The organism is Streptomyces melanogenes, from assembly GCF_014649795.1.
GTDB lineage: Bacteria > Actinomycetota > Actinomycetes > Streptomycetales > Streptomycetaceae > Streptomyces > Streptomyces noboritoensis.
In genome coordinates this window covers 1-113,548 of sequence record NZ_BMTS01000021.1, presented here as the reverse complement: position 1 = coordinate 113,548, position 113,548 = coordinate 1, and the positions used below count along the sequence as shown (strand labels likewise).

Below are 113,548 nucleotides of genomic sequence, written 5' to 3'. Positions count from 1 at the left end.
AAGGCGCACGTGGTGCAGCGGCCGTCGCCGTCTGGGTGGGCGCGGCGGGGTGTGGGGCCCTGGCAGGTGCGGCAGAGCGGCCAGCCGAGACAGGCTGGGCAGAGGTCCTCGCCGGGGGCGGTTCCGGGAACGCCGCAGCCGGCGCATTCGACGAGGGCCCGGTAGGCCAGGGCCTCGCTCACCGTGCGCGCGGCGGCGGGGCCGCTCATCGGCTCCGGCGGGTCATCCCACAGAGGCTGGTCGTGGTCGGCCGCGCTGGCGGGCGGTGGGTAGGCCTGGGCGGCGCGCAGGCGGGCGGCGATGATTGCTCCGACCGTGTTCCGTACCGGGTGCGGCAGGGGCCGGTCGGCAATGACGTGCCGCAGTTGCTGAGCGGTCCAGCCGGCCTTCAGCATCACGGTCACGACGCGGCCTTGATCGGTCAGCGCCTGCCCGGTCAGCAGCAGCTCGGGGCGGGCCGCGCCGAGGTCGAGCAGCAGCTGGACCCCTGGGGGCATCTCATCCGCCGCGGACGCGGCCGACGGGGGTACCGGTGTGGCCGGTTGGTTGGTCCGTCCCGGTGTTCGCGTCCCTTCGCTGCGGCACGGACGGAGGGGTCTGGTGTTCTGCTTGGTGGTCTTCTTTCTGTTGGTTTTCTTAGTGGACCGATCAGCCAACGTAGGGTCATCCACTGGTGGAAAACCCGATTCTGGTTGTGACCTGCTGCTTTGCAGAGCGGGCAGGTCGGTGATGAAATACGCCGCCGCGCCGAGCGTGCCGCTGGGGCCGCGCTCGCGTTGCCGCACCAGGAAGCCGTGCCTCTCCAGCTCCTTCAGCCCGCTCTTGACAGCTGAGTCACCGTCGCGGCCACGGCGGGCGAGGTCGGCGACCGTTAGCTGCCAGCCGTTCCTGTGCGTGCTGACGTACCCGAAGATCCCCTTCGCCTTGTAGGAGAGCCGGGAGTCGCGGAAGAGCCCGTTGGCGATCTGGGTGAACTGGTCAGCCGCCATCACACCTCGGCGGATCCCCGCCGGGAGGCCGCCGGGGTGCTCGGCCTCGGTGGCCGCGGCCGCCGCGTCGGCCTCGGCCAGCGCGAGATCCAAGCAGGCCGGGCGGTCGGTAATGCAGTAGGCGATCTCGCCCAGGGTGCCGTCCGGGCGGCGCAGACGTTCACGGATCAGGTAGCCGTGTGCCTCGAGTTCCTGCAGGCCGGTGCGTACCGCTTCCCGTCCGTCCGGGCCCAGGCGAGTGAGGTCGGCGACCGTTAGCTGCCAGCCGTTCCTGTGCGTGCTGACGTACCCGAAGATCCCCTTCGCCTTGTAGGAGAGCCGGGAGTCGCGGAAGAGCCCGTTGGCGATCTGGGTGAACTGGTCAGCCGCCATCACGCCCCGGCGGACGCCTGCTCCGAAGCGGCTCACCGCCGTACCTCCCAAGCGGGCCGCGTGCGGTGGCCAGGGCAGCGCACGCGGCCCGCCGGGGTGGGGCGGCCGCCGGGCCTGGGGGCGCGGGCGTGCGTGTGTTCCATGTCGTCAGCTCACCCGCCGGCCCCGACCATGCTGGCGGCCACGAGCCCCGACCATCGGTCACGATCGGGCAACGTAGCCGTCTAGCTGCCGTGGTCGGGCTCATGGTCGGGCCGACCGTGCGCCTTCGGCCCAGGCGCTCAGCCGTTGCGCAGCCACGCTGCGCAACCCCGGACGGGCGTCGTGCAGTCGGGCTGCGCAGCCAGCCGAGGATTCTGCGCAGCCGAGCTCTGCGGATGCGCAGTCCGCCCCTGTTGTTCCTGTTCTTCTCTTGCGCAGGTTCGGGTGGCCCGGTGCGCAGGCTCCTGGCGGGGCTCGGTCGGCTTCCGTCCGCGCATCGGTATTCGGGTCTGGTGGCCGAGCGGCATGTGGTCGCACAGCGGTCGCGCGTCCGGGGAACGTGCACCGGACACCATGGCCTGTCGCCAGCTCGCGGCTGCCCCATGGTCGGGCCGACCATGACCCCGACCATGGGCTTCGTGTCGCCATCGTGACCATGGTCGGGGGTCCGTGGTCGGTGGTCGGGTCGGGGTCGCCGGGTTTCCTCAAGGTCAGCAACATTCGTTCTGACCTGGGAGTTTGACCATGTCTCCTGGCAAGCAGGCCTCACAGAGCGAGGCCGCTGCGCCGATGGCGGCCGGCGCCCGGCTAGAGGCGATGCGCCGCCGCGTCCGCTTCTCACGCGTGGCGGTCTGGACCGCCATCGCGGCCGGCCCCATCGCCCTGGGCGTCGCCGTCGCCTCCATCCCGGCCACGGTCGAGGCAGCCCCCGCGGCCAAGTCCACTGCCGTGCGCACCGCGGCGGCCGCCATCGACCCGGGCGGCTATGCGCAGGTGTTCGTGAGCGCCTGGTTGCGCAGCAGTGCGGACGACGAGACGAGTGCGCAGGCGCGCCTCGTGCAGTCGATGGCGCCCGACGTCGATCTGCCCAACCCGGCGGTTGATGCGCAGTCGGCGCCCCAGTCCGTATCGGCGGTGCGCAGTGCGCAGCGCGCGGACGGTGCGTGGGCGGTGACGGTGGCTGCGCAGTTGCCCAACGGGTCGGTGCGGTACTACGCCGTGCCGGTGGCGTCGGACCGTACGGGCTCTTCGTTCACGGTGACAGGTGCGCCCGGCGTGGTGGCCGGCCCGGCGCGGGCCGAGCTGCCGAAGTCCTCGTCGTACGCCATGACCGTCCCCGAGGGGCATCTGTCGTCCGCCGTCGGGGAGTTCCTCACCGCCTACCTGACGGGAGCCGGCGAGGTCGACCGCTACCTCGCTCCCGGCGTGAAGCTCACCGCCGTCACCCCTCCCCCGTACACGTCGGTCTCCGTAAAGCAGGTGTTGGCCGTCGAGGAGGCTGCGGCTGCGGAACAGGTGGCGGCAGACGACACGACGGTGCGTGTTCTGGTCCGGGTGGAAGCCCGGGACGCGGCCGGCCGGTGGCCGCTGGCGTACGGGCTCACGCTCAAGGCCCGATCAACCAGGTGGGAAGTTGCCGCGCTGGAGTCCGGGGCTGCCCAGGACGGGGGTGCCCGATGAACACCGTGCACGGCCTGGTGCTCGCCGGGCAGCTGGACGACCTCGGCAACTCGTGGATCACCATGTTCCAGCAATGGGCGACCAAGGGCCTGCAGGCCGGGCTGATCTGCCTCGTCGTCGTCATCATGATCCAGCGGTTCAGCCTCAAGGCGGGGATCGGTGCTCTGCTGCTGATGGTGATCGCGCTTGGTCTGTACAACGCGCGCAACGACCTGGCGAACATGTTCACCGATGAGGTGAAGAACCCGTCCAAGGGCGCGCCGGCCGTTCCCGGGGTCGTCCAGTCCGAACTCCCCGTCTCCCGTGACCACTCGCCGGGTTTCGGAGGTTGGCTGTGACCGCGGCAGCCGTCCGGGTGGGCCGCTTCTACACCGCCGCCCGCCGCCATCCGTGGGTACTGGGCAAGGTCGCCGACTGGAAGATCCCGCTCGGCCCGTACACGCCCGCGCAGATCGCTGTCGCCGTCGGCGGCGGCTTCCTCCTGGTCAAGACCATCGGCTGGTGGTCGTGGATGGGGCCCATCCCTCTGATCGGGTTGGTCCTGGTCATCTGGATGGTGCGCCGACCGAAGATCCGGGGCCGCGCGCCGATGCAGGCCGCTTTGGGCTGGGTGCTGCTCGGCTGGCAGCCCCGAGGCGGGCGGATCGGCGGGCGGGCCGCCCGCGACCGCGCTCCCCGCCTGCTTCTCGCCGGCTTCACCGTCGAGGCCGCGCCCGGCCTCGCAGCGCAGACCGCACCCTCCCCTGCGGGTCAGCGTCGTCCGGCCCAGGCGCCACACCGGCGCCCGGCCGCAGAGCGCTCGTTTGCACCCCGCCGCACACAGCCCGCTGCTCTCGCCGTAGCAGCGGGGCCGGCGTCGGGTGTGCAGCAGCTGCTCGCGCTCGTCCAGCAAGGGGGTGCGCAGTGAGGGTTCCGATCCGCCACATCGCCGGGCACCTGGTGTGGTCGACGCAGGGCAGTGTGTGGGCGATCTACCGCCTTCACCCGGGCCCGGACGCCCAGGGACGTCGTGAGGAGACCGTCCAGGGCACCTACGTGCCCGCCGCCGTCCGCGACGAGCAACTGGCAAAGATCACCCACTTGGTGCGCTCGCTGTCCGGGGCTCCGCGCCTGTACGGCATCTGCGCCCAGGTCGACCCGGGCGAGATCGCCCTGCGCATGATCGAGGGCATCGAGCCGGCCGAGCCGGTACCGGGTGAAGACCGGCACCCATGGGTGGAGAACGTCGAGGCCACGCTGGATCTGCTGGACGACCAGGAGATGCACCGCCGCACCCTGTGGCTGGCCGTACCCCTGCAGACCGAAACACGCGGCCTGCAGATGTCGGCGTCGCTCGGCGCGGCGTGGGCAGAGGTCGCTCCGGTGCTGGGCATGCGCCCGGCGCCGGTGACCCGGCGCGAAGTGAGCGCGTACTGCGAGCAGGCCTCGCGGGTCGAGGCGGCGCTCGCCGGCGGCATCGCATTCCGCCCGGCCCGCCCGGCGGAGATCGTGTGGATGATCCAGCACGCTCTCCACCGAGGCCTTGCCGAACCGCTGCTGGCGGAGGCAGAGACCAGTGAGCTGTACGGCGGGCAGCTGCGTGACGGAGTGCTGCGCTCCCCCAGCTACGCCGACCTCGGGCAGGTCCGCCTGCAGGAAGGCGGCATCGACCCCGAGCTCGATGACGTCGACGAGCTCAAGAGCGCGGGCCGTCTCACGCGGTCGGGCCGCAAGGCCTGGTGGCGAGTGAACACCGGCTCGCCGCTCGGGCGGCGCTGGCTGCAGGTCGAGTGCGAGACAGGGGTGGGCTACCAGGCGCAGTTGGCGCTGGCCGAGTGCCCGCCCACGGTCAGCCAGGACGCCGCGGACCTCTTCGCCCAGCTGGAGATGCTCGACTTCCCGGTCGACTACACAGTCGACCTGACCTTGGTGCCTGCGGAGAAGGCCCGCGATCAGGTCCGGCGCAAGAAGAACGAGCTGATCGACCAAGCCGACCAGTACGACGCCCGCCCCACCGGCATGCCTGCCTCCTTGACCGAGGCCGCCCGAGACCTGGGCGAGCTCGACACTCGCCTGTCCCGCACCTCGGTCGAGGTGGAGGTGCAGTCGGTCACCGTGCTGACGGTGTGGGGGCCGACCGCCGCCGTGTGCGACGCCCGGGCCCGCGCCCTGGCCGCGCTGCTCGGCGGCGCCGACTATCGGGCCGTGCGCCCCGCCGGCCTGCAGGAGGCCCTGTTCACGCTGGGCCTGCCCGGCACCGTACGGCCCGGTGTCGTACGGGAGTTCACCCAGCACCAGGTCTCAGAAGACTGGGCGCTAGGCGGGGCCTTCACCGCTGCGGAGGTCGGTGATCCCAACGGGGTGTTCCTCGGCATCGACCTGGATTGCGGTACCACCCGCCCCGTCATGATCAACGTGGCGGATGCGCCCAAGGTCGACGCCTCCGCCTCGATGGGCATCGTCGGCGATCTCGGCGCGGGCAAGTCCGTGCTGCAGAAGCTGATCGCCGAGGCGGTGTGGGCGCGCGGCGGCTGCGCGATCTGCATCGACCGCACCCCCGTGCGTGAATGGGCCGTCTTCGCCCGCACCGCCACCGGCGGCCGTGCCCAGATCATCGACGCCGCCCAAGCCGAGGTGTCCATCGACCCGCTGCGAATCTTCGGCGGGCCCGAAGGCCGCCACTACGCCCTGTCCTACCTCACCCTCCAACTCGGCATCGGCCCCATGAGCACCAGCGGTGAAGTCCTGCACCACGCCGTGGAACAGGCCGCCGCCAGCGACACCCCCTGCATGCAGCAGGTCGTGGACGTCCTGGAACAGATGGCCACGAGCGGGACCGGCAAGCGGCAGGACGCGGCCGCCACCCTCGCCGGGCTGATCCGCGTCGTCGCCACCAACCCGCTCGCGCGGATGGTCTTCGACCCGACGCTGCCGCCCGTACGGCTGGACGCCTCGAGCACCACCGACATGATCGTGATCACCACGGCCGGTCTGACGCTGCCCCCCAAAGCGGCGTTCGACAAGCCCGAGGTGCTGCACCAGCAGCCGCTGGAGGCACTGATCGGCCGCGCGGTGCTCTACCTGATCGCCGCCCTCGCCCGCCAGACCGCCTTCGCGGACCCTGATCGGTTCACCGCGGTGGTGCTGGACGAGCTGTACTGGCTCACCTCCTCCGCCGAAGGCACGGCCCTGGTCCACGAGATCCTCCACGACGGCCGCAAACACGGCGCCGGCCTGCTCGGCGCCTCCCACGACGCCCTCGAACTCGGACCCGACCGCGGCCTGATGGCCTACCGGGCTCTCGCCCGCACCGCGGATCGCGAACGGGCCCGCCGGGGCCTGGAGTTCGTCGGCCTCGACCCGACCGACGGCGAACTGCTGCGGCTGGTGACCACCGGCCTGTCCCCCGTCGGCCAGAAGGGCCGGGAGGGCGAGTTCCTGCTGACCTGCCCGCGGCAGAACACCGGCCGCATCAAGGTCTCCATCCCCCGCATCCCGCGCATCGCCGCCTCCATCACCACCACACCAGGACGCCGCACGGGCGCTGCCCCGCCCTCCGTGCCGCAGCCGCTCGCCGGTGAAGCCGTGCAGACCCGTCAAAGGGAACACGTCTGATGACTACTTCTTCCTGGGACTACTCGCGGCGCGTAGCCGCCGCGAGCGTCCTGACCGTGATCGTCGTCGTGGTTGCCGCGGTCGTGCTCGCCCTGGGGGCGGGCGTGCCGGACGCGTGGTGGCCGCACACCGGATGGGCCTTTGCCGCTGACGCTGCGCACCCCTGCACCCAGATCGTGGGCCCGGCCAAGGCGTCCTGTGAGCGCGGCGCCGCGAGCTCCGCCTCCGGCCAGCATGACGCGGCCGGCGGGGTCTGGAGGCTGCTGCCGGCCAGTGCAGGCCTGGGTGCTCTCGTGGTGTGGCGGCTGCGCGGCACCGTTAGGCAAAGGCGGCGCTGACGTGTTCCGTCCCGATCGCGCGGCTCTGCGTTCCGCTGGTTTCGTCGTCCTGCTCACCGGCGCGTTTCTCCTGGTGAACACCCAAGTCGTATACGCCGCCAGCAGCAACGGCGAGACCGGCGACCTGCTGGCCCCGCTGAACATCGCCTCCTCCGAGGGAGTACCCATCGACGGGTACGACCTGAACGCCTCCGGCGGCTCCATCGTCGCCTTCAAGAGTCAGGCCCTCTCCTTCGCCCTGTCCGGCCTGTTCACCCTGATCCGGCTGCTGGTAGGCCTGGCCGGGTGGGCGGTCGAGATGGCCTTCCGCTTTCCGCTACTCATGATCCTTTCCCACCCCGCACAGAAGGCAGCTGACACCTACAACCAGGTCGTCGTCGACACACTCGGTTTGAAAGGGCTCTTGCTGGCCTGGGCGTTCGTCTTCGCCGCCTTCATGCTGGTGCGCGGACGGGTCGGCCGGGGACTGGGTGAAATCTTCCTCACCCTGCTGATCGGGGCGATCGCTGCCTCGGCACTCATCCGCCCGGACACCCTGCTCGCCCAGTCCGGGCCCCTGGGGCAGGCCCAGCAGGTCGGCACGGAAGTGGCGCAGCAGAGCATGGCCGCCTACGACTGGGGTGGCAAACTCGCCAGCCGCGGCCCCTGCGATGCCATGGCCGGCAACGCCGAACGCACGTGCCTCGCCCAGCCGGGCCACCAGTCCACCGCAGCAGCGGCGGTAGCCCGCCCGCTGCAGGACTCGCTCACCAACGCGCTGATCGTCAAGCCGTACATGCTGCTGCAGTACGGGCGCATCCTCGACCCGGGCAAAGCCGCCGACCGCCAGGCCTACGCCGTGCACCTGAAGTGGGTCAGCGGCGGCTACAAGCCCAAAGACGATGTGCCGGGCGGGCCGTGCAGCCTGATCAAGGGCCCGGCCAAGCAGTACTGCCTGGCCGGACAAGGCGGCGCAGCCCCCAGCGCCGACGCCTTGCCGTCCCTCACCGCAGCGGGTGACCTGCTGGATTCACCGCACCCGGTCCTGGGCGAAGACGACCAGGAATTCGCGGCGTTCCTCGCCGATCTGAAGAAGGCCGGGCCGGTCGGCAGGGCCTGCGCGGCTTACGCGGAAAAGCCCACCTGGTGGCGGGTGGGCGGCGCCGGACTGCTGCTGGTTGCCGCACTGTTCGTCTGCGGCATGCTGCTCTCCAGTGCGGTCGTGCTGCTCGGCACTCAGGGCATCTGCGCGGCCGCAGCGGCCGTCGGCGGCGTCACGTTCGTTGCCGCCATGCTGCCAGGACCCCCGCGGCAGAGCGTCTGGAAGTGGCTCTCCCTGTGGGGCATCGCGGTCCTGGCCGTCGTCGGCATCTGTGCGTTCATCCCGTTCTTCGGGATCGCCGTCGATGCCACCGTCACCAATGGCCCGGACCTGATGGTGGAGCGGATCCTGCTCATCGATGTCCTGGCCATGGCCGGTGCAGCCGGGCACCGCCGCTTGCTCGCGTCCATCTCCTCCTTCGGGCGCCGGATGGCGATGCGGATGCGCTACGCCAAGATCGGCGGCACCCACCTGCCCGGCGACACCTCCGAACTCGGTGCCGCGCTCGCCATGAACTCCCCGGCAGCGCTGGGCGGTTACGGCGGCGGGCTGCGCCTGTTCACCGGCACCGGCGGCCGGTACGGGATGCTCGGCACCCGCCAGCGCCTGCTGGGTGCGCTGGGCTCCCTGGCCGACGGTACGGGGATGCCGGTGGACACCAGCGCCGTGCTGGCCGATGCCAGTGCCGAAGCCGGACGCGGACTCGCCCCCCTCACCGCGGCCGCCGCCATCGGCGGGCTGGGCGCGCGGCTCGGCGTCAGGGGCGGGCACTGGCTGCTGATCGGACGCAGGCCGGACAAGGAGCAGCTGGCCAAGTGGCGCAAACCCACCGCAGACGGGGACACGAACAGTGGCGGACCGTCGGGTGGCGGGAGCGATGGTTCTGGCGGCACCGGTCCGCGTAGGCCAGGTGGGCCACCGGACCGCTACCGCGACGCCGACGGCCAGATCATCGACCGCAACAGCGACAAGGTGCTGCACGACCAGCACACCGACCGCACCCTGCTCTCCACCCGGGCCCACAACCGGCTCATCCGCTACCGCGGATACCGCATCCTGCACCGTGGCGGGCGGACCGCGTACGGGGCCACCGTCGGGCTCCCGGCCAACGTCCGCCGCACCCGCGCGGGCGACACCGCTGCCTCCCGCTACACCCAGGACGCCCGCCAGCAAGTGCGGGTGTGGGGCAACACCGTGCGCGAGGACGGCCGCGCCTGGCACGACACCGCACGGCACGCCTCCACTGTCGTGCGGGAGAACACCGACCGCGGCGGCCCCGGCCCGTTCCCCAGCCGCCGCCTGCCCACCGCAGGCACATCGACCGTCACCCCCCGCCCGGTAACCCCGGCGCGGCCAGCGCCCTCCGGCCGTCCGGCAGGGCATCCAGCCCCCGCCGGACGAACAACCCAAGCAGCGGGTGCCCCTTCTACAACCGCGCCCCCGGCACAGCCGTCACGCCCGGACAGTCTTGGGCCCCGCTCTCGCCCCGATCTCCACCAGGCCGTCCTTCCCGGCGGCGGGAACGCCCGCAACCAGGCGCGCCAAGAAGCACGGGCCCGGATGCAGGAGCTGATGCGCAGGACCGCACCCGAAGCCGAACGCCTGCGCCAGCAACAGGCCCGCCGACGGAACAAGGGCGGTGAGCAGGAGTGACACATTCTGGACGCCGCGTCCGGCGGTGGGGATGCCTGGTGGCGCTGCTGATGTTCGCCGCAGTGTGCTGTGCCGTACCGACGGGACACGCGCTCAGCGCCTACGTCGCGCTGAGGACGGGTGCGCAGGACGACGGCGGGATCACCGAAGGGGGCAGCGCCGCCGACATCCCTCCCCGGATGCTGACCGCCTACAAGACGGCCGTCCAGCAGGTCGGGAAGGACGCGCCGAAGTGTCAGGGCATGCGCTGGCCCGTCCTCGCCGGGATCGCCAAGATCGAGTCCAACCACGCCATCGGCCGGACCATCGCCGACAACGGCGACATCCGCCCGAAGATCTACGGGGTACTCCTCAACGGCTCCGGCCAGGGCGGCAACACCACCCCCGTTCCCGATACCGATGGCGGCAGGTGGGATGGCACCGCAGGCGGCGAGCGCGCCGTCGGGCCCTTCCAGTTCCTGCCCTCCACCTGGGAGTCGACAGGCAAGGACGCCAATGACGACGGGACGGCCGATCCGCACAACGCAGACGACGCCGCCCTCGGTGCCGCGCTCTATCTGTGTGGCGACGGGCGCGATCTCACGCAGCGTTCACAACTCCAAGCGGCAATCTTGCAGTACAACCACTCGACCGCGTACGTGGCGGAGGTGCTGGGCTGGATCGAGCAGTACACGGCGGCCGCCACCGGACCGGCGACGAACCACTTGACCGGCACGGTCCGCACCGTCATCGAGGCCGCACTCGCCCAGAAGGGGGTGCCGTACTCCTGGGGCGGCGGCGATGCTGGCGGCCCCACCTACGGGATCTGCTGCACCCCCAGTGGCAAGAGCGGCACCAGCATCAAGGGCTTCGACTGTTCCGGGCTCACCATGTATGCCTATGCCAGGGCCGGGGTGCGCCTGCCGCGAACCGCAGCCGAGCAGGCCGGGGTGGGCAAGCGGATCTCCGTAAGCCTGGGCACCAGCGCTCTGCGCCCCGGGGACCTGGTCTTCTACGCCTTCGCTCCCGGCCGCGACGCGACGATCTACCACGTCGGGATCTATGTGGGCGGCGGGCAGATGGTCAACGCCGCCCGCCCCGGGACCGTGGTGCGCCTCGACGCCGTCACCGCCATGTCCGGCTACGCGGGAGGTGCCCGGCTGCTGTGACCACCACACCGCGTTCCCCTCGTCTGCTGGTGCTGAGCACAGCCCTGCTCGCCGTCGCCGGCGTCGCCCTCCTCGGCCTTCCTCAGGGTCAGCAGCCACTGGCACCGGCGGCATCCCCGGCTGCTTCCGCCACCACAGATCCGTCACCTCATGCCTCTTCTCCGACCGCTGACGCGCCGGCCCGCGGTGCGCCGGCTTCGACGCCCACCCCGTTGACACCGGCGGCCGATGAGTCCGCACTGCCGCCGCACGGCGAAGGCACCGCCGGCGACACGGCCGTCCAACGGGCGTTGGAGGCCGCGTGGCCCTCCGATCTTCCCGACGGCGACGCACGCGAACTGCTGGCCGCAGGACGCGACCTCCTGCGCGCCGACGCCACCGGGATCGGCCGCGCGCATTGGCCCGCGCTTTTCCCCGCCTCGCAGGGCCTCGCGCCAGCGTTCGCCACCTCCCGATTCCGGATCCAGGCTGTGATCGCCCGTCGCGATGGCAGCCCGGACAAGGCGGTAGTGCACCTGGTGTGGGCCGGCACCGACCGCGGCGGCACCTTCACCGACGGCCGCATTACCGACTGGCACTTCGCCCGTAGCACCACACAGAAGGAGGCGTCCACGTGGACTCCGCAGCCCCGTTCGTGACCGGGCAGAGCTCCGCATCGGCATCCGGGCAGTTGCTCGGCCTCGTCCTCGGCATCGTTCACGCCGTCGGCTGGGTGATCACCTACTGGTGGGCGGCGGCTCTGGCCGCCGTCGCGGTCTGGGCCGGGGGCGAGGCAGTGGTACGCCGCCTGGCACGGAAGGCCTCGGCCGAACGCATGGCACTGGAGCTCGTACCGTCGCGGCACTTCGACCCTGGTCTGGAGGAGATCTTCCGCCGGGGTGTTCAGCTCGCCCGGGCCTCGACGAGCATGCCGTGGTGGGCGCCGCGCCGGTCGAAGGCGGTGCAGGTCAGACTGCGCGCCGACGGCTCCAGCCCGCTGCGCTACCGCATCGAAGGACCGGCAGGCGGCGAGCGCCTGTTGTCGATCACGCCGTTCGGCCCGGCCGTCACCGTGAACCGGGCTCGTCCCCTCGCCGACAAGCCCCGCACCCACGTGGTGCGGGCGGAGTTCATCCTCCGGGGCAAGCCGACCGCACCCCTGCGTGAGGTCCCGTTGGACCCGGACCCTTTGCAGCCGCTGGTCGACGCCGTCTCGGACCTGAGGGCCGAGCTGGGGGATCTCGCCGAGATCCGGCTCGACATCCAACGCGCCCCCAAGTGGGAACTGCGGGCGCGCCGTCTGCAGCTGATGAGCAACGCACGTCGCGCGGAGCGACAAGAGGCCCAGCGCGCCGCCCGGTGGGTACGGCAGGACGCCACCGGCATCGAGGACTCGCTTACCTGGCAACTGCAGCAACTGGCAACCGGCAAGGGCGGAGGCGGACGCCGACTGGTCATGCCGCCCGTCCCACGCCGGGTGGACCCGCAGGAGGCACTGGGCAAACTCGCCGAGGACGACCACCTGGTACGGGTGCAGCTGCTGGTGATGTGCGCGTCGAACACCGAGGGCCGCGCCCAGGCCAGGCTCGCGCAACTCCAGGCCGCCCTGGATGTATTCGGCGGCGGTTCGCGCTGGGCGATGCGAGGCTGGCGGGTAGGCCCCTGGCGGATCGGGGCGGACCGCTGGCCCAGCCGCCGCGGCTTCGAACGCCGCTGGACTCTGGGGCAATGCCAGCCACCCCGTCCGAACTGGGCCCGCCTGGAAGAGCTGACCGGCCTGCTCAAGCCGCCCACGGCACACTGCCGTCTGCCCCTGCTTGCCAGCGACCTGCCGACGTTCACGCACGGGGATCCCGAGCTGTTGCTGCAGGGGATCTACCGCAGCCCGGACGGCCGCCGACGCCTGGTCGCCACCTACGCCAAAGAGACGCTGTTCGAGGTCGGGGTGGGCAAGGCGGGCGGCGGCAAGACCGAGCGCGCCCTCGCCCAGGCGATCGGCTGGGCGCATGCCGGCGGCGGGCTGATGTTCGTCGACCCGCACCGCGACTCGTGGCCGCGTGCCCTGCCGTTCCTCGCCCACGACCACCTGATGGAACGGATCGCGCTCATCGACCTCAACGCCCACGGGCCTACTCCGCAGCTCAGTTGCTGGAACCCGATCGGCATGCACCAGGGCCAGGTCGCGCACGAAGTCGTCGAGGCAACCACCGACGCCTACGCCTCCGTCCTCGGCTGGGACGACGCCACCGCACCCCGCGCGCTGACCATCTTCACCGCGGCGCTTGCGGTGCTGGTGGCCGTCAACGAGGCCGCCTGCCAGACCGGGCGGCCACAAGACCAGGCCACGGTCTTTCACCTGCGGCCTTTGCTGACCGACCCGGTCTTTCGTACGACGGCGCTCACCGCGGTCGAGACACGCCTGGACGAGGAGACCCGCTCGTGGTGGCGGACAGTGTTCCCGACGCTGCCCACCGACGCGTTCGCCGTCGTCCTCAACCCGATCGCCCGCCTCGCTGCCAACCCCGTCACCCGGGCCTTCCTCGGACAGCCCGCCGGCGCCTACAACATCCGGGCCGCGATGGACTCACGGATGATCGTGTGGGTGTGCCCGGGCGGCAACGGGCCCACCGACCGGCTGATCACCGCGCTGCTGGCCCGGGACCTGCTGCGGGCCGTCCGCTCGCGCCGCGACACCCCCGAAGAGCAGCGGGTGCCGTTCCGTCCCTACTTCGACGAACTGATCACCCTCACCGGCGCGGCCCCCGAGACGATCGCCGAGATGTTCGAGGACTTCCGCAAATACCGTGTTCACGTCCACGGGATGACCCAGCTGCTGGGCCGCCTTCCCATGCCGGTGAAGCTGTCGCTGGTGCAAAACGCCTCGAGCTTGGCGTCGACCGCTGGCTCGCAGTCCGCCATCGCCCCGATCACCGCGGAGTGGGGCGACCGCCCCGGCCCGGACGTCGTGGCCGCCCTGGACCGCTTCGATCACTACATGTCGCTGACCGTGGAGGGCCGCCGTGTCGGTCCCGTCCGGATCACCGGCCCCCACCTCGACGAGGTGTTCGCCGACTACGCCCGCCCAGGCCAGGCCGCGGCACTGGAGCGCGCCGCCCGAGCCACGGCAGGCGCCGCCCCGCTGGGCCAGCTCACCGACCGGGCTGAAAACCAGCTCACCCGCGTCAGCAACTTCCTCACCCAGCACTCCTCCACCACGTCAGCCGTCCATCTACAGAAGAAGGGCTACAAGTGACCACCGCCTTCGAGACCAGGCCCTCCGCCCATACGCCCAGCCCGGTCGAACCGCTGCCGCATCAGCTCCTGGCCGTGCTCGGCCAGCACCGGATGGCCACCACGCATCAGCTCCACGAACTGCTGCGGCCCGGCACAGCACGGCAGACCGTCTCCGCGCCGCTGAACAAACTGCGCCGCGACGGCCTCGTGGACTACACCGTGCTGCCGCAGTCCAACCGGTCCCGCGCCTGGTACCTGACGAGCGAAGGTGCCCGGCTGACCCGGGACTTCCCCGCCCTGCGCGGCCGTCCCGCGTACCCGATCAGCTCAACCACAGCGGCCTCCCTCAAGACGCCGCACACCCTGACCGTGGTCCGCACTCACCTCGCGTTCGTCGCCGACGCACGCCAGCGGGGCGACGAGCACGGCCACCTGGACTGGACACCGGAGGTCGCCCACCCCCTCAGCGACGGCGAGCGGGTCATCGCGGACGCGGTCATGCACTACACCCTCGTCGAGGGTGATGAGCGCACCAAGCTGCGGGCGTTCGTCGAGGTCGACCGGGCGACCATGGGCAGCGAACGGCTCGCCTCCAAGCTGATCGAGTACGCGCGGCTGTGGTCGTACGAGCCGCAGCCCGTCGGCCGGCCCCGCTCACGGCAGCCAGCCGCTCTCGGGGCGGTATGGCTGCGCTGGTACCCCGTGTTCCCAAGGGTGTTGTTCGTGCTGACCGGCGCCTCCCGGTACGTCCTGGACCACCGGATCAGTGACCTGCAGGCCATGGTCGCCCAGCACCCGTTCGTGGGCACGCTGGCCCGGCAGGTGCCGATGGGCGCCGCAGTCCTGGACGACCTCGAAGAGCGGGGGCCCACGAGTGAGGTCTGGGTGCCACTGACGGGCGGTGGTTCGCGGCCGTGGACCGAGCTGTGACACCCATCGTCGGCGTCACCAGCCCGAAGAACCGACGCGTCGGTATCTCGTTCGTGCGCACAGCGGACGTGCACGGTCGATTCGACCCGGCACCAGCAAAAAACACAGAGCTACAAATCGACATCCAATGGCGAAAGTGACCAGATACGTCCCGAGTTGTACAAGGGGACTCCAATATCAAGCTGGGAATGGGGCTGGCATATGCGTAATCTTGCGGTCACGCAAACGGACCGCCTTGGCTGGAACGGGCCGCGGTTGCAGGCCAACGGATGCCGGAGGCCGGCTGCATCGGCCTATCGAACCGCGTCGCACGGGGAGTCAACGTGACAGCTGCACGACCACGTTCATCGGGCCTCAACAGCGCTGCGGTTCGCGCCCGGAAGCACGTAACCGCTCTGCTCGTTGCCGGCGCCCTGCTGGCGCTGGCCAGCTGTAGCGACAGCGACTCGGACGCGCCGTCGTCGAAGCCCAGCACTACTTCGGCTGCTGTCTCACCGTCCGTCAGCGCCACTGCCGGCACTGAGGACGCCGCTGCCCTTGCGGCATACACCAGTTCCTGGGACGCGCAGGTCGAGGCCTACAGCAAGGCCTCCGAAGCGGGCACCGACCTGAAGAAGAACACCACCTTGCGAGCCCTGTTCGATATCGAGCATGACCTCGAGGTCATGCGAAAGGCCGGGCAGGTGACCACGGGGAAGCCGGTGATCAGTCCAAAGGTCGTGAAGGTGACCGACGGCAAGATCCCCACGGCCACAGTGACGGACTGCATCGACACAACGCACTGGATCCTGACCGACAAGGCCTCGCAGAAGCCGGTCCCGCTGCCCACGACGCGGCTCATCAAATACGTCAGCACCGCAACGCTTGAAAAGTGGGGGAAGACGTGGATGGTCACGAAGTTGACCGCTCAAGAGCAATCCTGCTGATCCGGCGCCTCGCCGCACTCACTGGCGCCCTCACCCTGGCCTCGGCCGGTGTCGCGCACGCCAGCGATGATCCTGACGTCGGTGCCGGTAAGTGCCAGGTCATCAAGTTCTGCGTCGACGTCAGCGTCGGTGACGAAACCGGCGGCAGCGGCGGGCAGGCGGGTGGCTCGCAAGGCAGTGGCGACAGCGGCGGCAGCAAAGTCGAGTGCAAGTACCAGAAGGTCGACCCGAAGCCTCCGGCCGCATGGCCGGGGTGGAAGGGCGCCGACCCCACGAAGAACGACGTGTACTTCTACGGGTGCACGGACGGCGGCCAGGACAACCCGGACGGCTTCGTTGTCGTGCCCCTGGGGCAGCCTCCGGCGCCGCAGGTCGATCCCCGGGTGCTGGCTCAGCGCGCGGTCGACTCCATGACCCTGCTCGGTCCGGACATCGCCAGCCCGCGCGCGGCCGGGAAATACACCGTGGGCGTCCCGATGTGGATGTGGGTCAACCAACGCGCCACGACCTACGGACCGAACACCGCCTCGGCCTCGGCGGGCGGTATCACCGTCACCGCGACCGCGAAGGTGTCAAAGATCGTGTGGGCGATGGGCGACGGCGCCTCCGTGACCTGCAACGGCCCCGGCACGCCCTACGCCTCCTCCCAGGACATGGCCCAGTCCCCCACCTGCGGACACCTGTACTCCAAGACCTCGGCCAGTGCGCAACGCGGCAAGTTCCCGGTGACCGCGACCTCGACGTGGACGATCAACTGGCAGGGCGGCGGACAGGCCGGCCAGCTCACCGAGGTCCGGCAGAGCAACGTGCAGGTGGCGGTCGGCGAAGTACAGGTCGTCAGGTAACGCAGCCGGAAGGACAGAACGGTGAGCAAGACCCAAGAACGTGCAGATACCGCCCGCTCGAACGGAGTCCCCCAGCAGGGACGGGCTGCCGGGCCGGTGGCCCCGCCCCGGGTGTCGGCTCGCAGACGGCGACCAGGGATCATCGCCTTGTCTGTGGCGCTGATCGCCACGGGAGGCGCCGGCGTTGCCGTCCTACTGCTTCAGGTCGGTCACCGCACCGACGTGGTAACCGTGGTCCGCGACGTCCAGGTCGGCCAGGTCCTCACCGAGACAGACCTCGGCAAGGCGTCCGTCGCCCTGGACCCGGCCGTCAAGGCCGTGCGCGCCGACGATCTGAAGTCGGTGGTGGGCAAGCGAGCTGCAGTGGAACTCAAGCCCGGCTCCCTGCTCGCCCCCACACAGGTCACGAAGGACTCCCTGGTGCAGGCCGGCGAGCAGTTGGTGCCGATCGGCCTGGAGCCCAAGCAGATCCCGGCCACCGCTCTCGTGCCAGGACAGAAGGTTCAGCTGGTCCATGTCCCGGCCCAGGGCTCCGCTGACACGGGCAAGGCGTCGGATGCCGCTCCGAAGACCATCGACGGCCGAGTCGTGAAGGCCTCTGGCGCCGCCCCCGGCACCGGGATCGTGGTGGTCGACGTCGCCACCTCCGCTGCCTACGGCCCCACGGCCGCCGCATGGGAGGCGGCCGGTGCGCTGCGCCTGGTCCTGGCTGCTCCGGACGGCCGCTGATGGCTGTGATCGCGCTCGCAGGCTGCAGCGGAGCACCCGGCGTGACCACGAGCGCCCTCGCCCTGCTCCTGTCGTGGCCGCTTGCAGCGGACCGCAAGATGATCCTCGCGGAGTGCGACCCGGACGGCGGAGCCGTGCTGCACGGCCTGCTGCAAGGCACGCTCGGCGACCGGTACGGGCTGCGCAACCTCTCCGTCGCCGCCCGCAAGGGCGAGTTCAGCGACGCCTTCTGGCGGCAGCTGATCGACCTGAGCAGTGACGACGGCACGCAAGCGTCGCCGCGTGATCGGCTGCTGCTGCCCGGTGTCACCGACCCTTCACAGGCGGCGAGCCTGGTCTCGGTCTGGAAGATGCTGATGCAGATGTTCCGCGGCATCGAGGCAGAAAGCGGCCACGACGTCCTCATCGACCTGGGCCGGAGAGGGGCGTACGGGCCCTCCGCGGTCATGGTGGAGCAGGCCGACGCCGTGTTCGTGGTGGTCCGCAACACGCTCCGCTGCCTGCAGGCGGCGGAGGGCCGGGTACGCGCGCTGGAGGAGTCCGTCGGTGACATCAGTGTGCTGATGATCAACGAGGGCCCGTATCCCGCAGGCGAAGTACAGCGCGTTCTGCAGGTGCCCGTGATCGCCACCCTTCCGTACGCGCCGAAGGACGCCCGTGTGCTGTCCGACGGAGCCGAGCAGCCACGCCACTTCACCCGCTCGTCCCTGATGAAGGCCGCAGCGACGGGCAGCACGTTGCTGGCTCAGCACGCCGCCAGGCGCCGGGCCCGCCTCGATCCACGCGGCCTCGGTGCGGCAGGCGGGGAAGTGACCCATGCACGCTAGGCCCCTGCACCCCGACCCCACGGTGGCACCGCTGCCCCACGCCACGCGGCAGCAGGCCAACGGCACGCCTGCACCTGCCAGTGCTGCCTCGAGTGCACTTGTGCTCGGCACGACAGCTCCCCGGGCCACCGTCCCCTACCAAACGGCCCGCACCATTGCCTCCCAGGTCGCCAAACAGCGCGAGGAACTGCTCAAAACCACGCCGGGCATGGACCGGGCCAGCGAAGAGCAGCGCTGCCTGGAGTGGATCAACGAGGCCGTCGCGCTGTGGTCTGACGCCCAAGCGATGGCGCCGCAGGAGGATGAAGCGCTGCGCCGGGCCGTCTATGACCTGTTGTTCAGAGCGGGACGCCTGCAGCCGTACCTGGACGATGAGCGGGTGGAGGACATCATCATCCAGGGCCCGGATGAGGTGTGGCTCGACTACGGCGACGGCAAGCGCCACCGGGTCGGACCGATTGCCGACTCCGAGGAGGAGTTGCTCGAGCTGCTGCGGGAGTTGGCCCGTGGCTCCGGGCACAGCGAGCGCACCATCTCCACCGCGAGCCCCACTCTCGCCCTCTCCCTGCAGGACGGCTCCCGTCTCCAGGCCATCACCGGGCTCGGTCCGATGACCTACGCGGTGATCCGTCGGCATCGAGTCGCCCACGCCGGTCTCGACGACCTCGTACAGCTGGGCACCATCGACTCGGTCCTGCGGGAATTCCTCGGCGCATGCGTCCGCGCCGAGAAGAATGTGATGATCGCGGGGAAGCAGAAGGCCGGGAAGACCACGCTGCTGCGGGCAATGCTCCGCGAGTTCGACCCGGAGTGCCGCTTCGCCACCATCCAGACCGAGGACGAGCTGTTCGCCCACGCCAACGGCTACCACCGCCAGGTGGTCTCCCTGGTGGGCCGTGAGTCCAACGGCGAGAAGGACGCCGCAGGGCGCGGCGCCGGTGAGGTGACGCTCCTGGACCTGATGCATCCCGCGCTGCGGATGTCGCTGGACCGGATCGTGGTCGGCGAGGTCCGCGGCCCGGAAGTCGTCGCGATGATGCAGGCGTTGACGAACGGGTCGGGCGGCAACCTGTGCACCATCCACGCCCGGCGCGCCGGCATCGTCTTCGACCGGATCGCCGAGCTGTACGCGCTGGCCCAGGAGAACCTGTCCGAGCAGCTCGCCTACCGGCAGACCGCCAACGGCCTGGACTTCGTGGTCTTCGTCGACATGACCGATGAGACACAGATCGGCGGCCGTCGCCACCGCTACGTCTCCCACGTCCTGGAGCTGACCGGGATCGGTGAGAACGGCCGGCCCGCCACGAACGAGATCTTCTCCCCCGGCACCGAGTTCGGCGAGCTGCGGGCGGTGCCGCGGATGGACCCCGGCTGCATCGACGACCTGCGCCGCGTCGGCTTCGACTCCAGCCTCCTGCAGCAGCCCTACGGGGCGTGGAGCGCACCACTGGCACTGAAGGTAGGGGTGCGCCGATGACGCTGACGTTTGTGTGGGCCCTGTTGAGCGGCATGGCCGTCGTCGGCGGCCTGGTCGGCATCGTGGCGGGCTTCGTCGGGACCGCGGCGCCGCGCCGGGCCCCGCTGCGCCGCCGGTGGCAGGCCCTGCGCGGCGGCGGGAACGAGAGTGCCCGGATGCGGCAGGGCACGCTGGCGGCTGGCGCCTTCGTGGTGTTCGCGGGCGTGTGGCTGGTCTCCGGGAACTTCGTCGGCGCCCTGCTCCTGGGTGCCGCGGTCATTGGCGTGCCGTGGCTGATCACCCCGGCGCAGCTGGCCAAGGAACGCATCGGCCAGTTGGAAGCGCTGAGCGAGTGGACGCAGCGCCTGGCCGGCCTGCTGCGTCTGGGCATGGGTCTGGAGCAGGCGATGATGACCAGCCGCCAAGGGGCGCCCGAGGAGCTGGCGCCGCAGATCACCGCTCTGTCCGACCGGCTGCGTCTGGGCTGGCGCCCGGAGCAGGCGCTGAGGGCGTTCGCCGGGGAACTCGACGACGTCACCTCGGACAAGGTTGTCGCCGCGCTGATCCTGTCGGTCAACGACCGGGGCCCGGGCCTGGCGCAGGCACTGGAGGACCTGGCAGGCACGGTCCGCGACGAAGTCGCCCGCAAACGCTCCATCGAGGCAGACAGGGCGAAGCCACGCACCACGGTGCGGTGGATGACGATCATCACCGTGGGCGTCGTCATCGGCGGGTTCCTCGTACCGTCCTATACGAGGCCGTACACCACGCTGCTGGGGCAGCTGGTGCTGGCGTTCTTGGTGGCCGGGTTTGTCGCCACACTTGCGCTGATGCGGCAGCTGAGCGCCTTCCGTCGCATCCCGCGTTTCCTGATCAGCGACCCCACGAGCACCGTCCGGCTGCCTGCGCCCGCGCCGGAGCCGGACCTGCCCGTCGCCGAGCCGGCAGGAGCTGAGCGGTGAACCTGCTTCCCGTTGTTCTGACCGGCGGCACGATCGGCGCCGGCGTGGCGCTGCTGATCCGGGAACTTCTCCTGCCTCAGCCCGCGTTGGCACCGGCCCTGAAACGCACTGCCCCCGCTGCGTTGGCGATGCCCGAGCCGCACCTGGAGCGCGAGGAGGTCTGGGGCCGGTGGCTCCTGGCCCGCCTGGAGCGCATTCCGGGCGTGCGGGTCCCCACGACGAATCTGGCCCTGCTCGGACTGGGCCCGGGCCAGTTCATGCTGAAGAAGACCGCGCTCGGCGGGCTGGGTCTGCTCTGCCCGGTGATCGCGACGGTTCCATGGATCATCGCGGGTGTGGGCCTGCCGTTCTATGTGCCCGCAGGCGTCGGGCTCCTCGTCGCGGCCCTGCTGTTCATCACACCCGACCTGGCGGTGCGGGACCAGGCCAAACGGGCACGGGAGGAGTTCGCCCACGCCCTGTCCGCCTACCTGGACCTGGTCGCGCTCAAGCGGGCCGCCGATGCCGGGCCCGCCGAGGCACTGGAGAAGGCCGCCGCCGTCGGTGAGGGCTGGCCTTTCCTCTTCCTGCAGGGCGCGCTGCGCCGGGCCCGCCTGGAGAAGATCCCGCCGTATCAGGCGCTCTCGGAACTGGCCGCGCAGTACCACCTGCCTGTCCTGGACGACGTCGCCGACATCATGCGCGGCTCAGCGACCGACGGTGCCGCCGTCTACAAGGCACTGCGGGCCCGCACCGCCGCCCTCAACGCCGAACTGCTCGCCGATCAGGGAGCCGAAGCCAACGCGGCCAGCGAGAAGATGACCGCCCCGGGGGCCCTCTTGGCCGTCTTGGTGATGCTGCTGATGGCCTTCCCCGCGGTGATCCGCATGCTCACCGTCTGAGCCTCCCCCTCATTCAACACACCGAAAGGCAGGGAACGGAACCATGACGCACCTCGCAGCCCGCAGCCGCCGTGCTGTGCTCCAGCTCACCGCACGCGTACGCGAGCGCCTTCAGGAAGCTGCGCGCCGGCCGGACCGGGGCGACATCTCGATTACGACCGTCATCATCTGGGTGGCCGCCGTCACCGGTGCTGTCCTGATCGCCGGGACCATCGCCGTCGTGATCGCCAAGTACAACGGCAAAATCGGCGGCCTGTGATGCACCCGCCCGCCCGGCTGACGCAATGGTGGCAGGGGCGACGGTGGCGCGACGACCGTGGGGACACCAGCATCCAGATGGCGATCGTCTTCCCCGTCGTGCTGCTCGCCACCGTCGCCGTCATCCAGGCCTCCATGTGGTACTACGCCCGCCAGATCGCCCTGACCGCCGCCCGCGAGGGCCTCACCGCCGCCCGCGCCTACCAGTCGACCCCAGCCGACGGTGCGGCCCAGGCACGGACCGTGCTGGGGCGCACCGCTGGTGACAGCCTGCGCGGCTACAGCATCGCGGCCAGCAGCGACGGGCAGCGCGTGCGGGTGCGGGTGTCCGGAACGGCCCTGTCGATGATTCCAGGAGTGCCTGGTCTGCACATCAGGCAGTCGGCATCCGGGCCAGTGGAGCGCTGGACGGTCCCGGGGAGGTGAATCACGTGCGAGTGGTTGCCCGTTGTGCGCGCAGAGGCGGATTTCGCGGTGATGAAGGCAGTGCCGCGATTGAGGCGGCCATCATCCTCCCGTCGCTGATCATGTTCCTGTGCCTGGCGATCGCGGGCGGCCGGATCGTCACCTCCGGCGCGAAAATCGACGCCGCGGCCCAGGACGCGGCGAGGGAGGCATCCATCCACCGCACGATGGCCGCCGCTCAGAGCGCCGCGCAATCCGCGGCCGCCGAATCCCTGGACGACCAGGGCATCACGTGCGCGTCGACCGACGTCACCGTCAACACCGGTGGTCTCGCCGTGCCCGTGGGGCAAGTCGGCACCGTCACCGTGACCGTGACCTGCACCGTCAATCTGTCCGACCTCCTGCTGCCCGGCGTGCCAGGAGCCAAGACGATCACGTCGACGGCGACCTCCGTGGTGGACCGGTACCGACAGAGAGCTGCCTGATGATGTTGCGTCGGTTCCTGCAGACACGGTGCGACGATCGCGGAGGCGTCACTGTGTTCGTTGCCGTGTGCGTCGTCGCGCTGATCGGCATCATCGGCCTGGCCGTCGACGGCGGCAGCAAGATGCGCGCCACCGAACGCGCCGACTACATCGCCGGTGAAGCCGCCCGGGCCGGCGGACAGGCCATCGACCCCACCGGCGCCATCAACGGCACCGCGATTGCCGTCGATCCGCAGGCGGCAGCCGCCGCCGCACAGGCCTACCTGAACTCTGCCGGCGCCACCGGCACCGTCAGCGTCTCCGGGAACGGCCAGACGCTGAATGTCACGGTCACCGGCTCCTACAGCACGAAATTCCTGCCCGTGGTCGGGATCGGCTCCTTGTCGGTGACCGGCCACGGCAAGGCCACCCTCCTTCATGGCGTCACCGCCCCCCAAGGAAACTGATGCACTCCACCACCCGCTCCGCAGCCGCCGGCCGCACCCTGGCACGGGTCCTGTCGGCCGTGCTCAGTCTCTTGGTCCTGACGGTGGTAGTCGCAGGGCTGCCGCTGCTGCTGGCCTGGGCTACCCCGGTCATCTGGGCTGCCACCCACGGCGACCTTGCCCACCTCCTGGACCGGCAGGACACCGGCGGCCTGTTCGTGCTCGTGCTCGTGCTCGTGGCCTGGGTCGGGTGGGCGCAGTTCACGTTCTGCGCCGCACGCGAGCTGATCGCGCAGGTACGCGGCCGGACCTGGCATGCCCCACGTGGGATGGGCGCCCCGCAGCGCGCCGCAGCCCTCCTGATCGGCAGCATCCTGGTGCTGCTGCCCACGAGCTCGGCCCTGGCCTTCGATGCACAGGCCGCACCGGCCACCATGTCGAGCCTGCTGCCCGGCCAGGCAGACCGGGCCCCGCAGGCCGCCGACGCCGACCCGGTCTCCCCCACCCCCGTGGCTGGCACACCGGCGCCGCCCACGTACACCGTGCGCGAGACGCGGCCGGCGGAGAGCCTGTGGGGCATCGCCGAGCGCGAGCTGGGAGAGGGCGAGCGGTGGCGGGAGATCGCGAGCCTGAACGAAGGCCGCCCCATGGCCGACGGCACAGTCTTTCGCGCGAACAGCTTTCTGCAGCCCGGCTGGCAGCTGAGGATGCCCGCGACCACCGCCGTTCCAGGAGGCGTCCGTACGCAGCTAGGTGACGGATCCGCGGCTGTCTCCGAGGACCCCGAGCATGTCGTCACGGTCCACTCGGGCGACTACTTGTCGAAGATCGCGCAAGCAGAACTCGGCGACGGCGACAAGTGGCCCGAGCTGTTCGAGGCCAGTCAGGACAAGCCGCAGCCGCACGGCCTGCCCACGATCACCGACCCCGACAGGGTCTACGCGGGGCAGCAGGTCACCGTGCCCGGCGCCCGCCCCGCGCATCCCCATCCGCCGCAGCACGACGACGGCGAAGCTCCGGGCAGGCAGGACACCACTGCCCCAACGCCGAAGACGCCCGGCGCCAAGCAGACGCCGGGCGGTGACGCGCGGGATGCGCCGGCTCCGGGCCGCAGCATGGCGCCCGCGCCAACGTCGCCGGCCCCCAGCGCAGCGAGCCGCCGTCCCGCCGAGCCGCCCCGAGAGGAACAGAGCCCCCCGTCCACTGCTCCTTCAGGAAGGCCGCAGCCGGGCAGCAGCAGCGCCTCCAGCGCCGCCTCTGCGTCAGCGTCGGCGGAGCCGTCCAGTTCCACGGCCTCCTCCCCCGCCGCCACGGCGTCACAGACACCGGTGTCGCGGTCCGACGGCCTGCTGAACCTGCGCACGGTCCTGGGGGCTGGCGCCCTGCTGGCGGCCGCTATCACCGGTGCTCTTGCCCTGCGCCGTACGCTGCAGCGCCGCCGCCGCAAGCCCGGCGAGACGATCGCCATCGCGTCGCAGACGTCCATGGCCGAGGCCCAGTTGGCGGCGGCCGCCGAGCCGGGCGGCGCTGCCTGCCTGGACGTGGCCCTGCGCACCCTGGCACACCAGGCGGCTCGGGAGAAGGACGCGATCCTGCCTCCACTGCGGGCTGCCCGGATCGGTGCCCGCGCGGTGGAGGTGTTGCCCGAGGATCTCGCCCAGGATCCCGCGGCGCCCTTCGTCGCCGGGCAGGACGGATGGTGGGCCCTGCCCTGTGATGCCGTCCTCCTGGAGGAAGAGGACACCCACGAGGTGCCGGCACCGTACCCGGGGCTGGTCACGATCGGCAGCACCGAGACGGGAGACCTCCTGCTGCTCAACCTCGCGCAGCTGCCCGCGCTGCTGCTCGACGGCAACCCGCTCCACATCACCGAGGTCTGCACCTCCCTCGCCCTGGAACTCGGCATGAGCCCGTGGGCAAGCGAAGCCGAGGTCGTCACCGTGGGGTTCGGTGAGGACTTGCCGCACCTGCTGCCCACCACGCGGATCGCCCACATGCGCCAGCCCGCCCACGCGCTGCGCGATCTGGGCGAACGCCTGCTGGAAGCCCATCAGATGCCCGAAACCCAGCACCAGCCGTATCTCCTGCTGTGCGCCTCCGCCCTGGATGAGGACACGGCCTGGCAATTCGCCGACCTCATCGGCCGGGCAGGGACAGTGCCGGTCACGCTGATCGCCCCGGCGAGCACGGCGGCCGCGTCCTTCCCCGAGGCCGAGATCCTCAACGCCTCCCTCCACGAACCGCAGCACCTCGACGCCGCCAGCACCAGCATCACGGTGCAGCGCCTGGAGCACGCCGCCTACGTGCAGATCACCACAGCCCTGAAGGTGTCCGGGCAGCCGTCCCACCCGGCCGAGGGACCCTGGCAGAACGTCCCGGACGAGCTCGACACGATGCCGGAGCCCGAGCAGGCAGCGGCGCACGAGGAATCCACCGCGCCCGCCTCCGCTTCACCCCCGTCGCCTGCGGCGGCTACGGATGTGAGCGGCGAGGTCTTCCCGGCCCTGCTCGCCGCCAGCACCGATCCCGCCGGGCTTCGTCTCCTCTCCCCCTCCGCCCCCTCGGCCGGGCCCGACAACACCTCGGGCCCGGGCAGCAAGACAGCGGAACCGCCGGCTGCGACGCCCCCGGCCGCTGCGGCCTCCGCCGACGCGGCACAGGCCGGCACTGCTGACGGCCCGGGGGACGCAGTCACGGAGCCCACAGTCCTGACAGGAGAAGACGCCGAGGCGCAGGACCTGCACGCTCCGGAGATCCGGGTCCTGGGGCCGGTCGAGGTGACGGGCGTGGACAGCACCGGCCACGGCCCGCGGATCTCCCAGTTGGCCGCTTTGTTGTACTTCCGGCCCGGGCGCCATGCAGATGCCCTGTGTGTGGACATGGACCCCCTCAGCCCGTGGTCAACCAGCACCCTCAACGCGCGGATGCGGGGCCTGCGCAGCTCCCTGGGCAGCGACTCGTCCGGAACCCCCTATGTGCCACGCCGCAAGTCGGGTACAGACCCCTACCAGCTCGCGGCCGGCGTGCGCTGCGACTGGACCCGCTTCCTCCAGCTCGTCGAGCGCGCACTGCCACTGGGCCCATCCGGCCTCGCGGACCTGGAAAAGGCGCTGACTCTGGTGCGCGGCAGGCCCTTCGGCGGCCGGCCCCTGCCGTGGGCCGAGCCCTACCAGCAGGAAATGATCACGCGGATCATCGACGTCGCGCACGCCGTGGCCACCTACCGCATCCCTCGCGGCCCCCAGCACGACCTCAGCGCCGCGCGCCAGGCCGTCGCGACCGGACTCGATGTAGACGACTCGGCAGAGCTGTTGTACCGAGACTGGATGCGGCTCGAGGCCGCACGCAAAAACCGCTCTGGGCTGCACACCGCCATCACCCGCGTGCAACAAGTCAACCGGGCTCTTGACTGCTCGCTCGAGATGGAGACCACGCAACTCATCGACGAGCTCCTCAACGGCCCGGGCTCGGCGGCACGCAAGGCCTTGTAGATAGTGGTGCGTCCAGCTGTGCTGTCGCATGAGGTTGGTGGCGCGGCCGCGGTCACTGAGCCTTCCTCCGTCAGCGCGTGATGGTGCTCGCGCCCACGCCCGTTCGTGCCGCCGTTTCCCGGCTCGGCAAGCTCCGCGTCGCGTCGATCGCCGCTGCCATCGATGCGAATCCAGCGGCAATCGCCTTGGCCACCAGAAGCCGCGTGAGGGTGGTCGGCATGACGGATCGGGATCGGTTGGGGCGGGTCACTTCGCGTTAGGTCTGCCTCTCTCGGTGATGGGTACCGCAAGACAGCCGTGCGCGTCGGCTGCGCAATGGGAATCACGGCTGCGCAATGCTGCGCTGACCTGCGATTTCTCTCGATTGCGCAACCCGGGGCGCGGACGGGCAGGACACGGCTGTTCACTGCTGTGACTGCGCGTGGTGATGGATCAGTGCTTGCCAGCGCCGCTCGAAGTCGGCGGCCTGCTCGGCGATGTAGTCGGTAGTCAGTGGTTTGTTGTGCTGCGCGGTGATCCCATGGGCTGCGCACTCCTGCGCAATCGCGTCGTCGGGCGGAGTCTCGTTGCGCACTCGATGTTCGGCCCAGATGTTGTAGACACGGAACGGCAGCAGGTAGCGGCGCAGGGTAGACGGGCTAACCGGCTTTCCGCCGCGGCCGTTCATGCCCTTCTCGCTCGCAAGGTAGGCGGAGAGCTGCTCGGCTTTGGGTTCCTCGCCGTGCCTCGTCTGGTACTCCGTCCAGGCGAGGTAGTAGCGGTCGACGGTGGTGAGCGGGGCGGGCTCGCCCATCGCGTCGTGCTCGTTCAGCACGTCGTCGATGGTGGCGCTCACCCTGGGACTCGGTTTGTCCTTGGCGGGGTGCGTGCCCGCGCCGACCGGTGTCTCCTCGGGCTCCTCTTCGTCCAGGAGGGGATCGACGGAAGGCTCCTGCGCGGCGGTTTTGGCGGCGTGCCCGTCACTGGGGGGCTCCGCCTCGTCGGACTCGCGTTGCCGGAAGGTGGAGACGAAGTACTCCAGGTCTTCGCCCGTGACGGGCTGCCCGTGGGCGCTGGTGATCTGGTCCCGCTCGTAGAGGTACGAGGCGAGGGCTGCGGCATCGGGGTAGGCCCCGTACTCTCGCGCATACGCGAGCCAGGCGTCGTAGAAGTAGTCACCCCATCCCGCGTCTGCTTCGTGCGAGGCCTGGGGGGCGGTCCCGTCGTCAGCTGAGCGGGTGTGACGGTGCTTAAGGATCCGCAGCAGAGGTTCGATTAGCTCGTCAGCCAGTGGCGCACCGGCCGCAGAGGCGATGCCGTACTGGTCTTGGAGCCAGGCAGCGAACTGCGCGTTCGTGGGCTCGGACCCTGATCCGGCCACCCAGCCCTCATAGGCGTCAGCCAGACGTCGGGAGGTCGTGTGGTGTCCGAGGTCCTGCAGCTGCTCAAGGCTCGTGGTTCGCACCTGCTCCACCGGCTCGGCCTCCGCATCGCTCACCCGGGCCAGCTCCTCCTCTCGGCCGATGGCGACCTCGAGTTGGGGGCTCTGCCGCTGCGCCGGAACCGGGGCCCTCTCGGCGGTGAAAAGAATCGGCGGCTCGTCAATGCCTGCGGCGGCCAAGCCGGCCGGGGCCGTCTCGGCCAGGGGGATGCCGTAGCGGGCCAGGCGGAGCGGCATGAGCGACTCCACCGGGGCCTTGCGACGCCAGGCGCGGCCGAATCGGGAGTGGAGGTTCGCCTGGTAGACCAGGCGCTCCTGTTCGAGCCTGATGACCTGGTCGTAGGAACGCAGTTCCCACAGTTTCATGCGGCGCCACAGAAGGAAGGTGGGGATCGGTGACAGCAGCCAGCGGGTGAGGCGGACGCCTTCCATGTGTTTGTCGGCGGTGATGTCCGCGATGCGGCCGAAAGCGTGGCGGGCGGCCTCGACGGCGACGACGAACAGCACCGGAATCACGGCGTGCATGCCGACGCCGAGCGGGTCGGGCCAGGCGGCCGCGCTGTTGAACGCGATCGTGGCGGCGGTCAGCAGCCACGCGGTCTGCCGCAGCAGCGGGAAGGGGATGCGGATCCAGGTCAGCAGCAGGTCGAGCGCGAGGAGCACACAGATGCCCGCATCGATGCCGATCGGGAAGACGAGGGAGAAAGCGCCGAACCCCTTCTTCTCCGCGAGCGCGCGCACCGCCGCGTAAGAACCCGCGAACCCGATCCCGGCAATGATGACGGCGCCAGCCACGACCATACCGACGAGGATCCGATGTCCTCGGGTTAGTTGAGGCGTCCCGCCCGTCCCCGCCGTCACGTCCCACTCCCCTATCCACGACTCACAACTGAGCTGTCTTCACACTCCCACGAGCCGCCCAGCGTTGCGATGTTCGCGAGGAGGCCCATCGCAGATCGTGAGGGAATAGTGATCACTTGCGCGCTCTGTCCATGCCGGGCCGTGGGCTCACCATCTTTACGGCGTAAAGAACCGGCCCTCAGAGCCAAGGGCTTCGAGGGCCGGTTCGGGGCGTCTTTACGCCGTAAAGAACTCATCGGTAGAGCTTCATCTGCCGACCGATCTTCGTGTAGGCCTTGGCTGATGGAGCGTTAGGGCTGTACAGGGTGACGGGCTGGCCGGCCGTGTAGGCCTCCGGGACCTTGACGTCGTCTCGGACGGTCTCCAGGACGATGTCTCCGTAGGCTTCTCGGAGCTGCTGCTCCATGTCCTTGTAGACCTTGCCCTGAGACTTGTGCTCGACGCCTTCGGTGATGACGACCCAGTCGATGCCTGTCGGCATGCCCGTATGGCCGTACGCCTCTGCCACCTCGGCGATCTTGTCCTCGAGCTCGGTGAGGCCGCGTGCTTCCTTTTCCTGGGACTTGGTGCAGCCGACGACCTCGTCGCTGGCGATGATGGCTCCTATGGTCCCCAACTTTACGTCGCCTGAGCAGTCGAGGGCGATGACGTCGAACCGGCCTCGCAACTGCCCAATCATCCGGTAGAGCCACAGCTCACGCGCGGTTTCGTTCGCGAGCTTGAACTCCAGGTGTTCCAGCTTCTTGGATTCGAGCACGACCCAGAGGTTGTCGATGACTTCCTTGGTCTTGGTGTCCCGTGCGGGCACGACGGCTTCCGGCAGCGTGACAAGCTTGTCGACCACGTCGTACAGAGTCGGAAGGTCTTCGTCTCCGTCGGGGTCGTCGTAGCCAAGTAGGCGTGAGCCGTCACGCTGCTTGTCCAGGCCGATGTAGCAGACCTTCCTCTTCTTCTTGGCTGCGGCGTAGGCGACGGCTGCGGCGGTGGTGGACTTCCCGGAACCGGCGGAGCCGTTGGTGAAGACCAGTACGCGGGTCTTGAGTCCCGTGTCGTCGGGAAGCATGGGGGTGTCTGTGGGCACGAGGTTCTCCGTGGTTACGCCGTGAGGGCGGGTTCGTCGTCGGCTGCCTGGTACTCGGCGTGCGTCGCGAGCCAGTCCAGGTAGGCGTCGGTGTGCGAGGCATCCATGCCGCTGGTCTGGGTGGTGTGGAGTTCACAGTGGGCGAGGGAGAGCGCGAGGGCGGCTCGCCGCTGGCGTTCGGTGCCCTCGTCTCCGGGCAGGGACGGCAGGTGCAGAGCCGAGGCGCCGCTCCCTGCTCCGGTCAGCCAGGTCGAGGCGAGCGCCAACGCCTTATCGGGGTCGGCGAGGGACTGCAGGGCGATGATGTGCAGCCGGGAGGCGTCCCCCTCAAAGGTTGTTACGGCCAGAGCACACGCTTCACGGCGCGCCTTCACGCCGTCACTCAAGCCTGCCGACGGCGTGGAGCCGTCCCCCTGCACGGGAATCCTCTTCGCTGCCTTGCTGGCACCGTCGGACTTCCCCTTCGAGGCGTTCTCCGACTTGGGGCCCGCCGCCCGGTCAGCGGCCAGCGCCTGCTCTGCCTTCCAGGCACGCAATTGCTGCTCGGAGTCTCTGATCTTGCCAAGCTCGCGAGCCAGCTCGATCGTCATGCCCTCAGCGCGCTCTTCGAGGGCTTGACGGACCTCGGGCTGCAGGTGATGCAGGCGCCGCCGCTGCGAGACCCATCCCGCGCTCTTGCCGAGGGACTGGGCAACAGCATCGTACGTGCCGAGTTCAGCCTTCAGCTCTTCGATCGTGGCCAACTCTTCGAACGGCTTGAGCTCCTGGCGCGCGAAGTTCTCCGTTGCCGCCGCGACCAGAATGGCCTTGCGGGTCAACGCCTTCCTATTCACATGGGCGGGCAACTTCTCCAGGCCCGCGAGTCGCGCGGCCGCCAGGCGACGGTTGCCACCGATGACGACGTACCGCTCGTCGCCGATCTCGTGCGCGTTCTCGGGGAACGCGTTCGTGAAGACGCCGGCAGGGATCACGACGACGGGCTGCAGGACGCCGCTCTCGGCGTAGGTCTGCGCGAGCTCCTCAAGGTTCTCAAGCTCCGCGCGAGCGTTGCGCGGGTTGTTGGCGAGCTGAGCAAGAGGGATTTCAGGTCCTGTTGATGCGCCTGCCTTCGCGGCCTCGGCCTGCCGGCGCTCCTCTTCTCGCGCTCTGCGTCGCTCCGCTACGGACAACTCGTTCTGGGCGCCGGCCATTCACCGCTCCTGATGGGTCTCGTGCAAGGTTCTCGGGGTGGAGCTTAACGAGCAGCTCGGCTCGCCATCCGCAGACCCCACTTCTTTACGCCGTAAAGAACGCGCGACCCCCCTCGATCCGGCGGAGGGTGCACCCTGCGCTCCATCAGGCCTGACTTCAGGTGACCACGGCTAGGCGGGGGTGCCCGGAACTTGCCACTCACCCTGGTTCCGGCAATGAGGCGTGAGAGGATCCGTGCGAGCCTTCCCGCATCCGTGGCTCGGGAGGGGCACTCTCCACGCCTCGAACGCGGCGGGGATCTGCAGGATGAGAGGCGCCGACTGCGGTGCAGGGAACGCACTACTCAACGAGGGACAAGCTGAGACATGCTGCTCGTAGCAGCATCTGCCGGGCGCCCGTCTTTACGCCGTAAAGAATGAAGGGCTTGGGTCGCCGCGCATGAGCGGGGCGATCGCCCCCAGATCGACGGGCATCTGGCTAGGACCCTGTGGGGGTCCCAGTGCGGGCGTGGCGCCACGGTCTCTTCCGTTCGCCATGTCCTCAAGCTGGCGTACTAGACACCCGGAGAGAGGTACGCGGAGCCCCCCGGCCTTTACGGCGTAAAGACCGGGGGGCATCGGCCGACGCCGATGACGGAGGCCGCATAGTGCGCGCGGCCGCCGGCGTTGGGATGACTGCCTGCTCGCTCACGCAGAACGATTCCCCCAACCGGCGGGTTCTTCGCGGCGACGTCACGCAGCACCAAGGGCCTATCCGGATTCTTTACGCCGTAAAGAGCAGATGCTCCCACACGCCACCGACGGGGCATCCAATGCGGGCCGCGCCCGACCGTGTACGTCCGATCTGTGCGGGCGTTGACGTCGATGTGCCCCTTGCCTTGGGGCGGTGACCTTTCACTCTCCGCTTCGGTTGATCTCGACACACGTCAACGACTGGAGAAACGACATGCCGACCCGAGTGCGTGCACTGGCGGCCACAGCCTTAACTGTCCTCGCCCTCGCGGGCGCCACAAGCCCGCCGACATCTGACTCGTTCCGGGATCTGCGCGCCAACTCCTGCCAGCCCCGCCCTGCGGGCGGCTGTGCCTACGGCATCGTCGTCAACTACTGGCGCAAGGCGGGATCCGCGCAGCGTCACGTGGCGTGGGTGCGCGCGTCACGAAGCCCGGTCGCCCGCGGTGCGGTGTATCGCGCCCAGTGGTCGTATCAAGAGCCGGGCCGCGTGGCCCGGGTGGGCGGAGGCTGGCGTCGAGGGGCGGTAGTCCACTCCTGGCATGAGGTCACGTGGGGGCGCGGCGGCCACACCGGACCGGCCGTCGCCCCGGGAACGCGCGTCTGCGTCCTTTTCAATTTCGGCAGCGCTAGGCAGTGCGTCGAGCTTCACTGACATTCCCTCGCGTCTCTCGACCCTGTCCAGGCCCCGCTGGGTGCAGAACGCAAAAAGGCCCAGCCCTCTTTGAGGGCTGGGCCTTCACCACGTGCGGGTGCACGCGGAGTCAGGCGGCCCAGCTCGCGGGCGCGCCTTCGTCGGGGTTGGGGAGACCCGCCGCGATCGCAAGGGCGGCCGGGTGCCGCATGGCGGTGACCGGGACCGCGCCGGGTTCGGTGGCGGGTGCCCAGATCATGCGCCAGGTGTCGTCCCACTCGCAGCCGCAGCCATAGCGAGGATGGGGATGGCGTAAGAAGACGCCCCACGTCAGGACGGCGCGTGGGATGCGGGGGATGAACTCCGATGGGTCGTCGCCGGGGTAGAGGTGGATGTTGCGCCAGCCGTGGACGCGGGCCATGTACGCGGCGGAGGCCTCGATGACGTCGGCCCAGGGCTGGTGTCCAAGCAGGAGGAACGCGGCGGGGTAGAGGCCGTCGTCGTTGGGGGCGCCGATGCCTGCGACGTGCAGGCCGCGTTGGGCAAGGAACCCGCTGTCGCCGGCGTCCCCGCCCGGGGTCCAAAGGTGTTCGGCGGGGTGCAGGGTCCCGTCGTCGCCGTCGCTGGTCTCGATCTCGTACAGGGCTGCGCTGGTCACGAGCTCACCCCCGCGACGGCGGCTTCCAGGAGCGCCACGGCGTCAGCCTCGTATGGGTCGGCGAACAGCTGGTGGTCGCTCACGTCGCACGGCCCGAACCTCACGGAGACCCGGTGGCCGGGCACGAGGGTGGTCTCCCGTCCCTCCAGCGCGGCGGTCAGCTGGTCGTGGTCCTGCTGGGCATGCCGGGTCTGGGTGTACGGACCGAGGCGCAGCAGAGGGCGTAGTGCGCGGGTGCCATGCCGACGTCGTCGGGCAGGGGCAGGCCGGCGGCGGCGTGGGTGAGCATCGCGTATCCGGGCTGCCAGAAGCCGAGGATCGCGGTCGTCTTGCAGCGCAGCCAGTCGCGTTCGGTGTAGCCGAGCTGGCGGCCTTCGAGGGAGGCGCCGGCGTGCGGGGTGTCGGGGTGGACCAGGGCGACGGCGATCATGTCGGGGCCGTGGTCGTCGCCAGGCCGGGTGTGCGCCCGCTCGACGAACGGGCCGACGCGCACGGCGATGTCCTGAGCGCTGCCGGGTGCCCAGGGCTGCGGGTTGCGCAGGGCGGTGAGCATCGCACGGAAGTCGTCTACGACGGCCTGGTCCTCGGGGGAGAGGGTGCCGGGGGCATGTCCGCAGCGGCGGAAGGAGGGGCGCTTCATCGGGTGGGCTCCTGTTCGCGGGTGGTCTGGGTCCAGGGCAGGGCGAGACCGTCGCCGGCAGCGCGGGGGATGAGATGGCCGTGCAGGTGCAGCACGGATTGCGTGGCGTCCGGGCCGCAGGAAGTGAGGTAGTTCCACTGGCCGCCCAGCTGCTGCGCGAGTTCGGCGGCGCGCAGTTGGACGGTGGCGGAGACGACCGGATCGGTCATGAAGTCCGGGACGTGTCCGCGCGGGAGGACCAGGAGGTGGCCCTCGGTGCAGCCGCCGCTGCGGGGCACGATCGCGAGCGCGTCCGTCCACTCGTGGACGATCGTCGCCGGGGCACCGTCGTGGATGATCCGGCAGAACGGGCAGTCGGGGCGCGGGTGTTTGCGGGGGACCGGCGGCCGGTTGATGTGGTGGTGGGTGACCTGGACGTGGGCGCCGCTCTCCCGCATGCGGTGGCCGATGGCGTCGGCGATGGCGGGTGCGCGATGGCGTCCGTACCAGCAGTTCACCAGGAGCTGGACCGGGCGGCCGTCGCCGCTGGTGCGCAGGGCGGTGAGCTCGTGCACGGCGTCGTCGATGATGCGGGCCGCGCCCAGAGAGCCAAGGACGTAGTCGCGTACGTCGGTGTCCTGTCCGGTCTGGCGGGCGACGACGTCGGCGAGGGCCGGATCGTCCGGCGGGTTCAGCAGCGCATCGGTGAGGTTGATGTGGAGGACGGCTGCGCGGTAGCGGGGCGGGGGAGCGTCCTGCCAGCGGGCACCGAAGGAGTCGATGTACACGTCGGGCACGGGAGCCTCCGGAAGGTCTGTGTGATGGACCGGGGTGACATCCGAGGCGGTCGAATGCAAAGTCGACGGCCGCCCCGGGGCTGTGCCGGAAAGGAGAGGTGACCAGGGCCAGGGTGGCCCGTCACGTGCATGCGGTGAGGCCGCACGCGGGCTGAGCGGTCGGGAGGTCGGCGGGCGAGCCCGTGCCGAAGAAGAGGTGTCCGAGTTGCTGGCACTTTTCCTGGCTAGTGCCGTGGACCGTGGCGCAGTGCACGGCTGCCGGGACATCTGGGCGGGGGCCGGCGTAGCGGGTGAACAGGGCCATGCACAGGGGGCGGGCGACGCCGGGGAAGATCCTGGTCGGTCCGGGTGGCTGGTTGCCTTCGGGCGTCAGATCGACGATGAGGCCCCGGTCGGCGGCCTTGCGCATGACGGCGCGCATGGTCGCGAACGTGCGGCTGGTCAGCCACGCGCTGGGGGTGAGGAAGGCCACCGTCGCGCCGTGCAGCCGGGTCTCGAAGGCCCGCCACAGGGCCCATCGCCAGAAGTACACGTACAGGTTGGACAGCGCGTACTCGAGGCGCCCCTGGCCGGGGGTGCGGAATTCGTCCAGGCTCGGGCGCCAGAGTTCATCGGGCGTACGGGCCTGCCGTGGGCCGGGGCGGCGGGCTTCGATCCAGGGCGCGGCTCCTTTGGCTTTGTCCTTGTAGGGCGGGTTGCCGACGATGGCCAGGGGAGTACTGGTGGTGATGCGGCCGGTCAGGGCCGGCGGCAGGTCACCGGTGAGCGCGTTGCCGCAGATGATGTTGTCGTCGAGCCAGGTGATGGGCGGGTAGCCGCCGCACTCCAGCCAGCACGCGGACTTGGCGAGGTCGATGGCGACGGGGTCGGTGTCGATGCCGTAGATGCTGGAGCGCATCACGTCGGCCATGACGGCCTGGACGGTGAGCGGTGCGGGTGTCTGTGTGCGGTACAGCAGGCTCACGTAGGCACGGGCCAGCAGCCGGGCTGCCTCGATGAGGAACACCGCGCCCCCGCACGCCGGGTCCAGTACCGACACGGCGAGTACGTCGGCGGGGTCGTCGTCCAGATGGAGGTCGGTGATTTCGCTCAGCGCGGCCCGCGTCAGCGGCTGCGCGGCGTCGGGCGGGGTGTACCAGGCGCCGGCCTGACCGCGCTCCGCGGAGGCCAGTAACTGTTCACGCAGGCTGCCCAGTTCGTGGCCGCCCCAGTGGGGGAGGCCGTTGAGGTCGGCGAGGAGTTTGGTGATGTGCTGTGCCGCGTCGTGGGGCAGGTCGACGGGCCAGGGCTGGGGCAGTTGGCGTGCGGCCGCCACAGCGTTGACGGCGAGGCGCATGATCTGGCGGTGGCCGCCGGTGCCCGGCGCTTCGGCGGTGAGAGCGGCGAGGGTGGCGGGAGGAATACTCATGCCGGGTCCGGTGCGGGGTGATGGGCGCCGGCGAGGGCTGCGCGATGCTCTTGGCGGTGTGCGAGGGCGGCGGGCTCGGCGAGGACCTTGACGTGGTGCACGCCGCCGATATCGCCGTGCGCGGAGCACACCACGGGGAAGGATGACCGGCCGGTGCATGCGGAGTTCGGGTCGCGGGGCTTCCCGGAGGGTTTGACGGGGTGCGGGCACGGGCTGTTGTCGGCGTGCCGGGGTTCCACACGGACGGTGATGCGGGCCATGGAGGCCTCTTTCTGTCTGGAGACGGAAAGTGCCGTGCCCGGCCGGGTCGGCGGGGCACGGCACTCAGAACGGGGTGGGCTACTGGCTGGTGGTGTCGGTGACGACGAGGAATTCGTCGCTGGGCAGGTCCATCACGACCCAGGCGTCGGTGTCCTGGGCCCGGCGGCCAGCGGCGTATTCTCCGGCCGGCCAAGAGCCCCGGGGTCTTTGGCAGGGATGCTCTCCGGCGTGGTCCGGGAGGGCGCGGGGGTGGTGGCCGTCAGGTGTCGCCGCCGGTCACGCGCTCGTGGATGTCGATGAGGGTGGTGATGGCGTCGGGGTTGTCCGCCAGGCCGACCCACTGCCCGTTCGTGGTGAAGACGGGCACCGTGTCGGTGTCGGCGTCGACGATGACGATGTAGTCGCCGTAGCGGTCCAGCACCATGTCGCGCAGGACCGGGACCAGCCCGCTGTCCAGGACCTCGAGAGCGTCGACGATGAAACGGGCGACAGTGTCGGGAGGCTGGGGCGGGATCAGGGTGCCGGTGAGGTGCAGGAAGTTGCCGGGCTGCACCTCGTCGAGCATCTGGCGGGTGATGCGGGAGTTGTGGCTGGTGCAGGCGTAGACGACGTCGGGGGCGTCCTCGGGGAGGGTGTCGGCGTCGACCGGTCGGACGATCAGGTCGAAGGTGGCAGAGCCGTCCGGACAGGGCGCGGGGATGGCTTCGACCCAGCCGTCGACGGTGCAGTGCGTGGTGTCCATCAGCGGGCCTCCGCCAGAGGGTCGGTCGTGCGAGGGCGGGGTCGGGGAGTGCGCTGGGGGGTGTTCCTGCGTCCCGTGGCCTGACGGCGCAGCGTGCGCGGCAGGGAGCTGACGGACCTGCGGTGCCGGGCTCGGTTGCGCGCCTGGTCGCGGGCGTCGGCGAGGCTGCACCCATCACAGGGCTCGTCACCGGTGGCCTCGTGGCAGCGGTGGCCTTCCACCGTGCCGTGCGGGGCGGTGACGCCGTGGGCGGCGGCGAGCGTGTACAGGGTGGTGCCGACGGTGCCGGTGCGCAGGGTGATGGTGCGTTCGGTGAGACCGTCGCGCAGCAGGACCAGCGCCACGGCCTGGCTGGCCGTGAGCGCGGGGAGCGGGGCGGGCATGGGGCGGGTCCTTCCTGAGTCCAGAGGGTGGGAGGGTGCGGGCCGTCGTGGTGACGGGACGCGCGGCAAGGCCTGCGGGGCGGTACAGGACTGGGCGGGGGAGCGGGTGCCGGAGTCGGAGGCGGCCTGGCTCAGCGCGGCCCGGTTCTCCGGGGTGCTGAGGTTCTGGAGCGCGCGTTCCTTGAGCACCTTGGCCGCGTTCGTGCTGCGGTTCATGCGCTCGCCGATCTCACGGAACGACAGGTCGTGCCAGTAGCGCAGCCAGAGGCACTCCCGTTGGCCGGGGGTCAGTCCGGCCAGGGCCGTGCGGAGTTCGGCGAGAACGCTGGTGCGGGTCAGGTCGTCGCTGACCTGTTCGCCGATGTCCTCGACGGCGACGTCATGGTCGTGCATGTCGCTCGTCGGGGTCTCCCGCTGGTGCCGGGCGCTCTTGTAGTGGTCGAGCAGCCGGTTGCGGGCGATCGTGGCCAGCCAGGCCCCGAAGTCGCTGCCGCGCCAGGTGAACGCACTGATCCTGGCCAGGGCCCGTACGAACACGTCACCGGTCAGGTCCTCGCTCAGTGGCCGGTCGTGGGTACGGCGCAGCAGGTAGGTGTAGATCTGCGGCCGGTAGCGGACGTACAGGTCAGCGAACGCCTCGCGGTCGCCGTCGCGGGCCCGGTCGACGAGGGCGGTCACCGACTCCTCTGCCTTGGAGGTCTGTCGGGTCGTGGTGTCTGGGGCCCTCACGCGCCGACCTCCTGCGTCATGGCGGTGCCGCTCAGCCGACCACGCAGGTGCGGGTTGGCGACGGCGATCTGCCGCAGCAGCTTCGGTGCGGGCTTCCACAGCCGCTGGGCACCGCGGGCCGGAACGGGCATGGTCAGCCGCTGGACCCGGGTCAGCTCCCAGTGGAAGCAGCCCTCTTGGGACCAGGGCGTGCACGCGCCGTCGTCCGTGTGGATGCCGGTGAGGTCGGCGACGGCGACCACCGCTCCGCGCACCAGCTCGTGGTCACTGTCCAGCGTCTCCCGTACGGGTGGCAGGGCCAGGGCGCGGATGTCGACGTCGGATCCGGCGTGGATGAGCAGGGTGCCGCGCCACTGGGTGGTCCACATCCTGTTCTCGATGCGCTTGGCGCCCTGGTCGTCCTCGAGGGCGATCAGGTCTGACCAGGGCGGCCGGATGGTCAGGCACCGGAGCGGGGTGAGGTCGTGGTCCGGCGCGGTCTGGGGCCGGCGGGAGACCGCGGCGAGCAGCTCGTAGTTGGCGCGCTGTTGCTGACGGGTCAGCGGGGCCGCACCGCCGGGGGTGCGGGTGCGGAAGTTCTCGCCGGTGGGGATGGCTTCGTGGGACAGCCGGGCGTACAGCGTGGTGTCCGCGACGGGGGAGAGGCTCATCGCGTGCGCTCCTGGGTGAGGGGGTGAGCGGTGGTGCCCATGCGCCCGAGGCGCCGGCCGTTGACGGTCGGCTCGTTGGCGTGGTCGGGGGTGGCGATGCGGTACAGGCCGGTGCGCTCCCGCTTGTGCTCGTACATCGCGCCTTCGGCGCCGCGCAGCACGTAGGTGTAGTCACGCGAGTGCAGGTCGCTGGGGCTGGACGCGCCGATCGACACCGCGACGGCGACCGCCTGGCCGTCGACGTCGACGCTCTGGTGCAGCAGGCGGTGCAGCTCCTCCAAGCGCTTGGCCCGGTCGGACGCGGGGCAGGTCAGGGCTGCGGCGAACTCGTCGCCGTGCAGGCGCGCGGCGACACCGTCGGCGCCGACCCACTGCTCCAGGCGTGACGCGATGGCGATGATCAGGGCGTTGCCGACGTCGTGCCCGAGGTCGTCGTTGACGGCCTTGAAACCGACCGCGTCCAGGAACACAAGCAGCACCTGGTCGCCGTGGCGGTTCAGGCGGCGGGTCGCGTGCTGGACGTAGCCGGGGCGGGAGTGCAGGCCGGTGAGCGGGTCGCGGCGGGCGGCTGCCAGGCGACGGTGCAGCGTCGCGGCGTGAACAGCCCAGCCGGTCAACGGAAGTAGGGCTGTGGTCGTGATGAGTGCGCGCTGCCCGATCAGGGCCCCGGCGCGCGGGTGGGACGCCATACTGGTGTCCTCCCTCTCGTCTCGTACGGGATGGGGAACCCGGGGCAGGCGACGGTTTCGACGCCTAGAGCGCCTGTCCCGGGGCGAATTCAGATCAGGCTGTGGGGGTTGACCCACGCCTTGGTGGTGGCCTTGTGCCAGTCCAGGACCCAGTCGGGGCGCAGGCCGCGCGCGGCCCATCCGTCGCTGGAGTCGTCGGGGGCCGGGCGGCCGGCGGACGTGTGCTGCACGGCCCGGTCGTAGGCGTTGTGCGCGGCGGCCAGGGCCTCGCTCTCTCCGGCGGCGTAGCCGGTGAAGACGTGAAGGCCTCGCCGTTCCTGGTCCGTTGCGTGGTGTGTCGGGACGTCGACCTCGTATCGGCGCATGACGTCCAGCTCCTTCCGTGCTTGGGGGACCACCGCGACCGCCCCGGCCTCCGTCGTGCGGAGAGGCCGGGGCGGCACGGTGCGTCCGTCAGGCGCGGTTGGTGGGCGGGCGGACTCCGGCACGGAGTTCGCGGATGATCGAGCAGGGGCCCTTGGTCGCGCAGTACGCGTCGTCGGTGTCCGGGAGGGCGTTGCCCGTGGTGCCCCACATCTCGCGCGCGGCCGCGTTCACGGCGCGCAGCATGACGCCGTTGTTGGGGCGGCAGTCGCTGTTCTTGTCCTTCCTGGGATGACGGCGGGCGCCGGGCGCGGCCGGTGCCCTGCGGGGTGGGGTGGTTCGGGGTAGCGGCGGCGGCACTCCTCACGCGCGGACCGCGTCCGCGTACTGCGCTTCCAGGTCGGCGCGGCCCTCGGGGTCCTCGTCCTGGAGGTCGTGGCCGTCGGCTTCCTGGTCGACGCCGTCGCCGTGGACGGTGCAGACGATGTCCGGGTCGTTGTCCATGGCGCCGGTCAGCGCCCGGAACAGGCAGCTGACGCTGTAGGCCGGCGCCCATGCCTGCCCGTCGCACTCCGGGTCGAAGGGGCATGGCAGCAGCACGTCGAAGCCGAAGTCGCCCTCGCCGTCGACGTCTTCGCGCAGCGCGAGGGTGAGGGACTGGCGTCCGAGGCGGATCTCCGCGACGCGGTCCCGGCCGGTCACCAGGTCCGAGCCCGGCCGCCACCGCCACAACGGCAGGATCTCCGGGCCGAAGAAGCGGCGGGCCAGCCACAGGTCGCCCAGGCCCTGGCTGCCGTCGCGCCCGAGGTCGGCCTCCCTCACCTGGGAGAGCTGCTTCAGGACCGGCTCCAGGCGGTGGAGGTCGTCGGCGAAGACGATGGTGTTGAAGCCTTCGGCGGCGAGGCGTTGGTGGGAGTGGACCATGGCCTGGTGCTGGGAGCGGACGGTGTCTTCGGGCACGCGCCGGTTGGCCGGCCGCAGGCCCTGGCGCTCCAGGCAGACCGGCAGTGGTGTGGCGACGAGGACCGCGGCGGCCGGCATGCCGTGCCGCTTGGCGGCCCTCACCAGCTCTACCCGCACGGCCTGTTCGACGTTGGTGGCGTCGATGACCGTGTTGAGCCTGCGGGCCATCCGGCGCTCGAGGATCAGTTTGAGGACGTCGGCGGCATCGGCCGTGGCGCCCTGGTCGCCGGGGTCGTCGCTGACCGTGCCGCGCAGGGCGTCGAGGGAGAGGACCTGGGAGGCCGGCCAGGTGCGGGCCAACGTGGACTTGCCCGCGCCGGAGGCCCCGATCAGCACGATCAGCCCGTTCTCGGGCAGGTCCGGGTACAGCACCGAGGTCATTCGGGGGCTCCTTGCGGGTCGAGGGCGCGGGCAGCCCAGGTCAGGCGCTGCCCGGCGTTGTCGGTGAGCAAGGCGGCGGCCTCGTGCAGGGGGCAGGAGGCGTCACCGTCGCGGTCGGGCTCGATCTGCTCCGCCCGGCGCGCGGCGGCGGTGACCAGCTGCGCGAGGGAGGGGAAGAGGCCGCCGGGGTGCTCGACGTCCTCCTGGAGCTCGCGCAGGATCGCGGCGAGCTCGCGGGCGTCGACGTCGTCGGCACTCAGGTCGTCCTCGATCTGCTGGAGGGCGAACTGGGCGATGCCGACCGAGGCGCGCACCCGGTCCAGGCGCGTGCGGGAACGGCCGGTCACCGCGTGGTCGACTTGGTGGTGGCGACCACGGCCGCGACTGTCTCCCAGCCCTGGTGCCAGGCAGAGTCGAGGTGGAAGGCCCCGTTCATGCCGAAGTCGGCGAGCTTGTAGAAGCCACCATTGCCGGTCTTGGTGGCGATCTTCTCCAGCATGCCCTTGCCCGGGACGCGTCGGTCCGCGGCGTAGTGGGTGCCGAAGGAGATGGCGAGCGCGGCCGCGGCGGCGGCCGGGTGCACCCGGATGCCGAGCGCGCGGGCGCCGGCCCCGGCGACGATCGCCTGCGTGGCCGTGTAGGTGAGGCAGTGGTGCAGGCAGGCCATACGGCCGTCGGTCGTGCCGTGGGTCGTCTTCTCCTTCGTGGCCGGGTCCTCGTAGGTGACCGGGTGGTCGTCGGAGGCGCCCTTCACACGGGCACAGAAATCCGACTGAACCCAAAAGTCGCCGACGGCACTGGCCGCGCGGGTCAGACCGAGCAGGGCGGCGAAGACGGCGGGACGGTGAGCATGCATGCTGGGGTTCTCCTGATCTCGAAGGGGCGAGGGAGCGGGCGGCCGACCTTTTGCCGATGCTGCGGCCGCCCGGTGTGCGAGCCCCGTCCCGGCCGGTGCGGTCGGGACGGGGCTCGGCTCACGCGGCCAGCCGGTGAACGGCCGGAGCCGGGAGGGTCATGAGGCTGCTGGGGTCGGCGGGCGTGCCGTCGAAGCACTCCAGGCAGCAGCCGAGTTTCTTTCGAGAGGCAGATGTAGAACCGCCTCCCGCATTCGCCGGCAGGTCTGCCTCGCTGCCATCGCGCGGTCCAGAGCCCACTCCTGAGCGAGTGTCGGGATGCGTTTGGGCTTGGCCAGGTCGACGCGGAGCAGGAAGCTGCGGGTGGGGTGGGTGCACGACCACTGCGGCCGGGTGGCGCACAGCTTGCAGCGCAGGATCGCGACCGCGCCCTCGTTGTCACCGGGGCTGGGGCCCATCTCCCGTAACTGGCGCTTGGTGACCAAGCCTTCGGGCACCGTGCTGTGGTCGTACTCGGGCAGCGCCGCGTCGCTGCGCGGAACCCGGTTCACCTCGCGGCGGCGGCGCTTCTTCCTCGGGCGCGGCATCACCTGCTCCAGGCGCCGGGCAGCCGGTGGGGGCGGTGCGGGTAGCGGGGGCCGGGACGCTGCGGGCGGGGCCGGCCGATCCGGCGGCACGGGCGGGGCATGAGCACGAGCGGTTCCTCCAAGGGGTCGGTGGACAGCGCTGCGCCCCGCCGACGTCGTGCTGGTGTCGGCGGGGCGGTGCGGCCGGGCGGCCTGTCCGGTCCTCGCCCGCCCCGGGTGCGGGGCGGGCGAGGACCAGGCAGGGCGTCAGGTCAGCGGGCGGTGCGGAAGCGGCGGGCCCACGACCACAGCCGGTCGAGGCGGGTCGGGTGGGTGTGCCGCCAGGCGGTGTCGAACACGCCGTGCTCGGTGGGGACGGAGCGGGACGCGCCGCACGTGCACGTCCAGATGTACGGCTCGGGGCGGGTGTCGTCGCGGGTCGCGGTGACCTTGGCCTTGGTGCCGTCATGGCTCCCGTGGAAGGTGCCGACCCAGAACTCGGCCTGCTCCAACTGGGGCTTCATCGGATTCCCTTCGGGGCTCGGTGGGCGGTGCCGGGTCCGTCGCCTGGGGCATCGTGGTCGGGCGTGGGCTGCGGCGGGAAGCGGACCGCGGGGAAGATGTTGACCTGCGTCATGGCGGGGGCCACCGGGGTGTTGATGACCGGGCGCAGGCTCAGGCCGCGCAGGGCGATGATGCTGGCGAGCGCCCACATGAGGGCGGCCATGCCGGTGGCAATGGTGCGGCTGCCGGCGGGCGCGGCCGACCACACCATGGCCGTCCCGGAGAGGCCCCACCCGGTCCACAGGATGCGCGCGCCGGTGCTGCCGGCGAATCCCCCGATGAGGCCGATCAGTCCGGTTACCTGCCAGAAGGCGTAGACGGCGGTGCTGGGGACGGTGAGGCCGGCGCTGTGCTGCCCGATGTAGGAGCGGACCGGGTTGTCGATCACGCCCCACAGGCCGCCGGTGGTGTCGGCTCCGGGCGCCTCGGTCGCGGTTGGGGTGGGGGACAGGCGGTGCAGCACGGCGCTGGCGATGTCGACGGCGGCGTCCAGCAGGACGATGACCGCGCAGACCCCGGCGAGGCCGAGCACCGCCTTGATCCAGTTGGCCATCTCGTGCCGGCCGAGGCGCCGGGCCTGGAACAGGTCCTCCCACCGCTCGTAGAGGAAGCCGCCCGGCTTCCAGGACGCGTCCCATCCGGCGCGCAGCCGGGCGAAGCGCTCCTTGCCAGGCCCTGCTTCCCGGTCGGCGACCGGCGGCGGGGGCACGTGGTCGAGCAGGTCGAAGACGCTCGGGTTGTGCTGGCTGTTGATGGGCTTGTCGTCGGACTGCATGGCGGGGCGACTCCCTCGCTCGGATGGGTGGGGTGGGCAGTGGTGCGCAGGCCGGGCGGCCTGGCCCGTACCCGGCCGCGAAGGGTTCGGGTACGAGGCAGGTGGTCCGGAGCTGGGGTCACAGGCCGCGGGCGTCGGCGAGGTGGGCGGCCTGGTCGACCATGCGGAGCGGGACGCGGCCCGTGCCGTGCGCGTCGTTGAAGGACGGCACGGAGTTGACGTCGTCGCCGAACGTGCGGCGGATCGCGTCCAGGAGCACTCCGGTGGCGTGGGCTTCCAGGCCGCTGTCGCCGCGGGCCTCGATGCGGATGGCCCCGAGCATGCAGCGCGCGCCGTCCTCGTCGACCAAGGCGTCCTTGCACCAGCCACCGGTGAGCAGCCGGTGGCGGGCACGCTGCAGAAGGGCCGCGACCGGTGTCCGGTACAGCTCCTCCGGCAGGGAGTTACCGGTGTCGAGGGGGCCGGTGACGATGTCAGCCAGGTCCACGGGCTCGGTGGCGACGTGTGCGGTGTTGACCTCGTAGGCGACGGCTGCTTCATCGAGGCGCACGGTCATGGCCGCGTCGGTCAGGATGAGGCGTTCCTCGAGGGTCAGTTCCACCGACGGCGCGGCGTCCGGGGCGGGTGCGGTGAGATCTGGGGCGGGGGAGGGCTGGATGTGGGGCATCAGGACTCCAGGCATGGACGCCGAAGGGTGCCACCGGAGAACGATCCCAGCGGCACCCTTCGGCGTTGCAGGGGCAGTCAGACGTCAGCGAGGCTCTTGATGGCCTCCAGCGCCTGCCGGGGGGATGTGACCTGCTCGACACGGCTGCCGGACGTGGGTCCGCTCCTGCCGCTGCCCCCGTCGCCGCGCCGAGACGAGGTGCTGTCGTCGTCTTCGTCGTCGGCGGGCCAGAACTCGCCGGGCTCGGGGTCGCGGTACCAGTCGCCCCACAGTCCGCGCTTTTCCAACTCGCTGATTTCGTAGTCGGTCAGCCGGTTGACCTGGTCGGGGAACAGGCCAGCGAGGTCGGTGTCGAAGTCCGCGAACAGCGACCGCATGAGCACGGCGCGGCCGTTGTCGAGGACGATGACGGCGACGCCGCCGGTGGAGACGCCGTTTTCCGGGTCGGCCTCGCCCCTGATGGCCCGCTCGATCGCGGAGCCCTCGCTGCGGGAGTAGCGGGCCGGGATGGTCGGCACGTCGTACGGGTTCTCCATGGTGCCCTCCGCAGCCTTGCGGGTGGCGCCGGGCGAACCCATGTTGAAGATGACCGGGCGGCTGTTCTGCCGCAGGTTGTCCTTCATCTCGGTGGAGAAACCGTTGTGCGCGAACGGCGACTGGCCGGCCGGGTTGAAGCCGATGCCGTACTTCAGTCCGGTGACCGTGAGGTCGTCGCCGTTGGTCTGGATGTCCGCGCCGAACAGACTGTCCTGCGCGGCGGTCATGTACTCATCCGCGTACACGTTCAGCTGCCGGTAGGGGCAGCGCGGATCGCCCGGCTTGTAGTCGTGCGGCTTGCCGTCGTGCGGCCAGGGCATCTCCGCCCTGATCTCACACAGGGCCTTGGCCGCGCGCAGTTGGCGGGCCATCCACAGGGCGGTCGAGCCCTGCCGGTCGATGTACTGTCCCAGCGTGGTCGTCTTCTCGTCCTTGCGGACGGTCGACAGCCACACCACCTGCCCGGCGAGGGACTGGGCAGACATGTTGATGGCGAAGTACTGCGTCTTGCCCGACCGGGACACACCGAGGATGAGGCCGTGCGCGGCGGCGTTCTTGTCGTGCTGGAACACCATGTTCTTCACCGGCTGCCCGGTGATCGTGAACCCGCACACGAACATGCCCTTGGCGTCCGGGGTGAGCAGCTCGCGGGTCGCGAGGAAGATCTGGGACAGCGGCGGGTTGTCGAACGCGCTGATCAGGAACTCGTTGCCGTCGATGAGGACGAACACACAGGAGTCGTCCTCGGGCAGGTTCAGCGCACGGCAGACCTTGGCCAGGTCGATCCGCGGGGTATCGGTGGCATCGGCCATCTTCGCCCGGTAGAAGCTCACCCCCCGTTCGTCGTCGCGGGACGCGTGGACCAGCTGCGATCCGGGGGCGCCGCCCTTGGGACCTGCGACCCGGTCCGACCAGCGCTCCTGCGCGGTCGGCTTGGTCCGCCGGCGCAGGTTGGCGTCGGGGGTGATGCGGGCCTCCATCCAGCCCGGCCCGCCCTGCCGGCCGGGCTGGATGGCGACCTCCGCCAGGACGACGTCGCCCGAGTGCACGCCGAAAGCCGCGGCGACGACGTCCTCCGTGAGGCCGGTGATCGGCCGTCCGGCCTCCGACGCGCGCAGCAGGATCGTCATGTCGTGGCGCTGGCCGGGGTGCCGGGTGGCCTTGACGATATGCGTGCGTGCGGGCATCCCGGCCTGCTCCCACAGCATCCGCGCATCCCGGGTGAGCAGGTCAGCGCCATTGTCCGGCTGCGCCACCGACGGCTCCAGGACATCGACGGGCGCCAGCTGCGGGACCGCAGCTGCCAGGGCGGGGCGGTGGCGGCGGCGGGTGTGCCGGGAGAACGGCATCACCAGGTAGCCGGCCGCCGCCCATCCGGCGGCGAGCAGCCCGTCCAGCCAGTACGGGCCGAAGCCGGTGGTGTGCTTGGCGGCGACGTCGACGGCGGCGGCCATGACCAGTGGAGACCAGCGCAGGATCTTGCGTCCGGCGCCGCTCTCTTCGCTCTTGGCGGCTAGCACCCAGCCGCCGACCCCAGCGACGCCTGCCAGCTGCACCACCTGGTTGACGGGGCTGTCCGGGGAGAGGTTCGGGGCCACGGCCAGCACGGGCGCGGCGAGGGTGTAGGCGAGGCGTTCGAGCTGGACAGTGCGCGGCGTGGACACCGGTCTTCTCCTTCGTCAACGGGCACGGGCGGCCCCGCAGGTGCGGGGCCGCCCGTGGCGGGGTGGGTGATGGGGGAGGGGGGTCAGCGGTCGAAGAAGCCGGGCTTGGGGGTCTTCTCGCGCCGGTTGGAGCGGATCTCGTCCAGCCCCCGGTACAGCTTCGAGTGGGTGCCCTTGGCCTGGTAGGTCAGAGTGACGATCTCCTGCGCGGTGGCACCCAGGTTCTTCACCGCGGCCGCGGAGCCGCCCAGGGCTACGGCCACGTCATCGGTGAGGGTGACGAACTTCGGGTCCAGGTCCGCGTGTGCGATGTCACCGGACACGCCCTGGGTATGCGTGGCGTTGGCCTTGATGTCGCGGCGCAGCGCCTCGAGTTCGACGGCGGCGTCGTCCATCGTCTTGCCGAGCTTGTCCAGCTTGGCCTGGACGGCCTTGTAGCGGTTGTCGCTGTCGGCCGGCACGGCGGCCGCGCCGCTGGTGCGCGGTACGAGATCGCTCATGAGTAGTTCCCTCTCGTCTAGTCGTGGTGGGCAGCGGCCGAGGTGTGCTTGAGGCCCGCGTCCTGCTTGGCGGCCATGTCCTGGCCGTAGACGCGGGCGACCTTGGTGGCCGCGAGCCGGGCGGCTTCCTTGGCGATGCCGCACACCTCGGCGCACCGCTGGGCCTGCTTCTTCATGCGGCCCGCGGCGTCGGCCAGATCCGTGATCCGGTTGGTGACGCGGGTGTCGATGTTGTGGTCGTTGACCAGGTCGGCCGACATCTCCCGCAGGGCATCGGCGACCTTGCCGAGGGCCTCCGCGAGGGCTTCGGCCCGCTCCTGGTGCGAGGCCGACTTGATGGCGATGTTCGCCATGTCGATCAGGTAGTCGTCGAACGTGATGTCCGTACGGTGCTGGGCGGCCAGGCCCCCCTGCCTGGACGGCCTGCGGGCCTTGGCGCTGCTCACGCTGCTCCCCTTCGGGCTGGTGGGCCGGCTGGTGCCGGGCCACTGGGTGTGCCGAACCGGTGCGGGCGGCAGACTTTTGATCCCGGTCGTGACCGGCGGCGGACTCGACACGGGGCGCCGACGATGGGACTCTCCGTCGGCGCGCTCGACGGTGATCCCGACGGATTCCGCCGGGACAGGTCCCTCCGGCTGCGGCGGCTTGGACTTGGCCTTCCGCTCCTCCCGCATCCTGCGCAGCCGCTCCTTGGCCGCCGCGAACACCCACTCGCTGTCCGGATCGTCGGTAGTCCTGGTGCGCGAACCGGCCCGGCCGGACGACCGGCCCCGCCGCCCGCCCCGGCCCGCGCCGCTGACGCGTCGGCCTGTGCTGCTGGTGCGTCGGCGCCGGAACCGACGGCGCTTCCTCGCACCGTCAGACGATGCGTCACCGGCCGTGGAGTCCTTGCCCGGTTCACCCGCCGCGCTGTCCTTCGCGGCGGAGGACCCGCCAGGGCCGTCCTTGGCGCTCTTCCCGTCCTCGCCGTCGGTGTCCTTGCCCTTGTTCTTGGTCAGGTTCACCTTCTCGGTGGTGGGCTTGTCCTCCTTCGCGTCCTTCGCGTCCTTCGCGTCCTTGGCGTCTTTGGCGTCTTTGGCGTCTTTGGCGTCTTTGGCGTCGGCGCGGCGCTTGTCCCAGCGGCGCTGGGCTTCCTCGCCGACGGCCTGGCCCAGCGTGGTGCGGCCCGGCGTGGCCGACGCTGCGGCCTCGCGTTTTGCCTTTCGTGCCGCGTCGCGCTCCTGGCGTTTGGCCCGTCGGTCCTCCCATGCCTGCTGCTGGTTGGCGCGGGCCTGGTCGCGGTCCTTGGTCCGGTCCTCGATGCCAGCCGCGTGCCCTGCGCTGCGCCGTTCCTGCCGCCCGGCCTGGCGGACCCCGGCGCGCTCCTGGCGGCCGCGGGCGCGTTCGGTACGGGCACTGGATGCCTGACCTCCGCCGTCGCCCTTCGAACTCCCGCCGCTGTTACGGCCGGAGCTGCCGGAGCCCTTCTGAGAGCCTTTCGAACCCCCGGACGAACCGCTGCCCCCGGAACCCGGTGCACGGCCGCCAGAGGATCGGTCAGAACCCTTGCCGCCGCCCTTGCCGCCCCCGGTCGACCCGGACCCCGAACGACCACCAGGGCCACCGGAGTTCGAGCCGCGCGGGCCACCGGACCGGTTCGGGCCCGGGCTCGCGTTGTTGCGGGATGGCCCGCTGCTGCCACCACCGCGCGAGGACCCGCCCCCGCCGCCGGCTTTCGAGCGGCCCTTGTCCGCCCCCAGGCCGGAGGAGGACGACTTCGTGCGGTCGGCATCGGCCTTTCCGCCCGCCGCCGCCTTGTCGCCCTTCGCTTTCATCATCGCGGCATGGAGCTTTCCGTTCTGCTCCATCATCGCGACTTCCTGCGCGGTGCGGCCCTCCAGGAGCGCGGCCTTCCGTGCTATTTCAGCCTCACGGAAAGGCGCCTCGCCTTCATGGAGCGCCCGCGCCCTTTCCAGCCGGAATTCCAGCCAGTCGCCGAGGCGGTCGGCGAGAGATCGAGGCTGCTCGTATTCGCCTTCCTCGTATTCACCTTCGTCTTCCTCGGTTTCCGGTGCCGCGATTCCGTCCGATCGCAGCGCCATGGCCGGATCCGGTGCGGACGGAATCGGGGGCAGTTCCATCGTCGTCTCTTCCGGCGACTCCGGGGGAGCTTCGGGAATGTCTTCCGGCGGCGGAATGGTGTCGCCGTAATCCGGGATCGGCGGTGGCACGTACGTGGAGTCATCGCGCCAGGGGCCGCGGACCAGGATCCCGTTCGGATCGTCCACGTCGGACACGATGCACCTCCCTCCTGGGACTTGACAGAGCGTGGGGCCTTGTGTGCACGCGTGTGCACGTGCACGGGTGCACGCTTTACGCGCGCGAGGCCCCGCCGGAGCCCGGCAGGGCCTTCGCTGGTGACGTTCAGTGACGCGGGGGGTGCTTCGCCACGACCTGCTCCGCGTACTGCAGCAGGTCGTTCCAGATCCGTCCGTTGCCCTCCACGCGCTGGTCCAGCGCCGTGATGAACAGGCGGCAGACCAGCGCGAATCCGGAGTAGATGTCCGCGCGACCGGCTTTGACATCTTTGGCCATCCGGGATCGTGCCAGGCGGAGCCAGAATTCCATCTGCCCTGCCTCGCCGCGAGATTCGCGGGCTTTGGTCGCCTCTTCCTTCAGCCATTTCTGGCGCCGTTCGGCGGAACGTTCGGCGCTGCTGAGGGGGCGGTTCACGCCGACTCCCGGCCGAGGTCGTAAATCGACGTGGGGGCGCTATAGCCGGAATTGTGGCCCTGTGCATCCCGCTGCGGCGGGTTGGGTGCGGCCTGGAGTGGCTGCGGGTTTTTCCTCCGCTTCCTTTCCAGCTCCTTTTCCTTCCTGTCCTTGACCGTATTCACGACGGCCTCGTCGTGGGCGTGGCGCTTATAGGCGCTCTTTTCCAGGCCCTTGGTGAGGTTGTTCAAGCTCTTGAGCACGTTCCCGAGGGCCTTTTCGACAGGCATGGCGCGCAGCCTGGCGTGGTACCAGCGGTCGCCCTCCACGTGCGTCTCGCGCAGGTGCACGCGGGTCTCGATCGCGAGGGTCTCCAGGTTCTTGCCGATGTCCAGCAGGACCCGCTGAACGTCGGCCAGGTACCGGGCGGTCGCCTGGGGACTCTGCGCCACATCGCGCAGTGGAACGGGATTCGGGTCCTTGCTGTTCATGTAAGAAGACCTCCAGGTCTCGGGGCTGGGGAGGGGTAAGCCGTGTCCCCCGAGGCTGACGCGCGGGGTGGTGGGTACGAGCGGGCCCACACTCCGCTCTCCCAGGGCGCGGGCGTGGTGCGGGCGAGCGGCCTGCCGGCCGTGGCCGTCTCCGGTCCGCGCTCACGCTCGGGAGCGTGGACACGGGCCGGGGACGACCATGAACGGCAGGAGCCGACGGCGGATCAGGCCAGGTGCTTGTCCGCGTCCTCGGGGCGCAGCAGGCCAGCCTTGGAGAGCAGGCGCACCGCGCGGGTGTGGTTGACGGAGAGCTGGTTGCGGACCTGGTAGAGGGTCACGAACCCGTCCTCGGTGCGGGGGAGGTTCTGTACGAGCGGCAGGAGCTCTTCGTCCGTCCGTACAGGCGTACCGGGACGGTCCGCGCCCGCCGTACTGCCCGTTCCGGTTACGGGAGAAGACGCGGCAGCCGTACCTGTACGGGCCCCCGGAACACCGTCTCCGCCGGACTGTGTACGGGCACTGATGGCGCCGGTGCGTCCCTGTACGGCCGCGCTGGCCGTCCCGGTACGCCCCACAGCCGCGGTGCCTGTACGCGCCGCTCCCTCGGGGGTGGTGTGTACGCCGTCTGTACGGTCGCTGTACGCCCTGGTCACCGACGCTTCGGCCTCACCTTCGTGCGGCGGGTGCGAGGCGGGGCGTACAGGGTCCGTACCGTCCCATCCCGCGCCCGAGCCGTCCGGCCGAACCGCGTTGTGCGCGGCGTACAGGTCGTGGCTCGCGCCCTCTGTACGGCCGGACGACGCGGTGTTCGTTCCGTCGGTACGCCGGTGCGTACCTGTACGGACGGGCATTCCTTTTCCGCTGTCCGTACCGGTACGGCCGCCCTCCGCTGCCTTGCTGCCGTGGCCGTCCGTACCGTCGTCGTGCATGAGGGTGTGGACGCGCCAGATGACCGCCACGAAGATCAACACCACGAAGGTCGTCAGCGGCCACGGTGCCGAGTGGCCGGGCGTGACGATCTCCGCCTGCTCGGACAGGTGGTACGTCACGTTCGCCGAAGCCATCAGCAGCAGCGCGTACGGGATGTCCTTCTTGGCCCGGAACGCGGTGACGCAGTAGACGTCGATGCTGACCGGCAGCAGCGGGGCGACGTAGGTGTTGATGCCGACCATGCGGGCCAGCTCGTACTCGCCGGAGGCGGCGAGCCCGACGCCGGAGGCGAGCGCGACCCACGGCGCGGCCTTCCACGCCTGGCGGCTGATGTTCTGCTGCCAGCCGTTCCAGCGAGAGGCGGCCTTCTTCGCCTCACGGGCTTCATCGAGCAGCCGGCGGGCGCGGGACTCATCCGCCTTGGCCCGCTCGGTGACGGCCTTCGCTTTGCGCTCCGCCTCGGTGGTGATGCGGCTCGCTTCCTTCCGGGCGGCCTCGCGCAGCTGCACCGCGACGGTCTTGGCTTCCTCCCGCAGCCGCTCGCGCTGCTTGTCGCACGCCGCCTGGAGCCCGGCGAGCTCATCCGCGAGGGCCTTGCGCTTGGTGGCGGCCGCCGCGTCGAACTGGTCAGTGAGCGAGCGCAACTTCGTCCGCAGCTCCGTGCGGGCCGCCTCCGCCTCGGTGTGCGCAGCCGCGACCCGCTCGTCCGCCTCACGGCGCCGATCGTCCGCAGCCTTGACCGCGTCCGCGTACAACACCTCCGCCTCCGCGCGGCGGCCGTCGTACTGCTCAGCCGCCGTCGCCGCGAGCTGGGCGAACCGCTCGCGGGCCTGGTCAACCTCCCGCTGCGCTGTGGCCACCAGGTCGTCGGCCTGCTCCTGGGCGCGGGCGAGGATCTGGCCGGCCTCGATGCGGCGCTGATCAACCAGGGCGCTGATCTCCGTGAGGTCTGCCTCCGCCAGGCGGCGCAGCTCGGCAACCGCCTTGCCCGTGGCCGCGCGGTCGGTGGCGGCCTGCTCGGTGAGATCGACGACCTGTGCGCGGGCCTCTCCCACCAGGGTCTTGGCACGGTCACGAGCCTCCGTCAGAAGCCAGTCGGCCTCACCGCGCGCCGCCTCCAGGTCCTTCTTCGCCGCCGCGCGGTAGGCGGTGGCCTCCTGGTCGGCATCGGCGGTGATTCCCGCGGCACGGCTCTGCGCCTGGTTCATCAACACGGTGACCTGCTCGTGCGCGGCAGCCACGGTGCGCGCGGCAGCGGTCTCGGCTTCCGCCTGGAGGGCTGCAGCCTCCTGGCGCGCGGTGTCGATGACGTCGGCGGCCCGGTCCCGGAGGTCGGCGGCGCGGTCGGCGGCGTCAGCCAGGACCGAGTCGGCCTCCGGGTACACCAGCGGCACCGTCTCCTCGGGTGCGACGGCCTGGTCGGGGATCGAGGCCGTCGCGGCAGGCGCCTTGGCGCGCCCGGTGCTGCGAGGCTTCGCGGCCGGTGCGGGCTTCCGCCTGCGCCGAGTGGTGGTGTTCGCCACGGGGGATGTCCTCTCTTACTTCCGGCACCTCGTGCAAGAGGTCACCGCAGGTCGGCGTCGGTCTGTAGGGTCGTGACCAGACCCTCCGAGGCCCCGGCAGCTCTAATGCCGAGGACTCGGAGGGTCGTTGTGCTGGTGCAGTCAGTGCCGGGGTCAGGCGGCCGCCGTTTCCTGGCCGGGCCCGTAGGTGCGGGCGAACTGGGCGCCGACGGTCAGCAAGGCGGTGATGTCCGCGTGGGTGCGGTGCTGCCGCTCCGACCAGGGCGTAGCGCGGGCGGAGTCGGACCCGGTGTGGGCCTGGATCACCCGGTCCAGGACGAAGCCCGCCACATAGGCGGTATCCGTGTCGCCGTGGACGCCGGCCTCACCGACGTGACGCAGGGCGGTGCCCAGGGGCCGCTGCGGGTCTGTGCCGCTCTCGTCGCGGACGAAGCGGATCAGCGCCCGGAGCATCGCCTTGACCGTCATGGAGTCGTCGTCGGCGAGGTCCGCGCTGGCCGACCAGTCCTTGCTGTAGTCGTAGGCGCGGATCCAGCCGTCCTTGTCGAGCAGGGCGATAGTGGCCTCCAGGTGGCGGGCCACGGCCTCGCCGGAAGACTCCTCGCCGGACGGGCCGATCCACAGCGGCTGGGAGGAGTCGGCGGCGAGTTCGGCGGCCGTGCTCAGCGTCACATCGGAGAACACCGCAGCAGCGGGAGTGGTTGTCGTCTCGGGCATGCAAGCCTCGTCTCAGGGGTCGTCGGGTCCGGGGCTGTCCGGCTCCCTGTCACCGCCCGACCCGGCCGCCTGGGTGGGCGGTCGGTGCGGGCGGATCAGGCAGCCGTCAGGCCGACCTCGAGGTGCTGGAGGAACTGGCCAGGGACGCCGCCTGGAGAAGCGCGGCGGCGTCGGTCTTCCCGCTGCGGGCCGTGCCTCCGATGAGCACCTGGGTGTCCGCAAGCCGGAGAGGCAGCGGGGTGCCGGTGGGCCGGTGCGGGGCGACGATCCGGCCGTCGGGAAGCAGCTCGCCGGTGTCCTCGAAGACCACGACGTCGTTACACAACACGCTCCAGCCCTGCTCCGGACGGCTGGCCACCACGGCGGCGGCCTCCCGGTCCGAACTGTCAGCCGACGGGCACGTCGGCGTGTGCGTGCACAACGAGTCCGGCAGCCGCTTAGAGCCAGCCGTCGCTACGGTGTCGAGCGGAGTACGGGTGCGCATGAGCTCTCCTAGCGGGGGAGACGAGCCCGAGGGGTTCCCGGGCCTGGGGGCGTGCGAAAGGCCGACCGCCCTTCGTGCGGGCGACCGGCCTGGGCGAACAGCGCGAGGGGGAGCAGAGTTGGGGTTTCCGCCCGGCACGGGGTCAGCCTCGCCGTTCCTTCTGCCTGGCGAGATAGGTGTCCTGGAGCGTGGCGAGGGCCCCGTGCAGGCGCTGGCCGGTGTCACATCGCGCGTACAGCGAGCACCTGGTGCAGCTCGCCTCGTGCACACGGCTGGTCGCCGCGGCCGTCATGTAGCGGGCGTACAGGTCGTCAGCCACAACGGCCACCGCACTTGAGCGGCAGGCTCTTCTCCGACTGCTCATTGACCCGGCGAAGCTCCTCTGCCAGGCGCTTCTGGTCGGCGTCCGTCATGCCGTCACCGCCATCCGCGCCCGGTTGCGGGCGGCACGGCGCCTCATCGCACGCCGCTCGTCCTCGGACAGCCCGCCCCACACACCCTCGTCCTGCCCGGACTCCAGGGCCCACTGCAGGCACTGCTCCATGACCGGGCAGCGACGGCAAACGGCCTTGGCCTCCTCGATCTGCAGGAGCGCCGGCCCGGTGTTGCCGATGGGGAAGAACAGCTCGGGGTCCTCTTCGCGGCAGACCGCGTTGTGGCGCCAGTCCATGCCGATCACTTCCCCTGCCGGACGCGGCGCAGGGCCTCGTCCATGTCCGGGTCCGAGTCGGTCGGGTGCTGTGCGATGCTGGTGGGCATCAGGTCCTCCAGTCAGGTCCTGGCCAGCCCCGGGGGGTTCCAAGTCGCCGGGGCTGGCGCATGTCTGACTACTCGTACGAGCAGCCACGGCCCCGGCCGCCCCGATCGCTCAGGACGGCCAGGGCCGTGGTCGTTCGTGCGGTGCTGCTCAGCGCGCGCGGCGCTGGGGGTGGAGCGTTTGGAGCGGGACCGGCGGCGCGTCGCGCGGCGCGTCACCGGCGGGCAACTGCGCGCGGCGGGTGTCGGTATTGCGCACCGCCGACTCGGTCGATGTCCACTGCCGTTGGCGCAGGCGCCACTGAGGCCGGCGGTCGCCCTGCGTCGCCTCCGTCCGCGCGGCGATCTGGCTGACAGCCGGGGCGGGCTGGACCTTCGGCTTGCGCCTCACCATGGTCCGGCGGCGGCTGGCGGTCTGCGCACTGCCGTCCTCAAGGCGCCGCTGCCATTTGTCGAATGAGACATCGACCGTGATCAGGCGGTTGCTGCCCAATCCGCAGCGGACGGCAGCGTCTGTGCCCGCACGCCCAGTGTCGTGTGGGACCAGCTTGGGCTTCTTGGCCTGGATACCGGTGATCGGCACCCACGTCTTGCAGTCGGGGCAGATCAGCGACGCGCAGGCGGGACGCAGGTCGTACTGGTGGGGCTTGAGGGTGGAGATGACGAGCGCCGGGCGTCCGCTGATGTTCCGGGAGCGGGTCCGGCTCCGTCGGGGCCGGGCAGGGCGCTCAGGGGGCGAAGCAGGCATCTGAACTCCTCACGAAGGGAGCGGCAGGGGGCGCGTCGCGATGCTCTCTCCGCCCCGTGGGACACACGGCACGCCGGGCGTCCCACGGGACAGACAGCGCACAGCGCTGCGACGTGCACACAGTCGTCGTGCCGTCAGGCTCCGGGGGAGTTTGATGGAGCTCTCAACCCCGGCCGCCCCAAGGGCGGACGACTACTGCGGTGTTGCTGATGCGGTAACGCGATGTTCGCCGACGATCACCATCGGCTTACATACATCAGGTTGCATCAGGTAACCTCAAGTGTCAAGCGGTATAGTGAGGCATCTAGAGGAAAAGAAGGAGGCGAGGCGACATGCCGGGGCAGCCCCGAGCGGACAACCGACCGCCGTACGCTCGAATCGCGGCTCACTACCGCGACCTCATCAGCTCCCGGAAGCTCTCGCCGGGTGACCTTCTGCCGAGCATCCGCGGCATCGCCGATCATTGGGACGTCAGCACGGCCACAGCCGACCGGGCCATGAAGTTGCTGAGAGACGAGAAGCTGGTCCAAGGCATTCCCGGCGTCGGTACCGAGGTGATGGCCCGCCCCATCTCGCTGTCGTCCGGGGCCGAGCGTCACGACCGCAGCGGTAGGACACAGTCCTCGTGGGGTGTTGGGGAGAAATCCTCCGGCCACACCGCAGACATCGTCGAGGCACCCGTGGATGTTGCCTACGCACTCGGCATCTCGCCTGGTGACGACGTTGTTCGTCGCAGCCGTGTGTACAGGGACGCTCATGGCATCGTCGCCCACTCCACGTCCTGGATCCCCGCCGAGTTCGCCCAGATACTGCCTGAGCTGGCTCGAAGAGCACGACTCAAGGGCGGGCTGTCGCTGGACTTGATTGCTCGGGCCACCGGGCGGCAGGTCGCTAAGCGCGTGGATGAGGAGACAGCGCGTATCGCTACGGCGAGCGACCTCGAGCTTCTGGAGCTGGAGGCGGACACCGTCGCGGCGATCCTTGTGCTGACCGCACGCTTCTTGGACGCCGATGGCGAGCTGCTCGAGTACGGCGTAGACCTGGGCGCACCGGGCCGTACCCGTCGCACGACGTCTGAGACGCAGCGGTGAGTACGTACAGCGCCGTCGTCGCCGGGCACACCTACAACCGCATGATGGAAGGACGATTCGAGATCGCAGGCAACTCCGCCGCTGTGTCCGGCCAACCGGGACCGCCGCCTCGCGCGATTCTCATGTCCGGTCTGCAGGGTGCTGGCAAAACGACTCTCGCCCGCGCCCTGGAGGAAGCCGGATTTCACCGTCTCTGCCCTGATGAGGCGATGTTCCGCCGGTACGGCCACTACGGCCGGGATTTCCCACGCGGCGAGTACAAAGTCAGGGAGGCACCCGTACTCAAGGACATCGCCCTTCAGCTCCAGGCGCTCTTGGAGGCCGGACAGGAGACCGTGGTCGACCACGGTTTCTGGACTCTGGAAGAGCGAACCCAGTGGGCAGCGACCGTGACGGAAGCCGGCGGAGAGCCCGTCCTGATCTACTTGCCTGTACCGCACGAGGTGCGCTGGGATCGGATCCAGAGGCGCAACGCGCACTCGCTGGTCGACGCGAACAGCATCGAGTTCAGCGAGGAGGATCTGCTTCGGCATGCGGGCCGATTCTCCCCGCCAACCGATGATGAAGCGCACGTCGTGTACGACGGGCACCCAGAGCACGTGCTGGCGGCTCTTGGGCGAAGGCGCTGAGATGTCCGAAGCGACATCGCCGGTGAGTCGGCCAGGCACTCGTGTGGGGTCCGGCATGGACTCCTCCAACCGGGACGCTGCGTGGCTTGACGATCGTGAACCAGCTTCTGCCTTAGCGGCGTTGAGCATGATGTCCCCGCGTCGCAGCGGTGTGGACTCAGCGTGGCAATACAGCCTCGTCCGCCTGGTCAGGGACCAACGAGGGGGTGTGTAGTGATCGCCGTGGATCGATGGACTGGTAAGGAGGCGCTGTTGTTGCGATCGGTGCGGCGCCAGTCTGTCCGCGATTTCGCACAGACCCTCGGCATCAGTCCCCGCACCGTCTCCCACTGGAAGGAGGACACAGCCCGGGTGTGCCGGCCTGCCACGGCGCAAATCCTGGATGCCGCGCTTGCTCAGTGCACCGCAGACGAGCAAGAAGCGTTCCGCATCCGATTAGCGGCATTGCGGGGAGAGCCTGTCGGCGCCACGTCCGGAGCGGCCCCGCGCCCCGCGCCGTGTTCGGTGGTGTCGAACAAGGTTCTGCCGATGTACCTGGGCACGCGATGCGGCCCACTGTATGAGGCGGGCACACCTGTACTGGCCGGCCCGGCTGGCCTTGAGCGGCGGGTTCTGCCCGGCAGACACCCATCAGCCCACGCCTCCACCGTGCACGTCTATGCCTGCGGCGTTGCCGTCCTGCACTTGGAAGAGCACCAACAAGTGCACTCTCTGACCGAGCTGGCCGTGTGGCGCTATCGCTCGTACCTGACGACCAGGGACTGGGCGGGACAGCGCCTGGCACGCCTGTTAGAGCAGCACGGTCCCGCTGAACCGGCAGGGATCTTGCCCGATCCGGAGTATGTGCTGTCGGTGTACGAGCTGCGTGAACACGCCTGGTCGGGGCCCGGGCTCGCCACCGCCTTACAACTGCTGACCACACCGTCGGTGCTCGTCAACCGTCAAGACCCAGCGAACGTCGTGCCTCTCGGAGAGGGGGTGGAGGAAGCCAAGTTCCGCGACGGCTGGACCCATCCCGAAGCGCTCGCCTTCGACGGCGGCGCCTCCCACGGAGTGGCCGGCTGGTCGGGGATTTCCTACCATCCGCAACTGAATGAGCGTGCCCTGACGATGGGCCAGATCCTTGCGCTGGAGCTGGATGTCCAGGCGCTGTGGGCGTTGTCCTCGCACATTCTGCACATGATCGAAGACGGCCAGGATCCCGTCATGCCCATGAAGTACGGATGGCGCTTCCTGCGCGGCGCGTACGTCCGCCTCACCACCGCCCGCCCCACAGAGAGCGCGCAGCATCGTGTGATGCGCGAGGCGATCCTGGCGACCAGCGAGCTTCCCGACCGGCTGCGTGCCGCTCAGGAAGCCCTTCGAGACAGCAATCCGTGACGGTCATGGGGAAGGCGGACTGGGTGGACCCTCGCTCAACAGCGTTGATCGTCATCGACGTGCAGCAAGGCTTCATCAACCGGCACAGCCGCGGTGTACTGCCGTCCATCGTGCGCTTGGTGGAAGGGTGGCGGACGGCCGCCGGACCTGTGGTCTTCACCCGCTTCCACAACGAGGAAGGCTCACCCTACGAGACAATCACCGGCTGGACGCGGCTGCGCACCGCGGAGGAGCAGGCACTCGTTGAGGAGCTTGCTCCGTTTACCGATGTCGCGATGGTCATCGACAAGACGCAGTCGTCAATTTTTACGCCCGAGGCTACTCAGCTGATCCGTGACCGAGGCTGGCGCGACCTGGTGCTGTGTGGCATCGATACGGACGCCTGCGTCTACGACACGGCGATCGCCGCGTACCAGGCCGGGTATCGTCCCTGGATCGTCACCGATGCGTGTGCCTCCAGCGGCGGACCCCAGTACCACGACGCGGCACTGCTGTTGGCCGCCCGGAACATCGGGGCCGCCCAACTGGTGACGATCGAGAGCATCCTGTCTCCCGGACCTCAGGGGGCGCGCGCGTGAATGCCCTGTCGTACGACGCGGACTTGCTTGTGGTGGGTGCCGGGCCGGCTGGGGTGGCGGCCGCGTTGATGGCGTCCAGCCTCGGTTTGCGGACCATGGTCTTAGAAGGCGACATCGTCGGCGGAAGGCTCCACACGATCGGGTCTCTGGAGAACGTGCCCGGCGGCTGGACGACGGGCCCGCAGCTGGCCGAAGCCCTCATCGCAGACCTGACGCGGCTCCAGCAAGCTGGTCTGTGCACCCTGGTACAGGAACGCGCTACCAAGGTCGGCGGCTACGCCGACCGAGCCGAGGTCGCCCTTGCGGACGGCCGCACGTTCCTCGCCAGGACCATCGTGGTCGCCACCGGGGTGGCCGCGCTCGCACCCCGCGACGTCGACTGGGTGAGCGCTCCCGATCAGTTCTCCGCGCCCCCGCTGTGGCGTACTCCTCCAGCGGCGTGCACCGGCCCTACGTTCGTTCTTGGAGGCGACCGGCCGCTGGGTACCTGGCTGCGTGCCCATGCCGACGCAGGAACGGCACTACACGTCCTGTACCCGCCGACAGACGACTACAAGATCGAGGAAGTCTCGCGGGACGAGCGCGTACGTCTGCTCCCGGTCTCCCATGTCACTCTCGCCCGGCTGTCTGACGGAGACGGCTGGAGGGTGCTGGTCACGGACCGGCAGGGAGCCCGGCATGCCTACGCGGCGGCGACAGTGGTGGGCAACCTGGGCAGCAAGCCCGCCGCACCAGAAGGCGTCGTTCAGGGGGAGGACGGCTACTGCCCGCCCCAACATCAGCATCACCGCATCCGAATTGCCGGAGACCTGCGCTCGTCGCGGTTCCAGCGCATTGTGACGGCCCAGGGGTCCGCTGCGGAGTGCGTGCTTGCCCACTATTACGCCAGCGCGTCTCCCGTGGGGAAAGGCGGTGTGCAGTGACCGAGTTCAACCGCGTCGGCCGACGCTGCGTTGCGCTCCCGTCGGCACACGCGAGGTTGCTACTGGTGAGGCGCGTCGAACGGACGGCTCAGGTGGCTCGGACGGGCGGGCTCCGCGGTCGGCCTGTCGTCTGTGCGACGGGGTCTGAGTGCTCGGAGGGCAGCCTGGAGCGTGGGCTCGTAGTCGTGCGGGTCCCAGCCAGAGGGAACGGTGACCTTCGTGCGGAGCTTCTCGTCGCCGACGCGGTGGACCTTGCAGTCGACGAAGGGGATCAGCCCGAGGCCGCGCGCGTGCAACAGGACGGGCCGGCCCGTCTTCACGAAATCGATGACTTCGAGTCGCCCGACTTCGCCGAGCCGGTAGACGGATCCCTGCAACGCTCCGCGTTTGGTGGGAGCGACGACGACCATGCCGTCGAGGGACGGGGAGATCTGCGGCCAAGTCTCTGCGTAGTTCTCCGGGGTGAAGAGGTCGTCGAATTGCAGAAGTTGCGTGCCGGGAAGTCGGTGTTGAATCTTGCCACGGCGCTGCTGCCAGCCTGGGCGCTGGACCAGGGCGGGGGGCACGCTGATGTAGACGCGGACGGGGTCGCCGGGCTTCCGTGCCTTGCCGATCCTGCGCATCGCCTCGATGTAGGCACGCTGCTGCTTCGCGGTCGCGTAGGTGGCGAGGGGAATGTCCTCGGCGGGGGAGTCCGGCATGGTGCTCATCATGCCCTGAGCTGCCGTCAGGCCGCCTACCTGCACAGGGGGGTGCCTCGTCTACCTGTGAGCGGCGACTCGCTTGCGTTGCCCCCTGCGCGCGTCGTGATCGAGGGGGTAGGGTGGGCTCGATCAAGATCTAACTACACATATGGAACGCCCCCAGCGCTCTTGAGCAGGCACCGGGGGCAGAGAGAACCTATTGGGAGGTCCTCGGTGTTCATGGCACCACTGTACCCGTGGGCCTTCACAGCCACACAAGATCCCCGCAGCCGTCGCGATCATGCGCGCTCCAGGCCAGCCGGGGGTTTCTGCGTTTCCACGCACCTCAACCGCCCCTCCGTGGAGGGGGTTGAGATGACGTAGGTCTGAGGGCGGCGTAGCCGCCGGGGCCGCCGGGTGATTGCAGCCACCACGGCGCCGAGCCCCATCTGCCACCAGAGGAGTTGCAGCCCCTCTGAAGGGACGTCCGATCGGTTGCAGCCGGTCGAACAGTTCGATCTTGGTTCACCCGAACCAGCGCCAAAGGCGCCTTTTTCATGCCCTCCCACAAGCTTCTGGAGAGCAGGGTCCATGTTGCAGCATCGTGCTGTCTTTTGTCAGCCCATCCATGCCCGGTTGGCGTATATTGCGCCGTCTTGCTGGTCACATTTCGCGTCACGGAACCGTTCACGCGTGCGTGAAACCGCCGTGTCGGCGCCGTGATGGCGCTGGTGCTGCGGGCACGACAAGCACCTCGTCCAGAGTCGGGTCTGGACGAGGTGCTTGTCGTGCCCGCAGCACCAGCGGGGGAGCAGGTGGTCGCGACGACCAGGTCGCGGCGGTCGGGGCCGCGGCGGTGGTTGCGGTCGGTGGAGTGGCTGGTGGCCGCCGGTCTGCACCCGCGTGCCTCGGAGACAACAGTGACCATCGCGCGGGACTTGGCGGAGCGCATGGATTTCGATTCGGGCCAGGTGCGCTACTGCCTGGACGGCATGGTGGCGCGGCTCGGCGTGTCCCGGGCGACCGTCAGCCGACACGTGGCATATCTACGGGAGTTGGGCGCGCTGGTGTGGGTGGAGCGCGGCAGCCGGGCCAATGTACGTCGGTCGCGTGGTCTGGGCGGGTATGCGGGGACCGCGACGGTGTACGCGGCGGTGATCCCGGCCGTCTACGACCAGGCGCACGGACACACCCTCGTCGGCTCCGGTTACACGGCCCGGGTCGTCATCGACCAACGCGGCACCACTCCAGCCTCCGCTCACGAAGCTGAGGCTGTGGATAACTCGTCTGTGGATAACTTGAGGTCTGCGGCCTGTGAGACCCCTTCCCGTACTGGGGTTAAGGAAGTGGGTCAGCAAACGGTGGTGGGTGGTTGTAGAGACACCTCGCGCAAGCGCGCGAGCCAGCCCAAGACCCGGATCCCCCATCAGAGCACCCCCGTGAACGGCCGTCGCCGTACGGCGGCCGACGTCCGCCGCGCCGAGCGAACGGTCCGTGTGGTTCGCGCTCTTGTCACCTGGACACAGCCGGTGCCGCTGCGGCGACTGGAGTACGTCCTGCGTCCGCTCACCGACCAGGGCCTGGACGCCCACGAGATCGCCGCCGAGCTGACGGCGCTGTGTTCCGGCACACGATGGTGGCCGCAGCGCCCGGACATGTTCATCTGCCAGCGTCTCGCTGGCATCACGGCATACGACCAGCAGCTGACTGACGAGACCGAAGCCCCGCGGCACTCCACAGAGCCGATGAGCAATCCTGAGTGGTCTGCATGGATTGAGCTCCAGCGTCGTCGGCAGGCAAGTGCTGCCAAGGCCCGGACCGACGCGGATCGCGCCGCGGCCCGATTGAACTGGAACATCTGGCCCGAGGTGATCACCCACCTGGAAGAGGACCATGCTGATGCCCTCGACCTGTACGGCGCGCAGTTGTGCTCGTTCGCCGTCAGCCAGGCCGCCCGCCACGACGCTCTCACCGGCTACGTCTGAGCAAGGCCTTCGTGACGGATGTGGTTCGTTCGATGGCGCCCTTGGCGAGGAGGGTGCGGGCAGACTGATCGCTATGTCTTCCGTGGAACTGTCAGCGTCGGTCACCAGCAAGCTCCGCACGTTCATCCGCCAGGGTGATGAACGGCTTGAGGCGATCGATGCAGCCCTCCGGCGGCTCGGAGTGCACACTCTTGACGTTGCGGACTTCGACTTCGAGGGGGAGCGCTGGGCGCTATTCGCGGACGAGGTCAAACACCAGACTGTGGCCAAGGCGATCAAGTGGGTTGATGGCGTCGATGAATACGTCAAGGGTTACCTGGAGGCTCCACAGGCAAGGCGGGTAACGAGGCACCCACATGATTTCAAGGGCCTTGATCACGGCGGCACATTGATTGAGAACCTTCGGATTGCGATCCGGGCCCGGCAGGAGACCTTGCGGCAGTTGGTCGGGAAGGCTGTACGGACGGCCGCTGGTGCTGACCGGGACGCGGCTGGCGGGTGGCCGCACCTTCGGGATCTGGGCCTGGTCGATGGCGCCGTTCTTGATGGCTACCTGGGCACCATGCGAGCCCGGGCGACCGTGGCGCAGCGCCGGGCCGCCATCGGGGCTGCGAAGGAGCTTCTTGAGGCGGTCATGAAGGGCGCGATTGTCTACGCGACTCCGGAGGCCATGGGGTTTGAGCGGGACGAGATGTCCCAGCTCTGGAAGCGGCTCAAGATGATCATTCAGCAAGAGCCATCGGTCGACCCCGCGCTCGGCGGTAGCGACTTCGGCGTGGTGCGGTTGCTCAACGGCCAGACCACGACCGTCCAAGGCGTGGCGGAGGTGCGGAACAAAGTCGGTACCGGACACGGGAAACCCAACGCCCCGAAGGGGCTGAAGGAGAGCCACACCGTTCTCGTCATCGATGCGGTGCATACCATGACGAGGTTTATCGCCGCGCGTCTCGGCGAGCTGTTCCCGTGACGTCCAAGCCCACGCGGCTGAAGCGGTGACCGCATGACCGAACTGAGTGTCGACCGCGCCAGCAGGTCCACTGATCGTCGCCCAGCTGGCGAAGATGAACGGCGCTGCCCGGAGCGTGTCCTGCTGCCTGCATTCCTTCCGGTGGCCTGCCGTTACGGCCGGTCGGCGTACCAGTCCACGCGTGCCTGCGGGGTGACTGGCAGGGTTTCGAGCTCGGCGTCGTCCAGGAGCAGCTGGGCGGTCTGTGCCGAGCAGCCGATGTAGGTGGAGAGCAGGTCGTGGTCACTGGTGACCACCCAGCTGCGATCGTGCGGCCACCAGAACTCCGGGCCGCTGGTTCCCACGGTGTCGGCTACCTCTTCGCGTACCGTCTCCAGGCCGGCCAGGGTGGAGCGGTAGACGAGGGGTGCGGGCTCGCCCCAGAGGAGGGCGGCGAGATCATAGGCGTAGGAGACGGCCTCATCGCCGCTCACGTCGGCCAGGCAGCGGGCCAGCGCATGGCGACTGCGGTCGTCGAGCGCGCCTTCCTCTGACTGCCACAGCGGCTCCCCAGGGGCGCGTTCGTCGGCGGGCAGTGACAGATGGGACAGCTCGCCATGGAGCGCGGCTGTCGGGTTCTGCAGGCGGGCCTGCCAGGTGCGGGTACGGCCCGACCCGTCCGTGGCCTGGAAGCGGTGAAAGATCCGCACGTACGCCTCGAACCCGCCCGGTACGAGCTCGGAGACCACATGCCCGGGTGGCGGATTGCAGTTCGCCCTTATCGAAGGCTAAGTACGCAGGTCAGAACGGCTCGCCACCTTGTCGCCGCGACCGACTGGCACCGACGGCCCGCTGCGCATGGTCTTTCGACGGCCCCTGACGGCCCGCCCCGGGCAGAGTCGTGGGCCCCGGTTACGGTGGCCGGATGAACGGATCGAATGCACCGGTCGGACCCGACGCGCCGGGCGAGTTGCTGCCCTTCCTGGGCACCGATGAGGAGGTCGTCGCGTTCTTCGCCGAGGTCGCGGACCTCGACGCGACGGACCCGGCCGACCACGAGTTGGAGGACGGGGTTCGGCTCGCATCAGGGGCCCGGCTGGAGCAGTTCGCGCGAGCCGGCTCGGGGGACGCGTTCTGCTTCGTCGGAGAGGGTGGCGAGGAACGCCCGGTGGTATACGTGAGCCTTGACGGAGAGGCCGGACCACTCGCGCTCGGACTGCCGGAACTGGTGCGGCTGTGTCTTGTGGCGCCGTGGTGGCGGGATGCTCCCGGGCGGACGGCCGAAGAACTCCGGGCGGTCGCCGACGAGTACTGGGAGGACTGGCCCGACCTTGACCAGCGACGTGACCGCGCGGCCCGGGTGCTCGGTCTCGATCCGGCCGGACTGCCATCCGAGGCCGCGGTCCTGGCCCGGCTCGTGGAGCTCTCCCGGGGACCGGTCGCCGAGGCCTGCCTCGTCGTCGGGTATGAAGGTGATCCGCTCGACCCGCTTTTCGATGCCGACCCCGGCCGCCCCTGACTGACTGGCCATAGGGCCCGGCCTGTCGGGGCGGCCGTCGCCTGTGGCCCGGATCATAGTCGGCTGGTCAGTGGTGAGCAGTCGGGCGATGCGGACCCCGTCCCGGGGTCTGCGCCGGGCGCCGGAGTCAGGCTGCCGCTTCGGGCCGCTGACCCGGCCTGGTCTCGATGATCTGCACGTTGCGGCATCCAGCGTCTTCGAGATCTTGCTTGCGTCTGGCGGCGCTTGGCTTGTCGTAGGCGACGGCGGAAGAGCGGGCTTCGCCAGCGGGTTCGGTCCAGGTGAGAACGTAGTTCGTCATGCGGTCATCATCGCCTGTGGCACTGACAATGCCCTGCTCACAGCACGTGCGGAGACTTGATGTGGTGTGGGTGGTCGTCAGCCGTACAGCCACTGCTCCCAGGCTTTGCGGCCGGTCAAGGCGGTGTCGGGGATGCCCAGTTCGGTGAGCGCTCCGGGGTACACGCGTTCGTAGGCGGTGTTGTAGGCGCTGGCGAGGGCGGCGTCGCCGAGCAGCCACGGTGCGGGGGCGTGGTCGAGGTCGAGCACGGCGAAGGCGCCTTCGTAGTGGAGGCGGCCGTGGAGGAGGCCGCGCTCGAGCAGGGTGCGCCAGCCGCGCCCGACGTACTCGGCCTCGTCCATGCCCTTGGCGGTGTCGATGACGGACGCGACGTCGAACCGGCGGGCGGGGATGCGGGCATGGAGCTTCGCGATCATCCAGGGCAGGCCCAGGATCCGGAAGAGATGGGTGCGGTGGGCGCCGCCCGAGGAGACGTTGTAGAGCGGTCCGGCCGGTCCGTTGATGACGCTGAGGTAGACAGGGGGGTTCTCGGCCAGGTGGTGGCGCAGGAACGGGGCGAGCCGCTCGGGCTTGGTGGTGAGCAGTTCGCGGGCGGCGCGGGGTATCCAGACGGGGCCGCGAGATACCTCGGACCGGTCGAAGTCGCCCCAGACCTCGTCGATGGCGGCGACGATGGCGTCGGTAGGCACCCAGGCGGCGCTCTCGGCGGCGGCCCAGGCGTGCTCCTGCTGGCGGTTGTCGAGGTTGAAGTGCGGCGACTGCGGTGCATGGGCCTGGAGGCGGGCGGTGGACGCGCGCACCCGATCGTCGATCTCGTGCTTGGGCCAGGTCCGCTGGAGCTGGGTGATGGCGGCGACGGTGGCGTCGAGCGCGGCGCGGTCGGCATCGAAGGCGCGCAGAACGTCCATCTGGTCGATGCCGGGTGAATCATCGCCTGTGGCGGGGATGTCGGGGCGTTCGCCGTGCAGGGTCAGGGTGATCTTCGGGCTGTGGCGGGTGGTCGCCTCGAACGACTGCAGGGCCTGTCCCGTGGCGTCAGGGGTGGCGCTCCAGCCGCGCACACGCAGACCGTCGTCGCGGTGCGCGGTCAGGGTGCCGTCCTTGTGCCATGTTGCTGCCCAGGTGCCGCCCGGCCGGTCGAGGTGGACGGGCCGGCGCGCGAGGTCGGCTTCCAGCTGCTGAAGGTCGCCGCGGCGCCGGGCGAGGGCGAGCAGGCTTGGCGCGGGGCGCAGTACGTGCGCCAGGAGCTCTTCGTCGAGCGGATACTCCGCGCGCTCGCCGTGCCATTCGTGCAGGAGCTTGCGGGCCTGGGTGATGCGGTCTGCGGCCTGCTGGGCTGCGTCGCGCAGTTCGCCGCCGTCGAGGTGGCCTTCGACGGCGGCCGCCGCGTGCCGGCCGGCCGCGGCCACCACCTGGTCCCACTGGTACAGCTCTTCGGTGGCTTCGTGCCACAGGGAGCCCGCGCGGGCGGATGTGTCCGACTCCTGGGCCGTGGTGAGGGCCCGTATGATCTGGGCGCGTTCGGCGGGCGGCTGGCCGAGGCCGCGGCGTACGGCGAGGTGCAGCAGGATCGAGGTGAGGCGGCGGGCCAGGTGCGGGGGCCGGGGGCGGCCGTCCTTCGTGGTGCACCTCGTCGTGCGCGGCGCCGCGCATCGGGGGCATGTCCAGTCCAGTACGTTCCAGTCCCAGTCGGCCACCGCGCAGAGAGCCTCTCGTCGGAGATCAGGTCAGCTGTCCCCACGATGGGGATCGTTGAAGTGTGACAGTGGGGACTGACAAGAGGCTGTGAGACCGGTCTTCAGCGCCTGCGGCTGCCTGTTTCAGCGCGTTCCGGTGCCTTGGCCAGGTGCCGCAGACGCGTCTGCCGGGGCCTGCGGGAGGGCGGCGGTTTTGCGCGGACGGCCGCGGGGCTTCTCCGGGGGCCAGTGGTCAGCGAGTTGGCCCAGGAACCCCTTCGGGTCGGCCACCAGTGCGGTCAGGCAGGCGACGACGAACGCCTGCATTTCTCGGTCGTGGGCTTGCAGCGCGGCTGTGGCCTGCTGCTTCAGGGCAGCGGGCGGGCGGGTCGTGAGGGGCGGGTCGCGGTGGTTGTCGGCCATGCGAGAACCCTCCCATAAATGGCTTGCCACTTTCAATGGCGGCGGCTACCTTGAAAAGTGGCAAGCCACTTTTTTTCGAGGGGGCCACCATGACCGCAATCACCAGCACGAGCACCGAGCACCGCACGCCACGACTCCCCGCCCGCGGAGACCTCGTCTTCGTCTACGACGGCGGCCTGGGCCTGGTCACACGCCTGGAAGGGTGGGCCCTGAGCGTCGTGGAGATGCTCTTCGGCGATGGCCCCGAGGCCACCCGCAGCCGCATGGTCGCCGTTGTCCGCGATGCTGACGGCGCACTCGACATCAGCGCCCGCGTCTCGCGCCTCGCCGCTGTGGAATCGGCCTGGCATCTCGTCAACCCGGCAGGAAACATCGTCAACGGCGGCCCGCGCGGCGAGAAGCCGTCCTTGACGCCGGCAGAGCTCGAGGCGGTCCGCGACTCCGGCCAGTACGAATCCCACCGGGGTGCGGTCGCCGTCTACGGCATTCCCAGCACGGCGCAGCACTCGCCGTCCGCCGGCGCCGACTGGGTGCACGACGTCCCCGCGGAGACCGTCTTCCGCGCGGCGCGCGGCGGTATGTACCGCTGGTACGAGCCGGACGCCGCGCCCGCCGACAAGAACGCTCCCGCCGTCCGCGAGCCCGCGGCCAGGGCGGGAAGGGCCGCCGGCAGCAAGAGCGGCTGCCCGTACGAGACGGTCCTCGCGGCCGCCAGGAAGGCCGGAGCCCGCTGTACGGACAACGCCGGGGTCATGGCCCTGTTCTGCGCGGACACCCTGCAGACCGTGGTCGGTGCCGTCTCGCCTCAACTCGTGTGGGAGGGAGCGCAGCGGCGCGGCATGTCCGCCGCTGACTTGGTGAGGCTGTGCACCAAGGACGTCCTGGCGGTCTGCGACCTGCAGTGGACGGACGACGTCGCCTGAGCAGCCCTCCGGGCATCGCGAAGCCACGCGCGGTCACCTACGGGTGCCAATGCGAGAGGGGGGCGCTCCAGGAAGCGTCCCCGAGCCTGCCGGGCCCCGGCCGTGCGGCCGACCCCAGTAGGTCTGGTCACTGTCCACATCAGTCGCACATAGCCAGGCTGCCACTGCCACGGGAGTCGGGCTGGCAGAGAAGCGTTTCCCCGCTATATTGGGGGCACGTCCTTTACTCAGGCATGAGGGCCCCGCCAGACATACCTTGGCGGGGCCCTCGTCTGTGTGCGGCGGGCTAAGCCACGTGGAGACTGGGTCGTCCGGCGGCCGGGGGAGCGGTGGTGTACGCGGGCAGGCGCAGGTTGGGCAGGTCACCGTTCTTGATGTCGGTGAGCGCCTGGCGGAAGGCGGTTTCCATGTCCTGCGTGCTCTGGTACTTCGCCGCCAACGGGTGCAGGCGGTAGGAGTTGCCGTGCCTCCCGCCAGCCGGCGGCCGCAGCACGATCTTCAGGTCGCCCAGGGCGCCCATCAGATTGCTGACGGCCTGGGGGGTGACGCCGTACTCCGCCGCCATGTCCTTCTGCCGCACCGGCAGGTGTCCGCCGAACTCGCTGCGGTAGAGCAGGTACTGCAGGAACTTCACGGCGGCCGCGGGGACGGGCAGGGCCCAGATGCGCTCGGAGACGAGCGGGGACAGCACTTCCATCACAACACCTTCCTGGGCACCTGCGTTGTCAGGCAGTGTCGCACTGGTATCACCCGGTCCGCTCCTGACGCCCAGTGGTTCCGGTCTCGGCGTCGAGCCCGAGATCGAGTGCCTGCTGCTCCGGGCCGACCCGGTTGGGGAATGCCTCGGGCCCGGTCCCGTGCTCACGGGCGAGGGTGGCCAGGACCTCGTGCTGAGAGGTGCTGTTGCCGTTGAACCACAGCCGCACGTTCAGCTGCACCAGGCCATGGCCGGCCTGCTCGAGCCACCCCATAGCCTTCAGGGAGCTGATCGCACGGTTGACCGTGGAACGGGTGATGCACTTACCGCCCTTGGGGACGGCCAGCTTGTTCAGGCCGTCAGTAATCTCCTGCTGCGTGTACTGGGCGATCCCAGTGCCTTTGGCCTGTCCGCCCGCAACATACAGGAACACGCACATCTGCGACTTGGTGATCGAGTTGGCGACGGCAAGCTGAGCCAGCAGCTGGGTGAACCAGTTGCTCGCCAGCGAGTAACCAGCGTCTCCCGCCATGTCGTGCACGGTGCGCGGGTCGTGGTCGTACTCGAAGACGACGTTCTTCAGCCGCCGGGGGCGGCGGGACTTCTGCTCCGCCTCCTGGATGTCCTCACCCAGCTGACGGCCGAGGACCGAGAGGATGTCGGCGAAGCTGTCGTCAGAGTGGTCGGGTACGGCGCGGGGCCGGGCGGCGGGAACGCGGCGCGCCGGCGGATCAGTTGTCACATGACCTCCTTTGTACTCAGGCGCAGCTGACCCTATCTCAAAACTCAACCACCACTTGTCTTTTGCTCCGCTGCGCGCGTCGCGCCGCCGCAGGCCGCACGCCTGGCGCGAGACTGCGCCGGAACTCCACGCCAGCTTGACTTTTGACGCTGTCACGGACCCAAACTCAACTGCAGCTTGAGTTCCCTCTGTCCCGCCGTCACATTTCCCCTGGCGGGACCCCCTCCAGGAGCCCCCGCTGGATCGCCCTGACCTGCACTTTCTTAAAAGTCCACTGTCAGTTGACTTTTGGGGCAAAGGTGCGCGTCACGTTCACCTTTCCTTGGCGAAACGTGTCCTCCAGAGCAACACCGTCCTCGTATTGTCGCAGGTCAGAGCCACTTTTTGCCGGATCGCCTCTTATACAAGAGCACCGGCAGAACCTCGTCGTTAGGCTCCGGGTCGGCTTGCTTTTCTGTGGCCGAGCAGGCTTCGCGTGCGGGTCCATGGGCACCGAACGACCGTGGTCGGCAGCAGCGGCGCTGCGTCTCGGGTGGCTCGGACCGTGACGGACAATCAGACGAAAGCGTGGCTGGTCCCGGTGACGGGTGCCGCGTTCCGGCCCTGGGGGCCGCAACGCTGGGTACCTCCGCACGCCCGACTCTGCCTACCGCTCAGTGGTACGCACCGTTCTGTGGCCGGGCAATCTCGGGCTCCTGCCGCCGGACCTCTCCACTGCGCTGGGACTGCGGATCAAGGTCTGCCGCAACCGACGGTGCACTCTGCGCGACGCACGGCGGAAACTCGGCGTCCCGGTGAGCCGAAGCTCAGGAGTTGTCACCGGGAGAGTCGGATGACGCGGCGAATGAGGCCGGACGAAGCAGCGTGGTTGTCACCAACAAAACGCGCGGCTTGTCACAAATGCTCATTCAGCAGCCTTTCTGTCACCAGCCCCGCGACCAGCGGCTGGAGGGGTGCGCGGTCTTAGGCGCTCGCTCTGTGGGCCGAACATGATCAGGTACTCGGCGGGACCGCCGGGGCTGGCGTTCGCCACCCCGTGTGGGGTGTGGGTGTCGAACTCGGCGACGTCCCCGGGGGTGAGGATGAGGTCTTGGTCGCCGAGCGCGAGCCACAGCAGTCCGTACAGGACGCACAGCCACTCGTGGCCGTTGTGGGAGACCTGACGGGGCCGTGCGGGCGGGTCCTCGAGGGCGGGCAGGACGTGCTTGTGGGCGTGCAGGCCGCCGACGTACCGGGTCAACGGCAGCACCGCCTTGTCGTCGCCGATTCGCAGCGGCGCCGTAGTGCGCGGCTCGGCCGCGGGGGCGGGTGCGGTGTCGGCCAGCTCGTCCAGGGAGACGCCGTACTCCTTCGACAGCTGCAGCACCACCTCCAGGGTGGGCCTGCGCCGGCTGGTCTCGATTCGCGACAGCGTGCTGGTCGAGATGCCGGTCGCACAGCTGACACCGGCGAGCGTCGTGCCATGCCGCTCGCGCGCGGCCCGCAACCGGGGCCCCATCCCGGCCAGCGCGCCGTCCACGTCGTCGACTGTCACCTTCCCGCTCCTTCTTGCCGTGCCGCTTCACCGGCCTGTCCTGCAATTTTGCCGGGATGGCAAGACTGATCGCGTTGGGCGGGTGCCGCGCCGCATGATCGATGGGTAGCCGCCTCCGCCCGCGATCCGAGGAGAAGCCCATGCAGCCCGAGCCGACCGCCGAGCTCCGCCACCGCATCGTCGAGGTCCCGGCCGGGCGCCTGCACCTGGTCGAGCAGGGCACCGGCCCGCTGGTCCTGCTCGTGCACGGCTTCCCCGAGTCCTGGTACTCCTGGCGCCGCCAGCTCCCGGCCCTCGCTGCGGCCGGCCACCGGGCGGTGGCGATCGACGTGCGCGGCTACGGCCGCTCCTCCAAGCCGAAGGAGACCGACGCTTACCGGATGCTCGACCTGGTAGAGGACAACGTCGCCGTCGTGCGCGCCCTCGGTGAGGAGAACGCGGTGGTCGTCGGCCACGACTGGGGCTCCAACATCGCCGCCGCCTCCGCCCTGCTCCACCCCGAGGTCTTCCACGCCGTCGGCCTGCTGAGCGTTCCCTACGCGCCGCCCGGTGGCCCCCGCCCCACCGATATCTTCGGCCAGATCGGCGGCCCCGAGCAGGAGTTCTACGTCTCCTACTTCCAGGAGCCCGGCCGTGCCGAGGCGGAGATCGAGCCCGACGTCCGGGGCTGGCTCGCGGGCTTCTACGCGGCCCTGTCCGCCGACACCATGCCCGCCCAGGGTGAGCCCGACCCGCACTTCGTCGCCCGCGGCGGCGGCCGGCTGCGCGACCGCTTCCCCACGGGGGTCCTCCCGGCCTGGCTGAGCGAGGACGACCTCGACTTCTACGCCGGGGAGTTCGAGCGCACAGGGATCACCGGCGCACTCAACCGCTACCGCAACATGGACCGAGACTGGGAAGACCTCGCCCCGCACCGCGAAGCCCCGATCAAGCAGCCTTCCCTGTTCATCGGCGGCGCCCTGGACGCCTCCACCACCTGGATGTCCGACGCCATCGACACCTACTCCACCACCCTCCCCAGCCTGTCGGCCTCCCACCTCTTGGACGGCTGCGGCCACTGGATCCAGCAGGAGCGCCCCGACGAGGTCAACCGCCTGCTGACCGACTGGCTCGCCACCCTCCAGGGCTGAGCTTCTTTTCTTCTGGCCTCGAACGGTGTCCCGAACGAGGTCACTCACCTGCGTATTCGCCGGATATGAGGGCGGGTTCGGCCCCGGTGGCCGCTGAACCGGCCGATGGTGCGACGGAGTCCGTTGGCCAGATCCAGGAAGTAGGCGCGCACTTCGTTCAGTTCGGTGTTGATCAGGAGCGTCCGCCGCTGGGGGGTGAACTGGCCGTGGACGATCGCGTTGTACCGCTCGCCCCGCAGCCGGGCCGCCACGGACCGGTCGGCGAACGCCTCCAGGAGCTCGGCCGCGGCCCGCAGCGTCCACACCACTGGTCGTGCGCGCGCACCACGCGGCTGGCGGCCAGCTCCCAGTGCTCCGCGGGCATGCCCGACGTGGCGTCCCCGAAAAGGTGCGGGACGCTGATCTGGACATCGTTGAGCCCCTGGCTGGTCAGGCGTTCCAGCAGCTCGATCGCCTGCTCACACGTGGTGCCGGGCCTCAACAACATGCACCTGCTCCTCACCGTGGACCGGTCGCCACATCCGAACGAAGCTGAGCATAGGCTCCGTTCGGTGGAGATGTTCTGGATCACCGCGATGGCCATCCTGTGGGGTGCCGGCACGGGCCTGCTCATACCGCGCGCCGCCTACCGGCTCTCCGTGCCGCCGCAGGAGCCCTGGCGAACGGCCTGCCCGGCAGGGCACCCCCTCGGCGGGACCGCGACCGGGTGGCTGGGGCGAGCCCGCTGCACCGAGGGGGATAGGTTCGGGCCGAGTACGGCCGCCGTTGCCCTGCTGATGACGGTGATCTGCGCCGTACTGGCGGCGTCCACGGGGGCCCGTCCCGAGCTGCTGGTGTGGCTGCCGCTCGCCCCGATCGCCGTGCTGCTCGCCGCGGTCGACGTCGCGGTGCACCGTCTTCCCGACGTAGTGGTCCTGCCGCTCGCGGCGTCCGCCATCGCCGGGCTTGGAGCGGCCGCGCTGTTGCCCGGGGCCGACGGCAGCTGGCGCACCGCGCTGCTCGGCTCTCTCACACTCGGCGCCTGCAACCTCGTGGTGTTCCTGATCAACCCCAGGGGCCTCGGGTTCGGCGACGTCAAACTCGCCCTCGTTCTCGGCGCCGTCCTGGGCTGGTACGGCTGGACGATCGTCCTGGCCGGGACCTTCGCGGGATACCTGTTCGGCGCGGTCTACGGGATCGGCCTGATACTCGCAGGCCGGGCAGAACGCACGAGCAGGATCCCGTTCGGCCCGTTCCTGCTCGCCGGGACGCTGGCCGGCGTACTCCTGGGCTCCCACGCCCCCTGAACCCCAGGCTCCTTCGAGCTGAGCCCGTTCGTCGACGCTGTAGTGCTGAGTGCTGTCAGCCGAGGGGGTGGATGGTGATGCGGGCGCCGACGAACTGGCCGTTCGCGGCGGCCTCTCGCATCAGGCGCATCTTGGCTTTCTGGTCGCTGGCGGGGATTCCGGCGAGTCCGATCTTCCCGACGTACAGCACGCTCCACCCGTACTGCTCGACGCCGGCGATCCACTGCGGCGGGGGAGCGATGGTGCCGGTGTAGAAGAGTGTCCCGTCGGGTTCCATGACGGTCAGCTGGGCGATGCGGTCTTCTGCGGTGGGGGTGGTGTAGGTGGCCAGCCACAGGCCCGCGTGCGCGGGTGCCTGGCGCATCCGGCCGACGGGGGAGAAGCCGCGGGAAAGGACGTGGGAGGCGAGGACGTCCAGGAGCTCGGAGCCGACTCCGGTGCCGGTGTTGAGGTAGACGGGTGCTTCGGGTTCGGCGATGAGGGTGGGCAGCGCGGCGCGGCCGTGTTCGACGGTGGCGGCGGTCATCCGCATCGCCATCCCCTCGTCCGGCGCGGCAGATGCCCTGGGGGAGCGGGTTTCGGGGATCTCGACCACGGCCGAGGGGTGGCAGTGGTCATGCGCGTACCGTACGTGGGCGACGCGGCCGCCGATCCGTACGACGACGTTGGCTGGCTCCTCCGGGTGGATCTTCTTCTCGCAGCCGAGGCAGATCGCGTTGTTCAGCGTGACGGCCCCGGCCTTGGCGACGCCGTCCGGCCCGAGCGCGGTCCGCACGTCCAAGCTCATTCGGATGTCGGTCATCATCGCTCCCCACAAGAAGTATCCGTGTGCCGCTACCCAGCAGACCGGATCCGTGCACCTCGGGCAGGGGATTTCGTGGAATTGGGCAGCCAGGCGGCTCTCTCACCGAACGCAGCCCCGGCCATGGCTGGTTTCAGCGTGGCCGGGGCCGACGCCGAGAGGTATCAGTGGCACCAGGATCTGCTGGAGGGCGACACGTGCTCCTGGCGTTGTTCCAGCTGTGTGCGCTGTTGTGCGCCCTGGCGGCACCCGTCGCAGGAGCGGGATGCTGGAGGCCGCTGAGGAGTGGTCTTCCGCGGCCTGCGGAGGGGGTGCCGGATGCGGACCAAGGATGTACGGGTGGGCGGCACGTACGTCGTCAACGTTCCGCAGAGGATCCCGGCCGCGATACGCGACAGCGTCCCGAGCACCGCTGAGGCGTTCGCCGCGCACATGCAACTGCACCTCAACCGGGGCCGGCGGTTCGACCTCACCGTCACCGACGTTCATCGTGCCGAGCGGACGGTCGACGGGATCGAGCCGGTGACCACGAGCAAGGTCGGACTTCCGCTGTCCGAGGGCCAGGTGCGGGCGCTCGGGCTGCCGGAGGGTGTGCCGCATCGAGGGCCTGGTCTACGGGGAGGACAATGAGCTCGTGGAGCTGCCCACCACGCTCGCCTACACCGGGCTGCCGATCCGGTGGCTGGACCCGCAGGGTACGCCCACGGTCCTTGGCGCCGACTCGGTCGCTTTCTACCGCTGGTGGGTCCGCAAGGAGGCCACCGGCCTGGAGCTGGAGCTCATCGCGCACGAGGCGCGGGAGCTGCTGGAGAAGCAGCGCGAGGTGGCGGGCCGTGCGCTGGACGACTACGACGCCGAGAGCTACCTGCCCATTCTGGACGTCAAGTTGGGGGAGTGGCAGCGCATCGAGCTGGTGATGCGGGGGATCGGCGCCCGCCGCTACCGGCCCGAAGAAGATCCGGATGTCGGCGAGGACGACCTCAAGGACCCCTTCGCCCGCGGGCAGTAGGTGTTCGAGGTGTCAGACGGCATAACCGCGCACTGCCTCGGACAAGGTGGTGCGTGGGTCATCTCACAGGAAGCCCTCCTGCCGCATACCGCGCACGAGCCAGCACCCAGGCCGGATGAGGCGTGTGGTTGAGCTGCCGTCACGATGCGCTGGCGAACGGGCCGGCCGCGCTCGTGCGCCCGCCTGAATTCCCACAGGCCACGCAAATGGTGCATATTTCCCGCTAGTTGAAGGAGTTGCTCCCAGCTCGTTGCCACTCGGGACTGGTCGGCGCGGGACTCTCTCTTCGCGCTGCCGGATCGCCTGCGCCAGGCCAGCGCGCCGGCTCCCAAACCCGCTGTTCTGGGAGGTGGCGGGCATCCTAGTCAGCACCTACGACAACGGACAGATCTCGCCACAACGGCACTTTTGCGTCACTCTCGTGAGCCTGCTTCCATATCGCTGCCCCGCCACGCTGACCAGCACCTTCAGACGGCCGGGGGCAGATCACAGACGTAGGGGAGGGAGAGGTGGGCGGGATGCAACGCGTGCACTCGGTGGCCGAGGACCCATGGATCGACACGCGGGTCCGGGACGATCTCAGCCCGTCCGAACGGGAGGAGCTGCAGGGCCTGTTGCCCGGTGCGCTCCCGGGCGGGCGGGTCGCGGTGGGGCTGCGGACGTTGTTCCACTGCGCGCATCTGCTGGCCGATCTCGACGTGGCCCATCCGCCTGTGGAGTCTGTGGTGCGGCGCCTGCTCGCGGCGTTCACCGCCCGTGTCGGCGGGCTGGATTCGGGCCGCACCGATGACTGGCTCGATGTCCGCGAAGAGCTCCTGGTCGCCGGGCGGTTCGACGCGGCGGTGGTGGACGCGTACGTGGAGCGGTACGCGGGCCGCTGGAATGTGTACGGCAGCGTGCACCCGTTCCTGCAGGACCCGCGCCTGGCCACCGAGTGCTCGCAGGACGCGCCCCCGGCGCGGCTGGCGATGGACCGGCCCTCGGGTAACAACCCGGTGTGGTCGTCCACGGTGGGCCAGTACGCGCCGGTGGCCGATGCGGCCGCGGTCCAGTGGCTGCTGGCCTGGCGCGGCTTCGGCCCCGCGGGGATGGCCGCGGTGCGCTCCCACGGCACGTCGAGCAGCAAGTCCTGCAAGGCCGGCCCCTACCGCGCTCTCATCTCCTACTTCCCCCACGCGGCTGAGCGGTTGTTCACCACACTCGTGCTGTCGGTGCCCGCCCCGGCTGCGTGGCCGACCAACCCCGGAGCCGACCGGGCGCCCTGGGAGTGCGACGCGCTGCCCGACCCACGCTCGCCCGCTGCGCCGTGCGGCCCGGTGTCGCTGCTCACCGCCCGCACCACCCACGCCGTGCTGCTGACCGCCGGCGAACGGGAGGAGACGGTGGGCTGCCGCATCACCTGGGGTGCGGCGGCCGATCTGCCTGCCGCCGTGGACCCGTACGTCATCGAACGGGATGCGGGGGGTCCGCTGCGCGCGGCGTGGGACCGGTCGGTGTGGCGGGACCTGGATGCCCTGCTCCTCAAGCAGCGGCCCGGTTCCAAGACCACGCTGCGCCGTCCGACCGTCTTCGACACCGTCGCCGAGCTCCCTGCGGAGATCACCGCCCGGCTCGGGGTGCGGGTGCTGGCCTGGGACCAGGACCGTCAGGACCGCAACAACCACTGGTACGCGGCCACGACGCCGCCCCTGCTGGCCCACGTCGAAGAGCGCGACCCGAACGGCGCGGCCGCGATCGCTGCGCTGCGCGCCCAGGCCGAGGCGACGGGCGCGGAGCTGGGGCGTGCGCTGTCGTCGGCCTGGCACGCCGTCAACACCGGCCGCCGCTCCCAGGAACGCGAAGGGTTCGTGGGAGCCGCGCTGGTCCAGTTCTGGCAGGAGGCGGAGGAGGAGTTCTGGGACGTGGTGGCCGACACCACGCGCACCCCCGCCTTTCGCCCTCTGGCCCTGGCCTGCTTCGATACCGCGGCCCGCCGCCTCAAGCACACCGTGCACGGCCAGGAAGCAGCGGCCAAAGCCCGCGTGCGCCTGGCCCATCCGCCGGTGCCCACGTCCCGGGCCACGGCCGCTGCCTGACCTTGCTCACCCTTCTTGCTTCTTGTGGAAAGGACGCCGTGACCACGTCCCCCGTGCCCGAACCCGCCGCGCCGCCCGCCTGGCTGGCCGGGCCTGTCCGCTACCTCGACCATGTCGCCGAGGTGTGCACCACGCCCGGCGGGCGCGCCGATCTCGCCTCCGGGCACAGCCTGCGCGCCCTGGCCGAACCCTGGCGCATGCTCCCGCACATCCGCGCCCGGATTCCCCGGTACGCAGGCGAGACGAAGATCGCCTACCTGGCCGTCGCGGCCATGTACGCCGCCTACGCCCCCAACCCCGCCCTCCACCGCTACGCACCCGTCTCCAGCTACGACCCCGGCCACGGCAACTTCGGCTGGACCCTCGCCCGAGCCGTGCGCCACGGCGTTCTGCGCGACGAGACGGCCACTGCGCTGCTGCAGCGCCTGGCCCGCCAGCGCCAACTGCCCTCGCTGATCCGGCACCTCCAGCCGGTGATCCGGCAACTGGCCGACAAACAGGTGCCGCTGTCCTGGCCCCGGCTCCTGAACGACCTCACCCGCTGGCCGAGCCACCGCACCGAAGTGGCCGACCAGTGGATGTACAGCCACTACGCCCCCATCCCCCAGCCCGCCGACGCGGAAGAAACCGGAGCAGCCGCCGCATGAGCCTGTTCATCGACGCCCACATCGTCCACAACTACCCGCTGTCCAACCTCAACCGCGATGAGTTTGGCTCCCCGAAGATCGCCGTCTACGGCGGGGCGGAACGCTCGCGGATCTCCTCCCAGTGCCTCAAGCGCGGCTGCCGCCTCACCACCGAGGACATCGTCGGCGACAAGGCCCTGCGCACCCGCCGCGTGCCCGTCCAGGTCGCCGCCGAACTCGTACGGCGCGGCTGGACGCAGGAGGAGGCGGTGGCCGCGGGCCAGGCCGTCACCGTCGCCGCTGGCGTCAAGGGCCTGTCCATCGCCGAGGCCGGCACCACCAGCATCATGCTCTACCTGCCCGCCGCCGGGATCACCGCACTCGCCGACCTCGTCGAGGCCCACCGCGACACCATCGCCGTCGCCGCCCAGCACGCCCAGGCCGAGGCGGACGCTGACACCCCCAAGGGCAAGAAGACCAAGGCTCCCGCTCTCGACAAGGCCGCCAAGCAGCAGGTCAAGGAGGTCCAGGAGCAGGTCCGCGCGATCCTCGCCAGCCGCAATGCCTCCATCGCCGCCTTCGGCCGCATGCTCGCCAACACCCCCGAGGTCACCGTGGACGGCGCCATAGCCGTTGCCCACGCCATCACCACCCACGCCACCGAGGAACAGGGCGACTTCTTCACCGCCGTCGATGACATCCCCGGCGCCGACAACGGCTCCGCCCACATGGGCCACAGCGCCCACACCTCCGGCACCTTCTACCGGTACGCCTCCATCAACGTCACCGAACAGCTGCGCAACCTCGACGGCGACACCGACACCGCCCGCGAGCTGATCCGCGTCTTCCTCACCGCGTTCGCCACCCACGTCCCCCACGCCAAGAAGAACAGCACCGCCCCCTTCACACCCCCCGCCCTGGTGCACGTCACCCTCCGCACCGACCAGCCCGTCAGCCTCGCCGGCGCCTTCGAAGCACCCGTCGTCGCCGATGCCACCTCCGGCTGGACCACCCCCAGCATCACCCGCCTCGACGAGCACGCCGCCGCCGTCAACGGCTTCTTCGGCACCAAGCCCCGCATCTTCGCCGCCCACAACGGCACGGCCGCACACCTGGACACCCTCACCCACCTCGGCCAGTACATCCGCCAGTTGGACGACCTCGTGGAGGCCGCCACCACCGCCGCCCTCGGCAAGGACACCGACGCGTGACCCCCGGGCTCCTTCTCCACCTGTCCGCCCCCCAGATGTCCTGGGGCGGCCCCCAGGGCGGCAAGGTCCGCGACACCCGCCCCCACCCCACCCGCAGCGCCTTGACCGGCCTGCTCGCCGCAGCCCTCGGCCGGGAACGCGGCAGCGACCTGACCGACCTGGACCAGCTCCAGCACACCATCCGCGTCGACCGCCCAGGACGGCGCCTGATGGACTTCCACACCATCGGCGGCGGTCACCCCAAGGCCCGCAACATCCTCAACGCCAACGGCGGACGCCGCGCCGACGCCATCATCTTCGAGGACTGGTACCTCCACGACGCGGCCTTCACCGCCGCCCTCACCGGACCCGACCACCTCCTCGCCCAACTCGCCGCCGCCCTCACCCACCCGGTCTTCCCCCTCTACCTGGGACGCCGCGCCTGCCCACCCGACACACCCGTCCTCATCACCCACACCAGCGACGCCGACAAAGCCCTGACCGACCTCCCCCTGCACCGCCAGCCACCCGCGCGCGCCACACACGTCGACGTCACCTTCCTCACCGAACAGCCGCCCGCCGACCAGCCACACCTGCCGCCCACCCGCCGCATCCAGGACGCACCCCTGCCCGGCCGCACCTGGACCACCCGCAAGGTCTGGGAAACCCGCCACCGCCTGCCCGCCGACCAGTGCGCCGGAACCGGCACCTCCTACCTCCGCGCCCTCACCCACTTCCGCACCGCGGCCTGACCGCCCCCCCGACAGGAGCCGCCGACCGTGGCCGCCACCGCTCACCTCACCCGCATCAAGATCGACCCGTGGTCGCCCGAGGCCGGCCGCGACCTGCGCAACGCCCAATCCCTGCACCGCCGCGTCCTCGCCCTCATCCCCGACCAACTCGGCCACGACACCCGCACCGCAGCCGGCGTCCTGTTCCGCCTCGAACGCGAACAGCACGCCCACACCCTGCTGATCCAGTCCACCGCCCCCCTCGACCTCGACCAACTACCCATCGGCTACGCCCACGCCACCGACGAACGCGACCTGACCCCCCTGCTCACCTGGTGCAAGGAAGGCGGCGCCATCCGCTACCGCATCGACGCCGTAGCCACCCGCACCATCTCGCAGTGCGACAGCAACGGACAACCCCAACGCGGCCGCCGCGTCCACATCAACGGCGAAGAAGCCGTCGCCTGGTGGCACCGCCAAGCCGAAGACGCCGGACTCACACCCAACCCCGACACCACCCGCCTCGCCCCCCAACTCGCCATCACCGTCAGAAAGGACGACCCACAAGAACCCGACAAGACGATCCGCTTCGGCAGGAAGCTGACCCGCTTCGAAGGCACCGCCACCATCCACAACCCCCAAGCCCTCACCGACGCCATCACCAACGGCATCGGCCGCAGCAAGGCATACGGCGCAGGACTCCTGTCCATCGCCCCCCTCACCCGCGCCTGACTTCCCTCGCCCAGACGACCGCACCTTGATAACAAAACAGTAAAGCCACCCAGAACTGCCAGGTCACGAAGCATCCAGCCCGCGCCTGCGGGTGTCCGACGATGACCCGGCCGCTCTTGGCCCGCAGCATCCCATCCAGCCCGCGCCTGCGGGTGTCCGACGGCGGCCGGGATGCAGACGATCGCTCTCACCACATCCAGCCCGCGCCTGCGGGTGTCCGACGTTCCTGTGCCAGGGAGAACTCAGCCCGTACTTATCCAGCCCGCGCCTGCGGGTGTCCGACGGTGCAGAAGTCCGCGTTCCCCACCCTGTATGCGTCCAGCCCGCGCCTGCGGGTGTCCGACGATCGTGGTCGGCGCCCACACCTTCACCTGCGAGTCCAGCCCGTGCCCGCGGGTGTTCGACTGCCTACGCCGACCAGGAGCAACGGGCCGTCAAGTCCAGCCCGCGCCTGCGGGTGTCCGACGATGCGGACGGGGCGGGCAGATCCCTCGCCGGAGTCCAGCCTGCGCCTGCGGGTGTCCGACGGGAGCCGTGCTCTGATGATCCGTCTGCCATCCGTCCAGCCTGCGCCTGCGGGTGTCCGACGCTCGCCCAGGGGCTTCGGCTCACTCAGGGACAGTCCAGCCTGCGCCTGCGGGTGTCCGACGGCTCGCCCGCGTTCGAGCCAAGGACGCGGTCCGTCCAGCCTGCGCCTGCGGGTGTCCGACGTGGTCGTGCGCGGCGCCAGTGGCGCAGTGTGCGTCCAGCCTGCGCCTGCGGGTGTCCGACGACCTGCAGCGCCTTGGCGAGCGAGGACTGGCCGTTTAGCCTGCGCCCGCGGGTGTCCGACGCAGACCGAGCACACCATCGCGCTGGCCAACCAGTCCAGCCCGCGCCTGCGGGTGTCCGACGACCACGACCACCCGGGGCGGCGAAACCTCGGTGTTCAGCCTGCGCCTGCGGGTGTCCGACGCTCACGCGCGCGACGACGGCCAGAAGTTGTCCGTCCAGCCCGCGCCTACGGGTGTCCGACGGTCCGGGCAGCGGCCGCCACGGCCCACAGCGAGTCCAGCCTGCACCTGCGGGTGTCCGACGGCCGAGGAGGTTCACCATGACCGACATCAACGGTCCAGCCCGCACCCGCAGGTGTCCGACGACCACCGTGCTGCTCATTCCGGTGGTGCACGGCGTCCAGCCCGCACCCGCGGGTGTCCGACTAGCAGCTTCGGGACCGGCGGCCGCCGCCAGCGGTCCAGCCCGCGCCCGCGGGTGTCCGACCCCCCCCGGCGGAGCGCCACCCTTTGTCAATGTCCAGCCCGCCTGCGGGTGTCCGACGGGTCGTACTCACCGGCGGCCCGGCCCCGGCGTCCAGCCCGCGCCTGCGGGTGTCCGACCGCCTCCGCACAGGGGCCGATCGGCGACAACCCCTCCAGCCCGCGCCTGCGGGTGTCCGACGGGGAACGCCATCAGAACGCCATCCTTCGGTCCATCCAGCCCGCGCCTGCGAGTGTCCGACGATCCCCAGGAACCGGCCCGACTCGGGGACGGCATCCAGCCCGCGCCTGCGGGTGTCCGACGTGATCGCAGACCTTCACCGTGGACTTCCAGATATCCAGCCCGCGCCTGCGGGTGTCCGACGATCTTGACCTACGCCTACGGCGAGGAAGGCGAGTCCAGCCCGCGCCTGCGGGTGTCCGACGATGTGGGCGCTGTCCGGCCGGGTCCCGGACACATCCAGCCCGCGCCTGCGGGTGTCCGACGTCGACGTCGCCGGTGGCGGTGATCGCGTTGGAATCCAGCCCGCGCCTGCGGGTGTCCGACGCCTCCAGCGTGATCGGCTCAAAGGGAGACGTGATCCAGCCCGCGCCTGCGGGTGTCCGACGATGCGGACGGGGCGGGCAGATCCCTCGCCGGAGTCCAGCCTGCGCCCGCAGGTGTCCGACGCGGACCCAGTGGTCGGTGGTGGCCGGGGTGCTGTCCAGCCTGCGCCTGCGGGTGTCCGACGATCCTTGAAGAGATCCACGCAGCCGAACGCCTGTCCAGCCCGCTCCCGCGGGTGTCCGACGGACCAGGGGCTCCGGGTCTGGGAAGCCATAACGTCTAGCCCGCGCCCGCGGGTGTCCGACGGTCTCCTTCGTCGGGGCCCCGGTGCTGTAGCCGTCCAGCCTGCGCCTGCGGGTGTCCGACGACGCGGGGGGACACGAACCGGTAGTGGTACTTGTCCAGCCCGCGCCCGCGGGTGTCCGGTGTTTCGTGACCTGCTCGTCGATCCTCTGCTTCGTTCCTGTGCAGGTTGTCGCGGGCGGTGCGGCAAGTCTGTCTGTTCTCTATTTCTGTTTCGCCAAAGGAGGTTCGATGCGCGGCAAGGTTATTTCGCTCGTCTGGGGGAAAGCCGGTGGTCTTCGATTTCCGTATCCGTTGGCGTGTCACCTCTTGGACACTGCTGCTTTTGCAGGGGAGTTGTGGGACGCCCTTCTGACGGGGCGGCAGCGCCATCGGATTGCTGATGCCTTCGGCGTTGAGGTTTCGGCTGCGCGCGGGATGGTGGCGTTGTGGGCGGGGTTGCACGATATCGGCAAGTGCTGCCCGTCGTTCCAGGGCCAGGTTTCAGGGCCGTGTCCTGAGTTTCTTGAGAGTTCTGCTTTCGCGGCTCCGGCAGGGTGGATGCATGAGGGAGCGATTCGGCATGAGAGGGTTTCGCATCTGACGGTCCCGTCTCTGCTGGCCCGTTTCGGGTACGGGCTGTCGGGTCGGCCGGGCCGGGTGGTGGCGCATCAGGTAGGGCAGATCCTCGGGGGACATCACGGTGTCTATGGCCCGATGCTGGAGCGTAGGACCATGTCCGATCCGTGTGTGGCCGAGCCGCGTGTCGGTACCGCCGCGGGGTGGTTGGAGCAGCGTGATGCTCTGGCGGATCTGTTGTTCATGGCGTGCGGCCGGCCTGCGGCACCAAGCCGGGTTGCTCCCGCGGGGGTTGCCGTCATGGTGACCGGTTTGGTGGTGCTGGCGGACTGGCTGGCCTCCAGGACCCGGTGGGTGCTTGCGCGGCAGGGGGAGTGGCGCGCCGCTGGTGAGGCGGACTGGTTGGGGCACTTCGACCGGGCCGTGCAGGCTGCTCCGAAGGCCGTCTCCGCTGCCCAGTTGGCGGTGCCGGCCTGGCGGTCGGCCGCTGCTTTCGATGACGTGTTTCCGCAGATCGCGGATCCGTACCCGCTCCAGCGGGATGTCGCTCAGCGGCTTCCTGGGCTGGTGGGTGGTGCCGGAATGGTGCTGGTGACCGCGCCCACCGGTGACGGCAAGACGGAGTGTGGGCTGTTCGCAGCGCGTGTTCTGGGGGTTGCTGCCGGATGTCCGGGGCTGGCCGTGCTCCTGCCGACGATGGCCACCACGGACGCCATGTGGGAACGGGTCCGCGCGTACGTTGCCCGTAACGCCCTTGAGGACACTCCGGTGACACTGCTGCACGGGCTCGCGTGGCTCAACGATGCCTATGGCGGGGACGGAGGCGATCTGCCCGTCGAGGACGGCTGCGTGGCGACGACGACGGATGTCTTCCTGCGGCAGAGGCATCTGGGCCTGATGTCCGCGGCGGCCGTCGGAACCTGGGACCAGGCCGCGATGGCCGCCCTCCCGGTGCGGTTCAATGCCTTGCGGTGGCTGGGACTTTCCGGAAAGACGCTGATCATCGATGAGGCGCACGCCTACGACGCGTACGGTCATGCCCTGACGATCCGGCTGCTGGAGTGGCTGGGCCACTTGAAGGTGCCCGTCGTCCTGCTCTCGGCAACCCTGTCCGGTGCGCTCGCCAAGCGCCTGGTGAACGCCTACCGCGCCGGTGCCGGACACACGGAGCCCAGTGACCGCGCCCCCGCCTACCCCGGGTGGCTGTTCGCCGATGCGGACAGCGGCGAGGTCACCGCCTCGCGCACCATCGAAAGCACCCGCGCCCGCAAGCTCACTGTCGATATGATCTCCGCACGCCACGGACACGACCCCGCAGACCCCCACGGCCGGCTCCGGCGGTTGTCGGCGCAACTTGCTCCGCTGTACGAGGCGGCGGAAGACCCCGGAGCCGTGCTGGTGGTGTGCAACACCGTGCCCGACGCCCAGACGACGTTCCTGACCCTCGAACAGCGCGCAGGCACACGCCGTCCCCGCGTCCTGCTGCTGCATGCCCGCATGCCGGTGTGGCAGCGCGAGGAGATCACCTGCACCCTGCTGAACCTGCTCGGACCCAAGGCGATGCGCCCGAAGCAACCCCTGATCGTCGTCACGACACAGATCGCCGAGCAGTCCCTCGACCTGGACTTCGACCTCGTCATCAGCGACCTCGCCCCCCTCGCTCAGCTCCTCCAGCGCGCCGGGCGCGGCCACCGGCACATTCTCGGCACCCGAGGCTCCCGCCCCTCCTGGGCGGCTCAGCCTCGACTCGTCGTCCTGGCCCCGGCGGGCACCCTGCCGCCACGCGCCTGGGGCACTGTGTACGATGCGTCGCTCCTGCGCCGCACCCACGGTGTTCTCGCCAACCTCGCGGGCCGGCCCATCGACGTCCCCGGCGACGTCGCCCACATGATCGAAACGGTCTACGCCGATCTCAACGAGCGCGCCGACCAGGCACTGCCCGACGACTACGAGCGCGCCCGCCGCGAGGCGGCCCAGTCCGCCGCGGCCGACGCCGTCGCGATCCCTGCCCCGGGCGATGTCACCGACCTGTACCCGCTCACCGACCGCGAGATCGACCCCGCCGCCGTGACCACACGCCTGGGCGCCGATGCCGCGCGCATCCTGCCCGTCTACACCACGCCCGACGGAAGCCGCTACCTCGACCGCCACCGCACCACCCCACTCCCGATCCCCGCCCCGGGCCAGGAGCGCCTCGACCGCGAGACCGTGGCAGCCCTCATCCGCCTCACCATCCAGGCCCCGAGCACCTACCTCCCCGCCGACGACACCGACACCCGCACCCCGCCCGAATGGCGCACGACCCCCGCCGCCAGCGAGCTGCGCATCCTGCCCCACCCCCTCGACAGCAACGGCGCCGCCAGCGCCTACCGAACCGCTACCCACACCCTGCGCCTGGACGAGCGTCTGGGCCTGGTACGCGAGCGGCATACACGCTGACTTGGCAACACCCCCGCACCGGGGAGCACCCCAAGTACGGACTGGCTCCAGGCCGACCGCTCCGCTCCCTGCTGGTGCACCTTGGGTGTGCCCTGCGCTGCGACCGTACGCGATCATGCTGCGCGGCGGGCCGTACGAACCGGTCAATTCGAGCCGACAACTGCGCAGCCCGGGCCACGGCGTGACGGGCCGTCGGCCCGTTCGCCCTGGGCTGCTCCGGCGGCGCCTGCCTGCTCCGGCCGCCCAGGAAGCGTCGCAGGGCACCGCGCCAGCGGCTTGGCCGTGGTGGGGTACGGCGGGGGCCGGGGCAGGTGGCACGTACGGCGTACGACGAAGGGCCGTCCAAGGCAGGACGGCCCTTCGGGCGTGCGGTCTCAGAGAACTACAGGGCGCCTGTGCTGACCGCGGTGACCAGGGCGGCGAACGCGTGCGCCGCCACAGGGACCACGGGCCCGGTCCCATTCTTGGAGTCCCGGACGCAGGCCCAGGACCGTACTTGTGCGACCTCGACGCATTCGTTGCCGCTGCCGCCGCTGTACGACGACTTCCAGAAGGCAGCCCCTGCCAGCTCCTCGGCAGTCGGCTTGTGCGTGATCATCTGTACTCCTTGCGCTCGGCAGCCAAGATCTTCAGGGAGCCAGTGGTATCAACTGCCTGGCTGCGAAGGTAGTCCATGGCCACGGTGTACCGGCGGACGTCGGTGGCCGAGTCCATGTAGAACCCGCCGCCGAGCATCTCCACGTACACGGCTCCCAGTACGTCATCCGATCCGATGGTGACGAAATGGCCCAGCCCGGCGGCGTGGGCGCCCGCTGCCCACGGCAGGATCTGGATGTCGATATTCGGCTGTTGCGACTGCTCGATGAGGTGGTCGAGCTGAGCGGCCATGACGGTGCGGTCGCCGACCTCCCGCCGGAGTACAGCCTGGTCGAGGACGACCCAGAGGTGTAGTGGGGAGTGGCGGGTGAGGACTTCCTGGCGGCGCATCCGCCCCTCGACCAGTTCGGTTACCTTGTCGAGCGGTTGGCGGACCTGCTCGGCCAGGTGGATGGCCAGTGCGTAGTCGCGGGTCTGGAGCAGGCCGGGGACGACGGACGGCGCGAACGCGCTTTCGTACTGGGCTTCATGCTCCAGGCTCACCAGCGGGTGCAGCCACTCCGGGACCGCGGCGCCCACCCACCAGCCCTCGGGCATGTCCTCGGCGAGCCGCACCAGAGCGGCGACCTCGGCCGGTCTGCCGCCGGCGGCTTCCGCGATGGCCCGGACGGCGCGGGGTACCGGCTTGGCACGGCTGCGCCAGTCCTCGTACCGTCCGACGGTTGACTTGCCGTACCCGGAGAGCTTGGCGACCTCTTCGAGTGTTCGCCCGGAACGCTCGCGGAGCTTCTGGAGACCGGCTGCGAGCTGGAGTCGTCGTGGTCCAGTTGAGGTCATCTGCGGCCCTTCTTCCGAGTAGCCGTCAGTCTGGCCACCCGCTGCGATCACAGCAAGGCCGGTCTCGGAGCCCACCTCATGCATATGCCCTCCCGCCGCCACACCAACTCATCTGAGGGAATCCCGCCTTGGGATTCCCATGGTGGGAAGTCCAGTGCCACACTGCCAACAGGCCGCTACGCACAGCGAGTTAATGATCACGGCATGTGATCTTGAAGGGCGGCCGCATCGTGAGCCGCGCGCCAGCCGGGCCGACGCGCGGGAGAGGAGCGAGTCGTGCCGCAGATGTTGAGCCCGATACCGGTGAGGGAGCTGTTCGCGTACGCCGATGGCCAGATCCGCCACGCCGCCGAATCCTTGTGGCCCGGGGCCGGGCTGGCGCTCGGGCCCCATACGGCGTCGGTCACCGGCTACGTGCGCACGGTGGAAGTCAACGGCACCGTGCTGTACGCGAAGGTGTCGCTGCTGGGGATGTCGCTGGTGTCGGTGGTGCGCGGCTCGTGCGGGTCGTGGTCGGCAGTGCGGGCCGCCCAGGACGCCTACACCGCCAGTCCGCAGACCTTATTGGCGCGCGAGGCCGAGCAGCTTCGGCTGCTGCCGGTGGCGGGTCTGCGGGCGCCGCTGGTGGCCGGGTACACGGGCGGGGTGCTGTTCACCCAGCCCGTGGTCGGGCCGACGCTGGCCGAGGTGCTGGTGAAGGAGCCGGACCGCACCGATGCGCTGTGCGCGCGGGTGCTGCGGGAGGTCGGCGAGGGCCTGGCCCGGATCGCGCCCCGCGTCACCGATGCGGTGGCGATCGGTGAGCGGTCGATTCCGGCGACCTTCGTGCGGAAGTTCAACGGGTTGTCGGGCAGGGCCTATCTGGAGCAGGCCGGGGCGCACACGGGCGTGCTGGGCGCGATCGTCGCCCGCCTCCAGGGCCTGCGCCTGGCGCCTGCGGCCGCGTCACGGCCGGTGGTGTTCGGCGACCTGAAACCGGAGCACATCGTTTTCCCAGACGGGCCGGACGGTCAGGCGGCGTTCCTCGATCCGGGGATGGCGCGCGGCCGCAGCCAGGCCGACCACGCCAAACTCGTCTCCCGCCTGATCCTCGGCCTGTTCACGGCGCCCCTGTCGGCGGCGACCGTGCACGCCATCACGGCCGGGCTCGCCTCCTTGGTGGGCCACACCACGGCCGCCCTGACGAAGCTGGAGCGGACGGCTTGGTTACGCGAGTTGCTGATGCTGTGGGCGATGGACACGGTCAACATCCTGTCCACCTACCTGACGTGCCCGGTGGTGCTGCCCATGCCCGTCCAGGCCGTGACGCTGACGCAGAAGGCGCCGATGGTGCTGGCGCTGCTGGACACGGTCAGCGCGGACCTGGTCGCCCGGCAAGATCCGCGCACCGTGTGGACCACGACACTCGCCCGCCTGTCGAAGGCAGTGGCCGTATGACTGGCGTTGGGATCGTGGGGGCCGGGGCAGTCGGCCAGACGATCGGGGCGCTCCTGGTCACCACCGGCTGGTGCACCCAGATCACCGTCACCTCGCGCACCGAGGAGTCTGCGGTGGGCTTGGCGTGCGATCTGGAGGACATGGCGGCCGTCACCGGCTCCCACGTACGAGTGCAGCCGACGGCCGACGCGGCGGACCTCGCCGCTTGTGAGGCGCTGGTGGTGTGCCCCAGGGCCAGGTTCACGAACACCGCCACCAACGACGTGCGCATGGCGGGCCTGGCCGCGAACGCCCCCGTCATCACCGCCTTGGGTAGGGAGCTGGAGGGCTATACCGGAGTGGTGATCGTGGTGACCAACCCCGTGGACATCATGACCCGCCTGTTCGCCGAAGCCTCGGGGGCTGTCCGGGTGTTCGGGATCGGCTCGCACACCGACACCGCCCGCTACCGCATCGCCCTCGCCAACCGGCTCGGCCTGCCGCTCGGGTCGGTGCAGGCCCGGGTGATCGGCGAGCACGGCGAAGACGCGGTCATCACCGGCACGACCGTCAACGGCCGCCCCCTGACCGCCGTACCGCCTGGCATCCGGCGCGAGGCCGCGAGGCGCCCGACGGTCATCAACGCCGGGATCGGGCGCACCCGGTGCGGTCCGGCCGGCGCGGTCCTCGCGGCGCTGCGCCACACCCTCGGCCTGGTCGACGGCGTCCTCGAACTGTCCGCCCACCACGAGGGGGCGTGGCTGGGAGTGCCGGTCCGGCTCACCGCCGGGCACCCCACCATCGCCCTGCCCCGCCTCAGCCCCGATGAACAAGCCGCTCTCACGGCCGCCCGTACCAAGCTCACCACCGCCTACGAGGCCATCCCGAGTATCCGAAAGGAAACCGTCGTATGACCACACCGGAGCAGTACGCCACCCGTATCCAGACCGACATCCACGACGTGACCGTCACCTCCTACAGCGAGTCGGTGACCGCCTGGTCGCGCCGGTACTTCGGCCCGTGGTGGAACGCCACCACCCCCAAGCCCCCGTACACAGGGTCGCTGGTGGAGGCCGACGTCGACGGCCCGGACACGGCTTCGGTGGCGCAGGACATCGTCGAGTACCAGCACCAGGACACCGTGTACGCGAACAGCTTGATGGTCTACCGCCGCACCCCGGGCCGGGTGGTGCTGGCGGCGCAGCCCGCTGACCAGCTTGCCTACCGGTATGTGCCCGGGGGAGGGCTGCGGATCTCGGGCGCGGAGGAGACCATGGTGGCCCTCGCCGCTGCCCGCCTTGCCCGCGAGATGGTGCGCGGGCAGCTACTCGCGGCGGGGTGGACGATCCTGCACGCCTCGGCCGTCACCGACTCGACCGGCCAGGCGGTGCTGACGTTCGGGCCGAAGGGTGCGGGCAAGACCACCTGCGCACTGCTCCTCGCCAGGAAGGGGTGGAAGCTCCTGGCGAACGACCGGGTGTTCGTCCGCCCCGACGGCGACGGGGTGCGCGTTCTGCCGTGGCCGTCGGCGGCCGCGATCGGGCTCGGCCTCCTCGACGCGCTCGACCTGTACGAGCCGGTCGCCGCCCGCGTGAAGGACGGCGAGGAACTGCACCCCACGCAGGACCCGCTGGTCACCGACGCGCTCCGCACCAGCTCCCGCACCCCGATCCGTAACAAGGCGGGGAAGGAGTTGAAGCCGCAGTTCTTCCCGGACCAGCTCGCCGACTGGCTTGGGCTGAGCCTGGCCACCGAGGGCCGGGCCGCGCGGTTGCTGTTCCCCACAGTGGGGGCCGACACCGCACCGGCCGTCCTCGACGTCGACCAGCGGCTCGGCGACGACGACTTCTTCACCGCCGAGACCGAGGACCGGTACCCCGACGTGTTCGGCCTCGCCCCCTCCACCGGCACCGCCGCGCACGAGCACGTCGCCGACGTTCTCCACCGGCTTCCCCGCCACACCCTCCAGCTCGGGCACGACGCCGCCGCGAACACGGCGCTCCTCGCCACTGTGACGGCCTGACCCCAAGGGACGGGGTGGGCCTGGTATCCCCGGCCTTCCAGGCACGCCCCGCCCCGGGTTCTCTCCAATTTGGAGAGAACCCGCCGGGCAGGGTTCGGGCCGGGCACCGTGGCACCACCAAAGCGAAGGGAAACGATCGTGACCATCGCACCGGAAGCACCCGCGTTCCTTGAGCTGGAGATCACCCAGCGCTGCCAACTCACCTGCGGCTCTCACTGCTACGCCGAGGCTGGTCCGACCGGGGGCCACGGCACGATGACCGTCGACGACTGGCGCCGGGTGATGAGCGAGGCCGCCGCGCTCGGCGTCACAGACGTTCAGTTGATCGGCGGTGAGCCGACCCTGCACCCCGGCTTCGCCGAGCTGGTCGAGCACGCCCTGAGCCTGGGCCTGCGGGTGGAGGTGTACTCCAACCTGTACAAGGTTCGTCTCGCGCACTGGGCGCTGTTCTCGCGGGCCGGGGTGAGTCTGGCGACGTCGTATTACGCGGACACGGACGACGGGCACGACGCCGTCACCGATCGAGACGGCTCGCACGCCGCGACCCGGGCGAACCTGATCGAGGCCCGCCGCCGGGGCATCCCCGTGCGGGTGGGCATCGTTGACGTGCTGGACGGTCAGCGAACCGTGCAGGCCCGCGAGGATCTCGCTTCGCTCGGCATCACGAACGTGCACATTGACAGGGTCCGCCGTGTCGGCAACGCCGCAGGCGGCACCCTGCCGTCCGCGTCCGCGCTGTGCGGGAACTGCGCCCACCGTACGGCGGCGGTCATGCCGGACGGCTCGGTAACACCGTGTGTTCTGGGGCGTTTCCTGCCCGCCGGGCGGGTGCAGGATGAGGGCCTGGCCGCGATTTTCGCGGGCGAAAGGTGGGCCCGGGTGAAGGAGCTGATCCCCACGCGGCACGGGCGCGGCTGCACCCCCGACGAGGACTCGTGCATGCCGTCTCCTGGCGTGACGGGCGTGTGCCCTCCGGACTGCTCACCCAACAACGACACGAAGTGCGACCCGGCCACCGGCGGCGGTCCCTGCGGCCCGGCGGAAGACTGAGAACAGGAGCCACGCGCATGGACTGGGAACCTCACGCACGCCGCCTCGCCGCCGACACCATCCATCCCTCCTCCCGCTGGTACGAGCCGGTCGCCACCACACCCCGGCACCTGTTCGTACCGCGCTGGTGGGAGCGGGCCGAAGGGGGGCGGATCGTGCGGGACGGTGCGGCCGATGCCGACAGGTGGCTGCGCACCGCTTACAGCGACGAGACGCTCGTGACCCGTATGGGGACCGTGCACGCCGACCACGCCGAGCCCGGCGCCTTCGTCCCGTCCGGGACGTGGCCGACGTCGTCCTCCACGCTGCCCACGCTCGTCGTCACGATGTACCGCCACGCGATGATCACGGACGACAGCACTGTTCTGGTGACGTGCGGCAGCGGCTACGGCACCGCTCTGGCCTGCCACCGCCTGGGCGCCGAGCAGGTGACCAGCGTCGACATCGACGGCTATCTCGTCGCGGCCGCAACCGACCGGCTCGCCGCGGCCGGACTGCACCCGCACACCGCCGTCTGCGACATCACGAAGCAACTGCCCGGCACCTACGACCGCATCGTGTCCACCGTGTCGGTGCGGCCCGTCCCGCCCTCCTGGCTGGAGGCGCTGCGCCCTGGCGGGAGGCTGGTCACCACCATCAGCGGCACCGGGCTGATCCTCGTTGCCGACAAGAAGGGGGATGGCACCGCCACCGGCTGTATCGCCGCCACCGGGGCCTCGTTCATGAGCGCCCGCCACGGCGAGGACCACGACGACGCGGTCTTGGCCCCGGCGGAAGTATGGGAGACCGCCCAGTACGCCGAGGGCGAGAGCGTCACCACCGGCCGTTACCCGCTGACGTACGTTCCGGACACCTGGGACCTGCGCTCCACCCTCGAACTCCTCGCACCCGGCATCGACCACCGCCAGACCGAAGACGAAGAGGGGCGGCGCACCATCTACATGCTCCACGCGGACGGCTCGTGGGCCCGCGCCACGGCTGCCGGTCGAAGGGACTCACCGACCGTGCACCAGGGCGGCCCCAGGCGGCTGTGGGACGAGCTGGACCGCATCCGTACCTGGCTCGTCATCGACGGCTACCTCCCCGTCAGCGGGGCACGCGTCCGGGTCGACCCGGACGGCGCCATCCACCTCAACCGGAGCGGCTGGTCGGCAACCATCCCAGCCTGACGCACACAGAACGCGGCGCCCGCCTCCCAGGAGCGGGTCCGTCTCGGGCCAGCCCCTCAGAGCCACCGCCCCGAGCCGAAACCGGGACGGTGGCTCTGCCGCATTCCGCGGGGCTCTCCCGGCCGGTGCGGCGGCCGCGTACGGTGGGGATGCAGGCATCGACCGGAGGTCACCACGATGAGCGCGCTCCCCAACGAGACACCGCCCCGGGCGGAGCCGGGACCGGGCCGGCCCCAGACGGCGGCCGAGATCCGCGGGGCGCTGCCCGAGGAGGTGCGCGCCCAGTTCGACGAGGCCCTGGGCACGGCCACGCTGACGGAGCGCGCCCACGTGCTGCTCCTGTGGCGGGGGATCGCGGCCGACATGGCCGATCCCCGGGGCGACCAGGCCACCCAGGCGGTCATCGACGGGACATCCCAGGCCAAGACGTGGGACGAGTGGCGCGCAGAAGGCGCTCTGTGAGCCGTCCGTACCGCATCGTCTACGCGCCGGAGGCCGTGGAGGACCTGGCCGCGCTGGGCAAGGGTGAGGCCCTGCGGGAGGCCATCGAGGCGGCCCTGGCCGATCCGTACGGCGGCATGTCGCTGGAGCGGCCGATGGGCGGCGGGCACTGGGACCGGGTGGCCCTGGTCGGCACGGCCGCGGTGCGCTACAGCGTCTCGGACGCGCCGGGCATCACACCGCCGACCGTGACCGTGACCCGGGTGATCGTCTGATCCTCGGTCCATCTGCGGCGGAGACCGCAGGGCCTCTCTGAGCGCTCTACCCCTGGCCATCACGCCAGGATGCCCCTGGCGCCCGCCTCCCGCGGCGCCAGGGGCATCCCTTGTCCGGGCAGGGGTAGGGCCCCGCACGGGGTGGTGGTGTGCGAGGCCCTGGGCGTGTTCCGCGAACGGAAGACGTTGGTTCAACGAGCCGGGGCTTGAAGGGTTCTGCGGCGGGACGGGCGTGGATGTCGTGCTGCCGCGTGCCGCTGTCGGGCCTGTTCGTGCCGCTGGCCGCCCGTGCGGGTACAAGTACCCGCATGGCACTGGTGTGGGCGGGGGTGGTGGAGCAGGCGCGGAGGATCGCTGCGGGGTACGACTCGCGGGTGACGCTGCGCCAGAGACGCGGCTTTTCTACCGGTTGTGCGCGGCCGGGGTGATCCCGAACCGGCCTGCGGCGTACCGCAAACTCTCGGCGAAGCTCGCCGAGTCCGTCCGGGCCGGGGACGGCCCGGAGCTGGTGGATCTGACCCGGCACATCCACGTGGCGCCCAGCTGGCCGGACGCAGGCAGAGCGCTCGCCGACCTGGCCGACACCTTCCGCCTGGACCGTACCCGGGAGCAGCCGGTGGCCCTCTACCTGTGTTCGGAGAAGGACACCCTGCGGGTGCTTTTCGAAGAGTGGGTGGGGGAGCTGGGTATCCCGGTGCTGGTCTCGCGCGGCTACGGCAGCGAGAGCTACCTGCGCACCGTGCGCGAGCGGGCTCTGGCCGAGCAGCGCCCCCGGATCCTTGCGTACGTCGGCGACGCCGACGCCAGCGGTGAGGACTGCATGCGGGACTTCATCGAGCGCACCCGGTGCTGGGACCACATCGAGCACCTGGCGCTCACCGTCGGCCAGGCCCGTACGCGGGGTCTGCTGGCGGCGGTGGGCAAGGTGGCGGATCCGCGCTGGCCGGCCTTCGCCCGCCGCCATGATCTCGACCCCGGCCATGCTGTTCAGTGGGAGGCGGAGGCCCTCGACCCCGCCGAGCTGCACGGCCTGGTCCTCGATGTCGTCGACCGCTACCTCGACCGCGACACCCTCACCGCCGTGCTCGCCGAGGAGCTGCGCCAGCGCCGCGAACTCGAAGCCTTCCGCCGGGCCTGGGCGGAGCGCCGTTCCTGACCCGGCTCCTGTACGGGGCCGGGTCAAGAGGAGCGGTGCGGTGCGGGGTCAGTCCCAGGTGGTGTCGCGGCCGGTGGTGCCCCAGCCGACGTCCCGGCGGGTGCGGCCCCAGCCGGGGTCGCCGTCGGTGAGACCCCAGGTCGGGTCGGCCTGCTGGATGCCCCAGTTCGGGTCGGCGGGGCGTGCGCCCCAGACGCTGTCGCGGCGGGTGTCGTACGTGGCCATGCGGTGTCCCCTCCCTGCTGGTGCACCTGGATGGTGCCCTGGAGTGCGACCGTACGTGATCATGGCGCTCGGCGGGCGGTACGGCCCGGCCAATCAGCTGACCGAAACGACACCGGTGCCGCCGCTGTGGGACCTGCGGTTCTGGTGGTGGTCTTGCGGATGCGGGCTCCTCGGGCACGGGGCGGGCGCGATATCGTGGTGGGTCTGATGACCGCTTTTCATGATCCGGGAGGGCCCCGCGTGGCCGAGGACCCCATCGCCCAGAGCGAGATCGCCGCTCTCACGCGTCGTTTCGAGCAGGCGCACGAGACGACGGTCCGCGAGTTCGGGATCGTCAAGTCGGATCTGACCGCGGTGCGTCTGCAGGTGGGCAACCTGGACCAGAAGGTGGGCGGCCTGGACGAGAAGGTGGACCAGCTCGCCGGTGATCTGCGCGGCCTGAACGAGAAGATCGACCGCAACCAGGCGCAGATCATCCAGCTGCTGTCGTCGCTGGTCGGCAAGGACCCGGACGCGACCTGATCAGATCGTCGCGGCTGCCGGTACGGCGCCGCTGCATGACGAAGGGCCCGGACTCCCCACGGGGGAGTCCGGGCCCTTTCGTGTGGCCGTGCGGTGGGTGCTAGGCGGTGGGGGCCGGTTGGCCGATGCGGGCCGGGCTGGCGGTGAGGGCCTGGTGGTGGCGGCGGATCACGGACGGGGAGCCGAGCAGGAGGCCGGCAGGCGTGAAATGGGGCGGGGGGAGGTGGCGTTCCGCGGCGCGCAGGTAGTTCCAGCGCAGGCCGGGGTGGGCGGAGTGGGCGTAGTGGTGGAGGTCGCCGTAGGGGAGCCAGGTGGTGGCGGCGATCGCGGCGAGGGCGCGGTTGCGGGGGTAGAGGCGCAGGCAGCGCCCGGCCTCGATGTCAGCGGCTGATCCGGTGCGGGTCTCGGGGTCGAACCAGGTGTGCTCGTTGATCAGCGACATCCAGGCGAGTTGCGGGTAGAGCAGCAGGCGGGGCAGGAGCAGGCCCCAGATCAGGGCGGGGATGCCGCCGATGAGGACGGCCAGGGTCGCGGTGGCGGCCAGGGCGGCGGCGCGGGCGGGGGAGCGGCGCAGCACGGCGGCGATCGCGGTGGCGGTGGCGTAGAGGCCGCGCGGGGTGAGCGGGTGGATCAGCGCCCAGGCGACAGTGGTGCGCGTGGCGCCCGGTCGTAGCCCGGCCCGGTGCAGGTCGTCGAGGTTGGGGTCGGTCGCCATGGTGGCGTTGGGGTGGTGGTCGCGGACGTGGCTGCGGCGGCGGAGGGGCAGGGGGGCCAGGGCCAGGGGGAGGTGCGCGCCGGCCTCGCCGAGGAGCAGGTTGGCGCGCGGGGTGCGGGCGAGGACGCCGTGGACCGCGAAGTGGCTGACCTCCTGGAGGTGGCGGAAGTGCACCGCGACGGCGAGGGCCGCGACGGCGGCGGCAAGGGGGCCGTGCCCGGCGAGCAGCCACCACCCGGCGATCTGTATCCACTGCCCGGCGAGCAGCAGGACGGGGGTGAGCGTGCTGGCGCGGCGGCGCTGGAGGGCGAGCAGCTCGCGGGCCGGGGCGGCGTGCGGGCGGTTGTGGGCGTGGTGGAGGCGGTCCGCCTGGCGCAGCAGGAGGCCGCAGGCGAGCAGGGCTAAGCAGAGGTCCATGGGTGTCCCGGGGTGACAGGGGCGGGCACCTCCCGCCAGTCATCACCTAGAGTACTTATTAGTCCACTAATTAAATTGGTTTTTCGGGAGCCCGGATGGAACGCGGGAGTCACCTCCTCGCCGCCACCCGGTCAAGACGCTGCCGAACCCCACAAGTCGAATATTAGTTCGACTCTGCTTTATCGTTGACGTACATCAGTGACAGGTCTGGGGGTGGACAGGTTCAGGAGGAGGTGGGTGGTCGTGCATGCCTTACGTGCACTTGCATGTCGCCTCAGGTCACAGTGCCCGCTACGGGGGATCCCTCTCCTCTGACCTGGCGCAACGTGCTGCCGAGCGGGGCTTTGAGGCGCTGGCGCTGACGGACCGGGACACGCTGGGCGGTGCGGTGCGGCACGCCGACGCCTGCGCCAGGGAGGGGCTGCGCCCCCTGTTCGGGGCGGACCTTGCCGTGTCCGCCGTGGGCGCGGCCGTGTCCGCCCCGGTCGTTCGGGCCCGCACGCCGGTGCGCGGCGGCGCGTTCGTCGACGAGTCCGCGCCGCGGATAGTGCTGCTGGCCCGCGACCGGACGGGTTGGATGAACCTGTGCCGGATCATCAGCGCGGCGCACTCCGCGCGGGCGGCAGCCGGCGGCGGGCAGCTCATCGCTTCCTTCGACCTGCTCCAGGGCCATGCCGAGGGGCTGACCGTGCTGCTAGGCCCGGCCTCCGAGCCGGTGCGGGCGCTCGCCGCCGGCCGCCCGGACGTGGCCGCCCGGCTCCTTGCCCCGTGGCGGGAGGCGTTCGGACCGCATCTGCGGCTGGAGGCCGTCCACCACCGCCGCACCGGGACCGGGCCCGGCTCGCTGCGGCTGGCCGCCCGCACCGTGGGCCTTGCCCGCGAGGCGGATCTGCTGTGCGTGCTGTCCAACGCGGTGCGCTACGCCGACCCCGGCCAGGGGCCGATCGCGGACGTGCTGGACGCCGACCGGCTGCTGATGCCGGTCCGTCCGGGCCGTACCGACGGCGGCGAGCGCTGGCTCAAGCCCGGCGCGGACATGGCGGTGCTGGCCGAGGAGATCGCCCGGGCCGCCGGGCTGGAGCGCGGCGGCGCCGCACACCTGCTCGCCACCACGGCCCGCACGGCCGAGGAGTGCCGCCTGGATCCGGCGGCCGACCTCGGGCTCGGCCGCGTGCACTTCCCCGAGGAGCGCCTGGTCGGCGCCGCACCGGGCACCGCCGCGCGGGTGCTGCGCGAGCGCTGCGAGAGTGCGCTGCGCGAGCGCGGATACGACCGCACCCCGGCGATGCGGGAACGTTTGTCCTCGGAGCTCCAGGTGATTTCGACGCTGGGCTGGCCGACGTACTTCCTCACGGTCGCCCAGGTGGTGGATGACACCCGGGCGCTCGGGATCCGGGTGCAAGCCCGCGGCTCCGCGGCCGGGAGCCTGGTGGTGCACCTGCTCGGGATCAGCGTCGCCGAGCCGGTCTCGAACGGCCTCATCATGGAACGCTTCCTGAACCTGCGCAGAAAGTCGTTGCCGGACATCGACATCGACGTCGAGAGTGCGCGGCGGATCGAGGTCTACCGCGCGGTGCTGGAGCGGTTCGGCCCGGAGCGAGTCGCCACGGTCTCCATGCCCGAGACGTACCGGGTCCGCCACGCGATCCGGGCGGCTGGCCTGGCCCTGGGGATCGCCCCGGACGAAGTCGGAAAGATCGCCAAGTCCTTTCCGCACCTGCGGGCCCGTGACGCCCGCACCGCGCTGCGGGAGTTGCCCGAGCTGCGCACCCTGGCCCAGCACGCGGAACGGTACGGGCGGCTGTGGGAACTCGTGGAGGGTCTCGACGGCCTCCATCGTGGGGTCGCCATGCATCCGTGCGGCGTGCTGCTGTCCGACGACTCGCTGCTTCAGCGGACCCCGGTGCTGCCCACCGCCACCGAGCACCTGCCCATGAGCGTGTTCGACAAGGACGACGTGGAGCGGATGGGCCTGCTGAAGCTGGACATTTTGGGGGTGCGGATGCAGTCCAGCATGGCGTACGCGGTTGCCGAGATCCGCCGTGCCACCGGCCGCGTCCTGGATATCGACGACCGTGCCCAGGTGCCGCTGGAGGACCCGGAAGCCCTGCAGATGCTGCGCGAGGGCCAGAGCCTGTCGGTCTTCCAGCTGGAGTCGCCCGGCGCGCGGGAGCTGGCGGGCCGGCTCCGCCCGGAGACCTTCCAGGACCTGGTCACCGAGATCTCACTGTTCCGCCCCGGCCCGGTCCAGGCGGACATGATCCGCCCGTTCCTGGAGGCCCGGCACGGCAAGCTCCGCCCCCGCTACCCCCATCCCGATCTGGAGCCCGCCCTGAAGGTCACGTACGGGGTGGTCGTCTTCAACGAGCAGGTGATCGAGGTGTTCGCGGTGATGACCCGCACCGACCTCGCGATGGGCGAGGAGGCTCGCCGCGCCCTGTCCGACCCGGCCCGCCTTCCGGCGCTGGAGGCCTGGTACCGCGAGCGCTCCCGGCAGGCCGGCTACACCCCGGCGGTGATCGACGAGGTGTGGCAACTACTGGAAAATATGGGTTCATACGGCTTTGCGCGTAGTCACGCCACAGCGTTCGCCCTGGCCACCGCCCAGTCCGCCTACCTCAAGGCCCACTTCCCGGCGCCGTTCTACGCCGGGGTCCTGGAGCACGACCCGGGCATGTACCCCAAGCGGCTGGTGCTCGGGGAGGCCCGGCGCCGCGGGGTGCCGATCCTGCCCGTCGACGTGCAGCACTCCACCCCCCACTACCGTGTCGAAGCCTTGGCCGACGGCCAGCTGGGTCTGCGGATCGCGCTCGCGGACGTGCACGGCATCACCGCCGACGAGGCCGAACGCATCGCCGCCGGCCAGCCGTACGCCGACCTGGGCGACTTCCACACCCGGGCCCGTCCCTCCCTGCCCCTGGCCCACGGCCTTGCACGGATCGGCGCTCTGGACTCTCTCGCTCACGGCGCGCACCGCCGTGAGCTCCTGCTCCAGCTCGACGAACTCCACCGCACCCGGCGCCAGGTGGCGATGCCCGCCCAGCTCACTCTGGCCACCGACGCGGAGGTGGTGACTGCCGCCGGGACGGGGCTGCCCGCGATGAGCGAGCAGGAGCAGTTGGACGCGGAGCTGGAGGTCCTCGGCATGGATACCTCCCGCCATCTGATGGCCTCCCACCACGAGCTGCTCACCGAGCTCGGCGTCACCTGGGCCCACCAACTGCGCGAGGTGCCCACCGGGCAGACCGTGCTGGTGGCCGGTGCCAAGGTCGCCATCCAGACCCCGCCGACCCGCTCCAAGCGGCGCACCATCTTCACCTCGCTCGACGACGGCTCGCCCGGCGGCGTGGTCGACCTGGTGTTCTTCGACGACACCCACGAGCACGCCGCCCACGTCCTGTTCCACCGCTGGCTCCTCGTCGTCCGCGGCCAGGTGCAGCGGCGCGGGACGAGCATCAGCGTCGTCGGCGAACAAGCCTGGAGCCTGGTCGACCTCGTCCAGGCCCACCAGCGCGGCGGGCCCGCCGCGCTGCGCGCCGCCCTCAGCGACACCGCGCCGTCCCCGGCCGCCCCTGCCGTGTCCGACGGCGACCGGACGCCCGGCGGGCGTTTGTGGCACGCGTCTGCTGGGAGCGCCGGATGACCGTGATCTATGTCCGCTGCCACCCGGCGCCGATCGAGATGGAGCCGCGGCTGCTCGCCGTGCTCACCGAGATCACCCCCACCGTGCAGCTGCTTCCCCGTGATGGGGCGCTGCTGAGTGTCGGCGGTGCGCTGCGGTACTGGAAGCGCACCCCCGAGCAGCTCACCGACCTGGTGCAGACGAGGGTCCTCGCCCAGGCCGGCCTCACCACCGCGGTGGGCGGCGGCCCCACCCGCATGATCGCCACGATGGCGGTGAACACCTGCGCCCCCGGGCAGGCCCGCCTCATCGCTGCCGACGAGGCGCTCGGCTTCCTGCACCGCCAAGCGGTGCGCGCGCTGCCGGGGGTGGGCCCCGTCCTGGAGCGCACCCTGGGCCAGTACGGCATCGCCACCGTCGGCGACCTCGCCGCCCTGCCGATGGGTACCGTGCAGCGCATCGCCGGTGCCACGCTCGGCCGCCAGCTCCACGAGCGCGCCGCCCGCGGCTTCGATCCCCGGCCAATCGCACCCGCCGCGCTCGCGGCCTCCACCAGCGCCACCCGCCGCTTCCCCCGCGATGAACTCGATCCCGTCCAGCGCCGACGCGCCCTGCTCGCCCTCGCCTGCGAGCTGGGCACCGTGCTGCGCACCCGCCGGGCGGTGGCCATCCGGCTCACGCTGAGCGTGCAGTACGCCGACGCCTCGCACAGCACCCGCAGCCGGACCCTGGGCGAACCGACCGCTCACCCCCCCGTGTTGCGTGACCTGGCCTATCAGCTCCACGACGGGCTCGGCCTGCAGCGGGCCCGGGTACGGGCGCTGACCGTGGCCGCCGACCTGGCCGACGACCGCTGTACGGCTCACCAGCTGACCCTGGATCCGGGCGATGAGCAGCGTCGCCGGATCGAGGCCGTCATCGGCCGCACCGAGATCCGCTACGGACCGGGCGCGCTCGCGCCCGCCGCCCTCGCCACTACGCCCCCGGCCGGAGCACGGTAGTGGAGGTGGCATGAGCATTGCTTTCGGGGGCAGTGATCACTCCCTTGTCCGCGTACAAGGTCAGATGACCTTGTACCCCGACATCCCTCAGTCCGCGGCCGCCGGCGGGACCTGGTGCTGGTCACCGGGCCAGGTCCGCAGCACCTTTTCTGGCCCGCCGCCAACCTGCACCGACAGGGTGATGACGACGCCTGGGCGGGATCCGTGGATACCGATCTGCCCGGTGTACTTCGCCTCGGCGACCTCCCGGTTGGCCCACCAGCCGGTGACTGCCGGGCCGTTCGGGCGGAAGCGGAGACGGACGATGTAGGTGTGCTCTTCCACCCCAGCAGGCTCGCACGACGCCTCTCGCGCATCCCTCTGGGGTGAAGCCACGACCGTTGACGCCGCTGCGTTCCCGAGCGTCACCGGTCTACTTGCCTTTGGCGACGGCGAGACGGGCGAAGCCGAACAGGACGAGGAGCGTTCCGGCGATGACCGCGGGGAACGCCAGGTGGTCGCACAGGGAATCGACGTTCTGCCCGAGCCACACCCTGATGTTGGTGCCGGGGGAGGCGCCCTGGGGCTTGTGGTAGTCGTACTGGCCCATGGCCCCGCCGGCGGCCGCGCAGAGCACCCCGGCCAGCACGAAGCCGAACGACGCGCGACGTTGCCGCCGATCGTCACCGGTGCGGACGCGCTCCTGCACGACCGCGAGTTCGCCGGGGGCGAGGGCCAGTTCCTTCTGCGCGACCCAGTCGGCGGCGGCCTTGGCCTCGATCGACTCGGCGGCATCGAAGTGGTGGCGCTGGGCGGCGGTGTGGCAGTCAGCCTCGTCGCACAGCACGCGGCCGGTCATCGTCACCGACCCGTCCGGGTGTGTGGCAACGGTGACGTCCGGCTCGGTGAGCTGGGCGTAGGCGCAGGTGGATGCGGCCTTGCGGACGCCCTCGCGGACCGCTGCCTCCAGCGCGGCACGGCCGTCGGGCTCGGCGGCGAGCTGCTCGGCGCTCCAGCGCTGGCGGTCGGTGTGCACCGTGAACGACCGGTCTATCGGCGGCACGGTGAGGGTCACGGGCACGTTCAGCGGCATATGCGCTCAGTCACCCTTTCGTGTGGTGGCGCCCCGGGCGATCCGGGCGAGGTGCCCGAAGTCGGTGTGGGTGAGCAGCTCAAGCCGCCCCGGACGGGCGGGAGTTGCCTGCGACACCGACGTCGCGGCGAGGTCGCTCATCGGCCGTGTGCCCGTCGGATCTGGCGGCTGAGGCGGCGGTAGTGGATCCGCCGGGGCGTCATCCCCTCGACCACGTTCTTCGCCCGTCCGGAGTGCATCCGCATGAGGCCCACGTAGAACCAGGCCATGAACGCGGCGGCCAGCACTGCGGTGACGATCAGGAAGGTCGGCATCACGCGCCCTCGCTCTTGGTGGCCGCTCCCTGCGGGCTCTCCTCCGAGAGGGGGCCGTTGAGGGTCTCGGCGATCGTGTCGAGCGCGGTCCGGATGGCGAGGTGCTCGGCGCCGGTCACCTCGCGCAGCGGCCGGTTGGTGTCGAGCAGGGTCCATCCGGCGGGCATGAAGTCGCTGAACTGGGCCTGCCCGATGCGGACGCTGATCCGGTCGCCGTCCACGTGGGACAGATGCACGGTGGCGCTCTCCACGAGGTACTGCTCATCCTCCAGCTGGGCCTCGATCCGGCTCATGGCGCGTCCGGCCAACTGCCGTTCGCTGACTCCGTCGGCGGCCACGCGCTGCGCGTGGCGCAGGGCCGTTTGCAGCCGGGCGACCATGTCATGGGCCACCTCGTCGCGCCCCCACTGCTGCATGTTGTCGCAGTCCGGGTCGAGCAGGTTGGCGATCCGCTCCAGGGTGTTGGAGACGGCCCACGCCGTCAGGGCGAGCTCGTCGGGCTCCTGGGCGAGCCTCGCGGGGAGGGTGACGCTCTGGCTCAGCGCGGCGAGCCCGCCGACCCCTTCCGCCGTCAGCGGGGCGTACCGGGGGCGCGGGTCGGCGGCGGCCGCCTTGTCGGTGGGCTCGATGCCCCGGGAGCGCAGGTCCTCGTAGACGGTGTCCCTCGACACGTCGGCGCTGCGGGCGAGTTCGGCGACGTTGCGGTGCCCCGACCACCAGGCGGCGGCCATCAGGTTGGCCCGGTCGCCGGGCAGCCGCTCCCGGCGGTCGGCCCAACCTCGCAGCGCCGCCAGGGCGGCCCGCGCCATGTCCGCCTCCTCGTAGGTGCGGCCCGGCAGCAGCATGCCGCCCTCGGCCTCGACCCGGGCGCGCAGCTGCTCCATGAACTCCTCGGGCGCAGCCGCGCTCGACTTGGCTGGGCCGCCGGCCGTGAGCATCCCCGGGTCGATCAGCGGGCCCGGCGAACCGGTCGGCTCCTCGCGCGGGACGTCTTCGTCGTGCTTGGGCAACGCCTTCTCCTTCGTCCGGCCATGTGTCGAGTGAGTCGACACATGGCGACGTGACCTCATCATGTCGAACCACTCGACATATGGCGAGCTGCTCGACACTTTCCGGTCACCCCAGCAACCGGAGCTGACGGTTCCTCATGTTCGGTTTATCGCCTCGGATATGGCGAAGGCCCGGCCGGGGAGGACGGCCGGGCCTTCTTGGGGGAGCGGAGTGGGATTACAGGGCCTGGACGGTCTGCCTGATGCTGGTCTCGTCCCAGGTGCCCGCGAGGAGGGTGCGGGCGGCGTTCTCGTAGGTGCCCAGGCGTGTGGGGGCGGCGTCGGCGCCGGTGCCCCAGGCGCCGTCGAAGCGGGTGATCCATCGCCCGACGTCTTTGAAGTGGACGGTGGAGCGGCCCTTGGTGTAGTCGGCGTCGCCTTGTTCGTCTTCGACGAGGGCGGCGGCGGAGGAGATGATGATGACGTCGACGGCCTGGTCGGCGCGGAGCCGGTCGCGGACGGCGAGGCCGCAGGTGACGCCCATGGCGCGGTGGTGGTCGATGAGTTGGAGCAGGTCGCGGGCGTAGGTCTCGCTGGCCAGGTCGCGGGCGTAGGCGATGAACAGGCGCTGGATGGTGCCGCCCTGCTGGAGGAGGGCCCGGTTGGCGGCGAGGTAGTCACGGCGGCTGGTGAGCAGCTGGGGGTCGGTGGTGAGGTCGGCGGCGAGGATCCGCTGGGGCTGGGTCTGGGAGTCGACGAGGGTCTTCACCAGCATCACCGAGATCCGGGGCACCTCCCCGGCATAGACCTGCACGTGGCCGTCGGCCACCGCGTTGTAGTCGGAGATCAGCTCGGCTTCGAGTTGCGCGCGGACGAGCTCGTAATAGTTCGCGTCATCCATGGCCTGCAGGTTAGTGGCCCTGCGCAGATGGATGTACCGCTTGCGCAGCCACAGATGGGAGGCGACCAGCAGCATCACGATCAGCGTCTCGGCGACCAGCAGGATGGTGCGCGCGCTGGAACTGGTGCGCCCGCTCAGCCAGGCGGCGATGGGGATGATGATGCCCGCCAAGCCGATCAAGTTGGCCAGTGCGGGCGACGCTAACGCGTCGGCGGCCCTGCTGGCGCGCGGTGCGGCCATGCTCGTGTCCCCTCCCTACAGCCCCGCGGGGCTGTACCTAGTGATGACCTGTCCGCCGGACGACGGCGCGTCCGGGCGCTCCTTGTGTGCTCACGGGCGTGGTGCGGGAGCCGACGGAAGGTCGTACGTGACGTTCCAGCGCTCGGCGGGGACCAGGATGTCCGCGGTCTCCACCGCCCGCCCGCTGCTGTCGTAGTGGGTCCGCTCGATCAGCAGGCCTTGCGTGCTCTGGACGGCGCCGAGGATCTGGGCCTGCTCGCGGGTGAGCTGGACCGGGCGGGGCACCTCGGTGACGCGGGTGACGGTGATGCCGATCTCGGCCATGCGCGCCACCACGCCGCGCCCGGCGAGCGGGCCGCCCTCGGGCAGCACCACCGGGGTGCCGGAGGTGAGCGCGTACGGCTCCCAGCTGGTCGCGGTCAGCACCGGGCGCCGCTTGACCAGCACGTCGTACTCCGTGCGCACGCACAGCGCGCCCTCCTCGATCCCGAGGCGGGCGGCGATCTGAGGCGGCGCCGGGACTTTCGCGGTCGAGTCCGCCTCGATGTCGGCGTCCATGCCCTGGGGGGTCAGACCGAGCCGCCCGGGCGCCCCGGCCAGCGAGGCGGTGCGCGGCAGCGGGCGCTGGGTCTGCGGCGCGCGGACGTAGGTGCCCCCGCCGCGTCCGCGCCGCGCCTCCAGCAGGCCCTCGCCGGTCAGCAGTTCCACCGCCTGGCGGACGGTGTTCTCCCCGACGTCGAACTCTTCGACGAGGGCAGGGCGGTTGGGGAGCTTGTGGCCCACCGGCCAGGTCCCGTCGGTGATGCGGGAGCGCAGGGCATGAGCCACCCGCAGGTAATGGGGCTCCTGCTGACGGTCGGCCATGCAGCCCGTGTCCTCCCGGAGTTACCGCTGTGAGCGGTGTTTCTGAAACGGATTGACAATTTAGTCCACCAATAAAAAAATGGTGGACCAATACATGCGCACAGTCACACGTATGGAATGTGGGTGCAGTGGGCCCCGACCGCCGCCGTTACGCCGTCCGCGCCGCGGCCAGCGCCATCGCCCAGCAGCTCGCCGAACTCACCGGCGCCCCGCCCGTCATCACCGAGGAGCCGGGCGCCATCCGTATCGAGGTCACCGTCACCGACCAGGCGTTATCCCAGTGGACCCGCCTGCTGGCCGTCCTCGCTCTCGGCACCGAATACGGCGTGCACTACACCTCCCGCGAACAGACCGCGTGGCTGCGCATCGAAGATTCGACGATCCGGAGACCCCGCCCATGAACGCCTTCCCGCCGTCGCCCGCATCCTGGCCGTTCGCCAAAGGTCACGGCTGTGAGAACTCGTTCCTGCTGCTGCCCGACCCCGACAACCACCTCGTCCTGCGCCCCGCCGACGTGCGCCGCCTGACCGACCTGCACACCGGTGCCGGGGCCGACGGCATCCTGCGCGCGGTGCGCACCGCCGCCGACCCCGAAGCCGCAGGCATGGCCGGGGAGGCGGAGTGGTTCATGGACTACCGCAACGCCGACGGCAGCCTCGGGGCGATGTGCGGCAACGGCATCCGCGTCTTCGCCCGCTACCTCATCGAAGCCGGCCTGACCACCACCGGCGTCTTCACCGTGGCGACCCGCGCGGGCCTACGCCGCGTACACACCGACCGCACCGGCGGACCGATCAGCGTCGACATGGGCCGCCCCCGCTTCCCCGGCCCGGACCGCCTGACCATCTACGCCGACGGACACCGCTGGGCCGCCACCCACGTCGACATCGGCAACCCCCACGCCGTGACCTTCGTCCAGCACCCCACCGACGCCGGCGCCCTGCACGCTGCCCCCACTGCCCACCCCGCGAACGCCTTCCCCGAGGGCTTCACCACGGAGTTCGTCACCGTCCTCGGCCCGCACCACCTCGCCCTGCGCGTCCACGAACGCGGCGTGGGGGAGACCCGGGCCTGCGGTACCGGAGCCTGCGCGGCCGTCGCCGCGTACCGCCTGCGCACCCGCCAGATGCGGCCCGCCGACTACCGCGTCGACCTCCCCGGAGGACAGCTTGGCGTCACCGTCCACGCGAGCGGCCGCATCACCCTCACCGGCCCCGCTCACATCACCGCCCACGGCACCCTCAACGGCCTGCCCACCCCCCGGCCCGCCTCCGACCTCAAGGATGATCGGCCCGGGCGGCCGCAAGCTGCCCTTGTTCCTCGTGTCGGGGCACCCCTACATTCGTTGCCGGATTCACCAGACCGGGCCGCGCCCCACTGCCTGGACTGCGTCTTCCGTTTCCCCCAGTCGCTGGAGGCGTGATGATCCGGGACGCTGCGACCTGCGACCGGCCCGACTGTCTGGCCGTCCTGCTCGAACCCGACCACTATTCCGGTGCGTTCGAGGAAGCGGTCACGGCGTACGGCTGGACGGTCGGACCTGGAGGTCACACGTGTCCGGCTTGCCAGAGCGGGCGTGGCCCGGTGCTGGAGCGGGGCGAGTGCGCGCGGTGCGGCGGCCGGGTCGGGGTCCGGCACGGCACAGAGCTGTGCATGGCGTGCGGGCAGCTGACTCCCGCGAACGGACCGGAGTGGGACGAGACGCCCGAGCTGGACGACGACCTGATGCTGCCCTGACCCCGCATCCACTCCCGGTACGCACTTGTGTGCTTCCCCTTGACCACAGCCCGGGGCAAGGGGAAACGCGACGTCCCCAACCGGCCCCACACATTGAGTGACATCCGATGATGGGCGCCACTCCGGTGCGTCGGTTATCCGGTTGAGCCGGGCAGGCCGTCGGCTGGCGCGGGCAAGCCCAAAGTCACGACCCCTCGAAATCCACTGCCGTTGCGGTGGTCGGGCCTGCGAACATCGGGCAAGGGCTCAACTAGGCGAGGAACGATGGCTGACTTCCAGTTCGGCATGAACGACTACGGTGTCGGCGTCCAGGCGCAGCAGACCGTGGCCTTCACCCAGGGCTGGGACGTACACCGTCTCGCCCTGACCTTCGAGGTGACCGCCCGCGGCAACTACACCGTGGACGCACCCTTTCTCGCCTCCGGCGATCTCTGGGTACACGACATGCCCAGCCCCGCCAGCTACATCGGCGCCCTTCACGCTCCGACGGGCCCTGTCGCGCTGAAGTCCTTCAAGACACAGTTCGTGCTGGAGACGACCGTGACGGACCGGCAGCTGCGCGGCCTGGAGAAGCTGCGCGCGGGCGCCGACCTGGCCCTTCGCGCCCAACTCACCCTGACCGCTCTGACGGAGACGAAGCACTGGCCCGTCGCCCGCGACCAGGAGATCATCCGTGTTCCGCACGCGACGTGGAGCAACGCCCTCACCCAGCTCGACGCTGGCGCTTTCGTCGACGTCCTCATCCCGATCACCACCGTGGAGTCCCGGGCCACCGGCGCACGACGGATCCGCGAGGCGGAGACCGCGATCCGCGACGGACGGTACGAGCACGCCGTCGCCCTCGCCCGGGCAGCCCTCGATCCCGTACGCGAGGCCTGCGACACCCACAGGGTCAACATGGAGGCGTTGAAGAAGAAGCCGGCGGAACGGGATCAGGAGGAGCGCTGGGCGGTGTTCATCCAGAGCGCCTTCAATCTCTTCAGCGGCGCTCCGCACGATGACGCGGGCACCACCGAGAACTTCACCTGGACCCGAGCCGACGCCGTCGCGGCCGTCACCGCCGCCGCTGGCCTGCTCGCCCGGCTGGAAGACCTGCCGTAGCGCCAGAGGCTGGCCACTTCGCGGGGCACCTGTGAAGGCAGCAGGATGGTGGCATGACACCGGACGAACAGCGCCGTGCCTCCCTTGCCCAGTTCGCGATCACCAGCCACCTCGGTGACCGGCTGACGGCGGCGAAGCGCAACGCCGAGCTGGCGGTTGGCACGCCGGATGCCGACCAGCGCCAGGCGGAGTGGCGACTGGCCAGTGAGCGATTGACCCGGTGGCTCCAGGAGCAGCAGATGGACGAAGACACCGTGGTGGAGGTGTCCGACGCGTTTCTGCAGGCGATGGAGGACGGCTACACACTGGGTATGCGCACCGGCGGGGGAGGAGACGCCGACACGTACCTCACCCTCCGGCAGCGAGCCGCTGTGACACGTGAGTGGCTCCGCGACCAGGGCTACGGTGTTCCCGCCTACCCCAGGGAGCCGGGACTGTGAGTGCGTCGTCTAGTGCTTGGCCTCCTCGCGGGCCGAAGGACCTCGGATCGGGGGCCGAGGCCCCCCCGGGTCTGCTTTCCCCGGTGTGTTCGTGCGACCCTGGCGTGGCCGGGGCCTTGGTGGACATGTGTCTGCGCACCCGTGCGGGCCGTGGTCGTGACGGAACGCCGGGCCCCGGCACACCCCAATCCCCGCCTGGACAACGTGCTGTGCACCTGTTCGACGCCGCGGGGCAGTGCCCTGGCCTGTGCCGGGTGCGGCCACCTTCTGCGGGGCCCAGTGCCCCGGGGGCCGGCTTGTGGGAGAGACTGGTGCGGTCCCCGGCGGCGCCTGAGTATGCCGATGCTGCCGTCGCTGGGGACCTATCCCCTGTGACCCCTGCCGGGGAGGCCGCCGTGCCGTGGGCCTGCTGCGGGAGCCCGCCGCGTGTTCCGTAGGGTTCTTGCTGGTCACAGGATTGTGGCGATGCCCCAGGGGCCGCAGATGTCGTTGAGCCATGTGTCGGGCAGTTCGCCGTTCCACCGGGCGGCCAGGGCGAAGCGGGAACGGACGGTGGAGAGTCGTTCCAGGGCGATCAGCGATACCGGGTGCGCGAACAGCTGGTGCCGTCCGTGTTGGGCGATCGCCGAGTGGGGCCCGTACTCCGTATAGAGCCGTGCCAGGCGTTCTTGGTAGCGGTTGATGAACTCCTGCAGCCGGTGCGGGTAGGTTTCCCGTTCTTCGGCTGTGATCACTGACCACAGGACGGGCAGGACCTCTGCGGTGATCGCATCGCCCGGGGGCACGTGCCCGGCGAGCGCCGTGTAGGACTGCACCGCGACCGCCAGGGCCGCATCCGCGCCACCCTCCCGTATGTCCTGCGCTGCCCGGTCCACGGGAGTGCTGGTGTACGCATCCGCGCTCATCACGTCGCCTTCCTCGCTGTCTGTGCCGCTGTGGTCCATCGCATGCCGAGTGCGTCGAGGTCGGCGCGACGCTGCGTGGTGAGTTTGGCGGCGCGCTTTCGGGTGTTGTCCAGGAACATCCCGAGCTTGACCTCCTCGGGCTCCGCAGTGCCCGTCCGGGCATTGTCGGCGCCCGGTCGCTCCAGTCGCTCGACGTGCTTCCTGGGCACGTTCAGGTGTCCTTCGCGGGCGTGGAACGCCCGTGCTGCCCGTAGGTTGAGTGCCCATTTGTCGTCGCGGGTGGCCGCCTTGACGGGCTGTCCGTCGGGCTCGTCCTCGGTGGCGGCCTCAAGGCCCAGAGCACTCTGGAGCAGGTACTGCTGGGCGGGCTGGAGGCTGTCCCACCCGGTGCGTTGCGCGGTGACCCAGCGTCCGAGGTCTTCGCCCTGGACCATGACCTGCCCCGCCGTCGTGGGCAGGGTGCCGCCGGTCTGGAGGTGGAGCTGGGTGAGGCGGAAGGCCCGCTGCCACCCGACCGACCACACGGGGCACCAGCCGGGGTCGATCTCCTCCAGCGCCTTCCAGCGCTCCGCGGTCATGGACCCGGCCAGCCACACGCTCTGCCCCTCCGCCCCGCGCGCGAAGTTCTCCAGGCACTGACGGCCCACCGCCCGCATGTTCTTCGCCCACACGCCGATGGGGTACCCCTGCCATACGGCGGTGGCGGGTGGCAGGAAGTGCCCGTGCTCGGCGGCCCAGGCGCGCGCCACGGTGAGGCCTTCCTCAAAGGCGAGGTCCTGGTGGTTCCACACCATCCCCAGCGCGTCCAACTGCTCGGTCCGGTGTTTCGACAGCTCCCCGGCGTTGTAGTACTTGCGCTGGTCCGCCAGCCACACCCCCAGCGGGAAGCCGGCATGCGGCCAGTGGTCCGGCGCCACGAAGTCGTAGGGCACCTTCAGCGCCCTTCCCGGGTTCTCCTTGGCCCACCGGGCCGCTGCTTCGAATCCGCGCAGCCAGTACTCCTTCTCCGGCTCCAGCACCCGCAGCGACACGAACCGGGCCAGCACGGCCGGATCCCGGGGCGTGGAGAACTCCAGCAGGTTCGCTGCCCGCTCACTCACCCGCGGCCCCGCCCCGTCACCCGCCGCGTCCCCCGAACCGTCAGCGAGGAGCTCCTCGTCGATGTCCAGGTCCTCGTCGTCCTCGTGCCAATTCCCGCTGCGCACACGGGGATCGGCGAGTGCTTCGATGACCTCCGTGTCGTGCGCACGCAACGCGCTGAGGATCTTGGCGAGGATCCCGAACGAGTCCGAGGCCAGCATGTCGCCCGGCTCCTCGCCCTCTTTCAGGAAAACCGGCACGATAAGAGAAGCAACTTTCGGATCGCCGGGATTCATGCGCAAGGCCCGGCCGACCATCTGCACGATATCGACCATCGACCCCCGCGCATCACAAAAAGCAACGGAATCACACGCCGGACAATCAACCCCCTCACCCAACACACGAACGGAACTCAACAACCGCAAAACAGCCGGTTCCGGCTGGCTTTTGTCATCGAATTCGAGAACGTCCGAACCGAACTCCTCCAACACCGCACGCCGCCGACCGGGAGCGTGCTCGCCGTACAGCCAGTCCGCCCACACCCGCCGCACCGGCGGGAACCGGTCTGGGTCTTCCTCGTGCAGCTGCGCCGCCACCTCCAGGGCGCCGTGCGCCATGGCTTCGGCTTCCTCGACGCGGGAGTGGAAGGTGAGCACCTTCCGCAGCCGCTTCTCGGCCGCCGCGGTCATCACCCCGGTCTGCAGCGCCGCGAGCCTGGCCCCGCGCACCAGGTCGGAGCCGGCGGAGTCGGTCACCAAAGCCTGTTGGAGGCCGGGGTCGCGGATGTCCAGGCAGATCACCCGGTACGGCGCGACCAGCCCACGCCGGATGCACTCGGACAGGCTGATCTTGTAGGCGACCGGCCCGAAGATCTCCGATCCCTCGGCATCCATGCTCGCCACCAGCCGCCCCGCCTGACGGCCCGCGTCCGAGGACTCCCAGATCCGCGGCGTCGCCGTCATATACAACCGCCGGGCAGCGGGGATACGGCCCTGGTCGTGGATGGACGCCCAGGGCTTACCCGCATCCCCGCTGGTGCGGTGCGCTTCGTCGATCACCACCAGGTCCCACGGCGCAAGCCCCGCCGCGTGGGCAGCCTCCAGCTTCCCCTGCCCCAGAGAGGAGTACGTGGCGAACACCGTCACCGGCCCGTCCAGATCCCGCAGCCAGGACACCAGTTCTCCCGGGTCGGTAGTGCACGGCACTCCCCGGGACTCCTCGGCCCTCAATCGGCACACCCCGACCATCGCCCCGCCCCGGCCCCCGGCCCGCCACGCGCCGGCCATCTGCAGCAGGAGATCCCGAGTCGGCACCAGTACCAACACCCGCCGCGCCGCGAGCTTCTGCGCGGCCGCGACCCCGATCAGGGTTTTACCCGACCCGGTCGCCGCGATGACCTGACACCGAAGTCCCTGCACCGGAATGCCGCCGGGCGGAATTTGAAAGGCCCTCAGAACCCCGTCGACCGCCTCCATCTGATGCGGCCACAGTGTCATTTCCGGCATTAGACTCTTCCCTTCCTGCGAGTTCGGTACGGTCTTGTTCGGTGTTTACCGGCGGTGCCGGGTGAGGTCTAAATTCATCTGGGTATTGAATTGACGCACGGTGGGTGGTCGGTGTTGTGCAGGTTCTGATGGGGCGACGGTCCGGCGGTCCTGGTGGTTGTCCTTCAGCCCATAAGCTATCTGGTCTGAAGTTGTGACGCACACCGGTTGGTGGAAGTGTCCTGAAGTGGTTGTCTGCGCTATGATGGTGTGGCACGCTGACCACATGAGACCAGTTGTGATCGGTTTCTTCCGGCCCCACTCTTCGGCTTGACGCCACGTCACCACCCGGCCACCCCCTTGTAGCCAGCGGCTTTGGGCACGCGCAGAGCGCGTGCCTGGGGTTTGAGTCGCCGTCAGGCGGCTCGTTCGGGCCACGGAGTGGACCGGATTCCCGGGACGAAGTCCCGGATAACCGTGCGGAGCACGGTTTATGGCATCGGCACGGAGTGCCGATAATCCCCGGGCGTAGCCCGGGGTACC

Annotated in this window: 113 protein-coding genes and 3 pseudogenes (1 of these 116 cut by a window edge); 58 read left to right on the top strand and 58 right to left on the bottom strand. The window is 70.4% G+C overall.

Annotated features, from left to right (window positions below):
• Positions 1–1,361: the 5' portion of a hypothetical protein gene (locus IE252_RS34025; protein WP_373298662.1), read on the bottom strand. Its footprint begins 40 nt before the window's first position; 1,361 of the gene's 1,401 nt are visible here — the first part of the coding sequence; the start codon lies at positions 1,359–1,361; its stop codon lies off the left edge, out of view.
• Positions 1,362–2,087: 726 nt separating this feature from the next.
• On the opposite strand from IE252_RS34025, the gene IE252_RS34020 reads away from it, so the two are divergent.
• From IE252_RS34020 to IE252_RS33915, 22 genes are all read left to right on the top strand, one after another.
• On the top strand, positions 2,088–3,023 hold the full coding sequence (locus IE252_RS34020; RefSeq protein ID WP_190093309.1) for a conjugal transfer protein: 936 nt from the start codon (positions 2,088–2,090) through the stop codon (positions 3,021–3,023).
• Positions 3,020–3,361 carry a hypothetical protein gene (locus IE252_RS34015; RefSeq protein ID WP_190093308.1) on the top strand — a complete coding sequence of 114 codons (342 nt, stop codon included), beginning with the start codon at positions 3,020–3,022 and terminating at the stop codon, positions 3,359–3,361. The genes IE252_RS34020 and IE252_RS34015 overlap by 4 nt, the downstream gene beginning before the upstream one ends.
• Positions 3,358–3,930 carry a hypothetical protein gene (locus tag IE252_RS34010; RefSeq protein ID WP_190093307.1) on the top strand — a complete coding sequence of 191 codons (573 nt, stop codon included), beginning with the start codon at positions 3,358–3,360 and terminating at the stop codon, positions 3,928–3,930. Before IE252_RS34015 ends, IE252_RS34010 begins: the two co-directional genes overlap by 4 nt.
• Positions 3,927–6,617, top strand: a complete 2,691-nt coding sequence (locus IE252_RS34005) for an ATP-binding protein (RefSeq protein ID WP_190093306.1) — start codon at positions 3,927–3,929, stop codon at positions 6,615–6,617. The genes IE252_RS34010 and IE252_RS34005 overlap by 4 nt, the downstream gene beginning before the upstream one ends.
• Positions 6,617–6,955 (top strand): hypothetical protein, encoded by a 339-nt coding sequence (locus IE252_RS34000; RefSeq protein ID WP_190093305.1) that lies wholly within the window; start codon positions 6,617–6,619, stop codon positions 6,953–6,955. Before IE252_RS34005 ends, IE252_RS34000 begins: the two co-directional genes overlap by 1 nt.
• A 1-nt stretch (position 6,956) precedes the next feature.
• Positions 6,957–9,689, top strand: coding sequence for a hypothetical protein (locus IE252_RS33995; RefSeq protein WP_190093304.1), 2,733 nt, complete (start codon positions 6,957–6,959; stop codon positions 9,687–9,689).
• Between the two features lie 38 nt (positions 9,690–9,727).
• Positions 9,728–10,837 carry a C40 family peptidase gene (locus IE252_RS33990; protein ID WP_229848961.1) on the top strand — a complete coding sequence of 370 codons (1,110 nt, stop codon included), beginning with the start codon at positions 9,728–9,730 and terminating at the stop codon, positions 10,835–10,837.
• Positions 10,834–11,475, top strand: coding sequence for a hypothetical protein (locus IE252_RS33985; RefSeq protein WP_190093303.1), 642 nt, complete (start codon positions 10,834–10,836; stop codon positions 11,473–11,475). The genes IE252_RS33990 and IE252_RS33985 overlap by 4 nt, the downstream gene beginning before the upstream one ends.
• On the top strand, positions 11,451–14,069 hold the full coding sequence (locus IE252_RS33980; RefSeq protein WP_190093302.1) for an ATP/GTP-binding protein: 2,619 nt from the start codon (positions 11,451–11,453) through the stop codon (positions 14,067–14,069). Before IE252_RS33985 ends, IE252_RS33980 begins: the two co-directional genes overlap by 25 nt.
• Positions 14,066–14,980 (top strand): replication-relaxation family protein, encoded by a 915-nt coding sequence (locus IE252_RS33975; RefSeq protein WP_190093301.1) that lies wholly within the window; start codon positions 14,066–14,068, stop codon positions 14,978–14,980. The genes IE252_RS33980 and IE252_RS33975 overlap by 4 nt, the downstream gene beginning before the upstream one ends.
• A 323-nt stretch (positions 14,981–15,303) precedes the next feature.
• Positions 15,304–15,906, top strand: a complete 603-nt coding sequence (locus IE252_RS33970; protein ID WP_190093300.1) for a hypothetical protein — start codon at positions 15,304–15,306, stop codon at positions 15,904–15,906.
• A complete protein-coding gene (locus tag IE252_RS33965) occupies positions 15,864–16,751 on the top strand; it encodes an ATP/GTP-binding protein (protein ID WP_190093299.1) in 888 nt (295 codons plus the stop codon). The genes IE252_RS33970 and IE252_RS33965 overlap by 43 nt, the downstream gene beginning before the upstream one ends.
• A gap of 138 nt (positions 16,752–16,889) precedes the next feature.
• Entirely contained in the window at positions 16,890–17,480 is a 591-nt protein-coding gene (locus IE252_RS33960) for an SAF domain-containing protein (protein WP_229848967.1), read from the top strand.
• Positions 17,480–18,307 carry a CpaE/TadZ family protein gene (locus IE252_RS33955; RefSeq protein ID WP_190093297.1) on the top strand — a complete coding sequence of 276 codons (828 nt, stop codon included), beginning with the start codon at positions 17,480–17,482 and terminating at the stop codon, positions 18,305–18,307. Before IE252_RS33960 ends, IE252_RS33955 begins: the two co-directional genes overlap by 1 nt.
• Positions 18,297–19,784: a TadA family conjugal transfer-associated ATPase gene (locus IE252_RS33950; protein WP_190093296.1), complete on the top strand. Its 1,488-nt coding sequence runs from the start codon at positions 18,297–18,299 to the stop codon at positions 19,782–19,784. The genes IE252_RS33955 and IE252_RS33950 overlap by 11 nt, the downstream gene beginning before the upstream one ends.
• On the top strand, positions 19,781–20,725 hold the full coding sequence (locus IE252_RS33945) for a type II secretion system F family protein (protein ID WP_373298661.1): 945 nt from the start codon (positions 19,781–19,783) through the stop codon (positions 20,723–20,725). Before IE252_RS33950 ends, IE252_RS33945 begins: the two co-directional genes overlap by 4 nt.
• Positions 20,722–21,606: a type II secretion system F family protein gene (locus IE252_RS33940; RefSeq protein ID WP_190093295.1), complete on the top strand. Its 885-nt coding sequence runs from the start codon at positions 20,722–20,724 to the stop codon at positions 21,604–21,606. The genes IE252_RS33945 and IE252_RS33940 overlap by 4 nt, the downstream gene beginning before the upstream one ends.
• A gap of 43 nt (positions 21,607–21,649) precedes the next feature.
• Positions 21,650–21,865: a hypothetical protein gene (locus IE252_RS33935; RefSeq protein ID WP_190093294.1), complete on the top strand. Its 216-nt coding sequence runs from the start codon at positions 21,650–21,652 to the stop codon at positions 21,863–21,865.
• Positions 21,865–22,290, top strand: coding sequence for a TadE family protein (locus tag IE252_RS33930; RefSeq protein ID WP_190093293.1), 426 nt, complete (start codon positions 21,865–21,867; stop codon positions 22,288–22,290). Before IE252_RS33935 ends, IE252_RS33930 begins: the two co-directional genes overlap by 1 nt.
• A gap of 5 nt (positions 22,291–22,295) precedes the next feature.
• Positions 22,296–22,754: a TadE family protein gene (locus IE252_RS33925; protein ID WP_373298660.1), complete on the top strand. Its 459-nt coding sequence runs from the start codon at positions 22,296–22,298 to the stop codon at positions 22,752–22,754.
• On the top strand, positions 22,754–23,200 hold the full coding sequence (locus IE252_RS33920) for a pilus assembly protein TadG-related protein (protein WP_190093291.1): 447 nt from the start codon (positions 22,754–22,756) through the stop codon (positions 23,198–23,200). The genes IE252_RS33925 and IE252_RS33920 overlap by 1 nt, the downstream gene beginning before the upstream one ends.
• Complete coding sequence (locus tag IE252_RS33915; protein WP_190093290.1) at positions 23,200–26,670, top strand: LysM peptidoglycan-binding domain-containing protein; 3,471 nt, start codon at positions 23,200–23,202, stop codon at positions 26,668–26,670. Before IE252_RS33920 ends, IE252_RS33915 begins: the two co-directional genes overlap by 1 nt.
• A 70-nt stretch (positions 26,671–26,740) precedes the next feature.
• On the opposite strand, the gene IE252_RS33910 is transcribed toward IE252_RS33915, so the two are convergent.
• The 34 genes and pseudogenes from IE252_RS33910 to IE252_RS33750 all read right to left on the bottom strand — a co-directional run bounded on the left by IE252_RS33910 (position 26,741) and on the right by IE252_RS33750 (position 55,698).
• On the bottom strand, positions 26,741–26,890 hold the full coding sequence (locus IE252_RS33910) for a hypothetical protein (protein ID WP_190093289.1): 150 nt from the start codon (positions 26,888–26,890) through the stop codon (positions 26,741–26,743).
• 1,316 nt (positions 26,891–28,206) lie between these two features.
• A pseudogene (locus tag IE252_RS33905) lies at positions 28,207–28,891 on the bottom strand (DUF2637 domain-containing protein); the annotation flags it as partial.
• Positions 28,892–29,183: 292 nt separating this feature from the next.
• On the bottom strand, positions 29,184–30,032 hold the full coding sequence (locus IE252_RS33900; RefSeq protein WP_190093288.1) for a ParA family protein: 849 nt from the start codon (positions 30,030–30,032) through the stop codon (positions 29,184–29,186).
• A gap of 14 nt (positions 30,033–30,046) precedes the next feature.
• Positions 30,047–31,222, bottom strand: coding sequence for a ParB/RepB/Spo0J family partition protein (locus IE252_RS33895; RefSeq protein ID WP_190093287.1), 1,176 nt, complete (start codon positions 31,220–31,222; stop codon positions 30,047–30,049).
• Between the two features lie 1,496 nt (positions 31,223–32,718).
• Complete coding sequence (locus IE252_RS33890; RefSeq protein ID WP_190093286.1) at positions 32,719–33,246, bottom strand: hypothetical protein; 528 nt, start codon at positions 33,244–33,246, stop codon at positions 32,719–32,721.
• 157 nt (positions 33,247–33,403) lie between these two features.
• A complete protein-coding gene (locus IE252_RS33885) occupies positions 33,404–33,886 on the bottom strand; it encodes a hypothetical protein (protein ID WP_229848959.1) in 483 nt (160 codons plus the stop codon).
• Positions 33,883–34,662 carry an HIT family protein gene (locus tag IE252_RS33880; RefSeq protein ID WP_190093285.1) on the bottom strand — a complete coding sequence of 260 codons (780 nt, stop codon included), beginning with the start codon at positions 34,660–34,662 and terminating at the stop codon, positions 33,883–33,885. The genes IE252_RS33885 and IE252_RS33880 overlap by 4 nt, the downstream gene beginning before the upstream one ends.
• 121 nt (positions 34,663–34,783) lie before the next feature.
• Entirely contained in the window at positions 34,784–36,070 is a 1,287-nt protein-coding gene (locus IE252_RS33875) for an N-6 DNA methylase (protein WP_190093284.1), read from the bottom strand.
• Positions 36,067–36,330 carry a hypothetical protein gene (locus IE252_RS33870; protein WP_190093283.1) on the bottom strand — a complete coding sequence of 88 codons (264 nt, stop codon included), beginning with the start codon at positions 36,328–36,330 and terminating at the stop codon, positions 36,067–36,069. Before IE252_RS33870 ends, IE252_RS33875 begins: the two co-directional genes overlap by 4 nt.
• A gap of 79 nt (positions 36,331–36,409) precedes the next feature.
• Positions 36,410–36,490 (bottom strand): annotated as a pseudogene (locus IE252_RS44605) (DUF8839 family protein); the annotation flags it as partial.
• Positions 36,491–36,590: 100 nt separating this feature from the next.
• Entirely contained in the window at positions 36,591–37,073 is a 483-nt protein-coding gene (locus IE252_RS33865) for a hypothetical protein (RefSeq protein WP_190093282.1), read from the bottom strand.
• Positions 37,073–38,185, bottom strand: a complete 1,113-nt coding sequence (locus IE252_RS44035) for an RNA polymerase sigma factor (protein ID WP_190093281.1) — start codon at positions 38,183–38,185, stop codon at positions 37,073–37,075. Before IE252_RS44035 ends, IE252_RS33865 begins: the two co-directional genes overlap by 1 nt.
• The gene (locus tag IE252_RS33855; protein WP_190093280.1) at positions 38,182–38,835 is read right to left on the bottom strand and encodes an ASCH domain-containing protein; all 654 of its coding nucleotides are present in this window, start codon (positions 38,833–38,835) and stop codon (positions 38,182–38,184) included. The genes IE252_RS44035 and IE252_RS33855 overlap by 4 nt, the downstream gene beginning before the upstream one ends.
• A complete protein-coding gene (locus IE252_RS33850; protein WP_190093279.1) occupies positions 38,832–39,524 on the bottom strand; it encodes a GGDEF domain-containing protein in 693 nt (230 codons plus the stop codon). The genes IE252_RS33855 and IE252_RS33850 overlap by 4 nt, the downstream gene beginning before the upstream one ends.
• Positions 39,525–39,613: 89 nt before the next feature.
• Positions 39,614–39,889: a hypothetical protein gene (locus IE252_RS33845; RefSeq protein ID WP_190093278.1), complete on the bottom strand. Its 276-nt coding sequence runs from the start codon at positions 39,887–39,889 to the stop codon at positions 39,614–39,616.
• Positions 39,890–39,977: 88 nt separating this feature from the next.
• Positions 39,978–40,133 (bottom strand): hypothetical protein, encoded by a 156-nt coding sequence (locus IE252_RS33840; RefSeq protein ID WP_190093277.1) that lies wholly within the window; start codon positions 40,131–40,133, stop codon positions 39,978–39,980.
• Positions 40,134–40,250: 117 nt separating this feature from the next.
• Complete coding sequence (locus IE252_RS33835; RefSeq protein ID WP_190093276.1) at positions 40,251–41,231, bottom strand: ATP-binding protein; 981 nt, start codon at positions 41,229–41,231, stop codon at positions 40,251–40,253.
• A complete protein-coding gene (locus tag IE252_RS33830; RefSeq protein WP_190093275.1) occupies positions 41,228–41,578 on the bottom strand; it encodes a hypothetical protein in 351 nt (116 codons plus the stop codon). The genes IE252_RS33835 and IE252_RS33830 overlap by 4 nt, the downstream gene beginning before the upstream one ends.
• On the bottom strand, positions 41,575–42,087 hold the full coding sequence (locus IE252_RS33825) for a hypothetical protein (RefSeq protein WP_190093274.1): 513 nt from the start codon (positions 42,085–42,087) through the stop codon (positions 41,575–41,577). Before IE252_RS33825 ends, IE252_RS33830 begins: the two co-directional genes overlap by 4 nt.
• A 156-nt stretch (positions 42,088–42,243) precedes the next feature.
• The gene (locus IE252_RS33820; protein WP_229848958.1) at positions 42,244–42,672 is read right to left on the bottom strand and encodes an RRQRL motif-containing zinc-binding protein; all 429 of its coding nucleotides are present in this window, start codon (positions 42,670–42,672) and stop codon (positions 42,244–42,246) included.
• 251 nt (positions 42,673–42,923) lie between these two features.
• On the bottom strand, positions 42,924–43,175 hold the full coding sequence (locus tag IE252_RS33815) for a hypothetical protein (RefSeq protein WP_190093273.1): 252 nt from the start codon (positions 43,173–43,175) through the stop codon (positions 42,924–42,926).
• Positions 43,172–43,990, bottom strand: coding sequence for a hypothetical protein (locus tag IE252_RS33810; protein ID WP_229848957.1), 819 nt, complete (start codon positions 43,988–43,990; stop codon positions 43,172–43,174). Before IE252_RS33810 ends, IE252_RS33815 begins: the two co-directional genes overlap by 4 nt.
• 118 nt (positions 43,991–44,108) lie before the next feature.
• Positions 44,109–44,657 carry a DUF6197 family protein gene (locus IE252_RS33805; protein WP_190093272.1) on the bottom strand — a complete coding sequence of 183 codons (549 nt, stop codon included), beginning with the start codon at positions 44,655–44,657 and terminating at the stop codon, positions 44,109–44,111.
• A 77-nt stretch (positions 44,658–44,734) separates the two neighbouring features.
• Positions 44,735–46,858 carry a chromosome segregation protein ParM gene (locus IE252_RS33800; RefSeq protein ID WP_190093271.1) on the bottom strand — a complete coding sequence of 708 codons (2,124 nt, stop codon included), beginning with the start codon at positions 46,856–46,858 and terminating at the stop codon, positions 44,735–44,737.
• 83 nt (positions 46,859–46,941) lie between these two features.
• Positions 46,942–47,358, bottom strand: a complete 417-nt coding sequence (locus IE252_RS33795) for a conjugal transfer protein TraB (protein WP_190093270.1) — start codon at positions 47,356–47,358, stop codon at positions 46,942–46,944.
• Positions 47,359–47,375: 17 nt separating this feature from the next.
• Positions 47,376–49,208, bottom strand: coding sequence for an ATP/GTP-binding protein (locus tag IE252_RS33790; protein WP_190093340.1), 1,833 nt, complete (start codon positions 49,206–49,208; stop codon positions 47,376–47,378).
• 553 nt (positions 49,209–49,761) lie between these two features.
• The gene (locus IE252_RS33785) at positions 49,762–50,070 is read right to left on the bottom strand and encodes a hypothetical protein (protein WP_190093269.1); all 309 of its coding nucleotides are present in this window, start codon (positions 50,068–50,070) and stop codon (positions 49,762–49,764) included.
• Positions 50,067–50,540, bottom strand: a complete 474-nt coding sequence (locus tag IE252_RS33780) for a hypothetical protein (protein WP_190093268.1) — start codon at positions 50,538–50,540, stop codon at positions 50,067–50,069. The genes IE252_RS33785 and IE252_RS33780 overlap by 4 nt, the downstream gene beginning before the upstream one ends.
• A 224-nt stretch (positions 50,541–50,764) precedes the next feature.
• A complete protein-coding gene (locus IE252_RS33775; RefSeq protein ID WP_190093267.1) occupies positions 50,765–52,993 on the bottom strand; it encodes a hypothetical protein in 2,229 nt (742 codons plus the stop codon).
• Between the two features lie 153 nt (positions 52,994–53,146).
• Positions 53,147–53,710, bottom strand: coding sequence for a DUF6197 family protein (locus tag IE252_RS33770; RefSeq protein ID WP_190093266.1), 564 nt, complete (start codon positions 53,708–53,710; stop codon positions 53,147–53,149).
• Positions 53,711–53,957: 247 nt separating this feature from the next.
• Positions 53,958–54,131: pseudogene (locus tag IE252_RS44175) on the bottom strand (DUF5999 family protein); the annotation flags it as partial.
• A 205-nt stretch (positions 54,132–54,336) separates the two neighbouring features.
• Entirely contained in the window at positions 54,337–54,513 is a 177-nt protein-coding gene (locus tag IE252_RS33760) for a hypothetical protein (protein ID WP_190093264.1), read from the bottom strand.
• Positions 54,514–54,603: 90 nt separating this feature from the next.
• Positions 54,604–54,864 (bottom strand): WhiB family transcriptional regulator, encoded by a 261-nt coding sequence (locus tag IE252_RS33755; RefSeq protein ID WP_190093263.1) that lies wholly within the window; start codon positions 54,862–54,864, stop codon positions 54,604–54,606.
• Positions 54,865–55,101: 237 nt separating this feature from the next.
• On the bottom strand, positions 55,102–55,698 hold the full coding sequence (locus tag IE252_RS33750) for a hypothetical protein (protein ID WP_190093262.1): 597 nt from the start codon (positions 55,696–55,698) through the stop codon (positions 55,102–55,104).
• A gap of 332 nt (positions 55,699–56,030) precedes the next feature.
• Here IE252_RS33750 and IE252_RS33745 point away from each other — a divergent pair, with 332 nt between their 5' ends.
• From IE252_RS33745 to IE252_RS33725, 5 genes are all read left to right on the top strand, one after another.
• The gene (locus tag IE252_RS33745) at positions 56,031–56,789 is read left to right on the top strand and encodes a GntR family transcriptional regulator (protein ID WP_190093261.1); all 759 of its coding nucleotides are present in this window, start codon (positions 56,031–56,033) and stop codon (positions 56,787–56,789) included.
• A complete protein-coding gene (locus IE252_RS33740) occupies positions 56,786–57,418 on the top strand; it encodes a P-loop nucleotide/nucleoside kinase family protein (protein ID WP_229848954.1) in 633 nt (210 codons plus the stop codon). Before IE252_RS33745 ends, IE252_RS33740 begins: the two co-directional genes overlap by 4 nt.
• 213 nt (positions 57,419–57,631) lie before the next feature.
• Positions 57,632–58,798, top strand: a complete 1,167-nt coding sequence (locus IE252_RS33735) for an XRE family transcriptional regulator (protein WP_190093260.1) — start codon at positions 57,632–57,634, stop codon at positions 58,796–58,798.
• 5 nt (positions 58,799–58,803) lie between these two features.
• Positions 58,804–59,376, top strand: a complete 573-nt coding sequence (locus IE252_RS33730) for a cysteine hydrolase family protein (protein ID WP_190093338.1) — start codon at positions 58,804–58,806, stop codon at positions 59,374–59,376.
• Entirely contained in the window at positions 59,373–60,299 is a 927-nt protein-coding gene (locus IE252_RS33725; RefSeq protein WP_229848953.1) for an FAD-dependent oxidoreductase, read from the top strand. Before IE252_RS33730 ends, IE252_RS33725 begins: the two co-directional genes overlap by 4 nt.
• A 59-nt stretch (positions 60,300–60,358) precedes the next feature.
• Here IE252_RS33725 and IE252_RS33720 read toward each other — a convergent pair whose 3' ends face one another.
• Positions 60,359–61,000: a hypothetical protein gene (locus IE252_RS33720; RefSeq protein WP_190093259.1), complete on the bottom strand. Its 642-nt coding sequence runs from the start codon at positions 60,998–61,000 to the stop codon at positions 60,359–60,361.
• A 902-nt stretch (positions 61,001–61,902) separates the two neighbouring features.
• On the opposite strand from IE252_RS33720, the gene IE252_RS33715 reads away from it, so the two are divergent.
• Positions 61,903–62,967, top strand: a complete 1,065-nt coding sequence (locus tag IE252_RS33715) for a helix-turn-helix domain-containing protein (RefSeq protein WP_190093258.1) — start codon at positions 61,903–61,905, stop codon at positions 62,965–62,967.
• A gap of 73 nt (positions 62,968–63,040) precedes the next feature.
• Positions 63,041–63,934, top strand: a complete 894-nt coding sequence (locus IE252_RS33710) for an abortive infection family protein (protein WP_190093257.1) — start codon at positions 63,041–63,043, stop codon at positions 63,932–63,934.
• A 152-nt stretch (positions 63,935–64,086) separates the two neighbouring features.
• On the opposite strand, the gene IE252_RS33705 is transcribed toward IE252_RS33710, so the two are convergent.
• The gene (locus IE252_RS33705) at positions 64,087–64,662 is read right to left on the bottom strand and encodes a hypothetical protein (RefSeq protein WP_190093256.1); all 576 of its coding nucleotides are present in this window, start codon (positions 64,660–64,662) and stop codon (positions 64,087–64,089) included.
• Positions 64,663–64,838: 176 nt separating this feature from the next.
• Between IE252_RS33705 and IE252_RS33700 the strand changes: the two genes are divergently transcribed.
• Positions 64,839–65,432, top strand: coding sequence for a hypothetical protein (locus IE252_RS33700; RefSeq protein WP_190093255.1), 594 nt, complete (start codon positions 64,839–64,841; stop codon positions 65,430–65,432).
• A 127-nt stretch (positions 65,433–65,559) separates the two neighbouring features.
• Here IE252_RS33700 and IE252_RS33695 read toward each other — a convergent pair whose 3' ends face one another.
• The 3 genes from IE252_RS33695 to IE252_RS33685 form a co-directional block, all read right to left on the bottom strand.
• A complete protein-coding gene (locus IE252_RS33695) occupies positions 65,560–65,733 on the bottom strand; it encodes a DUF8636 domain-containing protein (protein ID WP_190093254.1) in 174 nt (57 codons plus the stop codon).
• A gap of 77 nt (positions 65,734–65,810) precedes the next feature.
• The gene (locus IE252_RS33690) at positions 65,811–67,430 is read right to left on the bottom strand and encodes a hypothetical protein (RefSeq protein ID WP_190093253.1); all 1,620 of its coding nucleotides are present in this window, start codon (positions 67,428–67,430) and stop codon (positions 65,811–65,813) included.
• A 123-nt stretch (positions 67,431–67,553) separates the two neighbouring features.
• Complete coding sequence (locus IE252_RS33685; RefSeq protein ID WP_190093252.1) at positions 67,554–67,832, bottom strand: hypothetical protein; 279 nt, start codon at positions 67,830–67,832, stop codon at positions 67,554–67,556.
• An 89-nt stretch (positions 67,833–67,921) separates the two neighbouring features.
• Here IE252_RS33685 and IE252_RS33680 point away from each other — a divergent pair, with 89 nt between their 5' ends.
• Positions 67,922–68,755, top strand: coding sequence for a hypothetical protein (locus tag IE252_RS33680; RefSeq protein WP_190093251.1), 834 nt, complete (start codon positions 67,922–67,924; stop codon positions 68,753–68,755).
• A gap of 286 nt (positions 68,756–69,041) precedes the next feature.
• On the opposite strand, the gene IE252_RS33675 is transcribed toward IE252_RS33680, so the two are convergent.
• From IE252_RS33675 to IE252_RS33665, 3 genes are all read right to left on the bottom strand, one after another.
• A complete protein-coding gene (locus tag IE252_RS33675; protein ID WP_229848952.1) occupies positions 69,042–69,452 on the bottom strand; it encodes a helix-turn-helix domain-containing protein in 411 nt (136 codons plus the stop codon).
• A gap of 49 nt (positions 69,453–69,501) precedes the next feature.
• Positions 69,502–70,194, bottom strand: coding sequence for a hypothetical protein (locus IE252_RS33670; protein ID WP_190093249.1), 693 nt, complete (start codon positions 70,192–70,194; stop codon positions 69,502–69,504).
• A 904-nt stretch (positions 70,195–71,098) separates the two neighbouring features.
• Entirely contained in the window at positions 71,099–71,728 is a 630-nt protein-coding gene (locus tag IE252_RS33665) for a helix-turn-helix domain-containing protein (RefSeq protein ID WP_190093248.1), read from the bottom strand.
• Positions 71,729–71,868: 140 nt separating this feature from the next.
• On the opposite strand from IE252_RS33665, the gene IE252_RS33660 reads away from it, so the two are divergent.
• Entirely contained in the window at positions 71,869–72,858 is a 990-nt protein-coding gene (locus tag IE252_RS33660) for an alpha/beta fold hydrolase (protein WP_190093247.1), read from the top strand.
• Positions 72,859–72,902: 44 nt separating this feature from the next.
• Here IE252_RS33660 and IE252_RS33655 read toward each other — a convergent pair whose 3' ends face one another.
• On the bottom strand, positions 72,903–73,166 hold the full coding sequence (locus IE252_RS33655; protein ID WP_190093246.1) for a hypothetical protein: 264 nt from the start codon (positions 73,164–73,166) through the stop codon (positions 72,903–72,905).
• 249 nt (positions 73,167–73,415) lie between these two features.
• Between IE252_RS33655 and IE252_RS33650 the strand changes: the two genes are divergently transcribed.
• On the top strand, positions 73,416–74,144 hold the full coding sequence (locus tag IE252_RS33650) for a prepilin peptidase (protein ID WP_190093336.1): 729 nt from the start codon (positions 73,416–73,418) through the stop codon (positions 74,142–74,144).
• Between the two features lie 55 nt (positions 74,145–74,199).
• On the opposite strand, the gene IE252_RS33645 is transcribed toward IE252_RS33650, so the two are convergent.
• Complete coding sequence (locus IE252_RS33645) at positions 74,200–74,946, bottom strand: hypothetical protein (protein WP_190093245.1); 747 nt, start codon at positions 74,944–74,946, stop codon at positions 74,200–74,202.
• 318 nt (positions 74,947–75,264) lie between these two features.
• Between IE252_RS33645 and IE252_RS33640 the strand changes: the two genes are divergently transcribed.
• The 8 genes from IE252_RS33640 to cas3 all read left to right on the top strand — a co-directional run bounded on the left by IE252_RS33640 (position 75,265) and on the right by cas3 (position 86,412).
• Positions 75,265–75,576, top strand: coding sequence for a hypothetical protein (locus IE252_RS33640; protein ID WP_190093244.1), 312 nt, complete (start codon positions 75,265–75,267; stop codon positions 75,574–75,576).
• A 4-nt stretch (positions 75,577–75,580) separates the two neighbouring features.
• On the top strand, positions 75,581–75,955 hold the full coding sequence (locus tag IE252_RS33635) for a hypothetical protein (RefSeq protein WP_190093243.1): 375 nt from the start codon (positions 75,581–75,583) through the stop codon (positions 75,953–75,955).
• Positions 75,956–76,473: 518 nt separating this feature from the next.
• A complete protein-coding gene (gene casA, locus IE252_RS33630; RefSeq protein ID WP_190093242.1) occupies positions 76,474–78,030 on the top strand; it encodes a type I-E CRISPR-associated protein Cse1/CasA in 1,557 nt (518 codons plus the stop codon).
• Between the two features lie 38 nt (positions 78,031–78,068).
• A complete protein-coding gene (casB, locus tag IE252_RS33625; RefSeq protein WP_190093241.1) occupies positions 78,069–78,677 on the top strand; it encodes a type I-E CRISPR-associated protein Cse2/CasB in 609 nt (202 codons plus the stop codon).
• Positions 78,674–79,867: a type I-E CRISPR-associated protein Cas7/Cse4/CasC gene (cas7e, locus tag IE252_RS33620; RefSeq protein ID WP_190093240.1), complete on the top strand. Its 1,194-nt coding sequence runs from the start codon at positions 78,674–78,676 to the stop codon at positions 79,865–79,867. Before casB ends, cas7e begins: the two co-directional genes overlap by 4 nt.
• Entirely contained in the window at positions 79,864–80,598 is a 735-nt protein-coding gene (gene cas5e / locus IE252_RS33615; protein WP_190093239.1) for a type I-E CRISPR-associated protein Cas5/CasD, read from the top strand. The genes cas7e and cas5e overlap by 4 nt, the downstream gene beginning before the upstream one ends.
• Before the next feature lie 27 nt (positions 80,599–80,625).
• The gene (cas6e, locus tag IE252_RS33610; RefSeq protein ID WP_190093238.1) at positions 80,626–81,309 is read left to right on the top strand and encodes a type I-E CRISPR-associated protein Cas6/Cse3/CasE; all 684 of its coding nucleotides are present in this window, start codon (positions 80,626–80,628) and stop codon (positions 81,307–81,309) included.
• 2,337 nt (positions 81,310–83,646) lie between these two features.
• On the top strand, positions 83,647–86,412 hold the full coding sequence (gene cas3, locus IE252_RS33605; protein WP_190093237.1) for a CRISPR-associated helicase Cas3': 2,766 nt from the start codon (positions 83,647–83,649) through the stop codon (positions 86,410–86,412).
• A gap of 382 nt (positions 86,413–86,794) precedes the next feature.
• Here cas3 and IE252_RS33600 read toward each other — a convergent pair whose 3' ends face one another.
• Positions 86,795–87,010, bottom strand: coding sequence for a DUF397 domain-containing protein (locus IE252_RS33600; RefSeq protein ID WP_190093236.1), 216 nt, complete (start codon positions 87,008–87,010; stop codon positions 86,795–86,797).
• A complete protein-coding gene (locus IE252_RS33595; RefSeq protein WP_190093235.1) occupies positions 87,007–87,846 on the bottom strand; it encodes a helix-turn-helix domain-containing protein in 840 nt (279 codons plus the stop codon). The genes IE252_RS33600 and IE252_RS33595 overlap by 4 nt, the downstream gene beginning before the upstream one ends.
• Positions 87,847–88,122: 276 nt before the next feature.
• Between IE252_RS33595 and IE252_RS33590 the strand changes: the two genes are divergently transcribed.
• From IE252_RS33590 to IE252_RS43500, 8 genes are all read left to right on the top strand, one after another.
• Complete coding sequence (locus tag IE252_RS33590; RefSeq protein WP_190093234.1) at positions 88,123–89,283, top strand: phosphotransferase family protein; 1,161 nt, start codon at positions 88,123–88,125, stop codon at positions 89,281–89,283.
• Complete coding sequence (locus tag IE252_RS33585) at positions 89,280–90,176, top strand: lactate/malate family dehydrogenase (protein WP_190093233.1); 897 nt, start codon at positions 89,280–89,282, stop codon at positions 90,174–90,176. The genes IE252_RS33590 and IE252_RS33585 overlap by 4 nt, the downstream gene beginning before the upstream one ends.
• Positions 90,173–91,285 (top strand): phosphoenolpyruvate carboxykinase (ATP), encoded by a 1,113-nt coding sequence (locus IE252_RS33580; protein WP_190093232.1) that lies wholly within the window; start codon positions 90,173–90,175, stop codon positions 91,283–91,285. The genes IE252_RS33585 and IE252_RS33580 overlap by 4 nt, the downstream gene beginning before the upstream one ends.
• 138 nt (positions 91,286–91,423) lie before the next feature.
• On the top strand, positions 91,424–92,335 hold the full coding sequence (locus IE252_RS33575) for a radical SAM/SPASM domain-containing protein (RefSeq protein ID WP_190093231.1): 912 nt from the start codon (positions 91,424–91,426) through the stop codon (positions 92,333–92,335).
• Between the two features lie 17 nt (positions 92,336–92,352).
• The gene (locus tag IE252_RS33570; protein ID WP_190093230.1) at positions 92,353–93,504 is read left to right on the top strand and encodes a methyltransferase domain-containing protein; all 1,152 of its coding nucleotides are present in this window, start codon (positions 92,353–92,355) and stop codon (positions 93,502–93,504) included.
• Positions 93,505–93,681: 177 nt separating this feature from the next.
• Positions 93,682–93,966 carry a hypothetical protein gene (locus tag IE252_RS33565; protein ID WP_190093229.1) on the top strand — a complete coding sequence of 95 codons (285 nt, stop codon included), beginning with the start codon at positions 93,682–93,684 and terminating at the stop codon, positions 93,964–93,966.
• Positions 93,963–94,220: a type II toxin-antitoxin system RelE family toxin gene (locus IE252_RS33560; RefSeq protein WP_190093228.1), complete on the top strand. Its 258-nt coding sequence runs from the start codon at positions 93,963–93,965 to the stop codon at positions 94,218–94,220. The genes IE252_RS33565 and IE252_RS33560 overlap by 4 nt, the downstream gene beginning before the upstream one ends.
• Positions 94,221–94,644: 424 nt before the next feature.
• On the top strand, positions 94,645–95,376 hold the full coding sequence (locus IE252_RS43500; protein WP_229848951.1) for a hypothetical protein: 732 nt from the start codon (positions 94,645–94,647) through the stop codon (positions 95,374–95,376).
• Between the two features lie 48 nt (positions 95,377–95,424).
• Here IE252_RS43500 and IE252_RS33550 read toward each other — a convergent pair whose 3' ends face one another.
• Complete coding sequence (locus IE252_RS33550; RefSeq protein ID WP_190093227.1) at positions 95,425–95,601, bottom strand: hypothetical protein; 177 nt, start codon at positions 95,599–95,601, stop codon at positions 95,425–95,427.
• 43 nt (positions 95,602–95,644) lie between these two features.
• Here IE252_RS33550 and IE252_RS33545 point away from each other — a divergent pair, with 43 nt between their 5' ends.
• Positions 95,645–95,809: a hypothetical protein gene (locus IE252_RS33545; RefSeq protein WP_190093226.1), complete on the top strand. Its 165-nt coding sequence runs from the start codon at positions 95,645–95,647 to the stop codon at positions 95,807–95,809.
• A 32-nt stretch (positions 95,810–95,841) separates the two neighbouring features.
• Positions 95,842–96,123, top strand: a complete 282-nt coding sequence (locus IE252_RS33540; protein ID WP_190093225.1) for a hypothetical protein — start codon at positions 95,842–95,844, stop codon at positions 96,121–96,123.
• A gap of 100 nt (positions 96,124–96,223) precedes the next feature.
• Here IE252_RS33540 and IE252_RS33535 read toward each other — a convergent pair whose 3' ends face one another.
• Positions 96,224–97,255, bottom strand: coding sequence for a fatty acid desaturase (locus IE252_RS33535; protein WP_190093224.1), 1,032 nt, complete (start codon positions 97,253–97,255; stop codon positions 96,224–96,226).
• Positions 97,256–97,502: 247 nt separating this feature from the next.
• Here IE252_RS33535 and IE252_RS33530 point away from each other — a divergent pair, with 247 nt between their 5' ends.
• Positions 97,503–100,898 (top strand): DNA polymerase III subunit alpha, encoded by a 3,396-nt coding sequence (locus IE252_RS33530; protein ID WP_190093223.1) that lies wholly within the window; start codon positions 97,503–97,505, stop codon positions 100,896–100,898.
• Positions 100,895–101,878, top strand: coding sequence for a DNA polymerase Y family protein (locus IE252_RS33525; protein ID WP_190093222.1), 984 nt, complete (start codon positions 100,895–100,897; stop codon positions 101,876–101,878). Before IE252_RS33530 ends, IE252_RS33525 begins: the two co-directional genes overlap by 4 nt.
• Before the next feature lie 87 nt (positions 101,879–101,965).
• Here the strand turns inward: IE252_RS33525 and IE252_RS33520 are convergent, their stop codons facing one another.
• The 7 genes from IE252_RS33520 to IE252_RS33495 form a co-directional block, all read right to left on the bottom strand.
• Complete coding sequence (locus IE252_RS33520) at positions 101,966–102,202, bottom strand: hypothetical protein (RefSeq protein ID WP_190093221.1); 237 nt, start codon at positions 102,200–102,202, stop codon at positions 101,966–101,968.
• Positions 102,203–102,290: 88 nt separating this feature from the next.
• Positions 102,291–102,950, bottom strand: coding sequence for a hypothetical protein (locus IE252_RS33515; protein ID WP_190093220.1), 660 nt, complete (start codon positions 102,948–102,950; stop codon positions 102,291–102,293).
• A gap of 6 nt (positions 102,951–102,956) precedes the next feature.
• Positions 102,957–103,091 (bottom strand): hypothetical protein, encoded by a 135-nt coding sequence (locus tag IE252_RS44030; RefSeq protein WP_268248444.1) that lies wholly within the window; start codon positions 103,089–103,091, stop codon positions 102,957–102,959.
• Complete coding sequence (locus IE252_RS33510) at positions 103,088–103,264, bottom strand: hypothetical protein (RefSeq protein ID WP_190093219.1); 177 nt, start codon at positions 103,262–103,264, stop codon at positions 103,088–103,090. The genes IE252_RS44030 and IE252_RS33510 overlap by 4 nt, the downstream gene beginning before the upstream one ends.
• Positions 103,264–104,274 carry a hypothetical protein gene (locus IE252_RS33505; RefSeq protein ID WP_190093218.1) on the bottom strand — a complete coding sequence of 337 codons (1,011 nt, stop codon included), beginning with the start codon at positions 104,272–104,274 and terminating at the stop codon, positions 103,264–103,266. Before IE252_RS33505 ends, IE252_RS33510 begins: the two co-directional genes overlap by 1 nt.
• 217 nt (positions 104,275–104,491) lie before the next feature.
• Positions 104,492–105,394 (bottom strand): hypothetical protein, encoded by a 903-nt coding sequence (locus tag IE252_RS33500; RefSeq protein ID WP_190093217.1) that lies wholly within the window; start codon positions 105,392–105,394, stop codon positions 104,492–104,494.
• Between the two features lie 90 nt (positions 105,395–105,484).
• Positions 105,485–106,258, bottom strand: a complete 774-nt coding sequence (locus IE252_RS33495; protein WP_190093216.1) for a GntR family transcriptional regulator — start codon at positions 106,256–106,258, stop codon at positions 105,485–105,487.
• A gap of 119 nt (positions 106,259–106,377) precedes the next feature.
• Between IE252_RS33495 and IE252_RS33490 the strand changes: the two genes are divergently transcribed.
• The 5 genes from IE252_RS33490 (at position 106,378) to IE252_RS33470 (ending at position 109,536) form a co-directional block, all read left to right on the top strand.
• Positions 106,378–106,659 carry a hypothetical protein gene (locus tag IE252_RS33490; protein ID WP_190093215.1) on the top strand — a complete coding sequence of 94 codons (282 nt, stop codon included), beginning with the start codon at positions 106,378–106,380 and terminating at the stop codon, positions 106,657–106,659.
• Entirely contained in the window at positions 106,656–107,681 is a 1,026-nt protein-coding gene (dapF, locus tag IE252_RS33485) for a diaminopimelate epimerase (RefSeq protein WP_190093214.1), read from the top strand. Before IE252_RS33490 ends, dapF begins: the two co-directional genes overlap by 4 nt.
• Positions 107,681–107,995, top strand: a complete 315-nt coding sequence (locus IE252_RS33480; RefSeq protein ID WP_190093213.1) for a hypothetical protein — start codon at positions 107,681–107,683, stop codon at positions 107,993–107,995. Before dapF ends, IE252_RS33480 begins: the two co-directional genes overlap by 1 nt.
• A 264-nt stretch (positions 107,996–108,259) precedes the next feature.
• The gene (locus IE252_RS33475; protein WP_190093212.1) at positions 108,260–109,096 is read left to right on the top strand and encodes a hypothetical protein; all 837 of its coding nucleotides are present in this window, start codon (positions 108,260–108,262) and stop codon (positions 109,094–109,096) included.
• A gap of 53 nt (positions 109,097–109,149) precedes the next feature.
• The gene (locus tag IE252_RS33470; protein ID WP_190093211.1) at positions 109,150–109,536 is read left to right on the top strand and encodes a hypothetical protein; all 387 of its coding nucleotides are present in this window, start codon (positions 109,150–109,152) and stop codon (positions 109,534–109,536) included.
• A 449-nt stretch (positions 109,537–109,985) separates the two neighbouring features.
• Here IE252_RS33470 and IE252_RS33465 read toward each other — a convergent pair whose 3' ends face one another.
• Both IE252_RS33465 and IE252_RS33460 read right to left on the bottom strand, forming a co-directional pair.
• Positions 109,986–110,441: a hypothetical protein gene (locus IE252_RS33465; protein WP_190093210.1), complete on the bottom strand. Its 456-nt coding sequence runs from the start codon at positions 110,439–110,441 to the stop codon at positions 109,986–109,988.
• Positions 110,441–113,017, bottom strand: coding sequence for a DEAD/DEAH box helicase (locus IE252_RS33460; RefSeq protein ID WP_308434585.1), 2,577 nt, complete (start codon positions 113,015–113,017; stop codon positions 110,441–110,443). Before IE252_RS33460 ends, IE252_RS33465 begins: the two co-directional genes overlap by 1 nt.
• Positions 113,018–113,548 lie beyond the last annotated feature (531 nt).

Bases quoted from the DNA above. Each gene is read 5' to 3' on its own strand.
- IE252_RS33845 (WP_190093278.1), bottom strand. From the start codon at position 39,889: ATGCGCCGATACGAGGTCGACGTCCCGACACACCACGCAACGGACCAG.
- IE252_RS33550 (WP_190093227.1), bottom strand. From the start codon at position 95,601: ATGGCCACGTACGACACCCGCCGCGACAGCGTCTGGGGCGCACGCCCC.
- IE252_RS33515 (WP_190093220.1), bottom strand. From the start codon at position 102,950: ATGCCGCTGAACGTGCCCGTGACCCTCACCGTGCCGCCGATAGACCGG.
- IE252_RS33695 (WP_190093254.1), bottom strand. From the start codon at position 65,733: ATGACGAACTACGTTCTCACCTGGACCGAACCCGCTGGCGAAGCCCGC.
- IE252_RS33810 (WP_229848957.1), bottom strand. From the start codon at position 43,990: ATGCAGTCCGACGACAAGCCCATCAACAGCCAGCACAACCCGAGCGTC.
- IE252_RS33950 (WP_190093296.1), top strand. From the start codon at position 18,297: ATGCACGCTAGGCCCCTGCACCCCGACCCCACGGTGGCACCGCTGCCC.
- IE252_RS33815 (WP_190093273.1), bottom strand. From the start codon at position 43,175: ATGAAGCCCCAGTTGGAGCAGGCCGAGTTCTGGGTCGGCACCTTCCAC.
- IE252_RS33840 (WP_190093277.1), bottom strand. From the start codon at position 40,133: ATGCTGCGCGCCGTGAACGCGGCCGCGCGCGAGATGTGGGGCACCACG.
- IE252_RS34000 (WP_190093305.1), top strand. From the start codon at position 6,617: ATGACTACTTCTTCCTGGGACTACTCGCGGCGCGTAGCCGCCGCGAGC.
- IE252_RS33465 (WP_190093210.1), bottom strand. From the start codon at position 110,441: ATGAGCGCGGATGCGTACACCAGCACTCCCGTGGACCGGGCAGCGCAG.
- IE252_RS33585 (WP_190093233.1), top strand. From the start codon at position 89,280: ATGACTGGCGTTGGGATCGTGGGGGCCGGGGCAGTCGGCCAGACGATC.
- IE252_RS33535 (WP_190093224.1), bottom strand. From the start codon at position 97,255: ATGGACCTCTGCTTAGCCCTGCTCGCCTGCGGCCTCCTGCTGCGCCAG.
- IE252_RS33935 (WP_190093294.1), top strand. From the start codon at position 21,650: ATGACGCACCTCGCAGCCCGCAGCCGCCGTGCTGTGCTCCAGCTCACC.
- IE252_RS33750 (WP_190093262.1), bottom strand. From the start codon at position 55,698: ATGCCTGCTTCGCCCCCTGAGCGCCCTGCCCGGCCCCGACGGAGCCGG.
- IE252_RS33460 (WP_308434585.1), bottom strand. From the start codon at position 113,017: ATGACACTGTGGCCGCATCAGATGGAGGCGGTCGACGGGGTTCTGAGG.
- IE252_RS33480 (WP_190093213.1), top strand. From the start codon at position 107,681: ATGATCCGGGACGCTGCGACCTGCGACCGGCCCGACTGTCTGGCCGTC.
- IE252_RS33855 (WP_190093280.1), bottom strand. From the start codon at position 38,835: ATGAGCCTCTCCCCCGTCGCGGACACCACGCTGTACGCCCGGCTGTCC.
- IE252_RS33820 (WP_229848958.1), bottom strand. From the start codon at position 42,672: ATGCCGCGCCCGAGGAAGAAGCGCCGCCGCCGCGAGGTGAACCGGGTT.
- IE252_RS33770 (WP_190093266.1), bottom strand. From the start codon at position 53,710: ATGCCCGAGACGACAACCACTCCCGCTGCTGCGGTGTTCTCCGATGTG.
- IE252_RS33640 (WP_190093244.1), top strand. From the start codon at position 75,265: ATGCGGACCAAGGATGTACGGGTGGGCGGCACGTACGTCGTCAACGTT.
- IE252_RS33850 (WP_190093279.1), bottom strand. From the start codon at position 39,524: ATGGCGTCCCACCCGCGCGCCGGGGCCCTGATCGGGCAGCGCGCACTC.
- IE252_RS33525 (WP_190093222.1), top strand. From the start codon at position 100,895: ATGACCGTGATCTATGTCCGCTGCCACCCGGCGCCGATCGAGATGGAG.
- IE252_RS33475 (WP_190093212.1), top strand. From the start codon at position 108,260: ATGGCTGACTTCCAGTTCGGCATGAACGACTACGGTGTCGGCGTCCAG.
- IE252_RS33875 (WP_190093284.1), bottom strand. From the start codon at position 36,070: ATGAGTATTCCTCCCGCCACCCTCGCCGCTCTCACCGCCGAAGCGCCG.
- IE252_RS33895 (WP_190093287.1), bottom strand. From the start codon at position 31,222: ATGGCCGGCGCCCAGAACGAGTTGTCCGTAGCGGAGCGACGCAGAGCG.
- IE252_RS33495 (WP_190093216.1), bottom strand. From the start codon at position 106,258: ATGGCCGACCGTCAGCAGGAGCCCCATTACCTGCGGGTGGCTCATGCC.
- IE252_RS33580 (WP_190093232.1), top strand. From the start codon at position 90,173: ATGACCACACCGGAGCAGTACGCCACCCGTATCCAGACCGACATCCAC.
- IE252_RS33685 (WP_190093252.1), bottom strand. From the start codon at position 67,832: ATGGCCGACAACCACCGCGACCCGCCCCTCACGACCCGCCCGCCCGCT.
- IE252_RS33825 (WP_190093274.1), bottom strand. From the start codon at position 42,087: ATGCATGCTCACCGTCCCGCCGTCTTCGCCGCCCTGCTCGGTCTGACC.
- IE252_RS33885 (WP_229848959.1), bottom strand. From the start codon at position 33,886: ATGAAGCGCCCCTCCTTCCGCCGCTGCGGACATGCCCCCGGCACCCTC.
- IE252_RS33510 (WP_190093219.1), bottom strand. From the start codon at position 103,264: ATGCCGACCTTCCTGATCGTCACCGCAGTGCTGGCCGCCGCGTTCATG.
- IE252_RS33955 (WP_190093297.1), top strand. From the start codon at position 17,480: ATGGCTGTGATCGCGCTCGCAGGCTGCAGCGGAGCACCCGGCGTGACC.
- IE252_RS33565 (WP_190093229.1), top strand. From the start codon at position 93,682: ATGAGCGCGCTCCCCAACGAGACACCGCCCCGGGCGGAGCCGGGACCG.
- IE252_RS33700 (WP_190093255.1), top strand. From the start codon at position 64,839: ATGAACGGATCGAATGCACCGGTCGGACCCGACGCGCCGGGCGAGTTG.
- IE252_RS33600 (WP_190093236.1), bottom strand. From the start codon at position 87,010: ATGATCACGCACAAGCCGACTGCCGAGGAGCTGGCAGGGGCTGCCTTC.
- IE252_RS33865 (WP_190093282.1), bottom strand. From the start codon at position 37,073: ATGGACACCACGCACTGCACCGTCGACGGCTGGGTCGAAGCCATCCCC.
- IE252_RS33945 (WP_373298661.1), top strand. From the start codon at position 19,781: ATGACGCTGACGTTTGTGTGGGCCCTGTTGAGCGGCATGGCCGTCGTC.
- IE252_RS33755 (WP_190093263.1), bottom strand. From the start codon at position 54,864: ATGGACTGGCGCCACAACGCGGTCTGCCGCGAAGAGGACCCCGAGCTG.
- IE252_RS33675 (WP_229848952.1), bottom strand. From the start codon at position 69,452: ATGGAAGTGCTGTCCCCGCTCGTCTCCGAGCGCATCTGGGCCCTGCCC.
- IE252_RS33920 (WP_190093291.1), top strand. From the start codon at position 22,754: ATGATGTTGCGTCGGTTCCTGCAGACACGGTGCGACGATCGCGGAGGC.
- IE252_RS33710 (WP_190093257.1), top strand. From the start codon at position 63,041: ATGTCTTCCGTGGAACTGTCAGCGTCGGTCACCAGCAAGCTCCGCACG.
- casA (WP_190093242.1), top strand. From the start codon at position 76,474: ATGCAACGCGTGCACTCGGTGGCCGAGGACCCATGGATCGACACGCGG.
- IE252_RS33930 (WP_190093293.1), top strand. From the start codon at position 21,865: ATGCACCCGCCCGCCCGGCTGACGCAATGGTGGCAGGGGCGACGGTGG.
- cas7e (WP_190093240.1), top strand. From the start codon at position 78,674: ATGAGCCTGTTCATCGACGCCCACATCGTCCACAACTACCCGCTGTCC.
- cas3 (WP_190093237.1), top strand. From the start codon at position 83,647: ATGCGCGGCAAGGTTATTTCGCTCGTCTGGGGGAAAGCCGGTGGTCTT.
- IE252_RS33910 (WP_190093289.1), bottom strand. From the start codon at position 26,890: ATGCCGACCACCCTCACGCGGCTTCTGGTGGCCAAGGCGATTGCCGCT.
- IE252_RS33790 (WP_190093340.1), bottom strand. From the start codon at position 49,208: ATGATGGAGCAGAACGGAAAGCTCCATGCCGCGATGATGAAAGCGAAG.
- IE252_RS33650 (WP_190093336.1), top strand. From the start codon at position 73,416: ATGTTCTGGATCACCGCGATGGCCATCCTGTGGGGTGCCGGCACGGGC.
- IE252_RS33720 (WP_190093259.1), bottom strand. From the start codon at position 61,000: ATGCCGGACTCCCCCGCCGAGGACATTCCCCTCGCCACCTACGCGACC.
- dapF (WP_190093214.1), top strand. From the start codon at position 106,656: ATGAACGCCTTCCCGCCGTCGCCCGCATCCTGGCCGTTCGCCAAAGGT.
- IE252_RS33870 (WP_190093283.1), bottom strand. From the start codon at position 36,330: ATGGCCCGCATCACCGTCCGTGTGGAACCCCGGCACGCCGACAACAGC.
- IE252_RS33745 (WP_190093261.1), top strand. From the start codon at position 56,031: ATGCCGGGGCAGCCCCGAGCGGACAACCGACCGCCGTACGCTCGAATC.
- IE252_RS34020 (WP_190093309.1), top strand. From the start codon at position 2,088: ATGTCTCCTGGCAAGCAGGCCTCACAGAGCGAGGCCGCTGCGCCGATG.
- IE252_RS33470 (WP_190093211.1), top strand. From the start codon at position 109,150: ATGACACCGGACGAACAGCGCCGTGCCTCCCTTGCCCAGTTCGCGATC.
- IE252_RS33780 (WP_190093268.1), bottom strand. From the start codon at position 50,540: ATGAACAGCAAGGACCCGAATCCCGTTCCACTGCGCGATGTGGCGCAG.
- IE252_RS33795 (WP_190093270.1), bottom strand. From the start codon at position 47,358: ATGAGCGATCTCGTACCGCGCACCAGCGGCGCGGCCGCCGTGCCGGCC.
- IE252_RS33595 (WP_190093235.1), bottom strand. From the start codon at position 87,846: ATGACCTCAACTGGACCACGACGACTCCAGCTCGCAGCCGGTCTCCAG.
- IE252_RS33570 (WP_190093230.1), top strand. From the start codon at position 92,353: ATGGACTGGGAACCTCACGCACGCCGCCTCGCCGCCGACACCATCCAT.
- IE252_RS33645 (WP_190093245.1), bottom strand. From the start codon at position 74,946: ATGACCGACATCCGAATGAGCTTGGACGTGCGGACCGCGCTCGGGCCG.
- IE252_RS33835 (WP_190093276.1), bottom strand. From the start codon at position 41,231: ATGACCTCGGTGCTGTACCCGGACCTGCCCGAGAACGGGCTGATCGTG.
- IE252_RS44030 (WP_268248444.1), bottom strand. From the start codon at position 103,091: ATGAGCGACCTCGCCGCGACGTCGGTGTCGCAGGCAACTCCCGCCCGT.
- IE252_RS33730 (WP_190093338.1), top strand. From the start codon at position 58,804: ATGGGGAAGGCGGACTGGGTGGACCCTCGCTCAACAGCGTTGATCGTC.
- IE252_RS33680 (WP_190093251.1), top strand. From the start codon at position 67,922: ATGACCGCAATCACCAGCACGAGCACCGAGCACCGCACGCCACGACTC.
- IE252_RS33915 (WP_190093290.1), top strand. From the start codon at position 23,200: ATGCACTCCACCACCCGCTCCGCAGCCGCCGGCCGCACCCTGGCACGG.
- IE252_RS33805 (WP_190093272.1), bottom strand. From the start codon at position 44,657: ATGCCCCACATCCAGCCCTCCCCCGCCCCAGATCTCACCGCACCCGCC.
- IE252_RS33500 (WP_190093217.1), bottom strand. From the start codon at position 105,394: ATGGCCGCACCGCGCGCCAGCAGGGCCGCCGACGCGTTAGCGTCGCCC.
- IE252_RS34015 (WP_190093308.1), top strand. From the start codon at position 3,020: ATGAACACCGTGCACGGCCTGGTGCTCGCCGGGCAGCTGGACGACCTC.
- IE252_RS33660 (WP_190093247.1), top strand. From the start codon at position 71,869: ATGCAGCCCGAGCCGACCGCCGAGCTCCGCCACCGCATCGTCGAGGTC.
- IE252_RS33530 (WP_190093223.1), top strand. From the start codon at position 97,503: ATGCCTTACGTGCACTTGCATGTCGCCTCAGGTCACAGTGCCCGCTAC.